The organism is Actinomadura meyerae (genome assembly GCF_900188445.1).
Taxonomy (GTDB): domain Bacteria; phylum Actinomycetota; class Actinomycetes; order Streptosporangiales; family Streptosporangiaceae; genus Spirillospora; species Spirillospora meyerae.
Genome location: NZ_FZOR01000006.1, coordinates 165,294 through 276,182, shown reverse-complemented (window position 1 = coordinate 276,182; position 110,889 = coordinate 165,294). Strand labels below are relative to the sequence as shown.

The 110,889-nt window shown below is 72.9% G+C and carries 93 protein-coding genes, 1 tRNA gene and 1 riboswitch (1 of these 95 cut by a window edge); of the genes, 48 read left to right on the top strand and 46 right to left on the bottom strand.

The window, feature by feature from the left end:
• Positions 1-410 precede the first annotated feature (410 nt).
• The 3 genes from CHF16_RS09655 to CHF16_RS09645 all read left to right on the top strand — a co-directional run bounded on the left by CHF16_RS09655 (position 411) and on the right by CHF16_RS09645 (position 3,218).
• On the top strand, positions 411-1,715 hold the full coding sequence (locus tag CHF16_RS09655) for an NAD(P)/FAD-dependent oxidoreductase (RefSeq protein ID WP_245868319.1): 1,305 nt from the start codon (positions 411-413) through the stop codon (positions 1,713-1,715).
• A 156-nt stretch (positions 1,716-1,871) separates the two neighbouring features.
• Positions 1,872-1,944: transfer RNA gene (locus CHF16_RS09650), tRNA-Leu, on the top strand.
• 443 nt (positions 1,945-2,387) lie between these two features.
• Positions 2,388-3,218 carry a Bax inhibitor-1/YccA family protein gene (locus CHF16_RS09645; protein WP_089325574.1) on the top strand — a complete coding sequence of 277 codons (831 nt, stop codon included), beginning with the start codon at positions 2,388-2,390 and terminating at the stop codon, positions 3,216-3,218.
• 146 nt (positions 3,219-3,364) lie between these two features.
• On the opposite strand, the gene CHF16_RS09640 is transcribed toward CHF16_RS09645, so the two are convergent.
• From CHF16_RS09640 to CHF16_RS09630, 3 genes are all read right to left on the bottom strand, one after another.
• A complete protein-coding gene (locus tag CHF16_RS09640; protein ID WP_089325573.1) occupies positions 3,365-3,592 on the bottom strand; it encodes a DUF4287 domain-containing protein in 228 nt (75 codons plus the stop codon).
• A gap of 191 nt (positions 3,593-3,783) precedes the next feature.
• Positions 3,784-5,004: an acetyl-CoA C-acetyltransferase gene (locus CHF16_RS09635; protein WP_089325572.1), complete on the bottom strand. Its 1,221-nt coding sequence runs from the start codon at positions 5,002-5,004 to the stop codon at positions 3,784-3,786.
• A 308-nt stretch (positions 5,005-5,312) separates the two neighbouring features.
• Complete coding sequence (locus CHF16_RS09630) at positions 5,313-6,431, bottom strand: SGNH/GDSL hydrolase family protein (protein WP_089325571.1); 1,119 nt, start codon at positions 6,429-6,431, stop codon at positions 5,313-5,315.
• A gap of 183 nt (positions 6,432-6,614) precedes the next feature.
• Between CHF16_RS09630 and CHF16_RS09625 the strand changes: the two genes are divergently transcribed.
• The gene (locus CHF16_RS09625) at positions 6,615-7,991 is read left to right on the top strand and encodes a cystathionine beta-synthase (protein ID WP_089325570.1); all 1,377 of its coding nucleotides are present in this window, start codon (positions 6,615-6,617) and stop codon (positions 7,989-7,991) included.
• 147 nt (positions 7,992-8,138) lie between these two features.
• On the opposite strand, the gene CHF16_RS09620 is transcribed toward CHF16_RS09625, so the two are convergent.
• Positions 8,139-10,304, bottom strand: a complete 2,166-nt coding sequence (locus tag CHF16_RS09620; protein ID WP_089325569.1) for an MMPL family transporter — start codon at positions 10,302-10,304, stop codon at positions 8,139-8,141.
• Positions 10,305-10,456: 152 nt separating this feature from the next.
• Here CHF16_RS09620 and CHF16_RS09615 point away from each other — a divergent pair, with 152 nt between their 5' ends.
• Complete coding sequence (locus CHF16_RS09615) at positions 10,457-11,605, top strand: cystathionine gamma-synthase (protein ID WP_089325568.1); 1,149 nt, start codon at positions 10,457-10,459, stop codon at positions 11,603-11,605.
• A gap of 91 nt (positions 11,606-11,696) precedes the next feature.
• Complete coding sequence (locus tag CHF16_RS09610; protein ID WP_245868312.1) at positions 11,697-12,845, top strand: alpha/beta hydrolase; 1,149 nt, start codon at positions 11,697-11,699, stop codon at positions 12,843-12,845.
• Positions 12,846-12,873: 28 nt separating this feature from the next.
• On the opposite strand, the gene CHF16_RS41300 is transcribed toward CHF16_RS09610, so the two are convergent.
• Complete coding sequence (locus CHF16_RS41300) at positions 12,874-14,994, bottom strand: vWA domain-containing protein (RefSeq protein ID WP_089325567.1); 2,121 nt, start codon at positions 14,992-14,994, stop codon at positions 12,874-12,876.
• 88 nt (positions 14,995-15,082) lie between these two features.
• Positions 15,083-16,516 carry a sigma 54-interacting transcriptional regulator gene (locus CHF16_RS09600; protein WP_179271455.1) on the bottom strand — a complete coding sequence of 478 codons (1,434 nt, stop codon included), beginning with the start codon at positions 16,514-16,516 and terminating at the stop codon, positions 15,083-15,085.
• Positions 16,517-16,768: 252 nt separating this feature from the next.
• Here CHF16_RS09600 and CHF16_RS09595 point away from each other — a divergent pair, with 252 nt between their 5' ends.
• The 3 genes from CHF16_RS09595 to ilvA are packed head-to-tail and all read left to right on the top strand — an operon-like array spanning position 16,769 to position 20,204.
• The gene (locus CHF16_RS09595) at positions 16,769-17,971 is read left to right on the top strand and encodes an FIST signal transduction protein (RefSeq protein WP_089325566.1); all 1,203 of its coding nucleotides are present in this window, start codon (positions 16,769-16,771) and stop codon (positions 17,969-17,971) included.
• Positions 17,968-18,954: an ROK family protein gene (locus CHF16_RS09590; protein WP_245868311.1), complete on the top strand. Its 987-nt coding sequence runs from the start codon at positions 17,968-17,970 to the stop codon at positions 18,952-18,954. The genes CHF16_RS09595 and CHF16_RS09590 overlap by 4 nt, the downstream gene beginning before the upstream one ends.
• Positions 18,955-18,980: 26 nt before the next feature.
• Complete coding sequence (ilvA, locus tag CHF16_RS09585; protein WP_089325565.1) at positions 18,981-20,204, top strand: threonine ammonia-lyase; 1,224 nt, start codon at positions 18,981-18,983, stop codon at positions 20,202-20,204.
• Positions 20,205-20,225: 21 nt separating this feature from the next.
• On the opposite strand, the gene CHF16_RS09580 is transcribed toward ilvA, so the two are convergent.
• From CHF16_RS09580 to hppD, 5 genes are all read right to left on the bottom strand, one after another.
• Positions 20,226-21,650 carry a M1 family metallopeptidase gene (locus CHF16_RS09580; RefSeq protein WP_089325564.1) on the bottom strand — a complete coding sequence of 475 codons (1,425 nt, stop codon included), beginning with the start codon at positions 21,648-21,650 and terminating at the stop codon, positions 20,226-20,228.
• Between the two features lie 134 nt (positions 21,651-21,784).
• The gene (locus CHF16_RS09575) at positions 21,785-23,416 is read right to left on the bottom strand and encodes a M1 family metallopeptidase (RefSeq protein ID WP_245868310.1); all 1,632 of its coding nucleotides are present in this window, start codon (positions 23,414-23,416) and stop codon (positions 21,785-21,787) included.
• A 61-nt stretch (positions 23,417-23,477) separates the two neighbouring features.
• Positions 23,478-24,341, bottom strand: coding sequence for an RDD family protein (locus CHF16_RS09570; RefSeq protein WP_089325563.1), 864 nt, complete (start codon positions 24,339-24,341; stop codon positions 23,478-23,480).
• A gap of 77 nt (positions 24,342-24,418) precedes the next feature.
• Complete coding sequence (locus CHF16_RS09565) at positions 24,419-25,285, bottom strand: RDD family protein (RefSeq protein ID WP_089325562.1); 867 nt, start codon at positions 25,283-25,285, stop codon at positions 24,419-24,421.
• Between the two features lie 94 nt (positions 25,286-25,379).
• Positions 25,380-26,471, bottom strand: a complete 1,092-nt coding sequence (gene hppD / locus CHF16_RS09560; protein ID WP_179271454.1) for a 4-hydroxyphenylpyruvate dioxygenase — start codon at positions 26,469-26,471, stop codon at positions 25,380-25,382.
• Between the two features lie 134 nt (positions 26,472-26,605).
• Between hppD and CHF16_RS09555 the strand changes: the two genes are divergently transcribed.
• Positions 26,606-27,082, top strand: a complete 477-nt coding sequence (locus CHF16_RS09555) for an Lrp/AsnC family transcriptional regulator (protein WP_089325560.1) — start codon at positions 26,606-26,608, stop codon at positions 27,080-27,082.
• 82 nt (positions 27,083-27,164) lie between these two features.
• Here the strand turns inward: CHF16_RS09555 and greA are convergent, their stop codons facing one another.
• Together greA and CHF16_RS09545 are read right to left on the bottom strand one after the other, a co-directional pair.
• Entirely contained in the window at positions 27,165-27,665 is a 501-nt protein-coding gene (greA, locus tag CHF16_RS09550; RefSeq protein ID WP_089325559.1) for a transcription elongation factor GreA, read from the bottom strand.
• A 202-nt stretch (positions 27,666-27,867) separates the two neighbouring features.
• Positions 27,868-28,251 (bottom strand): DUF4307 domain-containing protein, encoded by a 384-nt coding sequence (locus CHF16_RS09545; RefSeq protein WP_089325558.1) that lies wholly within the window; start codon positions 28,249-28,251, stop codon positions 27,868-27,870.
• 178 nt (positions 28,252-28,429) lie between these two features.
• Here CHF16_RS09545 and mca point away from each other — a divergent pair, with 178 nt between their 5' ends.
• The 3 genes from mca (at position 28,430) to CHF16_RS09530 (ending at position 30,259) form a co-directional block, all read left to right on the top strand.
• The gene (mca, locus tag CHF16_RS09540) at positions 28,430-29,293 is read left to right on the top strand and encodes a mycothiol conjugate amidase Mca (protein ID WP_089325610.1); all 864 of its coding nucleotides are present in this window, start codon (positions 28,430-28,432) and stop codon (positions 29,291-29,293) included.
• 17 nt (positions 29,294-29,310) lie between these two features.
• On the top strand, positions 29,311-29,526 hold the full coding sequence (locus CHF16_RS09535) for a hypothetical protein (protein WP_245868309.1): 216 nt from the start codon (positions 29,311-29,313) through the stop codon (positions 29,524-29,526).
• A 67-nt stretch (positions 29,527-29,593) separates the two neighbouring features.
• Entirely contained in the window at positions 29,594-30,259 is a 666-nt protein-coding gene (locus CHF16_RS09530; RefSeq protein WP_089325556.1) for a helix-turn-helix domain-containing protein, read from the top strand.
• A gap of 26 nt (positions 30,260-30,285) precedes the next feature.
• On the opposite strand, the gene CHF16_RS09525 is transcribed toward CHF16_RS09530, so the two are convergent.
• Positions 30,286-30,762 carry a pyridoxamine 5'-phosphate oxidase family protein gene (locus CHF16_RS09525; protein WP_089325555.1) on the bottom strand — a complete coding sequence of 159 codons (477 nt, stop codon included), beginning with the start codon at positions 30,760-30,762 and terminating at the stop codon, positions 30,286-30,288.
• Positions 30,763-30,842: 80 nt separating this feature from the next.
• Here CHF16_RS09525 and CHF16_RS09520 point away from each other — a divergent pair, with 80 nt between their 5' ends.
• The 4 genes from CHF16_RS09520 (at position 30,843) to CHF16_RS09505 (ending at position 36,583) form a co-directional block, all read left to right on the top strand.
• Complete coding sequence (locus CHF16_RS09520) at positions 30,843-31,796, top strand: ribonuclease Z (protein WP_089325554.1); 954 nt, start codon at positions 30,843-30,845, stop codon at positions 31,794-31,796.
• Between the two features lie 7 nt (positions 31,797-31,803).
• A complete protein-coding gene (locus CHF16_RS09515) occupies positions 31,804-33,162 on the top strand; it encodes a dihydrolipoyl dehydrogenase family protein (RefSeq protein WP_089325553.1) in 1,359 nt (452 codons plus the stop codon).
• A 42-nt stretch (positions 33,163-33,204) separates the two neighbouring features.
• Entirely contained in the window at positions 33,205-35,190 is a 1,986-nt protein-coding gene (locus CHF16_RS09510; RefSeq protein ID WP_089325552.1) for a thioredoxin domain-containing protein, read from the top strand.
• Positions 35,191-35,395: 205 nt separating this feature from the next.
• Positions 35,396-36,583: a C40 family peptidase gene (locus CHF16_RS09505; RefSeq protein ID WP_089325551.1), complete on the top strand. Its 1,188-nt coding sequence runs from the start codon at positions 35,396-35,398 to the stop codon at positions 36,581-36,583.
• Positions 36,584-36,645: 62 nt separating this feature from the next.
• On the opposite strand, the gene CHF16_RS09500 is transcribed toward CHF16_RS09505, so the two are convergent.
• Entirely contained in the window at positions 36,646-37,284 is a 639-nt protein-coding gene (locus tag CHF16_RS09500) for an acyl-CoA-like ligand-binding transcription factor (protein ID WP_089325550.1), read from the bottom strand.
• Positions 37,265-38,800 carry an MFS transporter gene (locus CHF16_RS09495; protein WP_089325549.1) on the bottom strand — a complete coding sequence of 512 codons (1,536 nt, stop codon included), beginning with the start codon at positions 38,798-38,800 and terminating at the stop codon, positions 37,265-37,267. The genes CHF16_RS09500 and CHF16_RS09495 overlap by 20 nt, the downstream gene beginning before the upstream one ends.
• Before the next feature lie 116 nt (positions 38,801-38,916).
• Here CHF16_RS09495 and CHF16_RS09490 point away from each other — a divergent pair, with 116 nt between their 5' ends.
• The 4 genes from CHF16_RS09490 (at position 38,917) to CHF16_RS40160 (ending at position 43,473) form a co-directional block, all read left to right on the top strand.
• Entirely contained in the window at positions 38,917-39,438 is a 522-nt protein-coding gene (locus CHF16_RS09490; RefSeq protein WP_089325548.1) for a hypothetical protein, read from the top strand.
• 182 nt (positions 39,439-39,620) lie between these two features.
• Positions 39,621-40,508 carry an isoprenyl transferase gene (locus CHF16_RS09485; RefSeq protein ID WP_089325547.1) on the top strand — a complete coding sequence of 296 codons (888 nt, stop codon included), beginning with the start codon at positions 39,621-39,623 and terminating at the stop codon, positions 40,506-40,508.
• 75 nt (positions 40,509-40,583) lie between these two features.
• Complete coding sequence (gene phoH2 / locus CHF16_RS09480; protein WP_089325546.1) at positions 40,584-41,996, top strand: RNA 5'-3' helicase PhoH2; 1,413 nt, start codon at positions 40,584-40,586, stop codon at positions 41,994-41,996.
• Between the two features lie 586 nt (positions 41,997-42,582).
• Positions 42,583-43,473, top strand: coding sequence for an aggregation-promoting factor C-terminal-like domain-containing protein (locus tag CHF16_RS40160; protein ID WP_179271453.1), 891 nt, complete (start codon positions 42,583-42,585; stop codon positions 43,471-43,473).
• A gap of 118 nt (positions 43,474-43,591) precedes the next feature.
• On the opposite strand, the gene CHF16_RS09470 is transcribed toward CHF16_RS40160, so the two are convergent.
• From CHF16_RS09470 to CHF16_RS09455, 4 genes are all read right to left on the bottom strand, one after another.
• The gene (locus tag CHF16_RS09470) at positions 43,592-44,992 is read right to left on the bottom strand and encodes a class II fumarate hydratase (RefSeq protein ID WP_089325545.1); all 1,401 of its coding nucleotides are present in this window, start codon (positions 44,990-44,992) and stop codon (positions 43,592-43,594) included.
• 91 nt (positions 44,993-45,083) lie between these two features.
• Positions 45,084-46,346, bottom strand: a complete 1,263-nt coding sequence (locus tag CHF16_RS09465) for a serine/threonine-protein kinase (RefSeq protein ID WP_089325544.1) — start codon at positions 46,344-46,346, stop codon at positions 45,084-45,086.
• A 207-nt stretch (positions 46,347-46,553) separates the two neighbouring features.
• Positions 46,554-48,194, bottom strand: a complete 1,641-nt coding sequence (locus tag CHF16_RS09460; RefSeq protein WP_089325543.1) for a fumarate hydratase — start codon at positions 48,192-48,194, stop codon at positions 46,554-46,556.
• A 1-nt stretch (position 48,195) separates the two neighbouring features.
• Positions 48,196-49,137, bottom strand: coding sequence for an EamA family transporter (locus tag CHF16_RS09455; RefSeq protein WP_089325542.1), 942 nt, complete (start codon positions 49,135-49,137; stop codon positions 48,196-48,198).
• A gap of 113 nt (positions 49,138-49,250) precedes the next feature.
• Between CHF16_RS09455 and pdxR the strand changes: the two genes are divergently transcribed.
• Entirely contained in the window at positions 49,251-50,726 is a 1,476-nt protein-coding gene (pdxR, locus tag CHF16_RS09450) for a MocR-like pyridoxine biosynthesis transcription factor PdxR (protein ID WP_089325541.1), read from the top strand.
• Positions 50,727-50,755: 29 nt separating this feature from the next.
• Positions 50,756-50,986, top strand: coding sequence for a hypothetical protein (locus CHF16_RS09445; protein WP_089325540.1), 231 nt, complete (start codon positions 50,756-50,758; stop codon positions 50,984-50,986).
• Positions 50,987-51,026: 40 nt separating this feature from the next.
• On the opposite strand, the gene CHF16_RS09440 is transcribed toward CHF16_RS09445, so the two are convergent.
• The 3 genes from CHF16_RS09440 to CHF16_RS09430 form a co-directional block, all read right to left on the bottom strand.
• The gene (locus tag CHF16_RS09440; RefSeq protein ID WP_179271452.1) at positions 51,027-52,283 is read right to left on the bottom strand and encodes an MFS transporter; all 1,257 of its coding nucleotides are present in this window, start codon (positions 52,281-52,283) and stop codon (positions 51,027-51,029) included.
• Between the two features lie 84 nt (positions 52,284-52,367).
• The gene (locus tag CHF16_RS09435; RefSeq protein WP_089325539.1) at positions 52,368-53,168 is read right to left on the bottom strand and encodes an ABC transporter permease; all 801 of its coding nucleotides are present in this window, start codon (positions 53,166-53,168) and stop codon (positions 52,368-52,370) included.
• An 8-nt stretch (positions 53,169-53,176) separates the two neighbouring features.
• Positions 53,177-54,130: an ABC transporter ATP-binding protein gene (locus tag CHF16_RS09430; RefSeq protein ID WP_089325538.1), complete on the bottom strand. Its 954-nt coding sequence runs from the start codon at positions 54,128-54,130 to the stop codon at positions 53,177-53,179.
• Between the two features lie 81 nt (positions 54,131-54,211).
• Between CHF16_RS09430 and CHF16_RS09425 the strand changes: the two genes are divergently transcribed.
• Positions 54,212-54,826: a DUF1707 SHOCT-like domain-containing protein gene (locus CHF16_RS09425; RefSeq protein WP_179271451.1), complete on the top strand. Its 615-nt coding sequence runs from the start codon at positions 54,212-54,214 to the stop codon at positions 54,824-54,826.
• Positions 54,827-54,852: 26 nt separating this feature from the next.
• On the opposite strand, the gene glpX is transcribed toward CHF16_RS09425, so the two are convergent.
• On the bottom strand, positions 54,853-55,887 hold the full coding sequence (gene glpX, locus CHF16_RS09420; protein ID WP_089325537.1) for a class II fructose-bisphosphatase: 1,035 nt from the start codon (positions 55,885-55,887) through the stop codon (positions 54,853-54,855).
• A 194-nt stretch (positions 55,888-56,081) separates the two neighbouring features.
• Here glpX and CHF16_RS09415 point away from each other — a divergent pair, with 194 nt between their 5' ends.
• Positions 56,082-56,747, top strand: a complete 666-nt coding sequence (locus CHF16_RS09415) for a TetR/AcrR family transcriptional regulator (RefSeq protein WP_089325536.1) — start codon at positions 56,082-56,084, stop codon at positions 56,745-56,747.
• Between the two features lie 20 nt (positions 56,748-56,767).
• Positions 56,768-57,577, top strand: coding sequence for a DUF4245 domain-containing protein (locus CHF16_RS09410; RefSeq protein WP_245868308.1), 810 nt, complete (start codon positions 56,768-56,770; stop codon positions 57,575-57,577).
• A gap of 35 nt (positions 57,578-57,612) precedes the next feature.
• Here the strand turns inward: CHF16_RS09410 and CHF16_RS09405 are convergent, their stop codons facing one another.
• The gene (locus CHF16_RS09405) at positions 57,613-57,846 is read right to left on the bottom strand and encodes an exodeoxyribonuclease VII small subunit (RefSeq protein ID WP_089325606.1); all 234 of its coding nucleotides are present in this window, start codon (positions 57,844-57,846) and stop codon (positions 57,613-57,615) included.
• Positions 57,847-57,856: 10 nt separating this feature from the next.
• A complete protein-coding gene (gene xseA / locus CHF16_RS09400; RefSeq protein ID WP_089325535.1) occupies positions 57,857-59,071 on the bottom strand; it encodes an exodeoxyribonuclease VII large subunit in 1,215 nt (404 codons plus the stop codon).
• A gap of 40 nt (positions 59,072-59,111) precedes the next feature.
• Here xseA and CHF16_RS09395 point away from each other — a divergent pair, with 40 nt between their 5' ends.
• A complete protein-coding gene (locus CHF16_RS09395; RefSeq protein WP_342750084.1) occupies positions 59,112-59,537 on the top strand; it encodes a MarR family winged helix-turn-helix transcriptional regulator in 426 nt (141 codons plus the stop codon).
• Positions 59,538-59,611: 74 nt separating this feature from the next.
• On the opposite strand, the gene CHF16_RS09390 is transcribed toward CHF16_RS09395, so the two are convergent.
• The gene (locus CHF16_RS09390) at positions 59,612-60,613 is read right to left on the bottom strand and encodes a DUF8129 domain-containing protein (RefSeq protein ID WP_089325534.1); all 1,002 of its coding nucleotides are present in this window, start codon (positions 60,611-60,613) and stop codon (positions 59,612-59,614) included.
• A gap of 155 nt (positions 60,614-60,768) precedes the next feature.
• Here CHF16_RS09390 and CHF16_RS09385 point away from each other — a divergent pair, with 155 nt between their 5' ends.
• Positions 60,769-61,734, top strand: coding sequence for a 4-hydroxy-3-methylbut-2-enyl diphosphate reductase (locus CHF16_RS09385; protein ID WP_089325533.1), 966 nt, complete (start codon positions 60,769-60,771; stop codon positions 61,732-61,734).
• 36 nt (positions 61,735-61,770) lie between these two features.
• On the opposite strand, the gene CHF16_RS09380 is transcribed toward CHF16_RS09385, so the two are convergent.
• Both CHF16_RS09380 and CHF16_RS09375 read right to left on the bottom strand, forming a co-directional pair.
• Positions 61,771-62,325: a DUF6542 domain-containing protein gene (locus tag CHF16_RS09380; RefSeq protein ID WP_245868307.1), complete on the bottom strand. Its 555-nt coding sequence runs from the start codon at positions 62,323-62,325 to the stop codon at positions 61,771-61,773.
• 56 nt (positions 62,326-62,381) lie between these two features.
• Positions 62,382-63,746 (bottom strand): DNA recombination protein RmuC, encoded by a 1,365-nt coding sequence (locus CHF16_RS09375; RefSeq protein WP_089325532.1) that lies wholly within the window; start codon positions 63,744-63,746, stop codon positions 62,382-62,384.
• Positions 63,747-63,889: 143 nt separating this feature from the next.
• Here CHF16_RS09375 and ychF point away from each other — a divergent pair, with 143 nt between their 5' ends.
• From ychF to CHF16_RS09325, 10 genes are all read left to right on the top strand, one after another.
• Complete coding sequence (gene ychF, locus CHF16_RS09370; protein ID WP_089325531.1) at positions 63,890-64,981, top strand: redox-regulated ATPase YchF; 1,092 nt, start codon at positions 63,890-63,892, stop codon at positions 64,979-64,981.
• A gap of 469 nt (positions 64,982-65,450) precedes the next feature.
• A complete protein-coding gene (locus CHF16_RS09365; RefSeq protein WP_089325530.1) occupies positions 65,451-66,476 on the top strand; it encodes a conjugal transfer protein in 1,026 nt (341 codons plus the stop codon).
• A 60-nt stretch (positions 66,477-66,536) separates the two neighbouring features.
• The gene (locus tag CHF16_RS09360) at positions 66,537-66,821 is read left to right on the top strand and encodes a hypothetical protein (RefSeq protein WP_089325529.1); all 285 of its coding nucleotides are present in this window, start codon (positions 66,537-66,539) and stop codon (positions 66,819-66,821) included.
• Between the two features lie 42 nt (positions 66,822-66,863).
• Positions 66,864-69,632: a TcpE family conjugal transfer membrane protein gene (locus CHF16_RS09355; protein WP_089325528.1), complete on the top strand. Its 2,769-nt coding sequence runs from the start codon at positions 66,864-66,866 to the stop codon at positions 69,630-69,632.
• Between the two features lie 229 nt (positions 69,633-69,861).
• Positions 69,862-72,351 (top strand): ATP-binding protein, encoded by a 2,490-nt coding sequence (locus CHF16_RS09350; RefSeq protein WP_089325603.1) that lies wholly within the window; start codon positions 69,862-69,864, stop codon positions 72,349-72,351.
• Complete coding sequence (locus CHF16_RS41820) at positions 72,348-74,726, top strand: type IV secretion system protein (protein WP_089325527.1); 2,379 nt, start codon at positions 72,348-72,350, stop codon at positions 74,724-74,726. The genes CHF16_RS09350 and CHF16_RS41820 overlap by 4 nt, the downstream gene beginning before the upstream one ends.
• On the top strand, positions 74,726-75,364 hold the full coding sequence (locus CHF16_RS09340; RefSeq protein ID WP_089325526.1) for a hypothetical protein: 639 nt from the start codon (positions 74,726-74,728) through the stop codon (positions 75,362-75,364). The genes CHF16_RS41820 and CHF16_RS09340 overlap by 1 nt, the downstream gene beginning before the upstream one ends.
• Positions 75,361-76,425 (top strand): C40 family peptidase, encoded by a 1,065-nt coding sequence (locus CHF16_RS09335; protein WP_089325525.1) that lies wholly within the window; start codon positions 75,361-75,363, stop codon positions 76,423-76,425. Before CHF16_RS09340 ends, CHF16_RS09335 begins: the two co-directional genes overlap by 4 nt.
• A gap of 32 nt (positions 76,426-76,457) precedes the next feature.
• Entirely contained in the window at positions 76,458-77,216 is a 759-nt protein-coding gene (locus CHF16_RS09330; RefSeq protein WP_089325524.1) for a Mut7-C RNAse domain-containing protein, read from the top strand.
• Positions 77,217-77,221: 5 nt separating this feature from the next.
• Positions 77,222-77,608: a (deoxy)nucleoside triphosphate pyrophosphohydrolase gene (locus CHF16_RS09325; RefSeq protein ID WP_089325602.1), complete on the top strand. Its 387-nt coding sequence runs from the start codon at positions 77,222-77,224 to the stop codon at positions 77,606-77,608.
• A 337-nt stretch (positions 77,609-77,945) separates the two neighbouring features.
• Here the strand turns inward: CHF16_RS09325 and CHF16_RS09320 are convergent, their stop codons facing one another.
• Complete coding sequence (locus tag CHF16_RS09320; protein WP_089325523.1) at positions 77,946-78,962, bottom strand: C40 family peptidase; 1,017 nt, start codon at positions 78,960-78,962, stop codon at positions 77,946-77,948.
• Between the two features lie 7 nt (positions 78,963-78,969).
• A riboswitch (cyclic di-AMP (ydaO/yuaA leader) is annotated at positions 78,970-79,112 on the bottom strand.
• A 191-nt stretch (positions 79,113-79,303) separates the two neighbouring features.
• Here CHF16_RS09320 and typA point away from each other — a divergent pair.
• Positions 79,304-81,160, top strand: coding sequence for a translational GTPase TypA (gene typA / locus CHF16_RS09315; protein ID WP_089325522.1), 1,857 nt, complete (start codon positions 79,304-79,306; stop codon positions 81,158-81,160).
• Between the two features lie 78 nt (positions 81,161-81,238).
• Here typA and CHF16_RS09310 read toward each other — a convergent pair whose 3' ends face one another.
• Genes CHF16_RS09310 through CHF16_RS09285 form a run of 6 tightly spaced genes read right to left on the bottom strand, consistent with a single transcriptional unit; the run spans position 81,239 to position 89,169 of the window.
• Positions 81,239-82,546, bottom strand: coding sequence for an FHA domain-containing protein (locus CHF16_RS09310; protein ID WP_143227931.1), 1,308 nt, complete (start codon positions 82,544-82,546; stop codon positions 81,239-81,241).
• The gene (locus tag CHF16_RS09305; RefSeq protein ID WP_089325520.1) at positions 82,534-83,253 is read right to left on the bottom strand and encodes a 4Fe-4S single cluster domain-containing protein; all 720 of its coding nucleotides are present in this window, start codon (positions 83,251-83,253) and stop codon (positions 82,534-82,536) included. The genes CHF16_RS09310 and CHF16_RS09305 overlap by 13 nt, the downstream gene beginning before the upstream one ends.
• Positions 83,250-85,157, bottom strand: a complete 1,908-nt coding sequence (locus CHF16_RS09300; RefSeq protein ID WP_089325601.1) for an AAA family ATPase — start codon at positions 85,155-85,157, stop codon at positions 83,250-83,252. Before CHF16_RS09300 ends, CHF16_RS09305 begins: the two co-directional genes overlap by 4 nt.
• Before the next feature lie 41 nt (positions 85,158-85,198).
• On the bottom strand, positions 85,199-86,332 hold the full coding sequence (locus CHF16_RS09295; protein ID WP_089325519.1) for a response regulator receiver protein: 1,134 nt from the start codon (positions 86,330-86,332) through the stop codon (positions 85,199-85,201).
• Positions 86,329-88,683, bottom strand: coding sequence for a protein kinase domain-containing protein (locus tag CHF16_RS09290; protein ID WP_089325518.1), 2,355 nt, complete (start codon positions 88,681-88,683; stop codon positions 86,329-86,331). The genes CHF16_RS09295 and CHF16_RS09290 overlap by 4 nt, the downstream gene beginning before the upstream one ends.
• Positions 88,684-88,695: 12 nt before the next feature.
• Positions 88,696-89,169 (bottom strand): DUF4282 domain-containing protein, encoded by a 474-nt coding sequence (locus CHF16_RS09285; protein WP_089325517.1) that lies wholly within the window; start codon positions 89,167-89,169, stop codon positions 88,696-88,698.
• Positions 89,170-89,347: 178 nt separating this feature from the next.
• Here CHF16_RS09285 and CHF16_RS09280 point away from each other — a divergent pair, with 178 nt between their 5' ends.
• Positions 89,348-89,968 carry a prepilin peptidase gene (locus CHF16_RS09280; protein ID WP_245868306.1) on the top strand — a complete coding sequence of 207 codons (621 nt, stop codon included), beginning with the start codon at positions 89,348-89,350 and terminating at the stop codon, positions 89,966-89,968.
• A 6-nt stretch (positions 89,969-89,974) separates the two neighbouring features.
• On the opposite strand, the gene CHF16_RS09275 is transcribed toward CHF16_RS09280, so the two are convergent.
• Positions 89,975-91,312, bottom strand: coding sequence for an LCP family protein (locus CHF16_RS09275; protein ID WP_143227930.1), 1,338 nt, complete (start codon positions 91,310-91,312; stop codon positions 89,975-89,977).
• Positions 91,313-92,171: 859 nt separating this feature from the next.
• On the opposite strand from CHF16_RS09275, the gene CHF16_RS39370 reads away from it, so the two are divergent.
• Positions 92,172-93,029 (top strand): serine/threonine-protein kinase, encoded by an 858-nt coding sequence (locus CHF16_RS39370; RefSeq protein ID WP_179271450.1) that lies wholly within the window; start codon positions 92,172-92,174, stop codon positions 93,027-93,029.
• 12 nt (positions 93,030-93,041) lie between these two features.
• On the opposite strand, the gene CHF16_RS09265 is transcribed toward CHF16_RS39370, so the two are convergent.
• The 3 genes from CHF16_RS09265 to CHF16_RS09255 are packed head-to-tail and all read right to left on the bottom strand — an operon-like array spanning position 93,042 to position 95,859.
• Positions 93,042-94,649 (bottom strand): OmpA family protein, encoded by a 1,608-nt coding sequence (locus CHF16_RS09265; RefSeq protein WP_089325515.1) that lies wholly within the window; start codon positions 94,647-94,649, stop codon positions 93,042-93,044.
• Between the two features lie 50 nt (positions 94,650-94,699).
• Positions 94,700-95,281 carry an OmpA family protein gene (locus CHF16_RS09260; protein ID WP_143227928.1) on the bottom strand — a complete coding sequence of 194 codons (582 nt, stop codon included), beginning with the start codon at positions 95,279-95,281 and terminating at the stop codon, positions 94,700-94,702.
• A gap of 5 nt (positions 95,282-95,286) precedes the next feature.
• Positions 95,287-95,859, bottom strand: coding sequence for a hypothetical protein (locus CHF16_RS09255; RefSeq protein WP_089325513.1), 573 nt, complete (start codon positions 95,857-95,859; stop codon positions 95,287-95,289).
• 103 nt (positions 95,860-95,962) lie between these two features.
• Between CHF16_RS09255 and CHF16_RS09250 the strand changes: the two genes are divergently transcribed.
• The 6 genes from CHF16_RS09250 to CHF16_RS09225 all read left to right on the top strand — a co-directional run bounded on the left by CHF16_RS09250 (position 95,963) and on the right by CHF16_RS09225 (position 102,629).
• Positions 95,963-96,598 carry a DNA-binding protein gene (locus CHF16_RS09250; protein WP_218826599.1) on the top strand — a complete coding sequence of 212 codons (636 nt, stop codon included), beginning with the start codon at positions 95,963-95,965 and terminating at the stop codon, positions 96,596-96,598.
• A 351-nt stretch (positions 96,599-96,949) separates the two neighbouring features.
• A complete protein-coding gene (locus CHF16_RS09245) occupies positions 96,950-97,780 on the top strand; it encodes a hypothetical protein (protein ID WP_089325511.1) in 831 nt (276 codons plus the stop codon).
• 11 nt (positions 97,781-97,791) lie between these two features.
• Positions 97,792-99,795 carry a fumarate reductase/succinate dehydrogenase flavoprotein subunit gene (locus CHF16_RS09240; RefSeq protein WP_089325510.1) on the top strand — a complete coding sequence of 668 codons (2,004 nt, stop codon included), beginning with the start codon at positions 97,792-97,794 and terminating at the stop codon, positions 99,793-99,795.
• On the top strand, positions 99,792-100,562 hold the full coding sequence (locus CHF16_RS09235) for a succinate dehydrogenase/fumarate reductase iron-sulfur subunit (RefSeq protein ID WP_089325509.1): 771 nt from the start codon (positions 99,792-99,794) through the stop codon (positions 100,560-100,562). The genes CHF16_RS09240 and CHF16_RS09235 overlap by 4 nt, the downstream gene beginning before the upstream one ends.
• A 343-nt stretch (positions 100,563-100,905) precedes the next feature.
• Entirely contained in the window at positions 100,906-101,604 is a 699-nt protein-coding gene (locus tag CHF16_RS09230) for a Crp/Fnr family transcriptional regulator (protein ID WP_089325508.1), read from the top strand.
• Positions 101,605-101,648: 44 nt separating this feature from the next.
• A complete protein-coding gene (locus CHF16_RS09225) occupies positions 101,649-102,629 on the top strand; it encodes a LysR family transcriptional regulator (protein ID WP_089325507.1) in 981 nt (326 codons plus the stop codon).
• A 2-nt stretch (positions 102,630-102,631) separates the two neighbouring features.
• Here CHF16_RS09225 and CHF16_RS09220 read toward each other — a convergent pair whose 3' ends face one another.
• From CHF16_RS09220 to CHF16_RS09195, 6 genes are all read right to left on the bottom strand, one after another.
• The gene (locus tag CHF16_RS09220) at positions 102,632-103,078 is read right to left on the bottom strand and encodes a MarR family winged helix-turn-helix transcriptional regulator (protein WP_089325506.1); all 447 of its coding nucleotides are present in this window, start codon (positions 103,076-103,078) and stop codon (positions 102,632-102,634) included.
• 88 nt (positions 103,079-103,166) lie between these two features.
• A complete protein-coding gene (locus tag CHF16_RS09215; RefSeq protein WP_089325505.1) occupies positions 103,167-103,910 on the bottom strand; it encodes an arginase family protein in 744 nt (247 codons plus the stop codon).
• Positions 103,911-104,005: 95 nt separating this feature from the next.
• Positions 104,006-104,758: a succinate dehydrogenase/fumarate reductase iron-sulfur subunit gene (locus CHF16_RS09210; RefSeq protein ID WP_089325504.1), complete on the bottom strand. Its 753-nt coding sequence runs from the start codon at positions 104,756-104,758 to the stop codon at positions 104,006-104,008.
• A gap of 20 nt (positions 104,759-104,778) precedes the next feature.
• Positions 104,779-106,716, bottom strand: coding sequence for a fumarate reductase/succinate dehydrogenase flavoprotein subunit (locus tag CHF16_RS09205; RefSeq protein WP_089325503.1), 1,938 nt, complete (start codon positions 106,714-106,716; stop codon positions 104,779-104,781).
• Positions 106,717-106,718: 2 nt separating this feature from the next.
• Entirely contained in the window at positions 106,719-107,408 is a 690-nt protein-coding gene (locus CHF16_RS09200; protein WP_089325598.1) for a succinate dehydrogenase cytochrome b subunit, read from the bottom strand.
• Between the two features lie 234 nt (positions 107,409-107,642).
• Entirely contained in the window at positions 107,643-108,866 is a 1,224-nt protein-coding gene (locus tag CHF16_RS09195; protein WP_245868305.1) for a PP2C family protein-serine/threonine phosphatase, read from the bottom strand.
• A 312-nt stretch (positions 108,867-109,178) separates the two neighbouring features.
• On the opposite strand from CHF16_RS09195, the gene CHF16_RS09190 reads away from it, so the two are divergent.
• Positions 109,179-110,889, top strand: partial view of an ABC transporter transmembrane domain-containing protein gene (locus CHF16_RS09190; RefSeq protein ID WP_245868304.1) — the 5' portion only. The gene runs 35 nt beyond the window's last position; only the first 1,711 of its 1,746 coding nucleotides appear in the window; it begins with the start codon at positions 109,179-109,181; its stop codon lies beyond the right edge, outside the window.

Genomic DNA, 110,889 nt, shown 5'->3' with positions numbered 1-110,889 from the left:
GTTCTCCGTCGCGGCCATCAAGCCGAAGCGCGCAGGCATCACTTCAGGCGACACCTGAGCCTCCAGATGATCAAGATCTAGCTATGTAGTACTAGCCGCGCGTCCGGGGGGGAGCGATACGGCGGCGGGGCAGGGCCTTGGCCAAGCGGTCCGCGCAAGCGGTGACCGGCCCCTGTCCCGGTCACCGCCCGCGGCCGCTTGGCGCCCCCGTCGGGCCCTGGCCCGCCGCCTTTCCCGCGGTACATCCGGTGAGATGCCGGCCGGCGCCCTGAAGTTCGCAAGCCGGGCATGCGGGTATCGCTCCCGACATGCCTTCAACACGAGTTCGGCCGACCGGCCCGGCGGACACCGCGGCGCGCGGCGGGGGATCCACGAAGCGGATCCTGATCGTCGGCGGCGGCTACGTCGGCATGTACACGGCGCTGCGGCTGCAGCGCAAGCTCCGCAGGGAGATGCGCCGGGGCGAGGTCGCCGTCACCGTCATCGATCCGCAGTCGTACATGACCTACCAGCCGTTCCTCCCCGAGGCGGCCGCCGGGAACCTCGAGCCGAGGCACGTCGTCGCGCCGCTGCGCAAGACCCTGAACCGCTGCCGGATCGTCAACGGCTTCGTGACGCGGATCGACCACGCGGCCAAGCGGGTCACCATCTGCCCGGCCGGGGCGCGGACCGACGGCGTCGCCGACCGCGACATCCCCTACGACATGCTCGTGGTCGCGCTCGGCTCCATCTCCCGCACCCTGCCCATCCCGGGCCTCGCCGAATGCGGGATCGGCTTCAAGACCGTCGAAGAGGCGATCTTCCTGCGCAACCACGTCCTGCACCAGCTCGACATCGCCGCCGCCAATCCCGACGACGAGCGGATCAGGAGGCGGGCGCTCACCTTCGTGTTCGTCGGCGCCGGTTTCGCGGGCGTGGAGGCCATGGCCGAACTGGAGGACATGGCTCGGGACGCGTGCCAGTGGTACCCCTCCATCGACCCGCGCGAGATGCGCTGGGTGATGGTCGAGGCCACCGACCGGGTCCTGCCCGAAGTGGGTCCCGAGATGGGCCGCTGGACGGCCGAGGCGCTGCGCGCCCGCGGCATCGAGGTCAAGATGAACACCCTGCTGAAATCCGCGGTGAAACGGCACATCGTGCTGAGCGACGGCGAGGAGTTCGACGCCGGCACGCTCGTCTGGACGGCGGGCGTCAAACCGCACCCCGTCCTCAAGGAGACCGACCTCCCGCTGGACGACAAGGGCCGCATCAAGGCCACCGCCGAACTGACCGTCGAAGGCCTGGAACACGTGTACACGGCCGGTGACAACGCCGCCGTCCCCGACCTCAGCGGCAAGGGCGAATACACCGCCCCGAACGCTCAGCACGCCGTACGCCAGGCCCGGCGGCTCGGCGACAACATCGCGGCCGACGTGCGCGGCAAGCCCCGCAAGCCGTACAAGCACGCCTACGTCGGATCGGTGGCGAGCCTCGGCCTGCACAAGGGCGTCGCGAACGTCTACGGAGTGCAGCTCCGCGGCCTCCCCGCGTGGTTCATGCACCGCACCTACCACCTGTCGCGGATGCCGACCGTCAACCGCAAGTTCCGCATCACCATGGACTGGACGCTCGCGTTCTTCTTCCGCCGGGAAATCGTCTCGCTCGCCGAGCTGGAACGGCCGCGCCAGGAATTCGAACTCGCCGCGGGCAAGACACAGGAGAACGTGGCGGTCTGATCGCCGTCCACCGAGGTGAAACGGGGTGGCGCGCCTTCCGGCAGCGCGCCCCCGCCCTTCTTGACAGGCGCTGTGGAACTGGCCGGACCCGGCCGTCGGCCGCAACCCCGTGAAATGACCCGCCTCCGCCGGCCCCTGACTCGATATGATGACGCCGCCCCTGTAGCCCAATGGCAGAGGCAGGCTCCCTAAAAGAGCCATTGTGTCGGTTCGAGTCCGACCAGGGGCACTGTGTTTGCCCAGGGGGGGCGACCCCCCTGGAACCCCCCGTCACGGCCGGGAGGCCGTTTCCCCGATCCGCTGGCGCGTCTCGGCGAAACAGCCTCCCGGCCGGCGGGTCGTGCGGCCTCCGGGCGCTGGGCGCCCTCCAGCCGCCCGACCCGGACCCCCACACTTCGGGGCGATTACCACTAAAAACACAAAGCTGATCAGGTCAATGGGCCACACTTCCTTGGCTTGGACCCCGACCACAGGAACACGGGACGGGCGGCCGGAGTCCGCTCTAGTGCCCGGAGGTCGCACGGCCCGCCGGCCAGCGGGCCGTTTCACGAGACGCGCCAGCGGATCGGGAAAGGGTCCCGCCGGCCGTGACGGGGGTTCCAGGGGGTCGCCCCCTGGGGGAAACCAGCCGTTTACACTGGAGAGCCACCTCGGCCGAAAGTGGAGACTCTGATGGAGAGTAGAAACCCCGCGTTCCGGGGGAACGCCTTCGACCAGCGGGGCGCGGCGTACGGCGCCGCCGGATACGGAGCGCCCGGGTACGGGCAGCAGTACGGGGCACAGCAGTATGGGGCGCCGGGTTACCAGCCCGGGTACGCGCCTCCGGCCACTCGGCCGATGACCATGGACGACGTCGTCGTCCGCGGGTTCCTCAGCCTGGCCGTCCTGGTCCTCGCCGCCGCGGTCGCGTGGGTCGCGGTGCCGACCTCGATCGCGATGCCGGTGCTGGTGGTGGCGCTGCTGGCCGAGATCGGCATCTGGGCGTTCATCACGTTCGGGCGCAAGGCGAACGCGCCGCTCGTGCTGGCGTTCGCCGCGGTCTACGGGATCGTGGTCGGCATCGTCAGCCATGCCTACAACGACCTCTACCACGGCGTGGTGTTCCAGGCCGTGATCGGGACCGCGCTGGCGTTCGGTGCCACGCTGGCCGTCTACGCGCTGCGCATCGTCCGCGTCACGCCCAAGTTCGCCAAGTTCGTCGTCGCGGCGGGCGCCGCGCTCATCGGGCTGATGCTCATCAACCTGATCGTGCACCTGTTCGGCGGCGACCAGGGCATCGGCATCCGCGACCCGGGCAGCCCGCTCGCCTACGTGTTCAGCGTCGTCGCGATCCTCGTCGGCTGCTTCTTCCTGCTGCTGGACTTCGACGCCGTCGAGCAGGGCGTCCGGCAGGGGGCGCCGGAGAAGTTCGCCTGGTACTGCGCGTTCGGGCTGGTGCTCAGCCTGGTGTGGATCTACCTGGAGATCCTGCGGCTGCTGAGCTACTTCAGCGGGCGCGACTAGCCCGCGCAACGATCAGCCCCGCTCCGGACGGTGCGGGGCTGATCCGTGTGGGGATCTCTGCGCCGGGGTCGTGGCGGACGTAGCGGCACGACTGCGGGGGCATCCGCCGGCGGGAACCCCACCGGGTCCCTACGGGGCTGGCTTCGTCAGTAGTGGCGCGCGCGCCGGGTGCGCTCGTGCTCGCGCACCAGGGCCGCGGCGTAGCCGTGCGAGAGGTTGTGCTCCTCGGCCAGCCACGTGCTGCGCTCCTCGCAGCGGGTGAACGAGGGGCCGTTCTCGATGGCGGTGAACCACTCGGGGATGTCACGTCCTGTGACTTGCGGGATCCTTGCGATCAGCTTGCTGTGCGTCTCCGGCGAGTGGTTCAGTGACAATTGGCACCTCCAGGTCGCGGGGCTCTTCCTGCTGACTCTGCAACACCTCTCCGCATGTGACAAGACCCTAACGGGGACCTATCTTTTGCGTTACGTAGATCATTTGTAACGGGGATGTCCCCCGGAAAAGCGCAGGTGGCCCGCGTGCCCGCCCCGGAGGGGCGTGTCGCGCGGGCCACCCGGAGAACGGCTCAGGAGAGGCGCTCCAGAACCATCGCCATGCCCTGGCCGCCGCCCACGCACATCGTCTCCAGACCGAACTGCTTGTCGTGGAACTTCAGCCCGTTGACGAGCGTGGAGGTGATGCGGGCGCCGGTCATGCCGAACGGGTGGCCGACCGCGATCGCGCCGCCGTTCACGTTCAGCTTGTCGTGGTCGATGCCGAGGTCCTCGGCGGACGGCAGCACCTGCGCCGCGAACGCCTCGTTGATCTCGACCAGGTCGATGTCGTCGATGGTCATGCCGGCCTTGGCGAGGGCCTTGCGGGACGCCTCGACCGGGCCGAGCCCCATGATCTCGGGGGACAGGCCGGTGACGCCGGTCGACACGATCCGCGCCAGCGGGGTGATGCCGAGCTCGGCGGCCTTGGTGTCGCTCATCACGACGACCGCGGCGGCGCCGTCGTTCAGCGGGCAGCAGTTGCCCGCGGTGACCGTCCCGTCCGGGCGGAACACCGGCTGGAGCTGGGACACCTTCTCGTAGGTGGTGCCGGGCCGGGGGCCGTCGTCCTTGGCCACGACGCTGCCGTCCGGCAGCGTCACCGGGGTGATGTCCTTCTCCCAGAAGCCGTTGGCGAGCGCCTTCTCGGCGAGGTTCTGCGAGCGGACGCCGAACTCGTCCTGCGCCTGCCGGCTGACGCCGCGCAGCCCGGCCACGTTCTCGGCGGTCTGCCCCATCGCGATGTAGATGTCGGGGAGGGCGCCGTCCTCGCGCGGGTCGTGCCACACCGGCGCGCCGCCCTCGCCCGCCTTGGCCGTGCGGGCCTGCGCGTCGGCGAACAGCGGGTTCTGGGTGTCGGGGAGGCCGTCGCTGCTGCCCTTGGCGAACCGGCTGACGGTCTCCACCCCGGCCGAGACGATCACGTCGGCCTCGCCGGCCTTGATCGCGTGCAGCGCCATCCGGGTGGTCTGCAGCGAGGACGAGCAGTACCGGGTGATGGTGGCGCCGGGCACGTTGTCCCAGCCCAGCAGGACGGACACGACGCGGGCCATGTTGTAGCCCTGCTCGCCGCCGGGCAGTCCGCAGCCGAGCAGCAGGTCGTCGATCTGGTCCGGGCCGAGCTGCGGGACCTTCGCCATCGCGGCGGTGATCATCTGGGCGGTGAGGTCGTCGGGCCGGATGTCCTTGAGCGACCCCTTGAACGCGCGGCCGATGGGCGAGCGCGCGGTCGCGACGATGACTGCCTCGGGCATAGCGGGTCTCCTGTCTGAGCGGCCGAAACGGTGACAACTTACTCACCGGTCACCCGGCCAATCTAACCGCTGGCGACCGCCCCGTACACGGCGGCCCCCGGCCTAGTCGACGCCACGTCCAATAAGTGTCGGCTTACTCGGGCGGGTCCCGGCGGCGCGGTGACGGCCGTCCCATGCGCCCGGGACGCCGGGCGTCCGACGCTGGGATCCGTGCCACCGGGCGGGCCGCCGCGAGCGCGGGCGACGGGCCGGCCGGACGGCGCCTCGGGGCGCCGGGGCCCGTCTTCTGGTGACCGGACGGGCCCCGGTCATTCCCAGCCGCCGCCGGTCTCGGCCGCGGGCCGCCGCGCGCGGCGGTCGCGCAGCCACTGCCGGGTCTGGGCGATGCCGCTCGCGCAGCGCGCCAGGCGGCGCGCCGGGGCGACCGCCGCGAGCGCGGCGGCGCCGGTCGACAGCGGGCGCACCAGCGCCCGCCGCAAAGGGCGGTGCAACGGGTACCGCAGCGTCGCCCAGCGGCCCCGCGGGCCCCGGTCGTCGCCCGCGACGGACGCGCCGCTGACCTCGGTACCGGCCCGCTCGGCGGCCTCGGCGGCGGCCTGCGCGACCGGGCGGGCGGCCGCGCCGGGCAGGTCGGGCTCCAGGCCGAGCGCCGCCGCCATCGACGGCAGGACGGCCGCGGCCGCGGCGGCGTAGCCGCGGGCGGACGGATGGTAGCGGTCCTCGCTGAACATCGACATCGGGTCCGCGGCGAACTCGTGCCCCAGCAGGTCGCCGAGGGAGACCGAGCGGCCGCCGTGCTCGACGACGGCGATGGTCTGCGCGGCGGCGAGCTGGCGGCTGGCCCGCCGCGCCAGCCAGCGGAGCGGCTGCATCAGCGGCTTCACCGAGCCGAGGTCGGGGCAGGTGCCGACGACGACCTCGGCGCCCGCGGCGCGCAGCCGCCGGACGGCCTCGGCGAGGTGCCGGACGGACTCGGCGGGCCCGACCCGTCCGGTCACGTCGTTCGCGCCGATCATGATGACGGCCAGGTCGGGGCGGGCCCGCACGGCCCGGTCGACCTGGCCGTGCAGGGCCTGCGACCGGGCGCCGGAGCGGGCCACGTTGGTCAGCCGGACCGGACGCCCCGCGGCCTCGGCGAGCCAGCCCGCGAGCAGGGCGGCGGGCGTCTCGGCCGGGGTGTGGACGCCGAGCCCGGCGGCGGTCGAGTCGCCGAGCATGACCAGCGACAGCGGGGCGCCGCCCGCCCCCTCGCCGTAGAGGCCGTCGGCGGCGGGCGGGTCGCCGTTGGGCGTCGCCTGGATGATCCGGCGGGCGAGCCTGGCCTCGACGACGATCAGGCCGAAGGTCATGCCGCCGAGGGCGGTGAGACCACCGCCGCCGTAGGCCGCCGCCGCCGCGATCCGGCGCGCGGTGAATGCTCTCAACATGCCGCCTTGACCCTCCGTGATCATCTTTCTACCCGCGCGAGGACGCTTTGATGCCTGCCCGCTGGATCTCGGCTAACGTCGGAAACGGGAAACCTTCCGGAGCCGTGCCCGTTCCGCCGCTTTACCGGCGGCGCCACCCGGGCCCGGCGCTCAGATCAATCACTGAACGACAAGGATGTCGCGGTGCACGTACACGACTCGCTCGTCGAACTGATGGGCAACACCCCGCTCGTTCGGCTGCGCAAGGTGACGGAGAACCTGCGGCCGCAGGTGCTCGCCAAGGTGGAGTACTTCAACCCGGGCGGGTCGGTGAAGGACCGCATCGCCGTCCGCATGATCGACGCGGCCGAGCGGTCCGGCGAGCTGCGTCCCGGCGGGACGATCGTCGAGCCGACCTCCGGCAACACCGGGGTGGGCCTCGCCATCGTGGCGCAGGAGCGCGGCTACCGCTGCGTCTTCGTCTGCCCCGACAAGGTCGGCAAGGACAAGATCGACGTGCTGCGCGCCTACGGCGCCGAGGTCGTCGTCTGCCCGACGGCGGTGAACCCCGAGCACCCCGACTCCTACTACTCGGTGTCCGACCGGCTCGCCGCCGAGATCCCCGGCGCGTGGAAGCCGAACCAGTACACCAACCCGAACAACCCGCGGTCGCACTACGAGACGACCGGGCCGGAGCTGTGGGAGCAGACCGAGGGCCGCATCACCCACTTCGTCGCGGGCATCGGCACCGGCGGCACCATCAGCGGCACCGGCCGGTACCTCAAGGAGGTGTCCGGCGGCCGGGTGCAGATCATCGGCGCCGACCCGGAGGGCTCGGTGTACTCGGGCGGCTCGGGGCGCCCCTACCTGACCGAGGGCGTCGGCGAGGACATCTGGCCCGAGACTTACGACCGCGACATCTGCGACGACGTGATCGCGGTGTCCGACAAGGACTCGTTCCTCATGACGCGGCGGCTCGCCCGCGAGGAGGCGCTGCTGGTCGGCGGGTCCTGCGGGATGGCGGTGGTCGCCGCCCTGCGCGTCGCCGAGCGCGCCGGCCCGGACGCGGTGGTCGTGGTGCTGCTGCCGGACGGCGGCCGCGGCTACCTCGGCAAGATCTTCAATGACGGCTGGATGGCCGACTACGGGTTCCTCACCCCGAGCACCGAGGAGGCCCGGGTCGGCGAGGTGCTCACCCGCAAGGGCGGGGGGCTGCCGGAGTTCGTGCACGTCCACCCGCACGAGAGCGTGCAGACCGCGATCTCCATCATGCGCGAGTACGAGGTGTCGCAGGTCCCGGTGATGAAGGAGGAGCCGCCGGTCATGGCCGCCGAGGTGGTCGGCTCGGTCGGCGAGAGCGACCTGCTCGACATCATGGTGAAGGGCGAGGCGAAGATGACCGAGCCCGTCGAGCTGCACATGGCGGCGCCGCTGCCGACGATCGGGTACGGCGAGCCGGTGAGCAAGGCCGTCGGCGTGCTGGAGAAGTCCGGCGCGGCCGTCGTCCTCGTGGACGGCAAGCCGAAGGGCCTCGTCACCCGGCAGGACCTGCTGGCCTTCCTGGCGTCCTCCACCGGCTGACCCGGCGCACGACGCGGCGAAGGCCCGGAGACCGTGGCGGTCTCCGGGCCTTCGTGTCTCCCCTCGCGGGGAGGGTGCCGGATCGCGGAGCCCGGCCGTGGGCGGCGTTTCGGGCCGGGCTCCGCGATCCGGCGTCTGCGGGGGCTCCTACTGGCGGAACCCGGACGGGACGAAGTCCTCCCGCGTGTCGGCGGGGCCCACCGGCTTCTGCCCCTTCTTCGGCGCGTCGCCGTGCCCCGGCCACCAGGCCCGGTGGCCCAGCAGCGCGGTCAGGCCCGGCACGAGGAAGATCGCCATGACGAAGGCCGACAGCGCGATGCCGAGCGCGATGGAGAAGCCCATCTGCTGGAGCATCGAGACCTTGGCCAGCAGCATCACCGAGAACGTGCCGGCCAGGATCAGCCCGGCCGCGGCGACCGTCGGGCCGCCGTGCTCGACCGCCAGCGCGGCGGCCTTGCGCGGCTCGTGGCCCTCCTTCGCCTCCTCGCGCAGCCGCGCGGTCATCAGGATGTTGTAGTCCGTCCCGATGGCCAGCACGAACAGGTACAGCATGATCGGCAGGTGGAAGATCTCCCCGGCCTCGCCCATCAGCCCCTGGAAGACGTACACCGCGGAGCCGAGGGTCGCGGCGAAGCCCAAGAGCACCGCCGGGACCAGGTAGATCGGGGCGACCACCGAGCGCAGCAGCAGCAGGAGGATCAGCGCGATGAGCACGCCCGCGACCGGCAGGATGACCGACAGGTCCCGGTTGACCACCCGGTTGATGTCGCTGTAGATCGCGGTCTCACCGCCCACGAACAGCTCGGTGCCCTCCGGCGTGATCTTGTGGACGGCCGGCCCGAGGTCGTTCTTCACCAGGTTGATCGAGTCGTTGTCGCGCGGGTTGCCGTTGAGCACCAGGTCGACGCGGCCGAGCGTCGGGTCCTTGCCCAGCTCGGCGGGCTGCACGCCGCCGACCCCGGGCAGCGACTTGGCCTGCTGCCCCCACGCGTCCAGCTCGGCCTTGGTGAGCGGCTGGCCGTCGGTGGAGCGGACCATGATCTGCACCGGCACGGTCTGCCCGGCCGGGAAGCCCTTCTGCAGGTCCTTGGTGGCCTGCGCGGACTCGGTGTCCTGCGGGAAGCTGGCCTGGAAGTCGTAGTCGGACTTGAAGCCCAGCGCGCCGGAGGCCAGCGCGACCAGCAGCGCGCCCGCGCCGATGGCGACCAGGGCCGGACGGGCGCCGACCATCCCGCCGAGGCGGTGCGACACGGTGGCCTTGGGCTGCTTCTTCCAGGACTTGGACGGCCAGAACACCGCCGGGCCGAGCAGCGACAGGATCGCGGGGAACAGCGTCAGCGAGGTGACGCCCATGACCAGCACACCGATGGCGAGTGACGGGCCCCACGCGGCGAAGATGCCGAACGACGCGAGCATCAGCACCAGGAACGTGACTGCGATGGCGGCCGCGGCGGAGGTGATGACCTCGCCGACCCGCTCGACCGCCGAGATGAGCGCGGTCTTGCGGTCCTCGCCGGCGCGCAGCCGCTCCCGGTAGCGGAACAGCAGGAACAGGTAGTAGTCGGCGCCGATGCCGAACAGCACGATCGTCAGGATGATCTGCAGGCTGTCGTCGCCGGAGAAGTCGAGCAGCTTGGACGCGGCGCCGATGAGGCCCATCGACACCTGCTCGGTGGCGATGATCACGATGATCGGCAGGATCGCCGCCAGCGGCGCCCGGAAGATCAGCAGGATCAGGCCGATGATCAGCACGAAGGTGGCGATGGTGATCAGCGCGAAGGACTGGGTGAAGGAGTCCTCGTTGTCGACGAACGCGGCGACCTCACCGCCGACCTTGGCCTCCAGGCCGCTGCCCAGCTCCTTCGGCAACTGGGTGCGGATGTCCTTGATGGCCTGGCTCTGATCCTGGGCCGCGCTGCCGGTCGCCTGCTCCATCGGCACGGTGATCAGCTGGATGGACTTGTTGGGCGCGACCGCCTGCGGGCTCGTCACGAAGCCCTGCACCGTCGGGTACTTCTTGGCGGTCAGGTTCTTGGCCGCCTCGGTGATTTTGGCGCTGTCCGCGGGGGTGATCTTCCCGCCGTCGGAGCGCTGCACCACGATCAGCGCGGACAGGTCGGCCTGGTCCGGGAACGCCTTCTCCGCCAGCTTGGCGGCCTGCACCGACTCGTACTTGGAGGGCAGGAACTCGCCCTGGTCCGACTCGGTGGTCAGCTTGGGGGAGAAGGCGATGATCACGACCGCGGCGGCGAGCCACGCAGCGATCGTCCACCACGGATGTCTCACGACGAAGCGCGCGAGCCGAGCGAACATGGGCTTCCTTAATCAAGGTCGTTGGGATACCTCTAAAACGGTAGAGATCGCCGGGACCGATGGGGTCACCCGCTGCGCCGAAATGGGGGCTGATACCTCCGGGGGAGTGCCTCCTCCTCGAGGAGGGGCGGCGGGTGGATAGCCTCGTACCCATGGACAACGAGGTTCAGCACGGGTTCGAGACCCTGGCCATCCACGCCGGGCAGGAGCCCGACCCCGCGACCGGCGCGGTCGTCCCGCCGATCTACCAGGTGTCGACGTACAAGCAGGACGGCATCGGCGGCCTGCGCGGGGGCTACGAGTACTCACGGTCGGCGAACCCGACCCGTACCGCACTGGAAGTATGCCTGGCCGAGATCGAGGGCGGCGCCCGAGGACTGGCGTTCGCGTCCGGGCTCGCCGCCGAGGACGCGCTGCTGCGCACGGTGTGCCGGCCCGGCGACCACGTCCTCATCCCGGACGACGCCTACGGCGGCACCTACCGGCTGTTCGCGAAGGTCGCCGAACCCTGGGGCCTCGCGTACGACCCGGTGCCGCTCGGCGACATCGCCGCGGTCCGGGCCGCGGTGCGCCCCGAAACGAAGATCATCTGGGTGGAGACGCCGACGAACCCGCTGCTCGGCATCGCCGACATCGCGGCGCTCGCCGCGGTCGCGCACGACGCGGGCGCGCTGCTCGTCGTCGACAACACCTTCGCCTCCCCGTACCTCCAGCGCCCGCTGGACCTCGGCGCGGACGCCGTCGTCCACTCGACCACGAAGTACATCGGAGGGCACTCCGACGTCGTCGGCGGCGCCCTCATCGCGGCCGACCCGGAGCTCGGCGAGCGGTTCGCGTTCCACCAGAACGCCATGGGGGCCGTCGCGGGGCCGTTCGACTCCTGGCTCACGCTGCGCGGCATCAAGACCCTCGGCGTGCGGATGGACCGGCACTGCGCCAACGCCGAGCGGATCGTCGAGATGCTGACCCGGCACCCGGCCGTCCGGGAGGTCCTCTACCCGGGGCTGCCCTCGCACCCCGGCCACGACGTCGCCGCCAAGCAGATGAAGGCGTTCGGCGGCATGGTCTCGTTCCGGATGGAGTCGGAGGAGGCCGCCGTCCGGGTGTGCGAGCGGACGAAGCTGTTCACGCTCGGCGAGTCGCTCGGCGGCGTCGAGTCGCTGATCGAGCACCCGGGCCGGATGACGCACGCCTCGGCCGCCGGGTCGCCGCTGGAAGTGCCCGCCGACCTGGTGCGTCTCTCCGTCGGGATCGAGGACGTGCACGATCTGCGGCGCGATCTGGAGCAGGCGCTCGGCTGAACGCCGGCTGAGAGTCCGGCGGAGGTTTCCGCCCGAACTTGATCAAAGCATCTATACTCGGCGCGCCAGGTTCGTAGAGGAGGGGCCCGGGGTGCGGAAAGTACTGGTGTGTGGGGCGGCGTTCGCCGCGATGTGCGTCTCCGCCGTCGCGATCCCGGGGGGCGCCCATGCGAACGCCCCGGCGCCGACACCGTCCGCGGACGTCCCGTCGGTGCCGCCGGGCACGCCCTCCGCGGGCACCGGCACCGGCGCCCCGGGGAGCGCGCCGCCGTCGTCCCCGTCCGGGGCGCCCACCGAGGGCAGTGCCGCGGGCGCCCCGGACGGGGAGCCCGACGGCGCCACCGTCACCGCGCACGCGGTCATGGTCACCCCGGAGCTGCCGAAGTTCCGCACCTACGCCTACGGCACCGACCCCGCGCAGAAGATCGACGCGTACTGGCGGGAGAAGGGCGCGGACGCCGGGGCGCGCCCGGTCGTGCTGTTCCTGCACGGCGGCTACTGGCTGAGCGGCGACAAGGGCGGCGGCTGGAAGTACGTCGCGCGGCGGCTGACCGAGGAGGGGTTCGTCGTCCTGTCGGCGAACTACCGGCTCGCCCCGCGGGCGCACTGGCCCGCGCAGCGGGACGACGCGCTGTCCGCCGTCGCCTTCATCCGCAAGCACGCCCGGCTGTGGAACGCCGACCCGTCCCGCGTCGCGGTCATGGGCTCGTCCGCCGGCGGGCAGCTCGCGACCCAGCTCGGCACGCTCGGCACGGGCACCGAACGGGTCAAGGCCGTCGTCGCGCTGTCGCCGCCGAACAACCCGTACCTCGCCTTCAAGGACGGCGCGAAGCCCACCGCCACCGCCACCCAGCGCAAGCTGCGGCGGGCCGTGGTCGCCCTCCTGGGCTGCACGCCCGGCGCCGTGCCCGGCTCCGGTGTCGAGGCCGGGACGGAGGCCGGCACGGGCGAGGGGACCGGCGACGAGCCCGGCACCCCCACGGACTGCTGGCCGCTGGTGGACGACTCCAGCACGCTGACGCACGTCTCGCGCGGCGACGCGCCGATGCTGCTGATGCACGGCTCCGGAGACTTCGTCCCCATCACGCAGAGCACCGGGCTGGCGGCCGCGCTGCAGGCGAGCGGGGTGAAGACCACGGTGAAGACGGTCGACGGCCGGCTCCACGCCTCGCAGCTGCTGACCGACCCGGAGACCTACCCGACGATCGTGAGCTGGCTGAAGGCCCGCCTGCAGAAGTAGTCCCGGCCGGGCCGGGACGTCGCGGCGGTCAGCGGCGGCCGCGGCGCACCCGGAGGTAGTCGCTGACGACGTACTCGCCGAGCCGGTCGGCGTCGGGCGCGAACACCCGGCCGCCGTTGCGCCGCGCGACCTCCTCCACGAACGACACGAGCCGCCGGTCCTCGGCGAGCATGAAGAAGTTCATCCCGGCGCCGCGCCGGGTCATCTTGTCGACCTCGGCGAGGGTCAGCACGAGCGTGTCGGTGGACGGCGGGTAGTCGAACAGCGAGCGGCCGTCCGGGCGCAGGTGCGCGGTCGGCTCCCCGTCGGTGACGACGAGGACGATCGGCTCGAAGTCGGGGTGCCGGTCCAGATGCCGCCCCGCGATCATCAGCGCGTGGTGCAGGTTCGTGCCCTGCACCATGTCCCAGTCGAGGCCCGCCATCTCCTCCGGGTGCAGCACCCGCGCGTAGTTGGAGAACCCGATGATCTGGATCGCGTCCTGCGGGAACTTGCTGGTCACGAGCGTGTGCAGGGCGAGCGTGGTCTGCTTGGCGACCGCCCACGTCCCGCGCAGCACCATCGAGTACGACAGGTCGACCAGCAGGCACACGGCCGCGCCGGTGCGCCGCTCGGTCTCGTGCACCTCGAAGTCGTCGACGCTCAGCCGGACCCCGTTCGGCCGCGCTCCGCTGCCGCCGGCGCCGGTGATCTCGGCGACGTCGGCGGTGCCCGGCTGTACCAGGCCCGGCTCGGCCAGGCCCGGTCCGGCCGGCCCGGGTTCGGCGAGCCCCGGTTCGGTGACCCGGGCCGTGGCCGCCGGGCGGGTCACGAGGCCGGGACCGCGCTCCATGGCGCTGCGCCGGATCGCGTTGCTCACCGTCCGGACGACGTCGAGGGGCTGCTCGTCGCCGAACCGCCACTCCCGGCTCGCGCCGGTCAGCTCGCCCGCCTGGCCCGCGTCGCGCTGGTCGTGGTCGCCGGGCCGCCCGGAGGCGAGCTGGGAGAACACCCGGCGCAGCGCGGTCTCACCGAGGCGGCGCACCGCCTTCGGGGTGAGCTCCAGCTTGCCGCGGTTGCGGCGCAGGTAGCCCTGCCGCTCCAGCTCCTTCTCGATGCGGCGCAGCGCGTCCAGGTCGTCGACCGCCTGCCGGCCGAGCGCCCGCCGGACGGCGTCCTCGTCGATGTCGTCGAGCCGCGCGCCGGGGTAGTCCTGGCCGAGCGCCGCCTCCAGCTCGCTCAGGTCGGCGAGCTCCGCGAGCGCGGTGGTGGCGTCGCCCATGCCGAGCGGGGCGTCGCCGGTCATCTGCTCGGACTGCCCCCAGCCGAGGTCGGGGCGGCGGGCTCGCAGCGCGTCGCCGAGCCGGGCCATCTCCATCGCGAGGCCCGCGTCCTGCATGGCCTGCTCCATCAGCCCGGCCAGCTCGGCGCGCTGCTCGGGGCTGAGCGAGGCGAGCAGCCGGTCCATCGCGGCGGCGCGGCGGGCCAGAGAGTCGACCAGCTCCTCCAGGTTCCGCGGCCGGTCGGGGAACATGTCGCCGTACCGCTCCATGAAGCGGTCGAAGTCCTCCTGGGTGTGCTCGCCGCGGGCGTCGCGGTCGAGCATCCCGTTGAGCTCGGCCATCATGTCCTTGACCCGCTGCATGGCCTCCGGGTCCTGGTGCTCCAGGGCCTGCTTCATGCCCTGGAACTGCGCGTCCAGCACCTCGCGGCGCAGCAGGTCCTTCAGCTGCTCGAAGGTCTGGCGGGCCGCGTCGGACCGCCACTCGTAGCCGGACAGCCGCCGGATCGCCTGCGCGGTGTCGGACGGCAGCGTGTCCAGCTCCGCCTCGCGCAGCCGCGCCTCGTCGCTCGGGTCGGGGAACAGCTCGGCCCGCTCCTGCCCGATCGCGGTGTCGAGCAGCGCGCGCGCCTGCTCCAGGGTGCCGTCGAGGCGGCCCCGGTCGCGCAGCGCGCGGCGCCGCTCCCGCACCTGGCGGAGCAGGTCGTCGAGCCCGCGGCGGTTCCGCGCCCCCGGCAGGCCGCGGCGCAGCAGCTCGCGCAGCGCGTCGTCGGCGCGGGTGCCCTCCAGCACCGAGTCGCCCAGCGCGTCCAGGGCGTCGCGGACGTCGTAGGGCGGGGCGAGCGGGTCGGGCCCGTCCTCGTAGGCCCCGTAGCGGTATCGGCTCATCGATGTTCCTAACGCGTGGAGGCCGGGCGAGCGGTCGGACGGGTCGCGGGCGCGCCGGTCGCTGTCGGACGGGTCGCGGGCACGGGGTTCAGGTCCGGTAGGTGGCCGTCCCGTCGGACCGGCCCTCGGCGACGTCCTTGGACAGCCTGCGGGTGAGGAACAGCCCCTCCAGGGCGAACTCCAGCGCGGCCGCGGCCTGCCCCGGGGACTCCCCGCTGAGGCCGAGCCGCTCCATGATCTTGGCGAGGCCGGGGACCTGGCCGACGCGGCGCAGCAGCTCCGCCGCCGGCACCAGCTCGCCCGACTCGACGCGCTCGCCGGAGTCGAACTTGTCGAGCAGGCCGGACAGGTCGGCGGCGCCGAGCGTCCGCCGGTAGGTCTCGGCGATCGCGCGGCGCAGCAGGTGCTCCAGCACCTCCTGCTCGCGGCCCTCCTCGCTGACCTCGAACTCGACCTTGCCCATCAGCGACGGGACGACCGCGGGCAGGTCGCAGACCCGCGCGACGGCGTGCTCCTCGCCGGTGAGCGCGGCGCGGCGCACCGCGCCCGCGGCGACGGTCTCCGCGCCCGCGAGCGCGAACCGCGCCGACACGCCCGACCGCGCGTCCACCGCCGTCGACTCCCGGACGAGCCGGGTGAACCGGCCGATCACCTCGATCAGGTGGTCGGGCACCTCGGCGGGCAGCCCGGCGAGGTCGGCGAAGTCGGACTCCTGCCTGATCAGCGCGAGCTCGGCGTCCAGTTCGAGGGGGTAGTGGGTGCGGATCTCGGCGCCGAAGCGGTCCTTCAGCGGGGTGATGATGCGGCCGCGGTTGGTGTAGTCCTCGGGGTTGGCGGAGGCGACGAGCAGCACGTCCAGCGGCAGCCGCAGCGCGTAGCCGCGGATCTGGACGTCGCGCTCCTCCAGCACGTTGAGCAGCGCGACCTGGATGCGCTCGGCGAGGTCGGGCAGCTCGTTGATGGAGAAGACGCCGCGGTTGGTGCGCGGGACGAGCCCGAAGTGCACGGTCTCGGGGTCGCCGAGGGTGCGGCCCTCGGCCACCTTGATCGGGTCGACGTCGCCGATGAGGTCGCCGACGCTGGTGTCGGGGGTGGCGAGCTTCTCGCCGTACCGGTCGTCGCGGTGCAGCCACTCCACCGGCAGCTCGTCGCCGAGTTCGGCGGCGAGGCGGCGGCAGCGCACGCAGACCGGCGCGTACGGGTGGTCGTTGATCTCGCAGCCGGCCACCACCGGGGTCCACTCGTCCAGCAGCCCGGCCAGGGTGCGGATCAGCCGCGTCTTGCCCTGGCCGCGCTCGCCCAGCAGGACCAGGTCGTGCCCGGCGAGCAGGGCGCGCTCCAGATGCGGGAGGACGGTGTCGTCGAACCCCAGGATGCCGGGGAAGCGCGGTTCGCCGGATCGCAGCCGGTCGAGCAGGTTGCGGCGGATCTCGGCCTTCACGGAGAGCTGGACGTGGCCGCCGGCGCGCAGCTCGCCCAGTGTTGTCCCAGAGGGAGTGGTTTCACGGGTGGATGGACGCACGAGATCGACACTACGTCGCGGTCGCCGGGACTCGCACCCTCGCCCCGCGGATTCCCGCCGGAGCCCGGGACGGCCCGCCGGAGCGCGGGACCGCCCGCCGGGACGCCCGGAACCGCGCTGGAGAGCGGCCCCCGGGTCCGCTTGCGGAATCGTCCGCCATGACCGTCCCGCGGTGTTTGGGTGGACGGCGCGCCGCGGGGGAGACTGGGAGTGTGAACGGAGCCGGTGAATGCGGTGAGGGAGGCGGCGCCGATGGCGCGATTCGGTGATGGCCTGGCCCTCGGACCCGATCTGTCCAGCGCCGCCGTGTCGGCGGTCGAGCAGGCGCTCGCCCCGCTGAGCGCGGCGCCCGACCTGGTGTGCGTGTTCGTCACCGGGGACGATCCGGACGAGATCGAGGCGGCGGTCGCGGCCGCGGAGCGGGCGGCGGGGCCCACGATGCTGCTCGGGTGCAGCGCGTCCGGAGTGATCGGCGCCGGGCGCGGGGTGGAGGAGCGCGGCGCGGTCAGCGCCTGGGCGGCGGTGCTGCCGGGCGCCAGGCTCGACGCGTTCCGGCTGGAGACCCTCAAGGCCGACGACCGCCTCGTGGTGGTCGGCATGCCGGAGGGGCGGGACGACGACGTCGTCGGCGTCCTGCTGGCCGACCCCTACAGCTTCCCGGTGGACGCGTTCGTGGAGCGCTCCGACGAGGCGCTGCCCGGCCTGCCGCTGGTCGGCGGGCTCGCCGAGGGCGGCGGCCCCGGCGACGGCGGGCAGGGCGACGCGCGGCTCTTCGTCGGCGGCGACGTCTACCGGGACGGCGCGGTCGGCGTGGTGATCGGCGGATCCGTCGCCGCCGCCACCGTGGTCAGCCAGGGCGCCCGCCCGATCGGGCCCGACATGGTGGTGACCAAGGCCGAGGAGAACGTCCTCTACGAGCTGGCGGGCGTGCCCGCGCTGGAGAAGCTGGAGCAGATCGTCCTCGGGCTCCCGGAGGAGGAGCAGGAGCTCGCCGGGCGCGGGCTGCTGATCGGCGTCGCGATGGACGAGTACGCCGACGAGCACGAGCACGGCGACTTCCTCGTCCGCGGCGTGGTGGGCGCCGACCCCGACAGCGGCGCCATCGCGATCGGCGACGTGGTCGACGTGGGGCGCACCGTCCGGTTCCAGGTCCGGGACGCGGGCGCCGCCGAGGAGGACCTGGCGGCGCTGCTGGAGCGGTTCGACCTGTCGCCGGTCGAGGGCGCGCTGCTGTTCTCCTGCAACGGGCGCGGGCAGGCGATGTTCCCCGACTCCGACCACGACGCGAAGGTCCTCGACCGCGCGTTCGGCCCGGCCGGGGTGGGCGGGTTCTTCGCCGCCGGCGAGATCGGCCCGGTCTCGGGACGCAACCACGTGCACGGCTTCACCGCGTCCATCCTGGCGTTCGGCCGGGCGGGCGACCGGCCGGGGGACCCCATGGAGGACGTCCGATGAGCACGGACCCCGCCCCGGCGGCCGACCCCGCCCCCGCGATGGACCCCGTCCTCGCGATCGACATAGGCGGGACGAAGCTCGCCGCCGCCCTCGTCGATCCGGACGGGCGCGTCACCGCCCACGACCGCGCCCCGACCCCGAACGCGCCGGGCGTGGACGGCGAGGAGCTGTGGCGGGCGCTGGACGCCCTGCTCGGCAAGCTCGTCGCCGGGGCCGGGAACCCGGCGCTCGCGGGCGTCGGCGTCGGCTGTGGCGGCCCGATGACCTGGCCCGCCGCCGAGGTGTCCCCGCTGAACATCCCGGCGTGGCGGGGGTTCCCGCTGCGCGAGCGGCTGCGCGAACGGCACCCGGGGCTGCCCGTCCGCGTCCACAACGACGCGATCTGCGTGGCGGTCGGCGAGCACTGGCTCGGCGCCGGGCGCGGGTACGGCAACGTCCTCGGGATGGTGGTGTCCACGGGCGTCGGCGGCGGGCTGATCCTGGACGGCCACCTGGTCGACGGGGCCAGCGGCAACGCCGGGCACATCGGGCACGTCGTCGTCGAGCCGGACGGGCCGCCGTGCGCCTGCGGCGGCCGCGGCTGCCTGGAGGCGATCGCGCGCGGCCCCGGCCTGGTCGCCTGGGCGCGGGAGCAGGGCTGGCGGCCCGGCGACGGCGCCGCCACTGGCGTGGAGCTGGCCGCCGACGCGCGCCGCGGCGACCCGGTCGCCGGGGCCGCGATGCGGCGCGCCGGGCGCGCCATCGGGATCGCGCTCGCGTCCGCGACGCACCTGTGCGACCTGGAGATCGCCGCGATCGGCGGCGGCCTCTCCCAGGCGGGGCCGCTGCTGTTCGACCCGATGCGGGAGGCGTTCGCGGCGCACGCCCGGATGGAGTTCGCGGCCCGCGCCCGGATCGTCCCGGCGGCCCTCGGCCAGACCGCGGGGCTCGTCGGCGCCGCCGCGCTGGTCCACGCTCAAGATCGTTACTGGAGTGCCGACTGAGTTCCGCGGGGTGCGAGGATCTACCAATGACCTCCGTCAGCGTCGACGACGTCCGCGCCGCCCGCGAGCTGCTGCGCGCGGTGGCCGTCCCCACCCCCCTCATCCCCTCCCGGGTCCTGTCGGAGCAGCTCGGCGGGCCCGTGCTGCTGAAGTGCGAGAACCTGCAGCGCACCGGCTCGTTCAAGATCCGCGGCGCGTACGTGCGGATCGCCCGGCTGAGCGAGGCCGAGCGGGCGGGCGGCGTCGTGGCGGCGAGCGCCGGCAACCACGCGCAGGGCGTCGCGCTCGCCGCGTCCATGCTCGGCTGCAAGGCCACCGTGTTCATGCCGACCGGCGCCCCGCTGCCCAAGATCGCCGCGACCCGGGGCTACGGCGCCGAGGTCGAGTTCCCCGGCCCGACGGTCGACGACTGCCTCGTCGCCGCGCAGAAGTACGCCGAGGAGTGCGGCGCGGTGTTCATCCACCCCTTCGACCATCCCGACGTCGTCGCCGGGCAGGGCACGATCGGGCTGGAGGTCCTGGAGCAGTGCCCGGCCGCCCGCACCATCGTGGCGCCGGTGGGCGGCGGGGGGCTGCTGTCCGGCGTCGCCGCGGCGGCCAAGGGCGTGCTGAAGGAGGCCGGCGGCCGCGAAGTCAAGATCATCGGCGCGCAGGCCAAGCGCGCGGCGGCGTTCCCGCCCTCGCTGGCCGCCGGGCGGCCCGTCCCGGTCGAGGTCGAGCCGACGATGGCGGACGGGATCGCGGTCGGCCGGCCCGGCGACCTCACCTACGACCTGTTCACCGGCCTCGTGGACGCCGTCGTCACGGTGACCGAGGAGTCGATCTCGCAGGCGCTGCTGCTCTGCCTCGAACGCGCCAAGCAGGTCGTCGAGCCGGCCGGCGCGGCGGGCGTCGCCGCGATGCTGGAGCACATGTACGCGTTCGAGCCGCCGGTCGTGGTGCTGCTGTCCGGCGGCAACATCGACCCGCTGCTGCTGTCGAAGGTGCTGCGGCACGGCCTCGCCGGCACCGGGCGGTACCTCGTCGTCCGCTGCCGGCTCAAGGACCGTCCCGGCGCCCTCGTGACGCTGCTGAGCGAGCTCGCCGAACTGGGCGTCAACGTCCTGGACGTGATGCACGAGCGCGTCGCCGCCCGGCTGCACGTCGAGGAGGCCGAGGTGCTCATGCACCTGGAGACGCGAGGGGCCGACCACTCCGAAGACGTGATCGGCCGCCTGCGCGAGAAGGGCTACACGCTCACCCTGAGCTGACCCCGGCCCCTTGAGCGCGGCTCACAGGGAGGGCTTGCCCTCGGAGTAGAGCCACGCCTTGGCCCAGCCGTCCAGGTTCTTGTGGGAGAGTCGCTCGGCGAAGCGGACGAACTCCGCCGTGGAGGCGTTGCCGTACCGGTGGGCGGCGGGCCACGCCTTCAGCAGCCGGAAGAAGTCGCCGTCGCCGATGGTCGTGCGCAGCACGTGCACCGCCATCGCCCCGCGGTCGTAGACGAGGCCGTCGAAGATGTGGTCGCGGCCCGGGTCGGCGACCTTGCCCTTCCACAGGCCGTCGTCCGCAGGGGTCGCGTACACGCCGTCGAAGTTCTGCTGGACGGGCGTGCCCTCCGCGTGCTCGGCCCACAGCCACTCGGCGTAGGTGGCGAAGCCCTCGTTCAGCCAGATGTCGGCCCACTTCGCCGGTGACACCGCGTCGCCGAACCACTGGTGGCCCAGCTCGTGCGCGAGCAGGCTGCCGCTCGGGATGCTGCCGGGACGGCGCCCCAGGTCGTACACGGGGCGGCCCTGCGTCTCCAGCGCGTAGCCGACACCCGCCTTGACGACGATCCCGCCCGTCGAGGTGAACGGGTAGCGCCCGAAGCGCGCCGACTCGAAGTCGGTGACCTCGGCGGTCTGGTCGTGGAACTTCTTCGCGTCCGCCGGCTTGATCGCCATGGCCCGATCGGTGGCCGTCAGGTTCGGGACGCGCGCGCCCGTCCGGCCCTTGAGCACGTCGTACTTGCCGATCGCGAGCATGGCCAGCTCGCTGGCCATCGGGTTGCGGACGTCCCACCGGGTGGTCGTCCAGCCGCCCTTGGTCCTGGTGCTGCGCAGGTCGCCGTTGGCGAGCGTCGTGAGGCCCTCGGGCGCCGACAGGGTGAACGTGTACGTCGCCTTGTCGGTCGGGTGGTCGTTCACCGGGTAGACGGTGGCGGCGCCGAACGGCTGGTTCAGCATCACGGCGCCGTCGGGCGTCGGCACCCAGCCGGACGTGCCCAGCGTCGGGTCGTCGATCGTCTGCGGGACGCCCGAGTACGCGACGGTCACGGTGAAGTGCCGGTGCTTGCGCAGCCCCTTGCGCGGCGTGACGACCAGCTCCTGGGCGCCGGTCCGGGTGAAGGACGCCTTCTGCCCGTCCACCGTCAGCGACGAGATCTTCAGCGGGCCGAGGAAGTCCAGGTCGAACCGGGACAGGTCCTGCGTCGCCGCCGCCTTGATCTTCGTGACGGCCTGGATCCCCTTCGTGGCGGGGTCGTACCGCAGGCCGATGTCGTAGTGGGCGACGTCGTAGCCGCCGTTGCCCATGTCCGGGAAGTAGGGGTCGCCGGCGCCGGGCGCGCCCGGCGTGAAGCGCGCGGGCGCGGCGCCCGCGGGCGCCGCGGTCACCGCGAGGCTCGCGGCGACGGCCAGCGACACGGCGGCCAGGGCTCGTGGAGTTCTGCTCATCGACCTCGTCCTCGCTCACCTCGGTAAGCCGTCACTAGCGTGATCAAGACTTTCTCGCGAGGTGGGCCGGGACAAGCGCGATTTGGTATCGAATTCGCCTGATCATGGCCGATCCCGTGGCCGGGACCGGCCGCTCACTTCGCCGGGCGGCCCTTCTTGTACAGCCACTCGTCGAAGAACCCGTCGAGCTTCTTGCCCGACACGCGGTTCGCCAGCGCGACGAACTGCTTCGTCGTCCCGCCCGAGTGCGCCCGCTCCTTCGTCCACGCCTGAAGGATCTTGTAGAAGACGTCCTCGCCGACCCGGCCGCGCAGCGCGACCAGCGCCATGCCGCCCCGGTCGTACACCGACCGGCCGAACATCTGCTTGCGGCCCGGGTTGCCCGGCGGGACGTTCCACAGCTCCTGCCCGCCGAGGCCGCCGTAGGCCTCGTCGAAGTGCTGCTGGACGGTCTGACCGCCGGTCTTCTCGTCCCACAGCCACTCGGCGTAGGTCGCGAAGCCCTCGTTCAGCCAGATGTCCTGCCAGCGGGTGACGCTGACACTGTCGCCGAACCACTGGTGCGCCAGCTCATGCGCGACGATCGTCGGCTGCAGCCCGAACGCCCCGTACACCGGGCGGGTCTGCGTCTCCAGCGCGAAGCCGACCTCGGCGTCGTCGATCAGGCCGCCGGTGGAGGAGAACGGGTAGGGGCCGAAGAGCTTCGACCACTCGTCGGTGATGTCGCCGTTGAGCTTGTGGAACTGGTCGATGCTGACGCCGGTCAGCGTCGGGTCGACCGCGGTGATGACGGGGATCCCGCCGGCCGTCTTGCCCGTCCGCACCGCGAACCGGCCGACGTCCACGGTCGCGAGGTAGGTGGCCATCGGCTTGGTGACGCGCCACTTCGACGTGGTCATCGCGCGCTTGGACGCGGTCGTCGCGCTCTTGGCCGTGCCGTGCCGGGAGACGGGTTCGATGCCCGGACCGCCGCCGGTGCCGCCGCCCGAGCCGGGGCTGGTCGGCGGTACGGCGGGCGCCGTGGGGGCGCCGGGCCCGCCCGGGCCGCCGTCCGTGCTCGCGGGCGGCGTCTCGGGATCGCCGTTCGCGATCGCCGTCAGCCCCTGCGGCACGGTGATCTCGAAGTCGAAGGTGGCCTTGTCGCTCGGGTGGTCGTTGCTCGGGAACCAGGTGTGCGCGCCGCTCGGCTGGCACGCCACGAACACCCCGTCCCGGGTGCGGATCCAGCCGTAGGTGCCGAGCACCGGGTCCTTCGTCGGCTCCGGCGTGCCCGAGTACTCGACGACCGTGGTGAACTCCGCGCCCTTCTCCAGCGGCTTGGCCGGGGTGACCTCCAGCTCCTCGCCGCCGCGCTGGTGCCGCGCGGCCGCCCCGTCGACCTTGATGGACGCGACGTCCAGGCCGGTGAGGTCGAGGTTGAAGCGGGCGAGGCGCTCGGTCGCCGTCGCGGTGATCGTCGCGGTGCCGGTGAGCTGCTTCGGCCCGTCCGGGACGATGGTGAGCTTCAGCCCGTAGTGCTTGACGTCGTACCCGCCGTTGCCGTCGCCCGGCACGTAGGCGTCGCCGGCGGTCGTCGGGCCCGCCGGCCCGGTCACGGAGCCCTTCGGCGAGCCGCCGGACCCTCCCGGGTCGTCGTCGCCGCCGAAGGGGCCCTGGCAGGCTGCGGTCAGCGACCCCGCGACGGCGAGGGCGGCCAGTCCCGCGGCACCGCGGACGGCCCGCGACCCGTGAGGGCGGGGACTGGGGGAGTTTCCGGCCGTATGCACTCGCACAGCCTGCCCGTAGCGAAGCCCGCCGGGCAACTCGGACGCCCGCTTCCGGCCCCGGTCAGCGGAAGTCGTACGGGTTGGGCGCGTGCGGCTCGGCCTTGACGACGACGGTGTGCGCCACCTTGCAGTGGAGCGCCTGCTTGCGCCGGTCGAACAGGATCCACAGGATGTCGATGAGCCCGATGCAGCCGCAGACGCCGCCCAGCACGCTGTAGAAGGCCGAGCGTCCGAGCGCCTGGCCGTTGGTGATGGCCATGCCGTCGTCGTCGCGGACGACGCGGATCCGCAGCAGCATCTTGCCGAGCGTCTGCCCCCACTTGGCGTGCATCAGCCAGAAGTAGAGGAACGCGATCACGACGCTGACGGCGTTCGTCCCGACCTGGGCGCCGTTGTAGAAGGACGTGCCGGGCTCCGGGTCGACGACGCGGTCCCAGTCGATGAACGGGATGGAGATGAGGCCCGCCACGATCCCCACGATGATGAGGTCGAGGATGCCCGCGCCGAGGCGCGCCCACCGGCTCGCCAGCTCGGCCGTCGGTGCCCCGTAGCCGCCCCCGCCGTAACCGGGCACGCTCCCGTACCCGGCCTGGCCCCCGTAGGGCTGCTGCTGCCCGTAGGACGGCTGGCCATAGGGCTGCTGCCCGTACTGCTGCTCACCGTAGGGCTGCTGCTGGCCGTAGCCGGGTTGCTGGCCGTAGCCGGGTTGCCCCTGGCCCTGCTGCCCCCAACCCTGCTGCTCCTCGCCGGGGCCCTGCTGCTCCCCGTACGGTGGCCGCCCTTCCTGAGGATGGTCCCCGTACCGCGGGAGGCCGCCGTAGGGACCCCCTTCGTACGGTCCCGGCCGTCCGGGCTCCTCGTGTCCCTGCGGCCGGTCGTCCTCCGGCCCTCCCCCGGACGCGGGGTCTCTCGGCGGTTGCGTCATGCCGACAGCGTGGCCGCGCGACCGCCGTCCAAACATCGTCGCGTCCGGGAGCGCCCGAAATGTTCACCCGCAGATGATCAAATCTTGCCGGGAGGCCGCTCGTACGGGTTCGGCGTCCACGGTGTCGCCTTCATGACGACCGTCCCGCCGACCTTGTCGTGCAGGCTCTGCCGCCGCTCGTCCCACAGGATCCAGGCGTTGTCGAGCAGCCCGAAGAGGCCGAGGATCCCCGCGGCCGGGGACAGGAAGTTGAGCACCAGCGTGACGATGGCGACGGCGTAGACGAAGCCCTGCCGCGCGAAGGCCTGGCCCCAGGTGATCGCTGACCGGTCGTCCGCCTTCACCACCCTGATGCCGAACGCCTTCTTGCCGAGCGTCTGCCCCCACTTGCGGTGCAGGACGGTGTAGTAGGCGAAGCCCGCCACGAAGACGATCGCGTACCCGCCCAGCAGCACCGGGATGTTGTAGAGGTCCATCGGGTCCGAGATCGGCTCGCCGGAGTCGACGGACTCCCGCATCTTGTCCCAGCGGATGGCGGCCAGGGCGGCGGGCATGGCGAGGATGCCGAGCAGGATGTTGTCCAGGATGCCCGCGCCGAGCCGCGCGAGGCGTCCGGCGAGCTGGTCCTGGGGGCCGCCGGGGGCGCCGTAGCCGGGCAGGGGCGGCGCCTGCGGGAGCGGCCCGCCGGGTCCGCCCGGCCCGTAGCCGGGGTGGGGCTGGCCGTAGCCGGGCTGGGGCTGCCCGGGGCCGGGCGCCGCCGGGTCGGGCGGTGCGAAGCCGCCCGCCGGAGGAGGCGGGGCCGCGCCGGGCTGGGCGCCGTACGTGCCCTGGTAGGGCGGCGGGCGCTCGGGCGAGGGGGGAGTATCCGCCGACTGCGCCTCCTGGGCGCCCTGAGAGGGGTTCTCCTCGTCCGAGGGCTGGGGGTTCTGTGGTGGTTCGCTCATGCCCCCACAGTGTGCACGCCCCTGGTCACGTCAGGGACACCGCGCGGGGTCCGGGCCACCGAAGAGGCCCGGACCCCCGGGTCCGGAGCGGGCGTCACAGGTTGCCGCGGCGCTCCTGCTCCCGCTCGATCGCCTCGAACAGCGCCTTGAAGTTGCCCTTGCCGAAGCCCAGCGAGCCGTGCCGCTCGATCAGCTCGAAGAAGACGGTCGGACGGTCCTGGACGGGCTTGGTGAAGATCTGCAGGAGATAGCCGTCCTCGTCGCGGTCCACCAGGATGCGGCGCTTCTGCAGTTCCTCGATCGGCACCCGCACCTCGCCGATCCGCTCGCGCAGCGCGGGGTCCTCGTAGTAGGAGTCCGGGCTGTCCAGGAACTCCACGCCCGCGGCGCGCATCCGGTCGACCGAGGCGAGGATGTCGTTGGTGGCGAGCGCGATGTGCTGCACACCCGGCCCGCCGTAGAACTCCAGGTACTCGTCGATCTGCGACTTGCGCCTGCTCTCCGCCGGCTCGTTCAGCGGGAACTTCACCTTGCGGGTGCCGTCCGCGACGACCTTGGACATCAGCGCCGAGTACTCGGTCGCGATGTCGTCGCCGACGAACTCCGCCATGTCGGTGAAGCCCATGACGCGGTGGTAGTAGTCGGCCCACTCGTCCATGCGCTCGACGTTGCCGACGCAGTGGTCGATGGCCTGGAAGAAGCGCTTCTCCGGCGGCGCGACGATCGGGTCCGAGGCGGCGAAGCCGGGCAGGTAGGGGCCGGTGTAGTTGGAGCGGTCGACCAGCGAGTGCCGGGTCTCGCCGTAGGTGGCGATCGCCGCGATCGTCACCTTGCCGTGGTCGTCCTCGAGGACGTGCGGCTCCTCCAGCCCGGTGGCGCCCTTGGCGAGCGCGTGCCGGTACGCGTGCTCGACGTCGGGGACCTCGATCGCGAGGTCGACGATCCCGTCGCCGTGCGCGGCGATGTGCCGGCCGATCTCCGTGCCCGCCTTCACCGGGCCGCGGAACACGAACCGGGCGCCACCGGACTCCAGCACGTGCACCGCCTCGTCGGGGCTGCCGTTCTCCGGGCCCCGGTAGGCGACCCTGCGCATCCCGAACGCGGTCGAGTAGTAGTGGGCGGCCTGTTTGGCGTTGCCGACGGCGAAGACGACGGCGTCCATACCCTTGACCGGAAACTCATCCATGCCACCCAATCTCGACATACGTCTACAAGGTGCGCAAGAGTGGCGCGGATCACTGGACAAACTGTACAGTGACCTCCGGATTCGACCGGTATTTCTGTGCAGGGTGACCACGGTCACGGACGACGGGAGGCACGGTGGCGATCGACGAGCTGGACGCCCGCCTGATCGAGATGTTCACCGCCGAGCCGCGTGTCGGCGTGCTGGAGGCGTCCCGGCGGCTCGGCGTCGCGCGCGGCACCGTCCAGGCGCGGCTGGACCGGCTGGCCAGGGACGGAGTCGTGGCCGGCTTCGGCCCGGAGATCGACCCGGCGGCGCTCGGCTACGGCGTCACCGCGTTCGTCACCCTGCAGTTGCGCCAGGCCGGCGGGCACGACCCCGTGGCGGCCCGGCTCGCGCAGGTCCCCGAGGTGATCGAGGCGCACACCATCACCGGTCCCGGCGACATGCTGTGCCGCATCGTCGCCCGCAGCAACACCGACCTGCAGCGCGTCATCGACGTGATCGTGGACGTCGCCGGCGTCGAGCGCGCCTCCTCGGTGATCTCCCTGGCCACCCAGATCCCCTACCGGACGCTGCCCCTGGTGAAGGCGGCGTCCGAGCGGCGCGGCTAGCTAGCGCGCCTGCGGCAACGAAAAAACCGCCGGACGGGTCGCTCCGTCCGGCGGCTCTCACCTCGGCATCAGGCTCCGGGGGTCACACGCCCCCGTACGGCGTCGCGTCGAGGATCTCGACGCTCATGGAGCGCCCGTTCGGCAGGGTGTAGGTGGCCTTCTCGCCGACCTTCTTGCCGTCGATGGCGGCCCCGAGGGGCGACTTGGGCGAGTAGACGTCGATGGGGGCGCCGACCTCCTCGCGGGAGGCGAGCAGGAAGGTGACCTCCTCGTCGTCCCCCTCGAAGGAGACCGTGACGGTCATGCCGGGGCCCACGACGCCCTCCGTGCGCGGGGCCTCGCCCACGCGCGCGTTCTCCAGGATGCTCTGGAGCTGGAGGATGCGGCCCTCGATCTTGCCCTGTTCCTCCTTGGCCGCGTGGTAGCCGCCGTTCTCGCGCAGGTCGCCCTCCTCCCGCGCCGCCTCGATCTTCTGAGCGATCTCGATGCGGCCCGGGCCCGACAGGTGGTCCAGCTCGCTCTTGAGCCGGTCGTACGCCTCCTGGGTGAGCCAGGTGACGTTGTCAGCGCGGGTCTCGGTCACGGGTACTCCTCATCCACATGTTGCGATCCTCACCCGCCCACGCGGGTGGGTGTCACATCGACATGAAGTGCGGCCGGGTGAAACCTCTAGCCTATCCGGTGTGTGCGGGTAAAGGTTCCCTGAACTCGGCGTCCGCAATCCGCCAATCGCGGTTCACCATGGGCCCGGCGCGTCCCTGGTCCGGCGGCCCGTCCCGGCGGGGTCATTCCTTGACGCAGTCGTGGATCCGGGCCCCGGTGGCCCGCCGCGGCGTCGCCAGCGTCTCCGTCCCCTTGACGCCGGACTTCCCGGCCGGCGCGGAGACCTTCGTCTCCGCCAGGATCACGAAGTCGGAGTCGTAGGCGTCGACCGTGCAGTGGACCGCCTCGCCCTTCCGCTTGGCCACCGTGTAGTTGATCGTCACCGAGGTGTCGGTGATGTCGTAGGAGACGGTCTGCGGGACGATCCCCGGAGTCTGCCCGGCGTGCAGGGCGAGAATCCCCATGCCCACCGCCATCAGCGTCGCCAGGATCCCGGCGACCACCATTCCGGCCCGCCCGCGACGGGGCTCCGCCGGGGCCGCGGGTTTCGACACGCTCGTCGTCATGGCGGGGAATCTCCGTGCGGTGTGCGGACGTTGTCAGGGACAATTCTCGTCTGTGCTGGCGCATGCCTCGAACCGGGGGGCCGCCAAGAGTTCGGAGAGGGAGATCCCCAACGTGTCCGAGGTCATCGACGGTACGACGCTGGACCGGCCCCGCCGCGGCGACGGGCCGCTGCGCCTCATGGCGGTGCACGCCCATCCCGACGACGAGTCCAGCAAGGGCGCGGCCACGATGGCGAAGTACGTCGCCGACGGCGTCGAGGTGCTGGTCGTCACCTGCACCGGCGGCGAGCGCGGCGACATCCTGAACCCGGCGATGGACCGGCCGGAGATCAAGGCCGACATCGGCAAGGTCCGCGAGGCCGAGATGGCGGCGGCCCGCGAGATCCTGGGCGTCCGGCAGCGCTGGCTCGGCTTCGTCGACTCCGGCTTCCCCGAGGGCGACCCGCTGCCCCCGCTTCCCGAAGGCTGCTTCGCGCTGGAGCCGCTGGAGACCGCCGCCGAGCCGCTGGTGCGCGCCGTCCGCGACTTCCGCCCCCACGTGATGCTCACCTACGACGAGAAGGGCGGCTACCCCCACCCCGACCACGTGAAGTGCCACGAGGTGTCGGTGGAGGCGTTCGAGGCGGCCGGCGACCCGGAGCGCTACCCCGAGGCGGGCGAGCCCTGGCAGCCGCTCAAGCTCTACTACCACATGACCTTCAGCAAGGACCGCATCCTCGCCCTGCACACGGCGATGGAGAAGGCCGGTCTCGAGTCGCCCTACGCCGACTGGCTGAAGCGCTTCGAGGACGGCGACGACAGCCGCGCCACGTGGGAGGTCACCACCCGCGTCGAGTGCGCAGACTACTTCGAGACCCGGGACCGCGCCCTGCTCGCCCACGCCACGCAGATCGACCCCAACGGGTTCTGGTTCGTCGTGCCGATGGACGTCCAGCGCGAGGCATGGCCCACTGAGGACTACCATTTGGCCAGGTCCCTCGTCGACACCGAGGTGCCGGAGGACGACCTGTTCGCCGGCATCCGGGAGAAGGTGCATCTCTAATGCCTCCCCTCTACGCCATGCCGCTGAACGATGACACGGTCAGCCCCGGCTTCCTCGGGTTCGCGGTGTTCCTCGCCCTGCTGGCCGCGACGGTCTTCCTGATCCGCTCGATGCGCAAGCAGATGGCGAAGATCCAGGCCCCGAGCGAGGCGGACCTCAAGCAGGAGGCGTGGGAGCGGGCGGAGGCCGCGCGGAGCGCGGCGGCCAAGTCCGGCGCCGACGACGACGCCTGAGGGGGACGCCCGAGCGGCACGCCGCCTCCCCGGTTCGATCCGGTCCGGTCCGGGGAGGACCCGTGTCGTGCGCGCGAACTGTGAGGACGCCTACCGCGAGCTCGCTCCGGCGGCGGCCCGGCTGCTCAGGCTGCTGAGCCTGCCGCCCGGCGACGACATCGGGCCGGCGGCGGCCGCCGCCCTCGCCGGCATCCCGGAGAGCCAGGCGCGCGGGCTGCTGGAGACGCTGGCGGCGCACGGGCTCGTCGTCGCGTCCGGCGACCGGTTCCGGCTTCCCGGGCCGGTCCTCGGCTTCGCCCGCGAGCGGGCCGAGCACGAGGAGACCGAGGACTCCCGCAACGCCGCGCTGCGCCGCCTCCTCGACCACTGCCTCGCCCACGGCGACCTCGGTGCGGAACCCGGCGACCTCGGGGCGGCCCTGCTCGACCGCGAGCGCTGGTCGGAGGTGGCCGAGGTGCTGGGGGAGCGCCTCACCGAGGCCGAGGACGAGGAGGCTCGCGCGCGCGTGCTGACCGGGCTCGGCGACGCCTACCTGCGCGCGCACCGTCCCGTCGCGGCGATCAACTTCTACGGCCAGGCGCTGGACATCCTGCGGCGGCGGGGCGAGGTCGGCGACCAGGCCTACATGTACGTGCACATCGCCGACGCCGCCCGCGAGCGCGGCGACCAGGCGGCCGAGGGCGCGGCGCTCGGCCGCGCCGCCGCGCTGGCCCTGGAGGACGGCGGGTCCTGAGGGCCCGGCCGGGAGCCGCCGGGCGGCTACGCCTTGCGGTGGTCCCAGCTGACGACGCGGTCGGGCTCCATGACGATCAGGACCCGCTTGGCCAGCGCCTGCTCGATGCCCTCGGCGATCACCGGGTCGACGGGCTCGCCGATCTCCGGGACGGGCAGTCCCGCCATCCGGGAGCCGACGACCATGCCGACCTTGCTGCGCGGCCCCGGGTCCTCGATGACGAGCCCGCGGCCGTAGAGCGCGACGCCGCGCAGCTCGTTGTACTCCACGCCGTCCTCGACCAGGCACGTCATGGTGGGGTTGCGGCGCAGGTTCAGGACCTTCTGCGACGCCTTGTAGGTGGTGAAGGCGATCTTGCCGTCGAGCAGCGTGTAGAACATCGTGACGAGGTGCGGCTCGCCGTCCTTGCCCACGGTGGCGACCTGCACCTTGTAGTTGTCGGCGAGGTAGGAGGCCACCTCCTCCGGCGTCATCTTGATCTTGTCGCGCTTGCTCCCGGCCAACGGGCCCTCCCTGGGTCGCGTGTATCGCGCACAGAATAACCAAGCGCTTGCCCGCCTCCGGCACCCGGCACCATGGGGGGATGTCGGTGCGCGAGCTGATCGTCCTCGGGTCCGCCAGCGCGGTGCCCACCAAGAACCGCAACCACAACGGCTACCTGCTGCGCTGGGACGGCCACGGTGTGCTGTTCGACCCCGGCGAGGGGACGCAGCGGCAGATGGCGCGCGCGGGCGTCGCCGCTAACGACGTGACCTGGATCTGCGTGACGCACTTCCACGGCGACCACTGCCTCGGCGTGCCCGGGGTCGTCCAGCGCATCGCCCGCGACGGCGTCGAGCACCCGGTGGACGCGGCGTTCCCGGCGAGCGGCGCACCCTACTGGGAGCGCCTGCGGCATGCCGCCGTCTTCCGCGACACGGATGTCATCCGCGAGCGGCCCGTCTCCGGCGAGCGGACGCGCCTCGACACCGGCGGGGCACCGTTCACGCTCGCGGCGCGGCGGCTGTCGCACCCGGTCGAGGCGTACGGCTACCGGCTGGAGGAGCCGGACGGCCGCACCATGCTCCCCGCCGAGCTGGCCGCGCGGGGCGTCCGGGGGCCGCTGATCCGGCGGCTCCAGGAGGACGGCCGCGTCACCGCCCCGGACGGCCGCACGGTCACCCTCGACGAGTGCAGCGTGCCGCGTCCCGGGCAGAAGGTCGCGTTCGTCATGGACACCCGGCTCTGCGACGGCGTCCGGGAGCTCGCCGACGGCGTGGACATGCTCGTGATCGAGTCGACGTTCCTGCACGAGGACGCCGCGCTGGCGGCCGAGTACGGGCACCTGACGTCGGCGCAGGCGGGCGCGGTGGCGGCGGAGGCGGGCGTGCGGCACCTCGTTCTCACCCACTTCTCCGAGCGGTACCGCGCCGAGGACGAGCACCGCTTCACCGATGAGGCGTCCGCCCGCTTCGGCGGCGAGATCACGCTGGTTCACGACCTCGACCGGATTCCGCTGCCGCCGCGCCGCCTAACCGGCCGGGATGGGGGGCAGTAACCACGGCATGGCTGACGAAGTCGATGTCGTGGTGATCGGGCTGGGCCCCGGGGGAGAGGACGCGGCCGGGCGGCTGGCGGAGGCGGGCCTGTCCGTCGCCGCCGTGGAGTCCCGGCTGGTCGGGGGCGAATGCCCGTACTACGCCTGCGTCCCGACCAAGATGATGGTGCGCGCCGCCGGGCTGCTCGAAGAGGCCCGCCGCGTCCCCGGCATGGCGGGGGAGGATGACGTCCGCCCCGCCTGGGGGCCGGTCGCCGCGCGCATCCGCGACGAGGCGACCGACTCGTGGGACGACAAGGCCGCCGCCGACCGCCTCACCGGCAAGGGCGTGCGGCTGCTGCGCGGCGAGGGCCGCATCACGGCGCCGCGCGAGGTCACGGTGAACGACCAGGTGCTGCGCGCGCGCCGCGGCATCGTGCTCAACACCGGCACGACCCCGGCGGCACCGCCCATCAAGGGGCTCCTGGACACGCCGTTCTGGACGAACCGGGAGGCCGTCCAGGCCACCGAGGCCCCCGCGTCACTGCTGGTCCTCGGCGGCGGTGTCATCGGCGCGGAGATGGCGCAGGTCTTCTCCCGGTTCGGTACCCGCGTCACGGTGGTGGAGGCGGCCGACCGCCTGCTGCTCAACGAGGAGCCGGAGTCGAGCGCGCTCCTGCGGGACGTCTTCGAACGCGAGGGCATCGGCGTGCGCACCGGCGTGAACGTCAGCGCCGTCACCCACAGCGGCACTGAGTTCACGGTGCACCTGGGCGACGAGGCCGTCACCGTCGAGCGCCTCCTCTGCGCGACCGGCCGCCGCCCCAACCTGAGGGGGCTCGGCCTGGAGCACGTCGGCCTGGACGAGAACGCCCGCCAGATCTCCGTGGACGGCCACATGCGCGCCGCCGACGGCGTGTGGGCGATCGGCGACATCACCGGCATGGGCGCGTTCACGCACGTCTCCATGTACCAGGGGGCGATCGCCGCCCGCGACATCCTCGGCGAGGAGGGCTCGCCCGCCGCCTACCGCGCCGTGCCCCGCGTCACCTTCACCGACCCGGAGATCGGCGCGGTCGGCCTCACCGAGGCGCAGGCCCGCGAGCAGAACCTCCCCGTCCGCACGGGCATGGTGCGGCTCCCCGACTCGACCCGCGGATGGATCCACAAGGCCGGCAACGACGGCTTCATCAAGCTGGTCGAGAACCCGGAGTGGGGCACCCTGGTCGGGGCCACCGCGGCGGGCCCGGCGGGCGGCGAGATCCTCGGCTTCCTCGCCGTCGCCGTGCACACCGAGGCGCCCACGGCCGTCCTCCGCGACATGATCTACGCCTATCCCACCTTCCACCGCGCCATCGAGTCCGCCCTCGCCGACCTGGCCGCGTAGGCGAGGGGTGAGGCGCAGGCGGGATCGGGCAGGATCGGGGGCATGAACCGGCTCAAGGACGCGACCAGCCCGTACCTGCTCCAGCACGCCGGCAACCCGGTGGACTGGTGGGAGTGGACCGACGAGGCGTTCGCCGAGGCGCGGCGCCGCGACGTCCCCGTCCTGCTGTCCGTCGGGTACGCCGCGTGCCACTGGTGCCACGTCATGGCTCATCAGTCCTTCGAGGACGACGAGGTCGCCCGCGTCATGAACGAGCTGTTCGTGAACATCAAGGTGGACCGGGAGGAACGTCCGGACATCGACGCCGTCTACATGGAGGCGACCCAGGCCATGACGGGCCAGGGCGGTTGGCCGATGACGGTGTTCATGACCCCGGAGGGGCATCCGTTCTACTGCGGGACGTACTTCCCGCGCGCGCAGTTCCGGGCCCTGCTGCAGGCCGTCCACAAGGCGTGGACGGAGCAGCGGGACGAGGTGGCCGGGCAGGGGCAGCAGGTCGTCGCGGCGCTCACCTCGCGGGGGTCGGGCCTGGCCGGGGACGAGGCGCCCGGCGAGGAGGTGCTCGTCCAGGCGGTGAGGGCGCTGGAGAACTCCTACGACACCGAGCGCGGCGGGTTCGGCGGCGCGCCCAAGTTCCCGCCGTCGATGGCCCTGGAGTTCCTGCTGCGCCACCACGCCCGCACGGGCGACGACCGGGCCCTCCGCATGGCGTCGCACACCCTGGAGGCGATGGCCCGCGGCGGGATGTACGACCAGCTCGGCGGCGGGTTCGCGCGGTACTCGGTGGACGCGCAGTGGGTCGTCCCGCACTTCGAGAAGATGCTCTACGACAACGCGCTCCTGGCGCGCGTGTACGCGCACTGGTGGCGCCTCACCGGGACGCCGTTCGCGCGCCGGATCGCGCTGGAGACGTGCGACTGGATGCTCCGCGACCTGCGGACCCCGGAAGGCGGTCTCGCCTCCGCCCTCGACGCCGACAGCGAAGGAGTCGAAGGCAAGTACTACGTCTGGACACCGAAGCAGCTACAGGAGGTCCTCGGCGCGGAGGACGGCGCGTTCGCCGAACGCCTCTTCAACGTCACGGGCACGTTCGAGCACGGCACGTCGGTGCTCCAACTCCTGCACGACCCGGATGACGCCGACCGCTACGAGCGCATCCGGACGACCCTGCTGGCGGCGCGCGCGCACAGGATCCCTCCCGCACGGGACGACAAGGTCGTGGCCGCATGGAACGGCCTCGCGATCGCCGCTCTGGCCGAATGCGGTGCGCTGTTCGACCGTCCGGACCTCGTCCGGGCCGCCGAAGAGGTGGCGCGGCTCCTGCTGGACGTCCACGAGCGTGACGGACGCCTGACACGGACGTCCAAGGACGGCGTGGCGGGCGCCAACGCCGGCGTCCTGGAGGACTACGCCGACGTGGCGGAGGGCCTCATCGCCCTGCACGGCGTCACCGGCGACCCGCACCACGTGCGCCTGGCGGGCGAGCTGCTGAACACCGTCCTCGAACGGTTCGCGGACGGCTCCGGCGGCTTCTACGACACGGCCGACGACGCGGAGCGGCTGTTCCGCCGCCCGCAGGACCCCACCGACAACGCGACGCCGTCCGGCCAGTTCGCGGCGGCGGGGGCCCTGCTGTCGTTCGCCGCGCTGACCGGGTCGGACTGGCACCGGCAGGCCGCCGAGGCCGCGCTGGCCCCCGCCACGGCCCTCGCCGCCGAGCACGCCCGGTTCGCCGGCTGGGGCCTGGCCGTCGCCGAGGCCCACGCGACGGGCCCGGTGGAGATCGCGGTCATCGGCGACCCGGCCGACGAGCGCACCGGGGAGCTGCACCGCACGGCCCTGATGTCGGTCGCGCCCGGAGCGGTGGTCAGCGTGGGCCCGCCGGACGCCGAGGGCGTCCCGCTCCTGGAGGGCCGCGGCCTGGTGGACGGCGTGCCGTCGGCGTACGTGTGCCGCGGCTTCGTGTGCCGGCTGCCGGTGACCACGCGCGCCGACCTGGCCCGCGAACTCCGGGGGCAATTGGACTGATGGTCCACTTTGTGGCACTGTGACCTTGATCTCGTGCCCACTTGGTGTTACCACTGAGTAGCCGGGACGGAACTGACCCGATGCGGCATGGCGGGCGAGGATGCCGGTACGGCGGGCCGGGTATCTGGACGGTGGCCGACAGGCTGGGCCATAGTCGTGTCCCGGGGCCGGCGGAGCCGGCAGGGCGACCTCGAGGAGTGTGGCAGTGCGCAAGCCGAACCGCCGGGTCCTACCGACGATCATCGGCGTTTCGGTGCTGACGACACTCGCCGCGAACGTGGCCGTCCTCGTCGCGCACGACGACGGCCCCCCGGCGCAGGCACGGCAGGCCGAGGAGAAGCGCGCCCGCTACGTGGCGGCGTCCGGCAGCACCAGCCTGTCGCCCAACGCGGTCGCGCCGCTCGGGAAGCGGCTCACCCCGCACGTGCTCGTGGCGGCGCCGACGACGCTGCCGGCCGACTTCGTCCGCAAGGTCCGCGGCGTCAAGGGCGTGCAGGGCGTCGAGGTCGTGGACGCCGTGCAGGGCATGGTCGCGGGCAAGCGGATCGGGCTGATGGGCGTGAACCCGTCCACGTTCCGCAACTACACGCCGAAGCCCACCGCCCAGTCGGACGCGCTCTGGCGCAACCTCGCCTCCGGCGACGTCGCGATCTCGTTCACGATGGGCAGCGACGGCGGCGTCCAGCTGGGCAGCCAGGTCCCGGTCGGCGGCACCCGGAGCCAGTCGCAGCTTCGCGTCGGCGCGTACGCCACGATGGGCATCAGCGACGTCGACGCGGTCATCTCGCACACCACCGCCCAGTCCCTCGGCATGCCGAGCGGCAACGCGATGCTGATCAGCGTCCCGAAGAGCCGCCCGAAGACGTTCATCACCAAGCTGCGCAAGCACCTGCCGAAGCAGGCGAAGGCCGTCGCCGTCAACCCGGAGATCGACTTCCCGAAGGCCGGCGACGTCCCCGCCGCCAACGGCCGCGTCATGACCGCGCAGCAGGTGCAGACAGTGATCAAGGCCGCCTACACCCGGCTCGGCTGGCCGTACGTGTGGGGCGGCGAGTCCGAGGCCGAGGGCGGCTACGACTGCTCGGGCCTGATGCAGTACGCCTTCGCGAAGGCGGGCATCCGCCTCCCGCGCGTCGCCGCCGACCAGGCCCGCGCCGGCTGGGTGATCCCCTACAGCAAGGCCCAGCCGGGCGACATGCTCATCTGGGCCAACGACCCGACCGCCCCCGGCTACATCTCGCACATCGCCCTCTACATCGGCAACGGCAAGATGATCGCCGCCCCCCGCCGCGGCACCGTGGTCCAGGTCCAGAACGTCTACACCCGCAACATGCGCGGCGCCGTCCGGGTGAACCCCCAGACCGCCGCGAAGGTAGCCGCGGCCATAGGCTGACCGCCCCCACACCCACCCCGGCCTCCCAGTCGTGACGGGGGTTCCAGGGGGCGCCCCATGGGCTACAACTTGCAGCCTTTTGCGAGGAACTCCAGGTTGCGGTCGATCAGGGCCGGGAGTTCGTCGTAGGTCGTCTTGCCGTCGAGCAGGCGGTACAGGGCGGCCTGGAGGACGCCCAGGACGGCCCAGCCGAACGCTTCGATCTCCGGGTCGTCGGTGGCGCGTCCGGTGCGTTCGGCGATGGCCTCGCTGAGGATGGTGAACGTGGCGCGCATCGATTCGAAGGTGCGGCCGCGGAGGGCGGGGACTTCGGCGGTGAGCCGCAGCCGGGTCTTGAGGGCGTCCAGGTCGGTCTCGTAGAGCTGCGGCAGGATCTCCCCGATCATGGCGCGGAGCGCGTCGATCGGCGGCATCTCGGGGGGCTGGTCGCGGAGGGCCTCCGCCATGATCGGGTCGTAGGTGTCGGTGACCACGACGTCTTCCTTGGTGGGGAAGTAGCGGAAGAACGTGCTCGGGGAGATCTCCGCCGCGGCCGCGATCTGCTCGACGGTCGTCTCGTCGTACCCCTGGGCGGCGAACAGCCGGAAGGCGTGGTCCTGGATCGCCTTCCGGGTCCGCAGCTTCTTGCGTTCCCGCAGTGGCAGCCGGGCCAGCCGGTCCTCCATGCGGTCGATCGCGTGGTCAGGGGACGGCGTGCTCATGGTCCGATTGTCGGGCATCGGCGGCGGGGGCCGCATCCCGCGGTGCGCGCGGCATGAAGAACCACAGCAGGGCTGCCGCGGCGAGGGCGCCGGCGCCGCACGCGGCGAACACGGCGTCCATGCCCTGGACGTAGGCGTCGCGCGCGGAGGCGAGGAGCGCGCCGTCGTCGAGCCGGCCGGCGACGCGGACGGCGCCGCCGATGGAGTCGCGGGCCGCGGCGGCGGCGTCGGCGGGCAGGTGCCCGGCGGCGACGTGGTCGCGGTAGACGGCGGCGAGGAGGCTGCCGAGGCCGGCGACGCCGAGGGTGCCGCCGGTCTGGCGGAGGGTCTGGACGAGCCCGGAGCCGCGTCCGGCCTCGTCGGCGGGGAGGGCGGCGAGGACGGCGTCCATCGCCGGGATGAGGGTGAGTCCGGAGCCGAGACCGATGACGACGAGCCACGGGACGGCGGCGCCGTAGCCGTCGCCCGCCTCGGTGAACGCGGCCCAGCCGAGCCCGGCGGCGAGCACCAGCAGGCCCGCGACCATGATCGGCTTGTGGCCGGTGCGGGCCGCGGCCCGGTCGGTGGCGATCGCGCCCGCCAGCAGCCCGGCCAGCATCGGGACGATCTTCAGGCCGGTCTCGAAGACGTCGCTGCCCTGGACGGCCTCCAGGTACTGCGGCAGGACGAACAGGAGCCCGCCGAGCAGCAGGTTCGCGGTGACGGCGGCGATCGTCGCCCACACGAACGCGCGGTCGCGGAACAGCCGCAGGTTCAGCATCGGCTCGGCGGCGCGCCGCTCCCAGCCCACGAACCCGGCGAGGAGCACCGCGGCGAGGGCGAACGCGGCGGCCGCCACCGGGTCGCCCCAGCCGCGGACGGGGGCCTCGATGACGCCGTACACCAGCGCGACGAGGCCGCCCATGGACAGCAGCGCGCCGGGGAGGTCGACGCGCGGCGCGGCCGGGTCGCGGGTCTCGGGCAGCAGGACCGCGACCGCGAGGCCGCCGGCCGCCACCACCGGGACGTTGATCAGGAAGATCGAGCCCCACCAGTAGTGCTCCAGCAGCCAGCCGCCGAGCAGCGGGCCGAGCGGCAGCCCGACCGCGTTCGCCGCCGCCCAGACCGCGACGGCCCGGGTCCGCTCCTCCGGCGGGAAGATCGCCGGCAGCATCGACATGGACAGCGGCAGGACGACCGCCGCGCCGAGCCCCATGAACGCGCGTGCGGCGATGACGCCGCCGGTGCCGTCCGCGAACGCCCCGGCGAGCGAGGCGGCGCCGAAGACGGCGAGGCCGGCCAGCAGCAGCCGCTTGCGGCCGAGCCGGTCGCCGAGCAGCCCCGCCGGGAGCAGCACGGCCGCGAAGACGAGCAGGTAGGAGTCGACGATCCACTGCAACTGGCTGGTGCTGGCGTCCAGTTCCTCCGACAGCGTCGTCAGCGCCACGTTGAGGATCGTCAGGTCGAAGCCGAGCGCCAGCATGCTCAGCGCCAGCGCCGCGAGCCCGATCCAGCGCCGGGCGTACCCCACGGACATGAAAGTCACCTCCGAATGAGTGAAACTACTAAATGGAAGTAACTCTCAAAAGATGCCGCATGTCAATCACGGCGAAGGCTGGCGCCCGCTCCGGTATGCGCTGTAATTTTGATTACATGAGTACGAGTGAAGCGGCGGAAGAGCTCCGCGGCTGGTTCTCCGGGCGGCTTCCGGACGGGTGGTTCGAGGGCGCGCCCGAGGTCGTCCTCGACCGCGAGGAGGCCAGCGTCATCGGCCGGCTGCCGGTGCCGGCGGCGGCCGCCGACGTGTCGGGCGCGGAGCGGGCCGGCGTGATCGCGGGGCATGTCCAGCGCTTCCGCGAGGAGACCCGGGAGCGGCGCGTCGGCATCGCGCGCGAGGCCGAGCAGCGCTTCGGGTACAAGGTCTCCTGGGGCGTCGAGTGCGACGGCCGGCGCGAGATGTTCACCCACCTGTCGGTGCCGGTCATGACCCGGCTGCGGCAGCCCGAGCGGCGCGTCCTGGACACGCTCGTGGACGCCGGCGTGGCGCGCAGCCGCAGCGACGCGCTCGCCTGGTGCGTCCGGCTCGTCGGCAAGAACACCGACGCGTGGCTCTCCGAGCTGCGCACCGCGCTCCAGCACGTCGAGCGCGCCCGCGCCGCCGGCCCGAAGGCCTGACGGCGCCCGCCCGGCGCGGTCCGCACGGGGTCCGCGCCGGGCCGCGCCGGAACCGGCCACGGCCCCGGCCGGCCGGGCCCTCCGGCGCCCCGGCTTTCCCGTATCGGCGGGAGAACTGTCCCCGCCGGGCCATAATTGAGCGTTCTTCCCGGCAGGGACGGGTCGCTCGAAGGGAAGCCCAGATGGGAGTTCGGCGTACGGGAACACCGCGGAGCGCGCTGCCGCGTGAAGGGCGGAGCGAGGGCGCGCGCCGCCGCCCCGCCGAGGGCGGGCGGCTCGTCTCCGCGATCCGCCGCAGCGGCCCGTACGCGGCCGTCCGCGACGCCGTCTACCGGCTGTACGAGCGCCGCGTCGAGGCCGACCTGCCCACCGACGTCATCCCCCGGCACGTCGGCGTGATACTGGACGGCAACCGCCGTTGGGCCAGGTCGATGGGGCTGGCCGACGTCAACACCGGGCACCAGCGCGGCGCCCAGAAGATCTCCGAGCTGCTCCAGTGGAGCGCCGAGGCCGGGGTCGAGGTCGTCACGCTGTGGCTGCTGTCCACCGACAACCTCAACCGCCCGGCAGGCGAGCTGGAACCCCTGCTGGAGATCATCGAGAACACGGTCCGCGGGCTCGCCGCCGACGGCTGGCACGTCAAGCCCGTCGGCGCCCTCGACCTCCTGCCCGACAAGACGGCACGTGTCCTGAAAGACGCCGCCGAGACCACATCCGGCGCTCCCGGCCTGATTGTGAACGTCGCCGTTGGGTATGGAGGTAGGCGTGAGATCGCTGATGCGGTGCGCTCACTGCTCATCGAGCAGGCGAGCCGGGGCACCAGCATCGAGGAACTCGCCGAGTCCCTCGACGTGGAGCACATCGCGGAGCATCTCTACACGCGCGGCCAGCCGGACCCCGACCTGGTCATCCGCACCTCGGGCGAACAGCGTCTCTCCGGCTTCATGCTCTGGCAGAGCGCGCACTCGGAGTTCTACTTCTGCGAGGTCCACTGGCCGGACTTCCGCAAGGTCGACTTCCTGCGTGCCATGCGCTCGTACGCCGCGCGGCACCGGCGCTACGGTACCTGACCGTCCTCCGCGGACCACCGCCCCCTGGGCGGACCTCGGCGCCACCCGTAGGTTCCCCACTCCCAGGGAGATCGAGTGGCCACATCCTCCGCGCGCCGTCCCGGCACGTCCGGGAACCCTTCCGGGACGAAGCTCTCGGGTCCCTCCGAGGGCAGCGGGGGGACGTCCCCCCGCACAGCCCCGGATCGGCGCACGTACGTCCTCGACACCAGCGTCCTGCTCGCCGACCCGGGGGCGCTGACCCGGTTCGCCGAGCACGAGGTCGTACTCCCCATCGTCGTGATCTCCGAGCTGGAGGCCAAGCGCCACCACCCCGAGCTCGGCTACTTCGCCCGGCAGGCGCTGCGCACGCTGGACGACCTGCGGCTGCGGCACGGGCGGCTGGACGAGGCCGTGTCCGTCGAGGGGCCGCTCGGCGACCAGGGCGGCACGCTCCGGGTCGAGCTGAACCACTCCGACCCGAGCGTCCTGCCGGACGGGTTCCGGCTCGGCGACAACGACACCCGCATCCTGTCGGTCGCCGGGTGGCTCGCCCGCGAGGGACGGGACGTCGTGCTCGTCTCCAAGGACCTGCCGATGCGGGTGAAGGCGTCCGCGGTCGGGCTCGCCGCCGAGGAGTACCGGGCCGAGCTCGCCGTCGTGGAGTCCGGCTGGACCGGCATGCGCGAGCTGGAGGTGCCCGCCGGGGCGGTCGAGGAGCTGTACGACTCGGGCACCGCCGACCTGGAGGAGGCGCGGGACCTGCCCTGCCACACCGGGCTGCGGCTGCTGTCGGAGCGCGGCTCGGCGCTCGGCCGGACGCTGCCCGACAAGTCGGTCAAGCTGGTGCGCGGCGACCGCGAGGCGTTCGGCCTGCGCGGCCGGTCCGCGGAGCAGCGGATCGCGCTCGACCTGCTGATGGACGAGGACGTCGGCATCGTCTCGCTCGGCGGGCGGGCCGGCACCGGCAAGTCCGCCCTCGCGCTGTGCGCGGGCCTGGAGGCCGTGATGGAGCGGCGCCGGCACCGCAAGGTCGTGGTGTTCCGCCCGCTGTACGCGGTCGGCGGCCAGGACCTCGGCTACCTGCCCGGCTCGGAGAACGAGAAGATGTCGCCGTGGGCGCAGGCCGTCTACGACACGCTGTCGGCGGTGACGACGCCGGAGGTCATCGAGGAGGTCCTCGACCGCGGGATGCTGGAGGTCCTGCCGCTCACCCACATCCGCGGGCGCTCGCTGCACGACGCGTTCGTGATCGTGGACGAGGCGCAGTCGCTGGAGCGCGGGGTGCTGCTGACCGTCCTGTCGCGGATCGGCGCCGGGTCGCGGGTCGTGCTGACCCATGACGTGGCGCAGCGCGACAACCTGCGGGTCGGGCGGCACGACGGGGTGGCGGCGGTGGTGGAACGTTTGAAGGGCCACCCGCTCTTCGCGCACGTGACGCTGACCCGGTCGGAGCGGTCGCCGATCGCCGAGCTGGTGACCGACATGCTCGGCGACGTGGGCGTCTGAGACGCGGCGCGCGCCGGCCGCGTGCGCGGTCGGCGCGGGCACGGTGAGACGCACATGGTGAGACGCACACGGTGAGACCCCATGATGAGACCCCGGCGGTCCGATCGGCCGCCGGGGTCTCGTCGTCCCAGAACAGCCCTGTCCCTTCCCTACGGACCGTGATCACCAAACGTCGTACCGTAGAGTTGTGATTAAGGTCACACTCGCGCCGCCGTGGGCGGAGACGCGCAGGCGAGCCGGGCGTTTCGGGTCCGCCGCGGCGGAGTTGACAACGGGCGCGCGGGCCCCATTGGTCTCGTTTCGGTTGCGAAGCGGCCCGCGGGCTCCGGCATTGTGTCTCCTCGTAAGCACCCCGAGCGGTGCCGGGCCGGAGCGCGCCCCCCGAAAGACGCGCACCGGGCGAGGCGCCGCCGGAGCCCGGAGCCGCGCACCACCGGCGGCCCGCCGGGCGGGGGTGGAAACAGCTCGTGCGCGTGTCCATGCGCGTGCGACCGTCGGAAGGACCGCCTTGTACGGAGACCGTCCCGGGTCCCCTAGGCGAGACGATCGACAGAACTTCGACCTCCCGGCCCCCGTCGCGGACGCGATGGCCGCCTTCGACGCGCCGTCTCCCGCCGGGCCGCCGCCGGACGGGCGGCCGTCCCCCGCCCGGCCCGCCCCCGAGGAGCGGGCCGCGCGCGCCTCCGCGCCGCACGAGGACGACGTGCGCGTGGCCGGCTCCGCCCGCGCGGCCGCGCCCGGCGGCGACACGCTCGGCTTCGACACCGCCGGGCCGCCGCGCCCCGCCGGCCGGCCCCGCGGCGGGCGCTCCGGCCGCTCCGGAGGGCGCACCGGCCTGCGGATCGCCGCCGTCGCGGCGGGCGCCGCCGTGGTGATCGGCGGCGGCGCGGTCGCCGCCCTCGCGCTCACCGGCGGCTCCGGCGACTCCGGCGAGGACGCCGCGACCGTCCAGCCGACCCGGCAGCTGGCGGACGCCGCGCCCAAGATCGACCCGAAGGTGCTGGAGCAGAAGCGGCGCGAGCTGGCCCTCGAACGCGCGTCCCGCCAGGTGCGCGAGGACGACGGCAAGGGCCCGGCCCTGCGGCCCAAGGGCAGCCCGATCCCGACCAAGACGCCGGAGAAGAGCAAGACCGGCGGCACGGGCGGCGGCGGCCCGGTCGGCGACCCCGTGCCGAAGGGCGAGGCGCAGGAGATCGCCAAGAAGCTCATGCCGAGCTTCGGGTTCACCGGCGACGGGGAGTTCGGCTGCCTGGTGAAGCTGTGGGACCGGGAGAGCGGCTGGAACACCCACGCCGCGAACCCGTCGGGCGCCTACGGCATCCCGCAGGCGCTGCCCGGCTCCAAGATGGCGAGCGCCGGCCCCGACTGGCAGAACAACGCCACCACCCAGATCAAGTGGGGCCTCGGCTACATCAAGGACCGCTACAAGACGCCCTGCGGCGGCTGGTCGCACTTCCAGTCGGCCGGCTGGTACTGATCCCGGCCCGGCGCGTCCCGGCGCCCGCACGGGCCGCTGGGACGCGCACGGCCGGTGGGACGCAGGGCCGGTGGGACGCAGGGCAGGGACGCGCACCCGGCCGCGGGCGCGGCGGGCGTCAGCCGCCCGACGCGCCGGTCATGCCGAGGACGTCGAGCGCCGCGTCGAGCTGCTCGACGGTCAGCCTCCCCTGGTCCACGTAGCCGCGTTCGAGCACGACCTCGCGGATCGTCCGGCGCTCGCTGAGCGCCTGCTTGGCGACCTTCGCCGCCTCCTCGTACCCGATGTAGCGGTTCAGCGGCGTCACGATCGACGGCGACGACTCGGCGTACTCGCGCATCCGGTCGGCGTCGGCCTCGACGCCGTCCACGCAGCGGTCCGCCAGCAGCCGCGAGACGTTGGCCAGCAGCGTGATCGACTCCAGCACGTTGCGGGCCAGCATCGGCAGCATCACGTTCAGCTCGAAGTTGCCGGACGCGCCGCCGAACGCCACCGCCGCGTCGTTCCCGATGACCTGCGCGGCGACCTGCGCCACCGCCTCCGGGATGACCGGGTTGACCTTCCCCGGCATGATCGACGACCCGGGCTGCAGGTCGGGCAGCCGGATCTCGGCGAGCCCGGCGCGCGGTCCGGACCCCATCCAGCGCAGATCGTTGGCGATCTTGTGGAGGCTGACCGCGACGGTGCGCAGCGCGCCGCTCGCCTCGACCAGGCCGTCCCGCGCGCCCTGCGCCTCGAAGTGGTCGCCGGCCTCGGTCAGCGGCAGCCCGGTGACCCGCGCGATCTCCGCGATGACGCGCGGCGCGAAGCCCTCCGGGGTGTTGATGCCGGTGCCGACCGCCGTCCCGCCGAGCGGCAGCTCCGCGAGCCGCGGCAGGACGGCCTCCAGCCGCGCCGCGCCGTGCCGCACCTGCGCCGCGTACCCGCCGAACTCCTGGCCGAGCGTCACCGGCGTGGCGTCCATCAGGTGGGTGCGGCCCGACTTCACCACGGTCCGGAACTCGGCGGCCTTGCGCGCCAGCGCGGCCTCCAGGTGCCGCAGCGCGGGGATCAGGTCCGTCACGACGCCCCCGGTCGCCGCGATGTGGATCGACGAGGGGAACACGTCGTTGGACGACTGGGAGGCGTTCACGTGGTCGTTCGGGTGGACGGGGCGGCCGAGCCGCTCCTGCGCCAGCGTCGCGACGACCTCGTTGGCGTTCATGTTGGACGACGTCCCGGACCCGGTCTGGAACACGTCGATGGGGAACTGGTCGTTCCAGCGGCCGTCCGCGACCTCCCGGGCCGCCTCCGTGATCGCGGCGGCGACGTCCGCGTCGAGCACGCCCAGCTCGGCGTTGACCGTGGCCGCGGCGGCCTTGATGTGCCCGAGCGCGGCGATGTGCGCGGGCTCCAGCGTCCGCCCGGAGATCGGGAAGTTCTCCACCGCGCGCTGGGTCTGCGCCCGCCACTTGGCCGCCGCCGGGACCCGCACCTCGCCCATGGAGTCGTGCTCGACCCGGAACTCCTGCTCGGACATGGAAGCCTCCCGTTCGGAACCTCTGCCGTCCTTCATGGCAGCCTGTCAGGTGGCTCCCGCATTCCCCGGGGTGGGCGTTCTCACTCCCCGCTCAGCTCTTGTTCAGGGTGTAGTTCTTGCGCTCGCCCGGCGCCCCGGCGGGCTTCTGCTCGCCGTTCACCCACACGTCGCAGGCGGACGCGTCGTAGACCACCGCGTTGAGGCGGGGCTGGTCGTAGCGCCGCGCGTCGCCCTTGCGCAGGGTCTCGTCGCTGAGCACGGTGATCGCGTCGCCGGGCACCGACACGAAGATCTTGCAGGCGTCGGTGCGGGCCCGCACCACCAGTGTGGCGGACGCGGCGCCGGGCGGCGCGGCGGCCTGCGGGGTGCCGGGCGGGCTGGACGCGGTGGCGGTGGGGGAGGGCCCCGGGCTCTCCCGCATCATGCCGACGATGAGGGCCGTCGCGCCGATCCCGCAGGAGGCGACGGTCGCGCCGATCAGCGCGATCACGGCCATCAGCCGGTAGCGGGGCGTCGGCGCGCGGCGGCCCGAGCGCGGCCCGGCGAGGGCCCGTTCGAGCCGGTCGGCGGCCCGCGCGTGGCTGAGCCGGCGGGTCGGGTTCTTCTCCAGCAGCCCGGTGATGACGGGCGCGAGCGCGCCCGCGTTCTGCGGGGACGGGGTCGACTCGTTCGCCAGCGCGGACAGCGTCGCCATGACGTTCTCGCGCTCGAACGGCGGTCGGCCCTCCAGCGCCGCGTACAGCGTCGCGCCGAGGGACCACAGGTCCGACCGGGGGGTGGCCTTCTCCCCGGCGGCGACCTCGGGCGCCACGTAGGCGGGCGAGCCCATGAAGTGGCCCGTCTTCGTCAGGCTCGCCGAGCCGGAGGAGAACGCGAGCCCGAAGTCGGTCAGCACGACCCGGTCGCCGTCCAGCAGCACGTTGCTCGGCTTGAGGTCGCGGTGCACGATCCCGGCCTTGTGCGCGGTGTTGAGGGCGTCCAGCAGGGCGCGGCCGATGTGCGCGACGCGCTCGGGCGGGAGCGGCCCCGAGCGCTCGATGAGCTGTTCGAGGCTGGGCGCCTCGATCATCTCCATCACGATCCAGGGGCGTCCCTGCTCGATGACGACGTCGTACACCTCGACGATGGAGTGCGTGCGCAGCTGCGCGGGCGCGCGCGCCTCCCGCAGGGTACGGCGGTAGAAGACCACCCGGTCGTCCTCGGAGAGGTCTTCGGGGAGCCGCAGCTCTTTGATCGCCACCGCGCGATCGAGGAGCTCGTCATGCCCTCTCCAGACGGTGCCGTTGGCACCCTGACCTATTTCCGAGACCAGCCGGTAGCGCGTCGCTAGAACGAGGCGCTCTGACTGTGACATGGCGGAAAAGATACCGGAGTGGCCAGCCGGTCATCCGGGAGACCTCAGGACGAACTATATTTTCGGCTCAATACTGTGACCTACTGACGGGAAACCCGGCGGACGGGCGCCGCGAGGCCGCTCGACCGTCCCTCGCAGGGGCCGCCCGGACGCTTCCGGAGGGGCCGCCGGAGAGCCCTCGCGGGGCCCGCCGGCGGCCGCCGGGAGTCAGCGCCTGCCGATGCTGAGGACGGGGCCGGTGGTGTCGGCGAAGAAGTCCTCGCCCTTGTCGTCCACCACGATGAACGCCGGGAAGTCCTCGACCTCGATCTTCCAGACGGCCTCCATCCCGAGTTCCGGGTATTCGAGGACCTCCACCTTCTTGATGCAGTCCTGGGCGAGGCGGGCGGCCGGGCCGCCGATCGAACCGAGGTAGAACCCGCCGTGCTCCTTGCACGCCTCGGTGACCTGCTTGGACCGGTTGCCCTTGGCCAGCATCACCAGCGAGCCCCCGGCCGCCTGGAACTGCTCGACGTAGGAGTCCATCCGGCCGGCGGTGGTCGGGCCGAACGAGCCGGACGCGTATCCCTCCGGCGTCTTGGCGGGCCCCGCGTAGTAGACGGCGTGGTCGCGCAGGTACCGCGGCATCGGCTCGCCCGCGTCCAGCCGCTCCTTGATCTTGGCGTGCGCGATGTCGCGGGCCACGACGAGCGGGCCGGTCAGCGACAGCCGCGTCTTCACCGGGTAGCGGGTCAGCTCGGCGCGGATCTCGTCCATCGGCCGGTTCAGGTCGATCCGGACGACCTCGTCGTTCAGGTGCTCGTCGGTGGTGTCGGGCAGGTACTGCGCCGGGTCGGTCTCCAGCCGCTCCAGGAACACGCCCTCCGCGGTGATCTTGGCGAGGGCCTGCCGGTCGGCGCTGCACGACACCGCGATCGCCACCGGGCAGGACGCGCCGTGCCGGGGCAGGCGGATCACCCGCACGTCGTGGCAGAAGTACTTGCCGCCGAACTGGGCGCCGATGCCGAGCTTCTGCGTCAGCTCGAACACCTGGAGCTCCAGCTCCAGGTCGCGGAAGCCGTGCCCGAGCGGGGAGCCCTCCGTCGGCATCGTGTCGAGGTAGTGGGCCGAGGCGTACTTGGCGGTCTTCAGCGCGTACTCGGCCGACGTCCCGCCCACCACGATCGCCAGGTGGTACGGCGGGCACGCGGCGGTGCCGAGCGAGCGGATCTTCTCCTCCAGGAAGGACATCATCCGCTTCGGGTTCAGGACGGCCTTGGTCTCCTGGTACAGGAACGACTTGTTCGCGCTGCCGCCGCCCTTGGCCATGAACAGGAACTTGTAGGCGTCGCCGGGCGCCGCGTACAGCTCGATCTGCGCGGGCAGGTTGGAGCCGGTGTTCTTCTCGTCCCACATCGTGACGGGCGCCATCTGCGAGTAGCGCAGGTTCAGCTTCGTGTACGCGTCGTACACGCCGCGCGAGATGTGCTCCTCGTCGGCCCCGTCGGTCAGGACGTGCTGGCCGCGCTTGCCCATCACGATGGCGGTGCCGGTGTCCTGGCACATGGGCAGGACGCCGCCGGACGCGATGCCCGCGTTCTTCAGCAGGTCGAGGGCCACGAACCGGTCGTTGGGGGACGCCTCGGGGTCGTCCAGGATCCGGCGGAGCTGCGCCAGGTGCGCCGGGCGGAGCAGGTGCGCGATGTCGCGCATCGCGGTCTCGGTGAGCAGCCGCAGCGCCTCCGGCTCGACCTGCAGGAACGTCCGGCCGTTCGCCTCGAACGCGGACACGCCGTCGGAGGTCAGCAGCCGGTAGTCGGTCTCGTCCGGGCCGAGCGGCAGCAGGTCGGTGTAGGAGAACTCAGGCATCTCAGGCAGATCCTCGCGCGATTCCGATGGGGGCCGCCTCACAGGCTACGGGTTCGGGGAGCGCGGGTTCACGGGGGGCGACCTGCGCGCGCATCCCGGCCGCGACGCCCGCCGCGACCAGCGCGGCCCCCGCGAGCTCGGCGGCGCCCGGCCGGCCGAGGCCGAGCAGGACCGTCGTGGCCAGCGCGCTGACCGGCACCAGGCCCGCGAACAGCCCGGCGCGGTCGGCGCCGAGCCGGCCGATCGCGTCGTACCAGAGCAGGAACGCGATGGTGGTGACGACGACCGTCAGGTAGCCGAAGCCCGCGGCCTCGGCGGCGGTCGGGACGCGCAGCACCGCCGTCCCGTCGGCGACCAGGCCGGCGGCGAGCAGCATCGGGGCGGCCAGCGCGGCGGAGTAGGCCGAGACCCGCAGCGGGCCGAGCCGGGGCAGCAGCGGGACGGCCAGCAGGGAGAAGCACACCTCGCCCGCGAGCGCGCCCAGCGAGAGCAGGAGCCCGCGGACGCTCCCGCCGCCGAGCCCGCCCGCGAGCGCCGCGCCGGCCGCCACCGCGCACGCCGCCGCGATCACGCCGGGCGCCGGGGCCCGGCCCTCCAGCAGCGGCCCGGCGAGCGCCAGCACGATCGGGACCGCGGCGATCACCGTGCCGATGGTGGCCGGGCTGGTGTCCGCGGTGGCCGCCACGATGCAGACGTTGAACGCGACCAGGCCGGTCGCCGCGAGGGCCGCCAGCAGCGCCCAGTCCCGCGCGGACGGCCGCCGCGCGGGACCGCCCGCGAAGCGCGCGACGGCGAGCAGGATGACCGCGGCGACGGCGTACCGCACCGCCTGCCCGCCGAAGACCGGATATCCGGAGATGGTCGCCGAGACCGCGGTCAGCGTGCCGACGAGGAACATCGCGGATCCCGCGCCGACCGCCCCGCGCCTGTGAGTCGTGTTCATGGACGGAACGCTAGAATCCGGTTGGTCCTACAAGAAGGGCCAATCACCTTGCTTGACTGTGGACCATTACCGCCTTGGTGACGCTCGGGCGCCCTCCTGGCGCTGAGGGTGATGTGACCGACCTTTACCTTCCCTTGGACCGGTCCGCCGGCCGGCTCGCGGCGCAGATCGCCGCCGGTTTCCGCGCGGCCGTGCGCTCCGGCCGGCTGACCGCCGGGACCCGGCTGCCGTCGAGCCGGGACCTGGCGCGCGACCTGGACGTCTCCCGCGGCGTCGTCGTCACCGCGTACGAGCAGCTCACCGCGGAGGGCTTCCTCATCGCGCGGCGCGGCGACGGCACCCGGGTCGCGCCGCTGGCCCGCCCCGACGCGGGCACCGCCCCGTCCGACGCCACCCCATTCGACGCCACCCCGCCGGGCACCAGCCCGTCCGGCACGGCGCCGCAGCGGCCCGGCGCGCCCGGCCGCCCCGACGACCCCCCGCCCGCCCCCGCCTACGACCTCACCCCCGGCCGGCCTGACCTGTCGTCCTTCCCCCGCGAACGCTGGATCGCCGCCGCCCGCGCCGCGCTGCGCACCCTCCCGAACGACGCCCTCGGCTACCCCGACCCCGGCGGCGTCCCGGCGCTGCGCACCGAGCTCGCGGGCTACCTCGGCCGCGTCCGCGCCGCGCACGCCGACCCCGGCCATGTCGTGATCATGAACGGGGTGGCGCAGGGCCTGTCCGCGCTGCTCGCGCTGCTGCGCGCGAGCGGCCACCGGACCCTCGCCGTCGAGGACCCCACCAGCGCCCGCCAGCTGCCGATGATGGAATCCGCCGGGCTGCGGCTCGCCCGCGTCCCCGTGGACGGCGAGGGCCTCGACGTCGAGGCGCTCGCCCGCAGCGAGGCCCGCGCCGTCCTCGTCACGCCCGCGCACCAGTACCCCACCGGCGTCGTGCTGTCCCCCGCCCGGCGCGCCGCCCTGATCGCCTGGGCCCGCGACGTCGACGGCCTGATCCTCGAAGACGACTACGACGCCGAGTTCCGCTACGACCGCGACCCCGTCGGCTGCCTCCAGGGAGTGGACCCCGAGCGGGTCGTCCTGCTCGGCTCGGTGAGCAAATCCCTCGCCCCCGCCCTCCGGCTCGGCTGGGCCGTCGCGCCGGCGTCCCTCGTCGGGCGGCTGCGCGAGCACCGCGCCGTCACCGACCTCGGCGCGCCCGTCCTCGAACAGCACGCGCTGACCGAATTCCTCCGCAGCGGCGGCTACGACCGGCACCTGCGCACCATGCGGCGCCGCTACCGGGCCCGGCGGGACGTCCTCGCCGCCGCGCTGAACGAACACCTCCCCGGCGCGAGGGTTCGCGGCGTGTCCGCGGGCATCCACCTCTATGTGGAACTACCGCCCGGAACCGACGAGGACGCGATCGTGGACCGCGCCGCCCGCTCCGGCGTCGCCGTCGCCGGAGCCCGGCCCCTCTGGTGGCCGGACCGCGCCGCCGCCGCGCCTCCCGCGCTCGTCCTCGGCTACGCCGGACTGGGTGAGACACGCCTGGTCAAGGCGGCGGAACTGCTGGGTCAAACGATTACCCAGGGTGCCGGTGGGTAGGACCGACATCCCTGGAGTAGGAGGTTTGCATGAGTCTGGATGAGGCCGCGCGGCAGCTGAAGATGGCCGGCCACGATGCGCGGGTGGCCTTCGACTGCATCGGCCTGGGCGACCTCGAAAGGGCACAGGAGCACGCGGTCACCCTCCGCGCCGCCGCCGACGCCGCCGAAGTGGCCCTCAGCCGAGCCCTGACCGACCTCACCCCCGAACAGGCCCAAGCGGAGGGCGAAAAGGCACTACGCCTCCTCGAAGATGTGTGATTGCTGGTAGCCCAGGGGCGACCCCCGCAGGCCCGCACGGTCACAGCGATCCGGCACCGTGGTGTGAGGAGCGACCGGCTCGTGACGGGGGTTCCAGGGCGTCGCCCCCCTGGGTTGGCACAGCCGGGTTGAAGCCTTTGGCTGTGGCGAAGACGACCAGGATCAAGGCTGTCGGGATGATGAAGGCTATGCGTAGGCCGTGGTCTGCGCTCAGGGGGGCGATGGCGCCCACTACGGCGGCGCCCAGGACGAAGCCCACGTAGTTGAAGATGTTCACGCGGGCGACCGCGACGCCCAGGCCGGTCGGGTCGACGCGGCCCGCGGCGGAGAAGGACACCGGGGCGATCACACTGAGGCCGAGCCCGGCGAGCGCGAAGGCGGCGATGGCGACCCCCGCGTTCGGCGCGGCGACCACCCCGGCCATGCCGACGATGCCGACCAGGCCGCCGATCCGCACCACCCGGACCGCGCCCGAGCGGCGCACGGCGAGGTCGGCGACGGCCCGGCTGACGACCATGGTGATCTGGTAGGCGACGTAGCCGAGCGGGGCCACCCAGTCGCTTGCGGACAGCTCGTCGTCCAGGTACTTGGCGCCGTAGCTGGAGATCGCGGAGTCGGCCAGGTAGGCGACCGCCATCGCGGCGCCGACGACGAGGATCGGGCGCCACCGGACGCTGCGTCCGGCGGCCTTCAGCTCCTCGGCGGTCGGCCCGTCGCCCTCCTCCGCGCGGCGGTACAGGCGGTGCCCGGTCGCGAGGGAGCCGGCGATGCCCGCGGCGGCGGCGATCGCGAAGCACGCGGACAGCGGGAGGTCGATCTTGTTGGCGAGCGAAGCCCAGAGGCCGCCGAGGATGCCGGCGACGCTCCACACCGCGTAGAAGCCGGTGATCAGGCTCAGCCCGTAGCGGCGCTCGACCGCGATGGCCTGGGCGTTCATCGAGGCGTCCACCGCGCCGACGAACAGGCCGAACAGGGCGACCGCGGCGTACAGCGCGACGTCGTTGTCGGCGGTGAGGCCGATCAGCGCGATGACGACCGCGACGGCCGGCTGGGAGACCCGCAGCACCGGGCCGCTGCCGAACCGCTGGAACAGGGCGCCGGACGCGACGCTGCCGACCCCGGCGACCAGGGGCACCATCAGCAGCACCAGCGACAGCGTGGCGTCGCTGAGGTGGTGGGACTTCTGGATCTGCGGTACCTGCGTCACCAGCGAGGCGAAGCAGAGCCCCTGGACGGCGAACGCCGTGTACGCGGCGAACCGGGCCTGGCGGTCCCGTACGGTGATGCCCTGGGTCATGCGGCCCGACCTCTCTACGAGGCACAACGTGAATAAGATTCGCGTCAGCGTAGAGACAGGGTACGGGGTCGGTCAATCACCTGGTCAGTCGATCAGGCGCCGGCGCATCCCGCGGACGGCGATGACCCACATCAGCGCCGCGAACGCCACCAGGGCCCCCAGATGCCCGAGGTCGGCGAGCGGGCTCAGCCCGAACACCGCGTCCCTGACCAGCTCCACGCAGTGGTAGAGCGGGTTCAGGTACGACGCGTTCTGCGCCCACCCGGGCAGCGCGTCCACGGGGAAGAACGTCCCGGCGATCAGGAACAGCGGGGTCACCACGCCGGTGATCACGTAGTCGAACGAGTTGATCGACGGCACCACCGAGGACGTCCACATGCCGAACAGGCCGAAGCCGAGGGCGGTGAAGAACGTGATGAACGGGACCAGCAGCATGCCGAACGAGGGGTCCAGGCCGAAGAACAGGGCCACCACGAGCGGCGTGCACGAGTACACCGCCGACTTCGCCGCGATCCACAGCGCCTCGGCCGTCACCAGCTCGTGGACGTCCACCGGCGCGGCCAGCATCCCGTCGTAGGTGTGCTGGAACACCCGCCTGATGTAGCCGTTGAACATGCCCGGGAACACCGACGTGAACAGCGCCGCCGTCCCGACGACGCCGGTCGCGACGAAGTCGAGGTACCGGTAGTCGCCGATGACCGCGACCATCGACCCGAACCCGTAGCCGAACGCCAGCAGGAAGAACGTCGGCTCCACCATCGACGCGAACGACTGCGACTTCCAGTACCGCTTGTACAGCGCCAGCTCGTGCCGCCAGATCCCGCGGACCGGCGCGAACTCGAACCGCCGCAGCCGCGGCGCCTTCGCCTCCGCCTGCACCGTCATGTCGCCTCCTACTCGACCCGTTCGCCGGTCAGCACCACGAACACGTCCTCCAGGCTGGCGGCGCGGCGGACGCCGTCCGGGCCCAGCTCGTCCTCCAGCGACGGCGGGATGGTCTCCGCCTTCAGCACCGACACCGACGGGCCCGTGCGGCGCGTCGGCAGCCCCGCGGCCCGCGCCAGCCGCTCCACCTCCGCCAGCCGGTGCGGCGGGCCGTAGTGCTCCACCACCCGGTCGCCCGCGTACTCGGCCACCAGATCGGTCGGCGAGCCCCGCGCGATGACCCTGCCGTGCGACATCAGCGCGCACTCGTCCGCGAGGCGCTCGGCCTCCTCGATGTAGTGCGTGGACATCAGCACGGTCGTGCCGCCGGCGCGCAGCCCGTCGATCAGCCCCCAGAGCTCGGCCCGCACCTGCGGGTCGAGGCCCACGGTCGGCTCGTCCAGCAGGACGAGGGCGGGCCGGTGCACCAGCCCGCGGGCGATCAGCAGCCGGCGCCGCATCCCGCCGGACAGGTCGTCCACCTTCGTGCCCTGCCGCTCGGTCAGGTGCGCGATCGCGAGCGCGTCGTCCACCGCCTTGCGCCGCTCCTTGCGGGGCACCCGGTACAGGTGCGCGAACACCTCCAGGTTCTCGCGGGCGGTCAGCTCCTCGTCGAGGTTGTCCTGCTGCGGGACGACCCCCATCACGGCCCGCGCGCGCTTGGACTCGCGCGGGACGCTGAAGCCGAGTACCTCGATGCCGCCCTCGTCGGCGATCGCCTGCGCGGTCAGCATCTTCATCGTGGTGGACTTCCCGGCGCCGTTCGGGCCCAGCAGCCCCAGGCAGACCCCCGAGGGGACCTCCAGGTCCAGCCCGTCCACGGCCGTGAAGTCGCCGAACCGCTTCACGACGCCGCGCAGGCTGATCGCCGCCCCTCCGGCCCCGTCCCGGGCAGCGGCGGGCTGGGCACGTTGCAAGGTCATACCCCTCACAGTACGGACAGGGCCGGACACATCCCCACCTGTTTTCCGGTGGCCCGCCGGACGGCGGTTAATCTTCTAGGTGTGGACGTTCCCCAGCGCCCGGCCGCGAAGGCCACCAGCGTGCGCGACCTGCGCGCGTCCGACGCCGACCGGGAACGCGTCGTCGCCGTCCTCGGCGAGGCGGTCGCCGACGGGCGGCTCAGCATGGCGGAGCACTCCGAGCGCACCGCCCGCGCCTACGCCGCCCGCACCCTCGGCGAGCTGACCGGCCTCACCGAGGACCTCGGCCCCGAGGAGGCGCAGCCCATCCTCGTGGACGACCGCCCGGTCACCGTCTTCTTCGGCCGCATCCGCCGCGAGGGCCGCTGGGTCGTGCCCGTCAAGCTGCCCGTCCTGGCCCTGTTCGGGACGGTCGAGCTCGACCTGCGCGAGGCCGTCCTGCAGCGCCGCCACATCGTGGTCGACCCGCTGGTGCTCGGCGGCCGGATCCGGCTCCTCGTCCCCGAGGGCGTCCGGGTCCACGTCACCGGCCGCACCATCCTCAGCACCCGCGACCTGCGGGCCCGTCCCGCGCAGGACGGGCCCACCGTCGAGGTCGGCGGCACCATGATCTTCGGCTCGGTGCGCGCCCGCGCGCCGAAGCGGTCGCTGCGCACCCGCGTCCGCGACCGCCTGGGCCGCGGCCGCCGCGCGTAGCGCCGCGCCGCGCGCCGCCGGCCGGTTCAGACCGCGGTGTCGAAGTTGATCGCGCTGTAGGCGCGGAGCTTGGCGAGGTGGTGCTCGCTGGAGATCGTCCGGATCGTCCCGCTGCGCGAGCGCATCACCAGCGAGTGCGTCACCGCGGTGCCCTTGCTGTAGCGGACGCCGTCGACCAGCTCCCCGTCGGTGATGCCGGTGGCCGCGAAGAACACGTCGTCGGACGTCACCAGGTCGTCGGTGGTCAGCACCCGGCCGAGGTCGTGCCCGGCGTCCTCCGCCTTCCGCTTCTCCGCCTCGTCCTGCGGCCACAGCCGACCCTGGATCACCCCGCCCAGCGCCTTGATCGCGCACGCCGCGATGATGCCCTCCGGGGTACCGCCGATGCCGAGCAGCAGGTCGACGCCGGTACCCGGCCGGGACGCCATGATCGCGCCGGCGACGTCGCCGTCCAGGATGAACTTGATCCGCGCGCCGGCCTCGCGGACCTCCTTCACGATGCCCTCGTGCCGCGGCCGGTCCAGGATGCAGACGGTCACGTCGTTGGGGGAGGAGCCCTTCGCGCGGGCGATCGCGCGGATGTTGTCGGCGATCGGGCGCTCGATGTCGACGGCGTCCGCCGCCTCCGGGCCCGTCACCAGCTTCTCCATGTAGAACACCGCGGACGGGTCGAACATCGACCCGCGCGGCGCCACCGACAGCACCGCGATCGCGTTGTTCATGCCGAGCGCGGTCAGCCGCGTGCCGTCCACCGGGTCGACCGCGACGTCGCACTCGGCGCCGGAGCCGTCGCCGACCTCCTCGCCGTTGAACAGCATCGGCGCCTGGTCCTTCTCGCCCTCGCCGATCACGACGACACCCCGCATCGACACGGTGTTGATCAGCTGGCGCATGGCGTTCACGGCGGCCCCGTCGGCGCCGTTCTTGTCCCCCCGGCCGACCCAGCGGGCGGCGGCCATCGCGGCGGCCTCGGTCACCCTGACCAGCTCCATCGCCAGGTTCCGGTCGGGCGCGGACGGCTCGGTCGTGAGCGGAGAGCTAACGGTGGTCTCATCGGACATGACGGGGCAGCCCCTTCGTTCGGTGGTGCCTCGGATTCTCCGGTGACCGGACGGCGGGCCACAAATTGGACCAGACCAGCCGGGAAACGGAGCGTACCGGCACCCGTGGTACCGACCCCCGGCGGCACCGGTATTTGACGGTCCCGCGGGCAAGGGATCGTTTCCCCATGGGAGAGGGCGTAATCTCAGGCGTCATGAGCAGCGACATCGACGTCTCGTCCGGCGAGGCGGCCCGCGGCGGGGGCGCGCGGTCCGCCGAGACCCCCGCGCGGACCTCCGACCGCGGCGCCGCCACCCGCGGCGCCCTGCTGGCCGCGGCGAGGGACGTCTTCTGTGCGTCGGGCTTCGCCCAGGCCGCGGTGACCGACATCGTCGCCAAGGCCGGGGCCAGCGTCGGGAGCCTGTACCACCACTTCAACGGCAAGGCGGACCTGTACCTCACGCTGTTCGAGGACTTCCAGGGCCGCCAGCAGGAGCGCACCCGCGAGGCGATCAACGCCGTCCGGGAGGCGGGCGAGACCGACCCCATGCGGCTGTTCATCGCCGGCGCGGGCGCCTACCTGAGCGGCTGCCTCGACGAGCGCGACGTCGCCCGGCTCTTCATCTCCGGCGACGGCCCGCCCGGGTTCGACCGCGTCATGCGCCAGCGGCTCACCAAGTGGGCGCGGCGCAACGCCGCGCTGTTCCACACCGCCGACGGCGGCGTGGACGAGGCCCTCGTCACCGTGCTGACCGGCGCGATGGCGGGCGCCGTGTCCGAGATCTCGCTGCTGGACGACGAGGCCGCCGCCCGCCGCCTCGCCGACGAGATCATGGGCATCGTCGGCACGATACGCAACCCCGGTACCGAGCAGCGCTGAGCGTGGGGGATCCTGGAGGGGTGACCGACAAGACCCCGTCCCCGTCCCCCGCTCCCGCCGCGTCCGAGACCGCGTCCCAGGCCGTGTCGGACACCGCATCCCAGACCGCGGCGGAGACCGTGTCCGAGGCCGCACCGGAGGCGGCGCCCGCCGAGGCCGCGGCTCCGGCGGAGCAGGGCGTCCAGGACGAGCAGGACGAGCGGCGCGCGCCGGCGGGGCGTCCCGTCGTCGAGGTCAGCCCCGGCGTCCACAAGCGGCTCACGACCGGCCTCAGCGGCTTCGCGATGGCGATGGCCGCGTGCCTGGTCCTGGTGCTGGCGGTCTACGCGGTGGCGCCGCGCGGCGACGAGGAGGTCCTGCCGACCGTCGACTACAGCTCGCAGCTGTGGGCGATGCGCAACGACGCGCCCTTCACCGTGCACGCGCCCGAGGGGCTGCCCGCGGGCTGGCGCCCCAACAGCTCCCGGCTGACCGGCCTCGGCGCGGGCGGTGACACGCCCGTCGCGTGGCACCTCGGGTTCGTGACGCCGAGCGACGAGTACGCGGCGCTGGAGCAGAGCAACGAGAAGGCATCCGAGTACGTCCCGCGCATGACCAACAGCAGCAAGCCGACCGGGACGCAGCAGGTGGGCGGCGTCACCTGGACGAAGTACCACCGCAAGGACAAGAAGGCGAACTCCCTCGCCCGCACCCTGCCGGACGGCAGCAGCGTCGTCGTGACCGGCACCGCCTCCTACGCGGAGCTGGCCGTCCTCGCGGGGGCCCTCAAGCCGCAGGCCAAGGGCGGCGCGGACCTGGCGCCCTCCACGGCGCCGACGCCCGCCTCCTGACGCGCCAGGCCCCCGCCCCGCGCCGGGGCGGAGCCTCAGAACGGGGCGCCCTCGCCGTCGTCCGGGCGGTCGAGGGCTGCGGCCAGCCGCGCTCGGGCGCCCTCCAGCCACTCCTCGCAGACCGCGGCGAGCCGCTCGCCCCGCTCCCAGAGGGCGAGGGACTCCTCCAGCGTCAGCCCGCCCGCCTCTAGCCGCTTGACGACCTCGGTCAGCTCGTCCCGTGCCTGCTCGTACGACGGCTTCTCCGCCGTCCCCTTGTCGTCCGCCACCTGCCCCACCTTAAGACCCCTCGCGGTCGGTCACGGTCACCCCGAGGCGCCCGTCGGACAGCCGGACGTGCAGCGCCTCGCCGTCCTTGACCGCCGCCGCCTCCCGTACCACCGCCCCGTCGTCGCGCTGGACGATCGCGTAGCCGCGCTCCAGCGTCGCGGCGGGGGAGAGGGCCAGCAGCCGCGCGCGCGTGTGCGACAGCTCGTCCCCGGCCCGGTCCAGCGCCCCGGACAGGCACCGGCGCGCACGGTCCCGCAGCGCCGCGACCTGCTCGGACTGGCGCTCGATCTCGCGCACCGGGTCGGCCAGCGCGGGCCGCGACCGCACCGCACGCAGCCACGCCAGCTCCCGCTCCACGGCCCCCGACAGGCAGCGCCGGCCCCGGTCGCGAAGCTGCCGCACGAGCTGGAGCTGCTCCCGGACGTCCGGGACGGCCTTCTTCGCCGCGTCCGTCGGCGTCGAGGCCCGCACGTCCGCGACCAGGTCCAGGATCGGGGAGTCCTGCTCGTGGCCGATCGCGCTGACCACCGGGGTGCGCGCCGCCGACACCGCGCGCACCAGCGCCTCGTCGGAGAACGGCAGCAGGTCTTCCATCGCGCCGCCGCCCCGCGCGATGATGATCACATCGATCTCGGGATCGGCGTCCAGCGCCCGCAGCGCCTCCATCACCTCGCCGACCGCGTACGAGCCCTGCACCGCGGTGTTCTCCACCCGGAACGCGACCGCCGGCCAGCGCCGCCGGGCGTTCTGCAGGACGTCGTGCTCGGCGTCGGAGTCGCGCCCGCAGATCAGCCCGATCTTCCCCGGCAGGAACGGCAGCGGGCGCTTGCGCTCCGGCCGGAACAGCCCCTCGGACGAAAGCACCTGCTTCAGCCGCTCCAGCCGGGCCAGCAGCTCGCCGACGCCGACCGGCCGGATCTCCAGCACGCTGAGCGAGAACGTCCCCCGGTTGATCCAGAAGTCCGGCTTGGCGTGCACCACGACGCGGGCGCCGTCGGTCACCGCCGGGCCGGCGGCCTCGACCACGGCGCGGGGCCCGACGACGCGCACCGACATGTTCGCCACCGGGTCGCGGAGCGTCAGGTACACCGTTCCACCGCGGGCGTTGAGGTCGGTGATCTGGCCCTCGACCCAGATCCGGCCGAGCCGGCCGATCCAGCCGCTCACCGCCTGCAGGACCGTCCGCACCGGAACCGGGGATTCGGCCGTGGTCTCCATCGCCATGCAGGAACACTACTGACTACGACCCCGAGGAGAGTGATCCGTGACCGCATCCGACCGCGAGCTCGCCGAGCAGCTCAACCTGCGCCTGCGCCACGTCGTGCTGATGCTGCGGCAGGCCGCCGCCGACCAGCCGGTCACCGGCCAGCAGCTGTCCGTGCTGGGCTCCCTGGAGCACGGCCCGCGGCGGATGACCGAGCTCGCCGCCGAGCACGGCGTCCGGCTGCCGACCATGACCGCCCAGATCAACCGGCTGGAGCGGGACGGACTCGTCGCGCGCGGCCGGGACGGCGCCGACGCCCGCGTCGTCACCGCGCGGCTCACCGGGGCGGGCCGGGAGCGGCTGGCCGCCGGGCGGGAGCGGCGGCTGTCCTTCCTCACCGGCCGTCTCGCGCACCTGTCGGACGATGAGCGCGCGCGGATCGCCGCCGCCCTGCCCGCCCTGGAGAAGCTCTTCAGCGGCCCCTGAGACGCCGACGAGCCCCCGGGCAGGCCCGGGGGCTCGTCACGTCGCGTCGTTGCGCTCGTCCGCCGTAGCGGACGTCAGTTGAGGCCGTTGAGCTTGGCGATGCGGCGCTCGTACATGCGGATGATGTCCTCGCGGCCGGCGTGCTGGCGCTCGTACTCGCGCAGCAGCTTCACCTGCTCCACCGTCAGGCCGCGCAGGCGCGCGCGCAGCTGCGGCAGCGTGGCGGAGTCGTAGTCCGGCACGGGCAGGTCCGCGGCGATCTTCTTCGCCTCCGCCGGGGCGGCGGGCTTGGTCTCCGGCTTCGGCTCGAACGCCTTGCCGTCCTCGGCGACCGCTTCGGCGGTCGCCTCGTCCGACGCCTCCGCGGGCGCCTCCGCGGCGGCCGGCTCCGGTGCGGGCTCGGCGGGTTCCGGGCTCGGCGCGGGCTTGGCCTGCGGCGCGGGCTCGGGCTTCGGCTCGGCGGGCTCGGGCGACGGGGCCGGCTTCGCGATGGGCGCCTGCCCGCCCTCCGCCTCCACGGACCCCTCCGCCTCCACGGACTTGGCGTGCCGCCGGCCCAGCGCGCCGGGCTTCGCGGGCTTCGGCGGCGGGCCCGGACGGGCGTGCTTCGGCCGGTGCCGGGTGCCCGTCCGGGAAGCCGGCTCGGCTTCGGCGTCGGACGCGGCCTCGGGCCCGGGCTCGGGCTTGGTCGCGGCGCCGGGCTTGCCGACGGAGATCTCCGCGCCGGCGGTGCGCGCGCCCCCGGCGGAGCGCGCGGCGGCCGTCCGCCCCGCGGGCCGGGTGCGGCGGACCGGCTCGGGCTCGGGCTCCGGCTCCTCGCCGCGCACCCGCTCGACGACGCGCTCGACGACCTTCTCGGCCGTGCCCTGCACGTCGTCGCGCAGCCGCCCGAGCACCGGCTTCACGCCGCCGCCCTGGGTGATCTCCTTGTAGTCCCTGGTGACCCGGTCGCCGAGCAGCAGGGCCCGGCCGACGCCGAACATGGCCAGGCGGACGGCGTGCAGCGGGAGATCGCGAACCTGCTCGCCCACCGTGTCCCGGACCTGCTCCTTGAGGCGGCGCGGCGATTTCGTCATCGACTCTTCCTCTTCCTGCCTCGTCTGGTGAACTTCACTCTGCCCCACGGGTGCGATCGCGGTCACCCCGGGTTAATGGATTTCTGTCCAAAGACACCGTGGAGTCGGTCACAGCCAGGTCACTCCCACGATCCGGTGACTCGTACGATAGAGCCATGACCGCCAACAGCCAGCGCCGTGTCCTGCTCGCCAAGCCGCGTGGTTACTGCGCAGGCGTCGACCGGGCCGTCCAGACGGTCGAGATCGCCCTGGAGAAGTACGGGGCTCCGATCTACGTCCGCAAGCAGATCGTCCACAACGTCCACGTCGTCAAGACGCTGGAGGAGCGCGGCGCGATCTTCGTGGACGAGACCGAGGAGGTGCCCGAGGGGGCGATCGTGGTGTTCTCCGCGCACGGCGTCGCGCCCGCCGTGCACCAGGAGGCCGCGGGCCTGAACCTGCGCACCATCGACGCGACCTGCCCGCTGGTCACCAAGGTCCACAAGGAGGCGGTCCGGTTCGCCGCCGACGACTACGACATCCTGCTCATCGGCCACGAGGGCCACGAGGAGGTCATCGGCACCACCGGCGAGGCGCCCGACCACATCCACCTCGTCGACGGCCCCGACGACGTCGCCAACGTGACCGTCCGCGACCCCGAGAAGGTCGCGTGGCTCTCGCAGACCACGCTGTCGGTCGACGAGACCGTCGCCACCGTCGAGAAGCTCCGCGAGCGGTTCCCCAAGCTGATGGACCCGCCGTCCGACGACATCTGCTACGCCACCCAGAACCGGCAGGTCGCCGTGAAGGAGATGGCGGCGCAGTCCCAGCTCGTCATCGTGGTCGGCTCGACCAACTCCTCGAACTCCGTGCGGCTCGTCGAGGTCGCCAAGGAGCACGGGGCCGACAACGCCTACCTCGTCGACTACGCCGAGCACATCGACCCAGCCTGGCTGGAGGGCGTCACCACGGTCGGCGTCACGAGCGGCGCCTCCGTCCCGGACGAGCTGGTCCAGGAGGTCCTTGCGTGGCTCGCCGAGCGCGGCTTCGGCCCCGCGGAGGAGATCGAGTCCGTCTCCGAGCACATGCGCTTCTCCCTCCCGAAGGAACTCCGCAAGGACCTTCGCGTCACACCGGTCTAGGCCGGGCTCACGGGGGGCGTACGGGCCCGGCGCCGCTCAGTCCACCTCGCCGTGGGGGAGGCGGCGCTCTCCCGTCGTCACCGGGGACTCGTCCCACCGGACGGGGTTCTCGTTCTCCTCCTTCTCGAACAGGCGCATGCCAGCGAGCTTGTCGCGCAGCTCGCGGACGTTCGTCATGAGCCCGCGCGCGAGGCAGATGACGAGGACCAGCAGCGTCCCGAAGAACAGCCACGGCGCGGTGGCCGCCAGCGCGGCCAGCACGCCGACCGTGACGCCGCGCAGCAGCGAGCCGCCGCCGAGCTCGGTGGCGAACACGACGACGACCGTGGCGGCGAAGAACACCAGTGGCGGGCTGACGACGAGCGTGAGCAGGTCGGCCCGGCGCGTCGCGAACGCGGCGAGCGCGCAGCCGATCGCGAACCCGGCGCCGGCGAGCAGCGGCACCCCGAGCCAGCGCGACAGCAGCCCGCACACCACCCCGGCGGCGAACATCACCACGATGCCGCCGCGGCCGGTCAGCGTGACCGGGTTCCCGGAGCCGGCCGAGCGCGCGCGCGGGCGCGGGGCCGGAGCGCCGTGCTGACGTCCCACTGCACCCTCCGGAGCCGGCGAGGCGCCGCCGGGCGCGCCGCGTGCCGTCGATGGACTCATCGCCACCCCTTCGCTCCGGGGAGCCGGCGGCCCGCTCCGCCCGCTTCGCCCCGCTCCTGCGCGTCGCGCCGGTCCGCCTGCTCGGGGATGGCCTGTGAGCCGAAACCTACCGCTTCGGGCGCCGGGGCGGGCTCTCCCTCGTCCTCCCGGTGGTACTCCTCAGCGGTCAGTTCGGCCGCCGAGAGCGCGCGCGGGCTCTCCTCCACCGGACGGGGGCCTTCCAGGCCGTCCTCGACCACGCCCAGCTCGTTCAGCTTGCGGGCGCTGACGAGGACGCGCGTCTCCAGCGACCCCACCGTCCGGTTGTAGGACTTGATGGCTCCGGTCAGGGCGCGCCCCAGCTCGTCGACGTGCTGGCCCATCGTGCCGAGCCGCTCGTACAGCTCCTTGCCCAGCTCGAAGACCGCGCGCGCGTTCCTCGACAGGGCGGCCTGCTGCCACGCGTAGGAGGCCGTCCGCAGCATGGTGATGAGGGTGGTCGGCGTGGCGATGTGCACCCGCCGGCGCATCGCGTACTCGAGCAGGCCGGGGTCGCGGTCGAGCGCGGGGGCGAGGAACGCCTCCCCGGGGATGAACAGGACGACGAACTCGGGGGCGGGGCTGAACGCCTGCCAGTACGACTTCGCCGCGAGCCGGTCGACGTGGTCGCGCAGGTGGCGGGCGTGCGCGTCCAGGCGGACCGGGTCGCCGCTCTCGGCGGCCTGCAGGTACGCGGCCAGGGAGACCTTGGAGTCGACGACGATGCTCTTGCCGCCGACCAGCCGCACCACCATGTCGGGACGCACCGTCCCGTCCGCGGTGACGGCACTGGCCTGCTCGTCGAAGTCGCAGTGGTGCGCCATGCCGGCCAGCTCCACGACCCTGCGGAGCTGGAGCTCGCCCCACCGGCCCCGCGCCTCGGGCCGCTGCAGCGCCCGGACCAGCGACTGGGTCTCGCGGCGCAGCTGGTCGGAACTCTGCCGGACGAAGTCGACCTGCTTGGCCAGCATCGCGTGCGACTCGCGGCGGCCGGTCTCCACCTCCCGGAGCTGCTCCTCCACCTTGGCGAGGGTCTCCTTGAGCGGCGCGACCAGGTGCTCGACGGCCTGCTGGCGGCGCTGGAGCTCGCCCGCCGCCTCCACCCCCGCCGCCTTGAGCCGCGCGTCCGCCAGTTCGAGGAACCGCTGGTTGCTGGCGTCCAGGGCCTTGGCGGACAGGTTCTCGAAGTGCTCGGCCATCCGCTCCTCGGCGTAGGCGAGCTTCTCCTCGGCGGCGCGCGCCCGCGCGATCAGCGCGCCCTGCCGGCCCGTCGCGAGCGCGTACCCGGCGACGGCGCCGAACACGGCGCCGACGAGCAGGCCGGCGAACAGCGCGAGGTCCATCCGCTCATCGTGACAGCGCGGCGGCGATGCGCGATCGCGACGCGCCGGGATGCCGCGGGACGCCCCGTCCCGGACATTCGGCGGAACCCGCGGAGGTTCCGGGCAGTTCGCGGCGTGCGCGCGCGCCCATAAACTTGACCGCCGTGAGCCTCTCCATCGGAATCGTCGGGCTGCCCAACGTCGGCAAGTCCACCCTGTTCAACGCGCTGACCAAGAACGACGCGCTGGCCGCCAACTACCCGTTCGCGACCATCGAGCCCAACGTCGGCGTGGTCGGGGTGCCCGACCCGCGCCTGCACACGCTGGCGGAGCTCTTCGGCTCGCAGAAGGTGATCCCGGCGACGATGGAGTTCGTCGACATCGCGGGCATCGTCAAGGGCGCGTCCGAGGGGCAGGGGCTCGGCAACAAGTTCCTCGCCAACATCCGTGAGACCAACGCGATCTGCCAGGTCATCCGCGCCTTCGAGGACCCGGACGTCACCCATGTGGACGGCGACGTCGCCCCGTCCCGCGACATCGAGACGATCAACACCGAGCTGATCCTGGCCGACCTCCAGACGATCGAGAAGGCGCTCCCGCGCCTCGACAAGGAGGCCCGCACCAAGAAGGACAAGGACAAGCTCGCCGTCGTCGACGCCGTGAACGCCGCGCAGAAGCTGCTGAACGACGGCGTGACGCTCTTCGCCGGGGCGGAGAAGGCCGGCATCGACCTCGCGCTGCTGCGCGAGCTGCACCTGCTCACCGCCAAGCCGTTCCTCTACGTCTTCAACCTCGATGAGAGCGAGCTGACCGACGAGGCCCTGCGCGCGCGCCTGCGCGACCTTGTGGCCCCCGCCGAGGCGATCTTCCTGGACGCCAAGATCGAGGCGGAGCTGATCGAGCTGCCGGACGACGAGGCCCTCGAACTGCTCCAGGGCATGGGGCAGGAGGAGTCGGGCCTGTCGCAGCTCGTCCGCATCGGGTTCGGCACGCTCGGCCTGCAGACGTACCTGACGGCGGGCCCCAAGGAGGCGCGCGCCTGGACGATCCGCAAGGGCGCCACCGCCCCGGAGGCCGCCGGCGTCATCCACACCGACTTCCAGCGCGGCTTCATCAAGGCGGAGATCGTCTCGTTCGCCGACCTCGTCGAGGCCGGCTCCATGGCCGCCGCCCGCACCGCCGGCAAGGTCCGGATGGAGGGCAAGGACTACGTGATGCAGGACGGCGACGTGGTGGAGTTCCGCTTCAACGTCTGACCGAGCCGTGGCCCGCGGCGGTCCGGCAAGGGCCGTGACCAGTGTGATTTTGGCAACAGCGGGCCCGTGCGGTGCCGATGGGGCCGCTGAGGCCCCTGAGCTGCCGTTTTGCTGTGTGATGTCGCGTATCGGCCAGTTTGTCGGTTTCTTTCGGGAATGGATTGCGGCCGTCGGCGCCACCCGGTCACCAACCAACGACCGAGTCGCGCCGCTTGTCCGGAACCTGGACCTGCGCACTCTTCGGAGCCTTGGATAGGGGATCGTCACCGTTTGGCAATCTTCCCCGTTCCTGTTGAGGTGGATTGCATTATCCACAACCGCGTGCCGGGGCTGTGCTTCGCTGCGATGCGCTGGAACAATTGACGCCCGTGGTTACCCTGGGCCCGAAGGTGGGTTCGGAAAAGCCACCGGAACATGACCAGGCACACAGGACCGCGCCGACCGGGGGCGAGGCGCGAGCGGAGGCAGGATGGCTCGCAGGTCGGCCGTGGGACGCGGCCGTGACACCGCCGTAGTCGAGGAGACCGCGGCGCCCGCCAGGGCGCTCGCGTCCTCCGTCGACCCCTCGTGGGACCTGTCCGGCCGGGACGGGCGCCGCGGCGGGTCCGGCTCCGGCGGCTCGCGGGGCGGCCGCTGGGGCGGGTCCGGCGGCCGCTGGTGGGTGTGGGTCGGGCGCGCCGTGCTGTGGGCGCTGATCATCGTCATCCTCGTCAACGGCGTGCGCGCCCCGTTCGAGCGCTTCACCGAGGGCGAGTCCGGCGGCGGGGCGGCGTCCCCGTCCAAGCCGCCGCGCAGCGCCGGGTTCCCCAGCAGCGCCGCGGGCGCGTTCGCCATCCAGTTCGCCAACGTCTATCTCAACTACGACCAGAAGACCGCCCCCGCCCGCGAGGCGCAATTGCGCACCTTCCTGCCCGACGGCGCCGACGCGCAATTCGGCTGGAACGGCGTCGGGAAGATGCAGGTGCAGTCCGTCCAGGTCGCCGGAGTGGACGCCCGCGACGCCAACAACGCGACCGTGACCCTGCTCGCGCGCACCGCCGACCGGTGGCTGCGGCTCGCCGTTCCCGTGTACGCCGACAAGAGCGGCTCCCTGGTCGTGTCCGCCCGGCCCGCCCTGCTTCCCCCGCCGACCAAGGCGCAGCTTCCCGCGGGCGGCGTCGACGACCGCGACACCGCGCTCGAGAACGAGCTCAAGCCCTTCCTCGGCACCTTCTTCCCGGAGTACGCGTCCGGCAACCAGGAGGCCCTGTCCCGCTTCTCCGCCGGGACGACCATCACCGGCCTCGCCAAGTCCGTCACGTTCGTGCAGGTCAAGGAGGTCATCGCGCCGAAGGGAGCCCAGGGCGAGCGGTCCGTCACCGCGACGGTGGTGTGGCAGCCCGCCGGAGGCGGCGGCGGCGAGCTGGAGCAGAGCTACCAGCTCACCATGGTCAAGAAGGGCACGACCTGGCTCGTGCGCGACATTCGCGGCAGCACCGAACCGAACGCGTCATGAGAGGCCGCGAATTGAAGAAACCGTCCCCCGAAACCGCCGACCTAGGAAGGTAGAACATCGATGCTGCACCACCTTATGGCGTCGATTCCGCTCGAACTCCTGGCGGCGCCCGATGACGAACTGAAAACCGATCAGCTGGCCGACTGGCTCCGCCAGATATTCGGCCCGCTGTTCCTCGTGATCGTCTCCATTGTGGCGATCTTCTTCCTGTTCACCCGCGAGATCACGCGATTCGTGCAATTCATCGTGCTGGCGATCGGCATCGGAGTGATCTTCTACGTGCCGAAGATCATCGAGACCACGGCCAAGGCGATCGCCACGGCCCTCGGTGTGGACGTCTCCTGACCCGGGGAGGCACGGCGCTCGCGCAGGGAGGGGAGTAGGGGCGTGGATCTGCCCACGTACACGAACATCTGGCGCATCGAGAAGCGGCTGTACAAGCTGTACGACCTGCGGCTGCCCATGCCGCTGCCGCTCGTCCAGATCGGCGTCTTCCTCGGCGTGTTCGTGCCCTGGATCCTGCTGCTCAGGCTCGTCGGCGTCCCGTTCGAGTCGCCCTGGCACGTGCTGTACATCGTCCCGCCCGGCGTCCTGACCTGGCTGGCGACGCGCCCCGTCATCGAGGGCAAGCGCCTCACCGAGCTGCTGCTCTCGCAGAGCCGCTACCTCGCCGAGCCCCGCACCTGGTGCCGCCTCACCCCGATCCGCGAGCCCCGCGAAGTGGTGATCGTCGCCCGTGTCTGGCGCCGCGCCGAGGGCCCCGCCCCGGTCGCCGCGGCGGAACGCGCCGCGATCAAGTCCCGGCGCAGGCGGCGGCACGCCGACCCCGAGCCCACCCCGCTCCCGGCCCGCATGCCGCGCCCCGCGACGGCGGCGGCGCCCCCGCCCCTCGTCGAGTACGCCGCCCAGCAGGAGCAGCCGGCCCCCCAGGAGCAGCCGGCCGCCCGGGAGGAGCAGCCGGCCGCGGCCCCGCCCAAGCCGTGGCGCCGCACGACCCGCGACATCTTCCACGAGGACGACGTCCTGCCCCTTCCCGCCGCCGAGATGGAACGCCCCCCGGCGACCCCCCAGCTGGAGAACCCGGCGGGCTCCGGCAAGCGCGCCCTGGCCTCCGGCGTCCGCCGTCCCGGCGCCCCCGCCGAGATCTGGCAGGCCGCCCCCGCCACGCGCCCCGACATCCCCCAGCAGCACCCCGCCGACATCCGCCGCGCCGCGGAGGAGATTGCCAACGGCCCCCGCGAACCCGCCCCGGACGCCTCCGCGACGGCCCCCCGCGCCCCCGCACCCGGCCACCCGGGAGAACCGGCTCCGGCCGAGGGACCACGCCAGCCGAGTCCCACGGGCACGACGCCCGCCCCCGCCGCGCCGCACACACCGGCACCGTCCGAGCCGACACGGCCCCAGGGCCCTGCACACCCCGCCCATGGGGCCGCCCATGGGAGAGGCGTTCCTGCGCCAGGCCCCGCCGCGGCCGGCGGCCCAACACCCGAGGCAGCCTCGTCCGAGGGCCGGCCGAGCCCTGCGCGTCCCGCTCAGGGGCCTGGCGTTCCGGTGGCGGGTCCCGGTGCAGCGGGTGCACCCGCAGCAGAACAGGCGCCTTCGGAGCGGACGCGTCAGCCGGGTATGACCGGCGGCCCTGCGGCCGGAACCGGTGCGACCGCGCCGGAGTCGGCGCCGCCCGGGGGGACGCCGCAGCCTGCGGGGGCAACGCCTGCGGCAGGTGCGGACGCCGGGCAGCGGGTCCGGGCGCAGGAGGCTGCTTCGCGAGGCGGTGCGTCCGGTGGGGAGCCGGGAGACAAGAAGGTCGCCGGGCCGCGCGCGCCGGTGCCTCCTCCGCCGCCGTGGGCGCCGCCCGTGACGCGACCGGACGTGCCGATGGTGCCCGGCGCGTTCGGGGCGCCGCCGCGGCCGGCGCCGCCCGCGCCGCGCCGGGAGCCGCCCAAGCCGTGGTCGGAGGGGCTGTCCCGGCCGCAGCGTCCGGCGGCCGAGAACCCGGTGCGGCCCGCCGAGCCCCCGGCGGCGCAGCCCGCCGCGCAGGTGCCCGCCGCGCAGGTCCCGGCACCGCAGGTCCCGGCACCGCAGGTCCCGGCACCGCAGGTCCCGGCACCGCCGCCGCCCGTACCGCAGGTGCCCCAGCCGGCGCACCCGGGGGACGAGCAGGCGCCGCCGCGCGAGGTGCGCTCGCAGCCGGCCTCGCCGGTGCGGCCGCGGCCGCTGCCGCCGCCGCCCGCGCCGCCGCCGTCCGGTCCGGCGATCACGCCGCCGGGGCCGGAGCACGAGGTCAGCACCGGCGGGTTCCGGCGGCTCATCCACGCCGTCGGCGGCGGGCACGGCGAGGTCGACGCCGAGTACCAGCAGCGGCTCCAGCAGCCGTTCCACGGGACGCGGCACGTGGTCGTGCTCGGCTGCACGGGAGGCGCGGGGCAGACCGTCACCGCGCTGATGCTCGGGCACACGTTCGCGCAGCACAACGGGGAGCCCGTCGTCGCGATCGACGTGAACCCCGGGCCGGGCGCGCTCGCCCGCCGGACGCGCAGCGAGACCAACGAGACGCTGACCGGGCTCATCACGCGCGCCGACCAGGTCGGCAGCCTCACCGCGATGCGCCGGTACACCTCGCAGGCCAAGTCCGGGCTCGACGTGATCGCGGCGGGCAAGAACCCGCTGCAGGCGCTCGACGACCGCGACTACGCGCTCGCGATCCGCACGATCGACAGGTTCTACTCGGTGACGCTGCTGGACGCGGCCGCCGCGGTGGTCGCGCGGGTCCTGCCGTACGCCGACCAGATCGTGCTGGTGGCGCCGGCCAGCGCCGACGCGCCGCGCGCCGTCGCGATGACCTTCGAGTGGCTGGACGGCCACGGCTACGAGGAGCTGCGGTCCCGCGCCGTGACCGTCATCAACGGGGTGAGCCGCCGCAGCATGGACGACGTCGAGCAGGCCGAGGCGGTGGCGCGCGGCAGGTGCCGGGCCCTGGTGCGCATCCCGTGGGATGATCACCTCAGCATGGACCGCGCGCCGCGCAACGAGCTGAAGTCGTTGCGGACGCCGACGCGGCGTGCCTACCTTGCCTTGGCCGGTGTCGTCGCCGGCGGCTTCAGCGTCATGCCCGAGCGTTACCAGGAGCTTCAGCAGGAGCAGGAGGCCACCCGATGAGCGCCCCTCGCGGGCATCGAGCGGAGACCCTAGTGAAACGGGCATCCCTGGCGGACGGGTTCGACGTTCATGACCGTCCGGACCGTGAACACTCGCCCGGACAGCCCTGCGCGGCCGCGCGGGCACCGGGAGAATCGTGGCGCGCCTCCCGTCCGGGGCGGCCCGCGCGCGGCGGGCCGGTCGCGGCCGGGACGCGTTCACCGGTCGGGACCGAGGGCGGGAGGGCGGCATGAGCAAGTCCAGCCGGCTGGCCGTCCGGTACTTCGACGACCGGGTGCTGTTCACCGACAACGCCGCCTGGGCGTACTTCCGGCTCCCCACGGTGTCGTACGAGTTCACCACCGGTGAGGAGCGCGAGGCGCTCGCCACGAACATCACCATCGCGCTCGCGGGCATCCGGATGCAGGACGCCGAGATCCACCTGCGGATCGCGCACCGGACGTACCCGGCGGCCGAGTGGGCGCTCGCCCTGGACCGCACGTCCGACGGCGGCCCCGGATGGCGGGAGTACCTGGAGGAGACCTACGCGCACGTGTGGGCGAAGGACTTCTGGACCAAGGAGGTCTACCTCGGGGTGCGGCTCGGGCAGCGCGGGATGGGCGCCCAGCTGTCCGGCGGCGTCCTGGCGCAGCTGCTCGGGTTCTACAAGCGCAGCGAGAGCGTCCTCGGCGTGCACGACGACGCGATCGACAAGAAGGAGATCGCGCGCTGGACGGAGCAGGCCGAACGCGTCGGGCGTGCGCTCGGCGGGTCCGCCCTGTACGCCAGGCACGCCACCTCGACGGAGGTCGCGTGGCTGTTCCAGCACGCGGTGTCGGGGTCGCTGGCCGACCCGCCGCCGTCCGCCGTCCCGCGCCGGACGTGGGGCAAGGGCGAGATCGAGTCGCTGGTCGAGGGCGCCATCCACAACGGGCGCTCCTACCTGCGGATCGAGCAGCCGAACTTCACGGGCGCGGGCGGCAGCGCGACGGCCGCCTCCTACGTCGCGTACCTGTCGTTCGCCCGGTTCCCCGACATGATGCCGTTCCCGGACGGGGAGCCCTGGTTCCACTACGCCGACTCGCTGCCGTTCCCCGTCGAGATCAGCGCGCGGATGAAGCTGATCCCGCCGGCGAAGGCGTCCAAGGACGTCTCGCGCAAGCTCGCGCACGCCCGCGACATGGACCAGCACATCCGGGAGGCGGGCGCGGAGGCGCCGATCGCGCTCGCCGAGCAGATCGACGCGGCCCGGATGCTGGAGCACGGCATCACCAAGGAGCGGCTGCCGTTCGTGTACGGGTGGCACCGGCTGATCGTGTCCGCGCCGACGGAGGAGCTGCTCGCCCAGCGGGTGGACGCGGTCGTCGAGCACTACCGCGACATCGGCATCGACGTCGTCAACTCGACCGGCGACCAGTTCTCGCTGTTCCTGGAGTCGCTGCCCGGCGACCAGATCCGGCTGAACGCCTACGCGCAGCGGCAGCCGCTGCGCACGATCGCGGGCGGCATGCCGGTCGCGACCGTCGACCTCGGCGACCGGCCGGACGACGACCAGGAGGGCTGGATCGGCCCCTACATCGGCGAGACGCTCGGCCGGGCCCGGTCCATCGTGCACTTCGACCCGCTGGTCGCGGCGGCCCGCAACCGGCCCACCGCGGTCGCGATCACCGGCGAGCCGGGCGGCGGCAAGACGACGCTGGCGCTGCTGCTGATCTACCAGATGGCGCTGCGCGGCGTGACGATCGCGGCGATCGACCCGAAGGGCGACGCCGAGTCGCTCGTCGAGCTGCTCCGGGCGCGCGGCCGCAAGGCGCGCATCCTGCCGCTCGGCTCGGCGGCGCCCGGCCTGCTCGACCCGTTCTCGTTCGGCGACGACCTCGCCACGATGAAGACGATGGCGACCGAGACGCTGCGGCTGCTGCTGCCGCGGATGTCGGAGGAGCGCGAGTCCGCGATGATCCAGGCGGTCGGCGCGGTCGCCAACGCGGAGCGGCCCTCGCTCGGGCGCGTCGTCGACCATCTGGAGGCCGCGGAGGACCCCGCGTCCAAGAACCTCGGCGCGGTGCTCCGGTCGATGTCGGAGATGCGGCTCGCGCGGCTGTGCTTCGACCCGTCCGGCGGGGAGCGCATCGACACCGAGGGCTGGACGACCGTGTTCACGCTCGGCGGCCTGACGCTGCCCGACGTCGCCATCTCGCGGGAGGACTACTCCTACGAGCAGCGGCTGTCGGTGGCGCTGATGTACCTCGTGTCGCAGTTCGCGCGGCGGCTGATGCACGGCCTCGACCGGCGCCTGCCGAAGGCGATCTTCCTGGACGAGGCGTGGGCGATCACCTCGACTCCCGAGGGCGCGAAGCTGGTGCCGGAGGTGTCCCGCATGGGACGCTCCCGGAACACCGCCCTGATCCTGGTCTCCCAGAACGCGGGGGACCTGCTGAACGAACAGGTGACGAACTGCCTGTCATCGGTGTTCTCGTTCCGTTCCACCGAACGGGTCGAGGTCGGCAACGTCATGTCGCTGCTCGGCGTCGAGGCGTCCGACGAGCACAAGGCCGTGCTGCGCAACCTCGGCAACGGCGAATGCATCTTCCGTGACCTCGACGGCCGAGCGGGGCGCATCGGCGTCGACCTGATCTCCGAGGAACTGCAGCGTTGGCTGGACACCAACCCGACCCGGTCCCGTCCGGGCACGTCCGAACTCACCGCCGCGGGGGCCGAGGCCGAGGAGGTCACCCGATGAGGAGTCCCCGCCACGGGACGGCGCGACTGCAGCGCTCGCCCGGCGAAGGGCTCGACCGCGCCGTCCTCGACCGCTCCGGCCGCCGCCGGCGGCGCCGCCCGCTTCCGCGCACCCGCCGCTCGGTTCTGGTCATGCTGGTCGCGGCCATCTTCGTCGTCATCCTCTCGCCGATGGCGAGCGCCGGGCCGTTCTCCCCGAACAGCCCGTGCCGGCCGGCGGACAGCCCGGCGCCCGAGCAGTACGGGTCGGGCACCGACGGCCTGATCAAGCCACCGGACTACCCGAGCGAGAAGCTGCAGGGCACGCCGGTCGAGCAGCTGACGTACTACGACCGGTACGGCACGGCCGGGCAGACCTGGTACGCGGTCGACATGGACTGCTCGGACGCGATGGCCCTGATGGGCAACGCCCTCGCCAACACGACGTTCACCATCGTCCGGGCGATCGACCGGACGACGATCAGCGTCTACCAGGCGGCGGCGTCCGAGTCGCTGCTCGGCTGGCTGAAGGACACCGTCGACGGCGTCATCAGCAATATCGGCAAGACCTTCAACGCGCGGTACTGGTCGTGGGTGGTCATCCTCGGCGCGATGTGGCTCGCGTGGTGGGGGCTGGTCCGCAAGCGGGCCAGCAAGGTCACCGAGGGCGTGATCTGGATGGTCGCCGCGATGGTGGCGCTCGTCTGGCTGATCGCGCGGCCGGCGGACTTCACCACGCTCGGGACGAAGACGTCCGAGGCGACCAGCGCCGCGTTCAACGCGGCCCTGCCGCAGAGCGACACCAAGGGCGGGAGCTGCATACCGAGGCCGGACGGCAAGCCCGATCCGGCGACCTCCCAGAACCTCGACGCGACGACGCGCAACGCCAACGGGCTGTGGGTGGCGCTGGTCTGCAAGCCGTGGCTGCAGGGCGAGTTCGGCACCACCGACCCCAACGCGAAGATCGTCAAGGAGAACGCCGACAAGCTGCTGTGGTCGCAGGCCGTCGACCTGCCGGAGACCTACGGCGACAACAAGGTCGACCTCGGCAAGAAGGCCGACGCCTACAAGGACGTCACCAAGAACATCAAGGACAACTACCCGCAGTCCTATTCGCTGTTCCAGGGCAAGAACTGGCAGAACCGGCTCGCGGTCGCGTTCGGGGGGCTGTTCGCGGCGCTGGTCGCCGGGCTGCTCATCATGGTCATCGCGATCGCGCTGATCGTCGTGAAGATCGCGTTCCTGCTGCTGCTCGTCGCCGGGCCGATCTTCCTCGGGATCGGGATCCATCCCGGCATCGGGCGGGTCATCGCCGTCCGGTGGCTGGAACTGCTGCTGTCGATGCTGCTGAAGCAGGCGGCGCTGATCGGCGTGCTGTCGCTGCTGCTGTGGGCGTACAGCCTGATCCTCGGCGAGACGCTGCCATGGGGCCTGCAGGTCCTGCTCATCGCGCTGGTGACGTTCGCGGCGTTCATCTACCGCAAGCCGTTCCAGCACCTGTTCTCCGCGGTCGGGTACTCGGCCGTCGGGTCGCGGGAGAAGAGCGAGGCGCAGCTCAACAAGTCGGTCGCGGAGGCGCGGCGCAGCACCACCGGCGTCGCGGGCGCCGTCGTGCCCGGCGCGGCCGGCTACCGGCTGGCCCGGTGGGCGAAGGGCGAGGCGACGTCCGAGGCCGCCGCGGGCGCGCAGGGCGATGCCGCGCCGGGCACCGCGGTCGCCGTCGCCGACCGGCGCGCGGGTGCGGGCGCGGGCGAGGGCCCGTCGCCGGAGGAGGCACCGGTGCTCGCCGCGAAGCCGCGCGGCGCGGGCGGGGCGATCGCCGCCTCGCAGGGCCGGTCCCGCCGGGGCGCGCCGCCGCTGAACCTGCCGACCCGCGCGGGCGGCCCCGGTGACCGCGCGGCGGACGGCGGCGGGGCGGCCGCGTCCGGGCGTCCGGGCGGCGTCTCGGTCGCGAAGGGCGGCGGCGGAGCCGGTGCGGGCGCGGCGGCGGGCGGCGGCAAGCCGTCGTCCGGCACGGGCCCCGGCACCGGCACGGTCCGGCCGTCCTCCTGGTCGGGACGCGGCGGGTCCGGCGGAGGCGGCAACGGCGGTTCGGGCGGCGCAAGCGGCTCCGGCGGAGGCGGCGGCTGGCTCTCCGGCCGCGGCGCCTCCAACGGCGGCTCCGGCGGCAACGGCGGTTCCGGTGGTTCCGGAGGCGGCGCGCCCGCGGCGAACATCCCGCGGCAGCGCGGCGGCGCCGGAGGTTCCAGCGGCGCGGCACCGTCCGCGGGCCCGGGCGGCGGGCAGCAGCCGCCGCCCCTGTGGGGCGGCCGGCGCGGCTCCGCGGACGGCCCGCCGATCCCGTTCTGGCTGCGCCCGGTGGACCGCCCGTCCGGTGAGCCGGAACGGGACGAGTGATGAACCTGAACGACCGCCGGCGCAAGCTTCTGTTCGCGGGGCTCGTGGTGGCGCTCGCCGCCGTCGGCATCTACCTGACGGTCGCGGCGCCCGAGCACGGCGACGACCGGCCGGAGGCGCGGCCGAGCGCCGCGCCCACGGCCGGTCCGCAGGGCCCGCAGTCCCCGCCGCCCGGCATCCAGAACGCCGTGGACCCGAACGAGTTCGACATCTACCGGCTGCTGCCGTTCTCCCGGCAGGAGTTCGCCACGGCGGCGGACATGGCCCAGCGGTTCGTCGCCGCCTACGAGACGTACCGCTTCGACGAGACCCCCGACGCCTACATGGGGCGCCTCGCCGGCCTGACCACCGACGACCTGCGGCAGCGCCTCGGCCGGGACGCGGGCACGCCCGGCCTGCTTGAGGAGCGCCGCCGCGAGCAGGTCGTCGCGCAGGGGTCGGCGTCCCTCGACCAGGTCCGCAACATCGAGGACAACTCGCTCATCTTCCTCGTGACGGGGCGGCAGCAGCTCACCAAGGGCGGCAAGCGCAGCAGCACGAGCCGGCAGTACGCGGTGACGGTCGCGCGGGACGGCGGGGCGCTGAAGGTGTACGCGTTCCAGCCGGCCGGCACCGGGCAGGCGGGTGACACCGGATGAGCCCGCGCCGGTTGCTGCTCGCCGGCGCGCTCGGCGTCGCCGCGGTCATGTTCGTCGCCCTGGTGTTCGTCCCCATCCTGTTCGGTGCCAGCCAGTTCATGTTCGGCGGCGGGGTCGGCGCCGGCGACTGCGTGGACGTCGCCGGGGCGGACGCGCAGCCCGCCGCCGCGAACGACGCGCGGGCCGTCCCGGCGGACTACCTGAAGCTCTACCAGGAGGCCGGGAAGAAGTACGGCATCCCCTGGAACGTGCTGGCGGGCATCGGCAAGGTCGAGACCGACCACGGCCGCTCGAAGCTGCCCGGCGTCAGCAGCGGGGAGAACTACGCGGGCGCCGGCGGGCCGATGCAGTTCCTGAAGGCCACCTTCGACGCGTTCGGAGTCGACGGGAACAAGGACGGTCGCAAGGACCGCTACGACCCGGCGGACGCGATCCCCTCCGCGGCCGCCTACCTCAAGCACAACGGCGCCCCGCAGCGGATGCGGACCGCGATCTTCCAGTACAACCACTCGTCCGACTACGTCGACCTCGTCCTCGACTGGGCTAAGCGCTATGTCGGCGGCGATTTCAAGGTCGTCCAGGCGAACGGCGTCAACTGCGGGGACAACGAGCTCCCCGCCAACGTCGGCGCGCTCGTCCAGAAGATCATCGAGTTCGCGATGGCGCAGCGCGGCAAGCCGTACGTGTTCGGCGCGAACGGCCCGGACGCCTGGGACTGCTCCAGCCTCCTCCAGGCCGCCTACCGGCAGGTCGGCCTGGACATCCCGCGCACCACGTTCGAGCAGTGGCCGTTCGGCGTGAAGATCGCCAAGGGCCGGGAGCAGCCGGGCGACCTGGTGTTCTTCAACTCGGGCCCGGGGACGTCGGCGAACAACCCCGGCCATGTCGGGATGGTCATCGGCAAGGGCAAGATGATCGTGGCGAGCTGCTCGACGTGCGTGCCCGCCATCGGCGTGAAGTCGTACAAGCGGTCGGACTGGGTCGGCGTGACCCGCCCGCTCGCGCGCCCCGACTTCAAGAAGAAGGTCGGCGAGCTCGCCGCCCCGCGGCCCGCCGGCTGATAATCCGAAGAAGATCACCGGGCTCGCGTGGCATGCTGATCGGCGTGGAGCCCGAGACGACGATCAGCGTGGCCGACGAGCTGCTGATGTTCCTGCCCGCCGCCCGGCGGCGGACCGCGAACCGGGTGCCCTGCGACGGGACGTCCACGCTCGGGCACCTCGTGGAGTCGCTCGGCGTGCCGCTGCCCGAGGCCGGACCGATCACCGTCAACGGCGCTCCGGCCGACCCGTCCGCCCGGCCTGCCCCGGGCGACGAGGTGCGGGTGGCGGCGGTGCCGCGCCCCCAGCCCGTCCCGCTGGAGCCGGGCCAGGACGCGCCGCGCTTCCTGCTGGACGTGCACCTCGGCACGCTCGCGCGGCGGATGCGCCTCATCGGCCTCGACACCGCTTACCACAACGACATGGACGACCCGGCCCTCGTCGTCCAGGCCAACGCCGAGCGCCGCGTCCTGCTGACCCAGGACCGGGGCCTGCTGCGCCGCCGCGCCCTGTGGTTCGGCGCCTACGTCCGCGGCGCCCGCCCGGACGACCAGCTCCGCGACCTCCTCGACCGGTTCGCGCCCGTCCTGCGCCCGTGGACGCGCTGCACCGCCTGCAACGGCGTGCTGGTCCCGGTCGACAAGACCGAGGTCGAGGACGGCCTGGAGGCGGGGACGCGCCGCAGCTACGACGTCTACGGCCGCTGTGCGGACTGCGGCCAGGTCTATTGGCGCGGCGCGCACGGCGACCATCTGGAGGAGATCGTCCGGGAGTCGAGGCGGCTGGTCGACACCGTACGGGAGAGGAGCTGATCGCGATCGACCTCGTGGTGGTGGGTGCGGCGATCATCGCGGACGGCCGGCTGCTGACCGCGCAGCGGGCGGAGCCGGAGCACATGGCCGGCGGCTGGGAGCTGCCCGGGGGCAAGGTCGACCCGGGGGAGTCCGACGAGGACGCCCTGGTCCGCGAGTGCGCCGAGGAACTGGCGATCGAGGTCCGGCTGGGCCGCCGGATCGGCGGCGACTGGCGCCTCAGCGACCGCGCCGTCCTGCGCGTCTGGACGGCCGAGATCGTCCAGGGCGCCCCGCAGCTCCTCGAACACCTGGCCTTCCGCTGGCTGGCCCCCCACGAGCTCTACGACGTGGCCTGGCTCCCAGGCGACCGCCCCGTCATAGACGCCATAGCCGAAGCCAACCTGATCTAGCCCGACCCTCACACGACCCCTGCCAGATCACCGCACACCGGCCGGCGCAGCACCATGCGCAAGGCGAGAGGCACACGTCCGTAAGCCCAGGTTGCGGGAAGCGCCACGTTGCGATCGCGTGCGAAGCCAGGTTCGAGCGAAGCAAGAACCTGATCGCGAAGCGAGCCGCGAGGCGAGCCGAAGCGATGCAGCGATCGCCGTTCTGCCCGTGGAAGAAAGGCGCGCCAGCGCCGACCGCCGAGGGCAGAACAATGAAAACGCCGGGGGCTTCCTACCGCGCCGCAGGAAGCCCCCGACGACTGAGGGGGCCGCTCAGCGCGGCCCGCGGGGGGAAGGGTCAGGAGATGCGGTTGGCGCCCGCGTAGTCGGACCGTTCCGACAGCTTGGAGATCTTCACCACGTCGCCGGTGCGCGGCGCGTGCAGGTACTTGCCGTCGCTGAGGTAAATGCCCATGTGGTGGAGGTTGCCGCCGAAGTAGACGAGGTCGCCGGAGCGCAGCTGGTCGCGGGAGACCTTGGTGCCGAGCTGGTACAGGTCGCCGGTGTAGTGCGGGAGGCCGGGCTTGCCGACCTGGGCGTAGGCCCAGACGACGAGGCCGGAGCAGTCGAAGCTGCTCGGCCCGGCGGCGGCCCACACGTAGGGGGAGCCGAGCTTGCCGTAGGCCTTGCGGGCCATCTTGGCGGGCAGGTCCGAGCCCTTGATGGTGGCGCTGAGGCCGGTGCGGGGGTCGCTGGCGCGCGTGGTGGACAGCTTGTCGAGGCGCTTCATCACCTCGGTGACCTTGGCCTTGGCCTCGGACCGCGCCTTCTTGGCGTCCTCCCAGGCCTTCTTGACCTGTGCGGTCTTGGCCTTGGCGTCGCGCTCGGCGGCCTCGGCCTGGTCGATCTGCTTCTGCAGGGCCCGGACGGCGTACGCCTGGTTCTGGACGAGGTAGGCGCTGTCGGACAGCCCGTCGGGGGAGCCGGTGGCGCCGAACAGCGCGTCGGGGGAGCCGGCGATGTAGGTGGCGGCGGCCATCCGGCCGAGGCGCTCGCGGGCGGGCGCGGCCTGGGCCCGCAGCGTCTGCGCGGTCTTGGCGGCGTCCTGCTCGGCCTTCCGCGCGGCCTTCAGGTCGACGCGGGTCTTGTTGTACTTCTCGGTGAGGATCTCGGCCTCTTCGCTCAGCGCGTCGAGGCTCTTGCGCAGGCCCTTCTCCGTGGTCGGAGTGGGGCTCGGCGCGGCGGCCGCGGCGGCGAGGCCGAGGGGGGCGGCGTGCGCGGCGACGGGCGCCGTGGCGCCGAGGCCGACCAGGAGCAGGGCCGCCGCGGTGGCGGCGGGCGTGACGCGACGCCGCCGGTGGGGATCCGGTGCCAAGCCGGTGCTCTCCTCTCCACGCACGCCTACCGGGTTAGCTGACGGGTTCGGGCCAGGAGTCGCCCTACGGCGCGCGCGGCGCGCCGATTCACCCCGGGGGTGTGGGTCCCCGGCTCTCCCGCGGCGCGGGAGATTCGGCGTTCCGGTCGCAGCCCCTGGGGGTGGGACTCCGGACGACCGGGTCTCGGGAAGATTACAAAGGATCGGCAAAGATGGCCAATCGGGCGGCGCGCGGGCCGATGCGGGGCGCTCGGGAATGCGGGACGGGTCGCGGAGCGTAGAATGGAGTGCTGCCGTGTCTCTGCGGCGACTCTCCTGAAACCTCACGCAAGGTAACCCGCATGCCCATCTCCACGCGCGACGACCTCCGGAACGTCGCGATCGTCGCCCACGTCGACCACGGAAAGACGACGCTGGTCGACGCCATGCTCTGGCAGTCCGGGGCCTTCCGCGAGAACCAGGACGTCGACGACCGGGTCATGGACTCCAACGACCTGGAACGCGAGAAGGGCATCACCATTCTCGCGAAGAACACCGCGGTCAAGCACAACGGGCTGACGATCAACATCATCGACACCCCGGGCCACGCCGACTTCGGCGGCGAGGTCGAGCGGGGGCTGTCCATGGTGGACGGCGTCGTCCTGCTGGTGGACGCCAGCGAGGGCCCCCTCCCGCAGACCCGGTTCGTGCTGCGCAAGGCGCTCGCCGCGCGGCTCCCGGTGATCCTGGTGGTGAACAAGACCGACCGCCCGGACGCCCGCATCGACGAGGTCGTGGACGAGACCTACGAGCTGTTCATGGACCTCGACGCCGACGAGGACCAGATCGACTTCCCGATCGTGTACGCGTCGGGCCGGGCCGGGCGCGCCTCGCTCGACAAGCCCGCCGACGGCGCGATGCCGGACAGCGCGGACCTCGAACCGCTGTTCAAGGTCATCACCGAGACGATCCCGGCGCCGTCCTACGACCCGGACGCGCCGCTCCAGGCGCACGTCACGAACCTGGACGCCTCCAGCTACCTCGGCCGGATCGCGCTGTGCCGGATGCACGCCGGGACGATCAAGAAGGGCCAGCAGGTCGCCTGGTGCCGGCACGACGGCAGCATCGAGCGGGTGAAGATCACCGAGCTGCTGATGACGGACGCGCTCACCCGCAAGCCCGCCGACGAGGCCGGGCCCGGCGACATCATCGCGATCGCCGGCATCCCGGAGATCATGATCGGCGACACCATCGCCGACCCGGACGACCCGCGCCCGCTGCCGCTGATCACGGTGGACGAGCCGGCGATCTCGATGACGATCGGCACCAACACCGGGCCGATGGCGGGCCGCGAGAAGGGCACCAAGGTCACCGCGCGGATGGTCAAGGACCGGCTCGACCGCGAGCTGGTCGGCAACGTGTCGATCAAGGTGCTGCCGACCGAGCGGCCGGACGCCTGGGAGGTGCAGGGCCGCGGCGAGCTGGCCCTCGCGATCCTCGTCGAGAACATGCGCCGCGAGGGCTACGAGCTGACCGTCGGCAAGCCGCAGGTCGTCACCCGCGACATCGACGGCAAGCGGCACGAGCCGGTCGAGCGGCTCACCGTGGACATCCCCGAGGAGCACCTCGGCGCGGTCACGCAGCTGATGGCGGTCCGCAAGGGCCGCATGGAGCACATGACCAACCACGGCACCGGCTGGATCCGGATGGAGTTCCTCGTCCCGGCCCGCGGCCTGATCGGGTTCCGCACCGAGTTCATGACCGAGACGCGCGGCACGGGCATGGCGCACCACGTCTTCGAGGGCTACGAGCCCTGGTTCGGTGAGCTGCGCACCCGCCCGTCGGGGTCGCTGGTCGCCGACCGCGCCGGCGCCGCCACCGCCTACGCGATCACGAACCTGCAGGAGCGCGGCACGTTCTTCGTCGGGCCGACCACCGAGGTGTACGAGGGCATGATCGTCGGGGAGAACTCCCGCGCCGACGACATGGACGTCAACATCACCAAGGAGAAGAAGCTCACGAACATGCGGTCGTCCACCGGCGACGAGCTGGAGCGGCTCACCCCGCCCCGGATCCTGTCGCTGGAGGAGGCGCTGGAGTTCTGCCGCGAGGACGAGTGCGTCGAGGTGACGCCCGCGAACGTCCGGATCCGCAAGGTCGTGCTGGACGCCAAGGAGCGCGAGCGGCAGCGCGCCCGCACCAAGCGCGCCGCCGGCTGAGCCGGCCGGCCCCCACGCGACAGAAGGACGGCCCCGCGGTTCTCGGAACCGCGGGGCCGTCCTTCTTTCTTGCTCAGTTCACTTCAGCTGGACGGTCCCGGTGACGTCGGCGGCCAGGCGGAGCTGGTCGCCGTCGCGCAGGGGCGCCTCCACGCCGCGGGGGAGCCGCTCGCCGTTGACGAACGTCCCGTTGGTGGAGCCCTCGTCCCGGACCCAGGCGGTGCCGGACGGGTCGAGCCAGACCGTCGAGTGGCGCCGCGACACGTTGTCGTACTGCGTGAACGTGGCCGCCACCGGCGACTGCCCGGCGTCCCGGCCGAGCACCAGGTGCTGGCCGACGGACACCTTCAGCTCGCCCGTGGGGAACTGGACGCGCAGGACGGGCGTGCCCTGCTTCGGCAGGGGCCGGAGGCACGAGTCGCACTGCGCGGCGCCCGGGTTGCTCAGCACCGCCTCGCAGTACGGGCACATGAACGCCGTGCTGTCGGGGGCGGGGGGACGCTGGCCCTGATCGTGCGGCAGCAGCGTCGCCTCACGGCCGTGCGGAGGCAGCGGCGGCTGGCCCCCGTGCTGCGGCCCGCCGGGGGGCCCTCCGAGCGGGGGGCCGCCGTGCTGCGGGGCGCCGTGCTGGGGGCCGCCGAGCGGCGGCTGCCCGTGCGGCTGCGGCGGGCCGAACTGGTGGTCGGCCGGCTGCGGCGGGCCGTACTGGTCCTGCTGCGGTGCGCCGCCGCCGTACTGGTCCTGGGGCGCCCCGTACTGGTCCTGGGGAGCGCCGTACTGGTCCTGCGGGGGCGCGCCGTACTGGTCCTGAGGGGCCCCGTACCCGCCCTGCGGAGCGCCGTACTGGTCCTGGGGGGCCTGGTACTGCTGCTCGCGCTGCTGGTACTGGTCGGACGGCGGCTGCGGCGGGCCCCACTGGTCCTGGGGCTGCTGCGGCTGCTGGGGCATGCCCCACGGGTCCGCGGGCTGCTGCCCGGGAGCCTGGCCGCCGTGCGGGGGACCGCCCTGCGGACCTCCCTGCGGGGGAGCGCCGTGCTGAGGCTGCCCGTACTGGCCGGGCGACTGCTGGGGCCCGGGCGGCGGGCCCCACTGGTCCGGTTGCGGCGGCTGCGGCGGGCCCCACTGGTCGGGCTGCTGCTGCCCGCCGGGCGGGCCCGGCTGCTGCTGCCCGTACGGATCGTGCGGCTGCGGCGCGCCGTACTGCGGCTGGCCGTGCTGCGGGCCACCGCCGTACTGGCCGCCCGGCGGCTGCTGGTCGTCGTACCCGCCCGGCCCCTGCCGGTGGGCGCCGCCCCCGCCGCGCGCCAGGTTGGCCCCGCAGTTCATGCAGAGCAGGTCGCCCTGCTGGTGCGGCTCACCGCAGACAGGACAGTTCAAGGTCGCCATGACACATCCCCCGAGCGCACCCCGGCGCGGTCGAGCCTCGACGTCAGGTGCTCCATGTCACCCCTTCGCGGGATCCCGATGTAGTACACCCGCCTTCCCTCCGGCCCTTCGTCCACGGACACCTGCACTCGGGGCCCTGTTCCTTCTCCAGTGTTCCCGACGTCGGCCAGTGCCCCGTACCGCCGCCGTCCGAGCGGAGACAGCGGGACGACGCGCTGGTTGGCCGACCCCCTCCAGAGTAGGGAGCCGTCGCCGGAGTGTCGCCCCCCCGGATTGAGCCGGTCGACGTACGGTCCGGTGATCACCGCGTCGCAGAGGTCCAGGATCGCGCGCGTCGCACCGCCTCGGCAGAGCCGAGAGTAGACATATCCGCTGTATACCAATATGTCCAACGCAATCGTCTCACGGTCGAGGGTGTCCCGCCACGCGTGGATACCGCGCAGCAGGGCCCCCAGCGCGGCCGGCTGCTGGAACGGCTCACCACCGGAAATGGTGATCCCGTCGACCGGTCCGGGCAGGGACGCGAGCCATCCTAAAACGGTCTCGACGGGCACCGCGCGGCGCGGGTCGGCGTCCCAGGTGTCCCGCGACAGGCAGCCGTGGCAGTGCAGCGTGCAGCCCTGCGTCCAGATGCCCGCGCGGACACCGGGGCCGAGTGTGGTCACGGGGTAGTGCGCCTTGGCGAGGAGCAGCTTCTCGCCGGTCATTGGAGGTCCAGATGGACGATGCTTCCCTCGCGCCGGATCGCCGTCACGGTGACCTTCTCGTCCGGTACGAGCTCCCGGTCGAACAGCGCGCGCGCCAGCGGGTTGACGAAGTGCGACTCCAGCGCCATGCCGATGCCGCGCCCGCCCTTGTCGAGCTCCTCGGTGCACCACTCGCGAAGCGTCGCCAGTGCGTCGCCCTTCACCGTCAGGGAGAGCCGGTGCTCCTCGGCGACCCGGCGGCAGATGTTGGCGAACTGGAGGTCGAAGATCTTGTGCGCGGCCTCGGCGGAGATGAAGTCGAACACCACGATGTTGTCGCCGAACCGGTTGAGCAGCTCCGGCCGGTTGAGCACCTCGGTGAAATGGTCGGCGACCGCGCCCTTGATCCGCTGCTCGACCTCGTCGTAGGGCATCCCCGGTGTGATGTTCTGCACACGGTCGGCCGGGGCCAGAGGGAACGCGTCCCGGGTGGTGAGGTCCCGCCCCGGGACGTACATCCCGAGGTTCGAGGTGAAGATCAGGATCGACTCGGAGAAGTGCACGGTGTTGCCGCGGCCGTCGGTGAGCCGGCCGTCCTCCAGGATCTGCAGGAACTTGTCCAGGATCCGCGGGTGCGCTTTCTCGATTTCGTCGAAGAGGATGACGCGGAACGGGTCCTCCCGGACGGCGTTGGTCAGCTCCCCGCCCGCCTCGTGCCCGACGTAGCCGGGCGGCGAGCCGATCAGCCGGTCGCCGGACCCCTCGCCGGAGAACTCGCTCATGTCGAAGCGCAGGTAGGCGGACTCGTCCCCGAACACCAGCTCGGTGATCGACTTCGCCAGCTCCGTCTTGCCGGTGCCGGTCGGGCCGGCGAAGAACAGCACGCCGCGCGGCCGGCTGCCGGACCGGGTCGCCTGCGCCCCCGACAGGCCCAGCACGGCCCGCTTCAGGATGTCGAGGGTCTTGGTGACGGCCTGCGGCTGCCCGATCACCCGCTCCGGGACGCGCTTCTCGCCCTCCAGCACCCGACGGCGCAGATGGCCGCGGCTCCACGGGTTGTCGAGCACGCCGAGCTTGTACGTGCGCACCGCGTCCGGCAGGTCCGCGAGATCGACGTTGCGCTCCTTCGCCAGCCGGGTCACCTCGATCATCGACTGCAGGGTCAGCCCGTCGGCCTGCTCGGCGAACGCGTCGCAGGCCGCCGCGGCGGCCTCGTCCGCGCCGATGTCGGTGACCCCGAACGCGCGGGCCAGCAGCCGCGCCGTCTCCTGCCGGTCGCCGAGGTGCGGCCGCGGGATCGTGATCTCGCGGATGTTCTCGTTGTCGGCGGTCAGCCACGGCGGCAGGTCGCCGGGCCGCTCCACCAGCCACAGGATGGGGTTGTAGAGCGGCTTCGGCCGCGGCCCGCTCACCCGGACCGGCCGAGCGCTGCGCGACAGCTTCGCGCAGAACCGGAAGAAGTCGCGCTCGGCGGGCTCCAGGTCGGTGGGCGTGCGGGCGATCCGGGACGCCGAGTCGATCACGAACGCGGCGCGGACGTCCTCCTTGGGCCGGGCCACCGCCGCCAGGTACCGGGTCAGCCCCTCCAGCGACGGCTTGTCGTCCGCCTTGATCTTGCCGAGCAGCCGCTCGGCCGCGCGCATCGAGTCCTCGTCGGCGGCGCCGGGGATGATCTGCAGCCCGTCCACCGGGTCGTAGACGGCCATGAAGGACGCGCCGCTGGAGCGCAGCGCCTCCCACAGCAGGGCGCGCAGCGGGAGCAGCCCCGTCGGCGCGCCGCCCTCCGCCGGCGGGGTGAGGAAGCTGTCGTGCAGGTTCCCCGACAGCACGTACTGGGAGTGCACGGAGAGGGTCGCGTCGAGCTCGCGGATGAACGGCGGCCAGCCCAGCAGCCGGCCGCCGAGAGTCGGCGAATCAATGCTCATGTTCTGGTGCGCCCCCACTCCGTTCCAGGCCCCCGGGCATCTCAGTTATGACGCTCGCGGTGGCGCTCGCGTTGCCCGGCTCGCCCCCCAGTCTGCCGTGGCCGCGCCGTCACCGGCAGCTCACGGACCCCCGGGTCCAGCCGCCACCCGACCTGCGAGCGGATCCCCGCCTCCGCCAGCCGGGCCCGCGCGGCCTCGAACGCCGCGCACCACTCCTCCTCGCGCTCGACGTCCACCCGCCGATCGTCCTCGCTCTCGGCGGGCCGCTCGCGCACCATCGACGCGCGGACGTGCGCGGCGTCCTCGACCCGCATCCGGACGCTGTGGTCGGGCCAGGCGCCCTTCGTCAGCGTCACGGTGCCGTCCTCGGCGGTCAGCGTCTCGAACCCGGCGTGGACCTCGTACCCCATGTCCTCGAACGCGGCGGTGATCGAGTCGAGGACGTACCGGCGCTCCGCCTCGGCCTGCGCGGCGGCGTCCCGCTCGGCGGCCAGCCGCCGCTCCTCGGCCCGCAGCTCCTCCGTGCGGCGGTTGGCGGCCTGGATCCGCAGCCGGACCTCCTGCAGGACGCCCTCGGCCTCCTCGGCCGTCCCGGCCCCGGCGAGCAGCGCCGCCGCCTCCGCCACGGCCCGCCGCTCGGCGTCCGCGGCGTCCGGCAGCAGCCGCGCCATGATCCGTTCGAGGTTCCGCCGGACGTCCTCGCCGGTGGCGGGCGGCGGCGGCGCGCCGCCCGCGGCGTCGGTCGCCAGGCCCTCGGCGGGGGCGGCGAAGATCTGGGTGCTGACCTGCGCGGCGAGATGCTCCGACAGGCGCCGCTCGGCCTCGTCCAGCGCCCGGTCGGCGGCCGCGCACCAGGCGGTGAGCTCCGCGGCGCCCTGGTGCTCGTCCGGCGCGAGCCGGTCGGGCAGCGGCACGTCGGCGCCGAGCTTCGCGCGGGTCTCGGCGAGCGCGGCGATGCGCGCGTTGCGCTCCACGACCTCGCGCAGCGCGCGCTCCAGCGACTCGACCTCGGCGAGCGCCGCCGCCCGCGCCTCGGCCCGCCCGGCGGCCAGCGCGGCGAGCGCCTCCGCGCCCCGCCCGGCCAGCCCGGCGCCGCGCCCGAGCACCCGGTTCATGCCGAGGCTGAGGACGACGGCCGCGTCCAGCGCGATGTCCGCGTCGATCCCGCTGCTCACGAAGCTCCTCCTGGGATGGTGCGTGCCTGCCGCCAGCGGTGCAGCCGGCCCCCCGCCGCCACGGCGTGCGCGGCGGGGACGGCGATGAGGACCATGAGCCACAGCAGGCTCGCGACGGACGTCAGCGCCGCGAGCAGGAGCAGCAGGAGGAGCAGCGGGACCGTCGTCGCGAGGAGCACGAGGCCGCAGCCGCGCCGCCCGGTCCGCCGGGCCGCGCCGGACATCGTCTGCTGCGCCTTCGACAGCCCGCGTCCGCTCGCCCCCAGGACGCCCGACACCATCGCCCACGGACCGTGGGGGAGGTAGTCGCCGCCCTGCGCGCGCGCCAGGAGCACCTCGCTGCCGCAGTGCACCGCCCACGCGAGTACCGACACGACGGCCAGCGCGCCGAAAGAGAAGCCCGAAGATGAGCCGTGCAGGCCGACGGACGTGGTGCCCTCCTCGGAACCCCCGGAGAGCGAACCGACCACCCAGCTGCCCGCCAGCCAGAACAGCAGTATCGGCAGCGTCCACAGGACGGCCTTGGCCACGGCCGCGTTACGGCCCGCGAGACGCCGCCGTTCACGCTCCGCCCACTGCGCCTTTAGCGCCTCGTGCCGCTGCTCGGCGGTGTACCGGTCGCGCGTCCGGGACTCGCTCTCCGCGACGGCCTCGGGGGCGGCGCGCGCCACCGCGAGGAGCCGCAGCGGGTCGTCGCCGGCGCCGTCCGCCATCCAGGTGAACCACGGCGCCGGATCGGTCACCGCCGCCCGCGCCCGCGCCGCGCCCTCCGCGATCAGCCGGTGCGCGTCCGCCGGGCGCGCCGCCAGCGCCAGCAGCGTCAGCAGCACGGCGGGCGGCTCCTCCGCCTCGGCGTCCGGCAGCCGCCGCGCGGCCCCCGCGGGCGTGGTCTCCTGCTCCCGCAGCCATCGGGCCAGGTCGTTCCACGCCGCGACATGGACCCGCCACTGCTCGTCCACGCGGGCCAGCTCCGCGGCGCCCTCGAAACCGGCGAGCACCGGGAGCAGGCGGTGCTCCCACAGCGCCCGGCCGATGAGGCAGGCGGTGCGGTGGTCGCGGTGGCGGGGGTCGCCGGCCAGCGCGGCGAGGCCCGGCAGATCGGCGGCGGTCACCCGGCGGCCGAGGAAGTGCGGAGGGAGCGCCGGATCCAGCCACCGCACCAGATGCAGCAGCTTCACGTCCGGCGGCAGGCCCGTCGTGAGGTAGCCGTCGACCAGGTCGATGCGGCTGTCGTCCGGCGCGTCCGCGAGCCATTCGCGCAGGCTCCGCCATGCCTCGCCCGACTCGCCGCGCCCGAAGAAGTACTGCGCGGCGTGATCCCAGTTCTCGACGAGCGCGCGCGCCAGCTCGTCACGGCGGGTGTAGCGGCGGCCCTTGAAGGGGAGGCCGTCGCCCGGTTCTGGCTGCGCGCTCTCCTCGGCGCGCGGCGAGCCCCCGTCCAGCCACTCCTGGACCTGCTCGCCCGCCCACCTCTTGCGCGGGTCCCGGACCAGCAGCCCGCGGCACAGCAGGCGCAGTCTCGGGTCGGGGACGTCGTCGGCGCTGACCGGACGCGTCGCCAGATGGTCGACCACCACGGTCTCGCTCAGCCCCTGGAACGGCGCCCGCCCGGTCGCCAGCTCCTTGACGATCATGCCGAGCGACCACCAGTCGCGAGCCGGGGACACCTGCCCCGACAGCGACTCCGGGGCCGCGTACGCCAGCGTCCGCGACGACGACGCGAACACCACGCTCTGGTCGAGGACCCTGCTCAGCCCGAAGTCGGCGATCGCGACCCGCAGCGGCTCGGTCCCCAGCACGAGGACGTTCTCCGGCTTGAGGTCGCGGTGCACGATCCCGGCCTGGTGCAGCGCCGCCAGGCCCGCCGCGAGCTGCGCCGCGACCTGCCCGGCCGCGTCCACCGGCAGCGGCCCCGCCTGCATCAGCGCCCGCAGGTTGCCGTCCGGGACGTACGGGGTGATCTCGTAGTCGCGCCCGTCCGCGTGCCCGGTCTCCAGGATCCGCAGGACGTGCGGCGAGTCGAGCGCGGGCAGCTTCGCCCACACGTCCCGGTCGGCGCGGTAGCCGCGGCGGAAGATCTTCACCACGTACCGGTCGCCCGCGTCGTCCCGGACGAGGAGCAGATCGGACTCGGCGCCCTGCACGGGCAGCTCCGCCACCGTCGCGTACCGCTCGGCGAGCACCGCCGGCAGCCGCATCAGCGACTCGCCGGCCGCCGCCCCGTCCCGCCGCGTCTCGCCCGGCGGCCGCGGGCCGGGCACCCGTGCGTCGTCGCGCCGCGTCGCCCCGGCGTCCCGCCGCGTCTCACCCGGCGCCCCGCCGCCGGGGCCCGCCCCGTCGAACTCGCCCACCAGCCGTCCCGTCTAGCTCTTGTCCTTGATGACCCGCAGATACTCGGCCTGCTTGAACCGGACCACCACCGCCTCCATGACGATCCGGACGAACAGCATCTGGAAGAACCAGATCAGCGGCGTGGCGATGATCAGCAGGACGGCGACGGCCCAGTAGAAGTCCAGCGAGATGATCCAGATCGCGAACCCCACGATGGCGAGGCATTCCAGGCTGACCATCACCATGGACAGGGCGTAGAACAGCTTGAGCAGTCTCGGGGTCACCAGCGAGTCGAAGTTGGCGTCCAAGAGTGCGCCGAGCAGGCTCTTGTCGGTCCGCTCGGGCGGGGTCCACGGCTGCTGGGCCGCTCCGGGGCCGCCCGGTGCCGGCTGGCGCGGGCCGGGGACGGGCGGCTGCTGTGGACCGGGCGGGGGACCGTACGGTCCCCCCGGCGGGCCGGGGGCCTGCGAGCGCGGTGGGTGACCGGGGTCCGAAGGATTCGTCATTCGCCGTCGTCTCCAGTGTGGGGCCTACACACAGACTCTAGAGCCTGAGGCGGCCCCCCGCCCGGGACGGAAGGCACGGCTCACCGCGCGTCCATTGTCCGGACACCGAAGCCCGTGGCGGCCCGGCCGCGTTATCGTGCCCGGGGCTCCCGATGAGCGCCGGAACGGGCGAGGTGCGATGGTCGCGTTGGTGTTGCTTCCGGTCGGTCTCGCCGCCGGCCTCCTCTCCGCCCCGCTGGCGGTGCCGTTCACCGGCCCCGTCGACCGGACGCGGCGGGCGGCGCTCGGTGCCGCCACCGCGTGCGCCTTCGGCGTCATCGGATGGCGGGTCGGAGCCGAGCCCGTCCTCGGCGCGCTGCTCTACCTCGCGGCGGTCGGCGCGCTGCTGGCGTTCATCGACATCAGGGAGAAGCGGCTGCCGGACCGCTTCACCCTCCCGTCCTACGGCATCGCGGCCGGGCTCCTGGCGGTCGCCGCCCCGTTCACCGACGACGGCCTGCGGCACTTCACGCACGCGCTCATCGGCATGGCGGCGCTGTTCGCGCTGTTCGCCGTGCAGGCGCTCGCCGTCCCGTCCGGCATCGGGCTCGGGGACGTCAAGCTGTCCGGCGTGCTCGGGCTCTGCCTCGGCTGGTTCGGCGGGCGCGCCTGGTTGACCGGCCTGCTGGTGATGTACCTGATCGGCGGCGTCATCGCCGTCGGCGTGCTGATCGTCCGCCGGACGCGCAAGGGCGAGTTCCCGTTCGGCCCGGCGATGCTCGCCGGGACCCTCGCGGCGGTACTGGCGGCCACCGGATGAGCCCGGTCACGCGCAGGGGTTCTTCCGGCCGGCCTTGACCCCTCCTCCGATCTTGTTGATGGCGGGCGGGGTGAAGCGGGCCCCGGACTTGCCGAGGACGAGGCGGACACCGCCCGCGGGCGCGCCGCCGTCGGCGGTGAGGACCGCGTCGGGGAGCGCGCGGGCGAGCACGGACGCCTGCGCTTCGGCGGACGGGGCGTAGACGAGGCGGGTGTCACCGGCCGCGGACGCCCGCCCGACCGTCTTCGCGACCTTGAAACCGCGCTCGCGGAGTTGCCGGACCGCGTTGTCGACCGCTTTCTTCGGGGCGCCCGCGGCCACGACCGTGACGTTGACCTGGCCCGGGGCGGGCAGGGCCTGCTGCGAGGGAGCGGGCGCGGGCGGCTCCGCGGGCAGGTCGTCGTCGCGGCGGACCGCCTCGAACAGCGCCTTGGCCCGCTCCCGGTTCCACTGCACGCGGTTCGGGTCCGGGGCGTAGCGCTCGACGGGCACGGTGACGAACCGCACCTGCCCGGCGTCCATCCCCTTCAACCCGTCCGCGATCTTCTTCATGGTCGCGAGGTTCAGGTCGTCGTCGGTCGTCATCGACTTGGTCGCGGCCTTGAGGAACTTGTAGGTCTTGGCCGGGTCGGTGAGCATCGACCCGCTGGTGGCCTTGTCGACCACGGCGGCCATGAACTTCTGCTGCCGCTGGATGCGCTCCAGGTCGGAGCCGTTGCCGAGCGAGTAGCGGGCCCGCACGTAGCCGAGCGCCTGCGTCCCCTTCACCGTCTGCTTCCCGGCCTTCAGGTACAGCTGGGCCCGCGGGTCGTTGACGGGCCGGTCGACGCAGATCTCGACGCCGCCGAGCGCGTCCACCATCCGCTTGAACCCGGAGAAGTCGATCTGGACGAAGTGGTCGATGTGGATGCCGGTGAGGCCCTCCAGCGTCTTCCACGTGCAGGTCGGCCCGCCGAACGCGAACGCCGAGTTCAGCATGCCGAACTGCGCCGGGACGGTGCCGCCGCCCTCCTTCTCGCACTTGGGCATCTTCACCATCGAGTCGCGGGGGAAGCTGATGCCGACCGCCTGGTCGCGGTTGGGCGACAGGTGCAACAGGATCGTGGTGTCCGACCGCGCGCCGGTCACACCGTCCGCGTACTCGGAGTTCTCGCCCGCCCGCGTGTCGGACCCGAGCAGCAGGATGTTGAGCGACTTGTTCAGCTTCTTCGGACGGTCCGGCCCGAGGCGCCCGCCGACATGCTTCTGATCGATGCCGCCGACGATGTCGTGGTACAGCCACGCCGCCCCGCCGCCGCCGACAAGCACCACGGCCAGCATCCCCACCGCCGTCCACCGCAGCACCCGCCGCCGCCGCGACCGCCGCGGCTTACCCCCCTTCGCCGACCCGCCATCCGAGTCGGCGCCGCCTGAACCCGAGTCACCTGAACCCGAGTCACCTGAACCCGAGTCACCCGCGCCCGAGCCACCTGCGCCGGCGTCACGCGCGCCCGTCTCACCCGCGTCCGTCTCACCCGGGGCCGCGTCGCCTGGGGCCGCGCTCTCGGCCTCCTTCGCGCCCTCGGATGCCACGTCGGCGCCTTCGGCGTCTTCCGCTCCCGCACTCGTGGACGCCCCGGCCGTGGCTCGCGAGTCGGCACGGTCTGCGTCGGCGTCCTGCGGGTTGTCGGCTTCCGCGTCGTCACCTTGCGGGCCTGGGGCGTCCGTGGCCGCGGGCTCCGCGCTGGGGGCTGCTTTGGCCTTTCCGCCCGTGTCCGTGCGCTCGGTTGCGGCGTTGTCCACATCCCCGGGTTCCGCGTCGTCGCCCGGTGTGTCCTCGACGGTCGTGCTCGTGGGCGCCTGGGTGGCGGGGGGTGCGTCAGGGCGCTCGGGGCCCGTTGCTTCCGGGGCGGCCTGGTCGGTGGCCGCGGGGGTGGCGGCTGGTCGGGGAGTCGGCCGGGGTTGCTCCGTGGCGGTCTCTCCGGTCGAGGCCGTGGTGTTGCTCTGGGCGGCGGTGTCCCCCGCGAGATCCTCGCGGCCGGGCTCGTTGTCGCTCATTTGTCCAGTTTCGGGCGGGCCCTGTCCGGGGCGCGTGGTCTGCGGAGATCGTCAGTCTATGGAGGGCGCGGGGAAGAGTGGGGCTTTCATGTTCGATGCGCGGCCCGCCGTTCCGGTTGACGGCGCCCTGCCGATCGGGGGTGGTGGATTCCGTACGATCTGTCCCGTGGACGGAGCGTGGGTGATCGGTGGCCGGTTCACCATGCTCGACCGGATCGGGGCGGGCGGGACGAGCCGGGTGTGGCGTGCCTACGACCACGCGGAGGGGCGCTACTGCGCCGCGAAGCTCATCCGGGCGCAGGGGCGGACGATGCTGCTGCGGGCGATCCGGGAGCAGGCGCTGCGGCTGGCGCATCCGCACGTGGTGACCCCCTACGCGTCGTGCATGGCGGGCGAGGACGTGCTGCTGGCGATGGACCTGATGACCGGCGGGTCCGTGGAGACGCTGCTCGGCGACTACGGGCGGCTGCCGCCGGACTACGCCGCCGAGATCCTGGACCAGGTGCTGTCCGCGCTGAGCCGCATCCACCGGGCCGGGATCGTGCACCGCGACGTGAAGCCGGCGAACCTGCTGCTGGAGCCGAGTGCGGTCGGCGCGCCGCACGTCCGGCTCGCCGACTTCGGGATCGCGCTCGGGGACGACGGGCTCCGGTTCACCACGACCGGGTTCGTCGTCGGCACGCCCGGCTACCTGGCACCCGAGGCGCTCGACTGGAACCGGCCGGCGCCGCGTCAGGACCTGTACGCCGCCGGGATGGTCGGCTGGCGGATGCTCACCGGGGCGGGCGACCCGGAGCCGCACCAGCGGATCGGCGCGCGGCCCGACGGGGTGCCGCCGATGCTGTGGACGGTGCTGTCCCATCTGTGCGACCCCGATCCCGCGCGGCGCTTCGCCGACGCCGACGCGGCGCGGCGGGCGCTCGGCTCGTGCCGGGGGGAGCTGCGGTTCCCCGCCCGGACCTTGGACGGTGAACCGCTGCAGATCTTCGATCAGCTGGGCGAGCCTCCTCCCCTCGGCCGGTAGGGATCCGCGGGCTCACTCGACGGGGATGTCGGGGATCTTGCCGAAGGCGCCCGCGTCGAAGGTGACGGCCTTGACGGACGGTGGGGGAGCCGGGACGTAGAAGAAGCCGCGGTTCGCCGTGCCCTGCTCGGTCCTGAAGATGGCCCAGCCCGGGTCGACGAAGCGCAGGTTCACCCGGGTCTTGTCGGTGGGGCCCATGCGGACGCCGCGGTAGGCGGTACCGGTGGCCGGGTCGATGACGGAGAACGCGCCGAACCGGCCGTAGGAGCCGTCGCCGCCCATGTAGTCGTCGGTGGGGAGCAGGTCCTGCGGGCCCAGGTTCGTGATCTCGAAGACGGCGACGAGGTAGGCGCCGTCGCGGTAGAAGGGCTTGACGTCGATGCGCCGCTTCTGGCCGGCGATCCGGCCGATCTCGGCCGTGCGGCTGGCCACGGTCGCGCCGTCCGGATGGAACGGGGCGGGGGCGCCGGAGCCGGTGCCGGGTTTGTCCACCCGGGCGGTCGCGGTGGTCGAGGTCGTCTCGGTCGTCTGCTGCTTGATCTGGTACGAGACCTCGACCCGGCGGTTCTTCCGGCGGGCCTTCTCGTCGTCGGCGCCGCCCTCCCGCGCCACCGGCTCGGTCTCGCCCTTGCCCTGGGCCTTGTACTGGTAGGCGGTGCCGAGGCGGGCCCGTAGCTCCTCCAGGACGGCGTCGGCGCGGCGCTGCGACAGGGACATGTTGTAGTCGGGGCGGCCCTTGCCGTCGGTGTGCCCGGTGATGAGGATCGGCGGTTTGGCGGGGTCGGCCTTCGCCCTGGTCTCGTTCGCGACCTCGTCGAGGATGGCCTTCGCTCGGGTGGAGAGCGTCGCCTTGTCGAAGTCGAACAGCACATCGGTGTGCAACCCGATGGTCTGCTCGCTCCCGCTCGTGGCGGTGGACTGCACCTCGCCCTCGGTGAGGCCGTAGAGGTCCTCGCTCCGGCCGTAGGCGTCGCCGTTCCGCTCGCGCATCTTGAACGCCACCGTGGCGCCGGGCGCCGGAGGGGACCCGCCGTCCACGACGGGGGCGGTGGGGCCGCCGTCGCCCTTGCCCTCGACCACCGGGATGCCGGTGAACTCGCCGGCGGTGGTGGGAGTGATGACCGTGATGGTCCGCACCGATTCGGGGACGGGAGGGAAGACGACCAGCATCTCGTAGCGGACGCCGGGCCGGACGGAGGTGAAGCGGATGTCGCTGCCGACCGTGTTGCCCTGGCCGTCACGGTCGTAGAGGGGGCCGTACGCCTTGTGGCCGACCGGGTCGACGAGCCTGAAGTTCAGCTCGCCGAACGCCGTCCCGGCCGCCGAGGTCGCGAACGAGTACGACCTCGGTTCGCGCTCCGGGTTCGTCACGTATAACCGCAGCACCGAACGGTCGCGGTACCGCTCGACGGCCCGCACCTCGAGGCGCGAATGGCCGCCGCCCAGCGCGGACCAGGCGTCCTTGGCCGCGGGGCCGGAGTAGGGCCGCCGGGACTGGGCGGTTCCGCGCTCGGCGGTTCCGCGTTCGGCGGGGGATCCGCCGCCGCCGCCGTCGCACCCGGCGAGGAGGACCAGCGGAAGGGCCGTGAGGGCGGCGAGCGCCCCTTGGATGCCTGTCATCGGGATACCTCTTTCCTGCGTGACGGTTCGTGCGGGGCGGCGGGCGGGGCTCAGCCCTTCTCGTAGGTGATCTCGACGCGGCGGTTCTTCGCGCGGCCTGCGGGGTCGTCCTTGCCGCCCTGCTCGTTGGGGGCGACGGGCTTGGTCTCGCCGTAGCCCTTCGCCCGGATGCTCGGGCCGGTCTCGCCGAGGGCGCCCGTCAGGGCGGCCTTGACCGCGTCGGCCCGCCGCCGGGAGAGGGCGAGGTTGACGCCCTCGTCGCCGATGGAGTCGGTGTGGCCGGAGACCTGGACGGTGCCCTTGGCGCCGCGCAGCCGGGGTGCCAGTTCGGCGAGGCGGCGGCGGGCCGTGCCGGTGAGCGTGGCCTCGCCGAAGTCGAACAGGACGTCGGCGGAGATGCGGACGGTGACCTGCGCGCCGTCCGCGGACTCCTCCTCCAGGTCGATCACGGCCTTCGACAGGTCGATGTCGCGGACGGTGTTTCCGGTCCCGATGGACCGGACGCTCTTGGCGAGGTTGCCGTCGGGCACGCTGGGGCCGGCCCCCGCGGCGGCCGGGAGGGCGAGCGTCGTCGCGACGACGCCCGCGAGGACGCCCGTGGTGAGGACCGTGGTGAGGATCGTGCGGCGCATGCGGATCACCGCTCGACCGGGATGTTGCGGAACGTGGGCCAGTTCCCGATCTGCACGTCGATGGACTTCACGTTCTCCGGCGGTGCCGCGAAGGTGAAGTAGTGGGACGTGGGCTGGTCGTTCGTCATGTGCGTGAAGATGTCGTCGCTCTCCAGCTCCTGCCCGCCGGAGTCCTTCACGACGACGTAGCGCTTGAGGTTGACCGGGTCGATGAGCGAGGTGTCGAGGCCGCGGTCGCCGTTGAGCCCGTAGGCGTTGATGCGGCCGGCCGAGGCGCCGGGGACGTGCGGCGTGAACCGCACGGTCAGCGTGGCCAGCTTCCCCTTGGCCTTCAGCCTCATGATGGCGATGTCGACCTTGGCGCCCGCCGCTGCGGGGCTGTCGAAGGTGCCCTGCGTCACCGGCTTCGCGGTGTCGTCGAAGCCCGCCTCGCCCGCCGGCACCTCCGCGCCGGCGGCCGCCGGCGCCCCGGCGCCGGCCGATGCGGCGTCGCCGTCGTCATCGCCGCCGATCGCCGAGCATCCGGCCAGGAGCAGGACCGCGGTGGTGGCGACCACCAGGCGGTGGGTCATGCGCATGGGTCGATCCTCCGGTTCGTCGCATATGCAAATCAACACTTCCGTGGCAACATGGCACCCGAGGCCACGTCCCACTGTGCGGACGTGAATATAGCGTTTGCATTTGCGAATCGTCAAGGGGGTGGACGGCGTGAGCGTCGCCGAGGACACGGTCGCCCGGAACCGCGCGCTGCAGATCGAGTGGTACGGCGAGCCGCTCGGTGATCGCGTCCGGCCGCTGCTCGACCGGCTCGGGCTCTCGCAGTCGGGGCTCGCGGGCGTGCTCGGGCTGTCCGCGCCGATGCTCTCCCAGCTGATGTCCGCCCAGCGGGCCAAGATCAGCAACCCGGCCGTGCTGCACCGGCTGATGGCGGTGGAGGAGTTCATCGCCGACCCCGCGTTCGGCGAGCTGCCGCCCGCTGCGGTCAAGGCGCGGCTGGAGGAGATCCGGGGCGAGGCGGCGCCGACCACGTCCGGGCTCCGGGCGGCCGCCGGCGGCGACCGCGGGGAGCCCGCGAAGAGCACCCGCGAGGCGCGGCCCGAGGCCGCCGCCCGGGGGGCGGCGGAGCCGGCGCGGCTGGTGCAGGCCCTGCTGCGCGAGGTCGCGTCCGCCGCGGAGATCGACGCCGCCGCCGACCTCATCGCCGGCCGCTTCCCCGAACTCGCGGAGGTCCTGCGCGTCTACGGCACCGGGCGCACGAGCGAAGCGGAGGCGCACTTCGCCCGTACCGTGCTCGCGCGGGTGGTCGGCGACCGGTAGGTCATTCCCGGGCGCGCTCGTCTCGATTCCGCTGCGCCATAACGACTGGTTATGGAACGCGGGCCGTGCGGCGGGCCTCCCGCGGGGCTAAAGTCTGTGGTCAGGCTCACATGCGGGTCTCCCTGTTATGTATGTCACAGCCCGTCGAGTGTGGCGTAGGGTCGCTTCGCTGGAAGCGCACACGAGGCGTCACCGCCCGCATGCGGCACGGCCTCCGGCCGCCCGCCGGGGAGCCATGCCCGGTGGTCCGGGCGCGACGGCGCGAGGAGGCCGGCCGCGGGCGCGACGGCCGGACGGTGCGCGCGGACCGTGGTACGGGGACACGACGACCCGAGCTCAGGAGAGCGATCGATGAGCACTGTGGAGGCGCCCGTCAAGACGCGCGCCCAGATCAAGGAAAGAACGCTCCGCAAGGACAACTGGCGGCTCTATCCCGTCACGACCTTCGTGATCTTCACGGCCTGGGTGGTGTACGCGACGGTCCGGGCCTTCTGGGGCGCGGCGTTCTACGTGCCGGAGTTCCACTACCTGACGCCGTTCTACTCGCCCTGCCTGAACGAGATCTGCAACGGCGTGACGGTGGACGGGCACACCGGCGACGCGGCGGAGTTCGGCACGTTCCTGCCGGCGGGCACCCGCGGCTGGATCCCCTTCGCGGCCGTCTCGCTGCCGTTCCTGCTGCTGTTCCGGCTGACCTGCTACTACTACCGCAAGGCGTACTACCGGTCGTTCTGGGCGTCGCCGTCCGCGTGCGCCGTCCGCGAGCCGCACGGCAAGTACACCGGCGAGCGCCGCTTCCCGCTGATCGGCCAGAACCTGCACCGCTACTTCTGGCTCGCGGCCGTGCTGATCTCGCTCATCAACACCTACGACGCGATCCGCGCCTTCCACGGCAAGGACGGCGGCTTCGGCATCGGGCTCGGCACGCTCATCCTGGTGGCCAACGTCGTGCTGCTGTGGCTCTACACGCTGTCGTGCCACTCGTGCCGGCACATCGTCGGCGGGCGGCTGAAGAACTTCTCCAAGCACCCGTTCCGGTACCGGATGTGGGGCTGGGTTTCCAAGATCAATGAGCGGCACGGCATGTACGCGCTGATCACCCTGGGCTCGCTGGTGGTGGCGGACGCGTACATCGCGCTCGTCGCCGGCGGCGTGTTCGACGACCCGCGTATCTTCAACTGAGGCCAAGGGACATGACTGAGATCGAGAGGCACTCGTACGACGTCGTGGTGATCGGCGCCGGCGGCGCCGGGCTGCGCGCGGCGATCGAGGCGCGCCTCCAGGGCAAGAAGACCGCGATCATCTCCAAGTCGCTGTTCGGCAAGGCCCACACGGTGATGGCCGAGGGCGGCGCCGCCGCCGCGATGGGCAACGTCAACGCCAACGACAACTGGATGGTCCACTTCCGCGACACCATGCGCGGCGGCAAGTTCATGAACAGCTGGCGGATGGCGGAGCTGCACGCCAAGGAGGCCCCGGAGCGGATCTGGGAGCTGGAGCTGTGGGGCGCGCTGTTCGACCGCACCAAGGACGGCAAGATCAGCCAGCGCAACTTCGGCGGGCACGAGTACCCGCGGCTGGCGCACGTCGGCGACCGGACCGGCCTGGAGCTGATCCGCACCGCCCAGCAGAAGATCGTCGCCCTCCAGCAGGAGGACAAGGCCGAGTACGGCGACTACGAGGCCAAGCTCAAGGTGTGGGCCGAGACCACGGTCACCCGGCTGCTGAAGGACGCCGACGGCAAGATCTGCGGCGCGTTCGGCTACGTCCGCGAGACGGGCAAGTTCGTGGTGTTCGAGGCGCCCGCGGTGGTGCTGGCGACCGGCGGCATCGGCAAGGCGTTCAAGGTCACGTCCAACTCCTGGGAGTACACCGGGGACGGGCACGCGCTGGCGCTGCTCGCCGGCGGGACGCTGCTGAACATGGAGTTCGTGCAGTTCCACCCGACCGGGATGGTCTGGCCGCCCTCCGTCAAGGGCATCCTCGTGACCGAGTCGGTCCGCGGCGACCGCGGCGTCCTGCGCAACAGCGAGGGCAAGCGGTTCATGTTCGACTACATCCCGGAGGTCTTCAAGGACCAGTACGCCACCACCGAGGAGGAGGGCGACCGCTGGTACGACGACCCCGACAACAACAAGCGGCCCCCTGAGCTGCTGCCCCGCGACGAGGTCGCCCGCGCGATCAACTCCGAGGTCAAGGCGGGCCGGGGATCGCCGCACGGCGGCGTCTTCCTCACCGTCGTCGACCGGATGCCGGGCGGCGCCGCCGAGATCGTCAAGCGGCTGCCGTCGATGTACCACCAGTTCAAGGAGCTGGCGGACGTCGACATCACCAAGGAGCCGATGGAGGTCGGCCCGACCTGCCACTACGTCATGGGCGGTGTCGAGGTCGACCCCGACACCGGCGCGGCGAAGGTGCCCGGCCTGTTCGCGGCGGGCGAGGTGTCCGGCGGCATGCACGGCTCGAACCGGCTCGGCGGCAACTCGCTGTCGGACCTGCTGGTGTTCGGCCGCCGCGCCGGCCTCGGCGCGGCCGAGTACATCGACGCGCTGCCCGCGCGCCCCGCCGTCCCGGACGCGGAGGTCGAGGCGGCCACGGCGGAGGCGCTCGCCCCGTTCGAGCGCGAGGGCGGCGAGAACCCGTACGCCGTGCACGCCGAGCTGCAGCAGACGATGAACGAGCTCGTCGGCATCATCCGCAAGGAAGAGGAGCTGAAGCAGGCCATCGAGGCCCTCGGCAAGCTCCGCGAGCGGGTCGCGAACGTCAGCGTGGAGCCGGTCGCGGTCAACGACGGCCGCGGCTACCACCCGGGCTGGCACCTCGCGCTCGACCTGCGCAACATGCTGCTGGTGTCGGAGGCGGTCGCGAAGGCGGCGCTGGAGCGGCAGGAGAGCCGCGGCGGCCACACCCGCGACGACTACCCGCAGATGTCGGCGGAGTGGCGGAAGATCAACCTGGTCTGCTCGCTGGCCGGCGACCCGTCCGCCCCGCACGTCGAGCTGACCCGCCAGCCGCTCACGCCGATGCGCGAGGACCTGCTCGAGCTGTTCGACAACGACGAGCTGAAGAAGTACCTGACCGCCGAGGAGCTGCCGAAGGGGCTGGCCGAGGAGGTCGCGACGGAGCGGGCGGAGGCCGCCGCCGGGTCGGGCGCGACCGCCGCCGGCGCCGCGGAGGACGAGGAGGACGACCGATGAGCTACGAGGCCAAGTTCCGGGTCTGGCGCGGCGACGACGGCTCCGGCGAGCTCACCGACTACACGGTCGAGGTGAACGAGGGCGAGGTCGTCCTCGACATCATCCACCGGCTGCAGGCCACGCAGGCGCCCGACCTCGCCGTCCGGTGGAACTGCAAGGCGGGCAAGTGCGGCTCCTGCTCGGCCGAGATCAACGGCATGCCGAAGCTGCTGTGCATGACGCGGATGTCGACCTTCGACCCGGACGAGACGATCACCGTCACCCCGATCCGCACCTTCCCCGTCATCCGCGACCTGGTCACGGACGTCTCGTTCAACTACGAGAAGGCGCGGCAGATCCCCTCGTTCGATCCGGGCGACGCGAAGCCCGGCGAGCTGCGCATGCAGCAGGTGGACGTGGAGCGCTCGCAGGAGTTCCGCAAGTGCATCGAGTGCTTCCTGTGCCAGAACGTCTGCCACGTCATCCGCGACCATGAGGAGAACAAGGAGAGCTTCGCCGGCCCGCGCTTCCTGATGCGGATCGGGGAGCTGGAGATGCACCCGGCGGACCAGGCCGACCGGCGCAACATCGCGCAGGAGGACCACGGCCTCGGCTTCTGCAACATCACCAAGTGCTGCACCGAGGTCTGCCCCGAGCACATCAAGATCACCGACAACGCGCTGATCCCGATGAAGGAGCGGGTCGTCGGCCGCAGGTACGACCCGGTGGTGTGGCTCGGCAGCAAGCTCGGCATCGTGAAGAAGGGGCAGGACACCCCGTCCGCCTGAGCGAGGCCCGCGGACGCCCCGCGTCCGGTCTCTCGCGAACGTCCCCCGCCGCCCCGCGCGACGGGGGGCGTTCGCGTTTCCGCCGTCCCCCACCCTGGGTGCGGCGCTCTGGCATGCGGCGCTCCCGAGGTTCGGCGGGCGGCGTGCCCCCGGAACGCCGCCCGCCGTCCCGCCGTTCCCCGTGGACGCCGTGGACGCCGCTACGGCCCTCCGGTCGCGCACGCCGGAACCAACACTGGCGCACATCCGGCCACCGGAGTAGGGAATAGTGCACAGAGCGCGTGATTGAACCGTGATTCCCGCACGGGGGGCGGGCGCCGCCGGATCCCTTTAGCGTTGTGGCGTGACCCCTCTCGAACCGGGCTCGTTCCTCGCCGATCTCACCCCGGCGGAGCGCGCGGACCTGGAAGCGCGCGCCCGCGTCCGCGACTTCGAGCGGGGCGACACGCTCTTCTCCGAAGGGGAGCAGCCCGGCTGGGTCGCGGTCCTGCTGCGGGGCCGGGTGAAGGCGTTCTCCTACCGGGAGCAGGGCGGGGAGGCGCTGCTCGCGGTGCGCGGGCCGGGCGCGCTGCTCGGCGAGGTCGCCGCCATCGACGGGCTGCCGCGCTCGGCGTCGGTGGCCGCGCTGGAGCCGGTCCAGGCCCTCGCGATCGGCGCCGACGAGTTCATGGCGTTCCTGCAGGCGCACGGCCGCGTCTCGATCCTCATCATGCGGATGCTGTGCCAGCGGTGGCGCGACGCCGACCGCAAGCGCGTCGAGTTCGGGATGTTCGACGCGACCGGGCGGGTCGCGCAGCGGCTGGTCGAGCTGGCGGAGCGGTTCGGTGTCCCGTACGTCCCCCGTGGCGAGACCGGGACGGGCGGGGAGAGCGTGCGCATCACGCTGAACCTGTCGCAGGAGGAGCTGGCGGGTTGGGTCGGCGCGTCCCGCGAGGCGGTGAGCAAGGCGCTGCGCACGCTGCGCCGGCACGGCTGGATCGAGACGGGCCGGCGGCGGCTGATCGTCCACGACCTCCAGGCGCTCCGCCGCCACGCGCGGTAACCCGGGTCGCGGGGCCCGGACGCGCTGGCCCTACTCTGTGCAGGATGCAGTTGCAGCAGCTCGCCTACTTCGTCGCGGTCGCGGAGGTGCGCCACTTCACGCAGGCCGCGGAGATCCTGCGGGTGGCGCAGCCGTCGCTGTCCAAGCAGATCCGGGCGCTGGAGAGCGAGCTGAACGTCTCCCTGTTCCGGCGCGCGCGCGGCAACATCACCCTCACGCCGGCAGGTGAGGCGCTGCTGCCCCTGGCCAAGCGCATCCTCGCGGACGTCGACACGGCGCGCCTGGAGGTGCAGGAACTCGCCGGCCTCAGGCGGGGCCGGGTGCGGCTCGGCGCCACGCCGTCCCTGTGCGCGGGCCTGCTGGCGGACGTCCTGCGCCGCTTCCACGACATGTACCCGGGCATCCAGCTCATCGTCGAGGAGGGCGGTTCCCGCGACCTCGTCCGGGAGCTGACGCGCGGCTCCCTGGACCTGGCCCTCGTCATCCTCCCGCTCCAGGGCGACCCGCCGCTGGACACGACCCCGATCCTGCGCGAGTACCTGGTGGTGGCGTCCCCGGCGGGGCCCGGGACGCCCGCGCAGCTGCCGCGCCGCTCCTACCTGCGCATCGAGGACCTGCGGAACCGCCCGCTGGTGATGTTCCGCCCCGGGTACGACCTGCGGGAGGCGACGATCAGCGCGTGCCGGGCGGCGGGGTTCGAGCCGAAGTTCGCGGTCGAGGGCGGCGAGATGGACGCCGTGCTGCGCTTCGTCGAGGTCGGCCTCGGCGTCGCGGTGGTCCCGAGCATGGTCCTCGCCGGGCGTCCCGGCCTGCGCGGGACGCCGCTCGTCCTGGCCGACGACGAGGCGCGCCGGGGCCGGCACGGTCCGGGCCTGCTGCGCACCATCGCGCTCGCCCACCGCAAGGACGTCGAGCTCACCCATGCCGCCCGCGCCTTCCAGGAGACGCTGGAGGCGTTCCTCGCGGAGGCCGCCGAGGCGGGGACCCTTCCCGCGGGCGTCGAGAACCTGGTCGACGCCGGGTAGGGCTAGCCGGGTAGGGGCTGGTCGCGCAGCTCGTCGGCCGCTTCCTGGAAGGCCGCCGCCGCCCGCTCGAAGTAGTCGAAGAGCACCGCGCGCTGCGCCTCGTCGTAGCCGCCGATGATCTCGCCGATGCGCCGCCGGGCGGGCGCCATGGCCCGGTCGAGGCCGGCCGGTTCCCCGACCGGTTCGACGATGACCTTCCGGCGGTCGTCCGGCGCCGGGACCCGCCGCACGTACCCGGCCTGCTCCAGCCGGTCGATGAGCCGCGTGGTGGGCCCGGTCGTGAGGCCCGTGCGGGCGGACAGCTCGCCGGGCGTCATCGCCCCGCCGAGGTCGAGGATGTTCAGCGCGTACAGGTCCGTCGCGCCGAGGTCGCAGGCCCGCGCGCTGGCGTGGCCGTGCAGCATGACCGCGCTGAGGTACCGCCGGTAGGTCTCCGACGCCGTCGACATGGCTCCCCGCCTCACTCGGCTCTTCGACAGAGAAGAGGAATCTCCAAAGCAGAAACTGCTGCTTCGAAGCTACCAGAGGAGCGGGCGGTCAGGAGGTGAGGATGTCGCGCAGGATCCGGCCCCGGACGGCGTTGTCATCGCCTTCCGGCAGGTGCCAGGGGCAGGCGATGTGCAGCGCGGCCACCCGGCCGGTCGCCATGATCCGGCGGATGGACGCGAGCACCGCGCCGTCGGACGGGCCGCCGCCCACGGGGAACTTCATCCCGGGAAGGTCGTCCTTGTCGATGACGTCCAGGTCGATGTGCAGGAGCAGCGGCCCCTCGGGCAGGGCGACATCGTCCACCGGGGAGCGCCGCACCCGCGACGAAGCGAGGAACTCGGCCTCGGCCGGGTCGAGGTCGCGGGCGTCCACGAGGACGACGCGGTCCTCCGGCAGCGGGTTCAGCCCGAGCGGGCCGGCGAGCAGCTCGGTGTCGGTGCCGATGATCTGCCGCACCGGCATGCCGCCGAGGTAGCCGGAGGTGGAGCTCTCCATGGAGTGGATGTCGCCGTGCGCGTCGTACCAGACGACGGACGCGTCCACACCGGCCCGCTGCACCCCGGCGAGGACCCCCTCGGCGACCAGGCAGTCGCCGGAGACGACGGCCGGGCGGGTGCCGCCGGCGACCTGGCCCGCGACCTCGGCGGCGACCGGCTCGGACACCGCGGCGATGCGCTCCCACACGCCGCCCTCGGGAAGGTCCGGGGTCACCGTCAGCAGGTCGAACCCGTCCAGGGGGAAGGACACGTCCGGGAGCCGTTCGTCCTGGTGGTACGGAACATATGTGATCATATGGCCACATTAGAGCAATAGAACGGCCCCGCCCGGTACTCCGGGCGGGGCCGAGTTCAGGGGTGCCGGCCGCGTTCAGGGGGTGCCGGCCGCCGTCAGCGCTTCCTGCCGCCCGCGGTCGCCTTCAGGTAGTCGCCGTTGAGGCGCCCGATGACGTCCAGCGGGATCTCCTTCGGGCAGACGGCGGTGCACTCGCCGGTGTTGGTGCAGCCGCCGAAGCCCTCCTCGTCGTGGGTCTCCAGCATGGACACGACGCGGTCCCAGCGCTCCGGCTGGCCCTGCGGCATCAGCCCCAGGTGGGTGATCTTGGCGCCGAGGAACAGCGCGGCGGACCCGTTCGGGCAGGCCGCGACGCAGGCGCCGCAGCCGATGCACTCGGCGGCCTCGAACGCGCGGTCGGCGTCCGGCTTCGGCACCGGGGTCGAGTGCGCCTCGGGCGCGGTGCCGGTCGGCGCGGTGATGTAGCCGCCGGCCTGGATCACCCGGTCGAACGCCGACCGGTCGACGACCAGGTCCTTCACCACCGGGAACGCCTTGGCGCGCCACGGCTCGACGTCGATGACCTCGCCGTCCTTGAACTTGCGCATGTGGAGCTGGCACGTGGTGGTGGCCCGCTCCGGGCCGTGCGGGGTGCCGTTGATGACCAGCGAGCACATCCCGCAGATGCCCTCGCGGCAGTCGTGGTCGAACGCGACCGGCTCCTCGCCCTCGGCGATGAGCTTCTCGTTGAGGACGTCCAGCATCTCCAGGAACGAGGCGTCGGGGGAGATGTCGTCGAGCTTGTACTCGACCATCCCGCCCTTGTCCCGCGGGCCGCTCTGGCGCCAGACGCGCAGTGTGAGCTTCATGATTACCTGTCCGACCTCTGCTACTTGTACGACCGCTGCGTCGGCTTGACGTATTCGAAGTCCAGGGCCTCCTTGTGGAGGACGGGCTGCTCGCCCTCCCCGGCCCACTCCCAGGCGGCGACGTAGCCGAAGTTGTCGTCGTCGCGCTTGGCCTCGCCCTCCTCGTCCTGGCTCTCGGCGCGGAAGTGGCCGCCGCAGGACTCGGTGCGGTGCAGGGCGTCGATGACCATCAGCTCGGCCAGCTCGAAGAAGTCGGCGACGCGGCCGGCCTTCTCCAGCTGCTGGTTCAGCTCCTCGCCCCTGCCGGTGACCTTGACGCGCGTCCAGAACTCCTCGCGCAGCGCCGGGATGAGCTCCAGGGCCTTGCGCAGGCCCTGCTCCGTGCGCTCCATGCCGCAGTACTCCCACATGATGTGGCCGAGCTCGCGGTGGAAGGAGTCGACGGAGCGGTCCCCGTCGATCGACAGCAGCTTGTCGATCCGGGTCCGCACCCGCTCCTCGGCCTCGCCGACCGCCGTCTCGGCGACCGGCCCGAGCTGGTTGCGGGCGATGTAGTCGCCGATGGTGTTCGGCAGCACGAAGTACCCGTCGGCGAGGCCCTGCATCAGCGCGGACGCGCCGAGCCGGTTCGCGCCGTGGTCGGAGAAGTTCGCCTCGCCGATCACGAACAGGCCCGGGATGGTCGACTCCAGGTCGTAGTCCACCCACAGGCCGCCCATCGTGTAGTGGACGGCGGGGTAGATGCGCATCGGCGTGTCGTACGGGTTCTCGCCGGTGATGCGCTCGTACATCTGGAAGAGGTTGCCGTACTTGGCCTCGACCTTGTCGCGGCCGAGCCGCTCGATGGCGTCGGCGAAGTCGAGGTAGACGCCGAGGCCGCCGGGGCCGACGCCGCGTCCCTCGTCGCAGACGTTCTTCGCCGCGCGGGACGCGATGTCGCGCGGGACGAGGTTGCCGAACGAGGGGTAGATGCGCTCCAGGTAGTAGTCGCGCTCGTCCTCGGGGATGTCGTACGGCTTGCGCGTGTCGCCGGCCTTCTTCGGCACCCACACGCGGCCGTCGTTGCGCAGCGACTCCGACATCAGCGTCAGCTTGGACTGGTGGTCGCCGCTGACCGGGATGCACGTCGGGTGGATCTGCGTGTAGCACGGGTTGGCGAACAGGGCGCCGTGCCGGTGGGCGCGCCAGGTGGCGGTGACGTTCGAGCCCATCGCGTTCGTGGACAGGAAGTACACGTTGCCGTAGCCGCCGGACGCCAGCACGACCGCGTCCGCCGTGTAGTGCTTGATCTCGCCGTTGATCAGGTTCCGGACGACGACGCCGCGCGCCCGCCCGTCCTCCATGATCAGGTCGAGCATCTCGTGCCGCGGGTACAGCTCCACGTTGCCGGCGTCGACCTGCCGCATCAGCGCCTGGTAGGCGCCGAGGAGCAGCTGCTGGCCCGTCTGCCCGCGGGCGTAGAAGGTGCGGGAGACCTGGGTGCCGCCGAACGAGCGGTTGTCGAGCAGGCCGCCGTACTCGCGGGCGAACGGGACGCCCTGCGCGACGCACTGGTCGATGATGTTGCGGGAGATGTCGGCGAGCCGGTACACGTTCGACTCGCGGGAGCGGAAGTCGCCGCCCTTCACGGTCTCGTAGAACAGCCGGTAGACGCTGTCGCCGTCGTTGCGGTAGTTCTTCGCGGCGTTGATGCCGCCCTGCGCGGCGATCGAGTGGGCGCGGCGCGGCGAGTCCTGGAAGCAGAACTGCTGGACGTGGTAGCCGGCCTCGCCGAGCGTGGCGCCGGCGGAGCCGCCGGCCAGCCCGGTGCCGATGATGATGATCTTCTTCTTGCGCTTGTTGGCCGGGTTGACCTGCTTGGCCTCGAACTTGCGCGTCGTCCAGCGGTCCTCGATGGGGCCCTTGGGCGCCTTGGTGTCGGCGATCGGCTCGCCGGACTTGTAGAAGCTGTCGGTCATGGTCAGCTCACCCATCCGAACGTGATGGAGACGGGGACCGCGACGAAGCCGGCCGTGACCAGCGCGGCGACGGTGGCGGCGAGGCCCCGCAGGGCGTTGTGGCTGCGCGGGCTGCGCAGCCCGAGCGTCTGGAACGCGCTCCAGATGCCGTGGTTGAGGTGCAGGCCGACGAGGAGGACGGCGACGACGTACCAGACGGTGATGTACCAGCGGGACGGGTCGAAGTCGGCGACCATCCGCTCGTAGGGGGTGGCGTCGGCGCCCTGGGGGTTCACGACGAAGAAGGTCAGGTCCAGCAGGTGCCAGATGATGTAGACGGCGATGATGACGCCGCCGTACCGCATCGTGCGGACGGCGTAGCCCTGCGCGTTCGACTTCTTCTTCGACTGGTACTTCACGGGGCGCGCGTGGGCGGCGCGCTTGCCGAGCGACACCGCCGACCACATGTGCAGGACGACCGAGACGCCGAGCACGACCTCGATGAGGGTCAGGACGGTCCGGCGCGGTACCGCGGGCTCACCGATCGTGCGCAGCCAGTGCGCGTAGTGGTTGAAGTCCTCCGCGCCCATGAAGATCTTCAGGTTGCCGATCATGTGGGCGACCAGGTACAGCACGAGGATGCCGCCGGTCACCGCCATGACGGCCTTCTTGCCGACGGTCGATCGGTAGATCGCAGGTATCGCTATAGCCACGACCTGCACGTTATGTCCGGATCGGAGAATAGTTCCAAGTCATCAGCGCACTCATGGCGATAGCCGCAGGCTATGGACGCACGCTGGACGGGAGTTGTGGCCGTTCCGTGACGGTCCGTCCGGTGAGTGACCTCACAGCGGATGCGGGAACTCCCCGATCACGTGATCCACAAGACATTGACCGAGGTCAGCGGCTTGTGGTTAGGCACCTCGGGAACCTCGGACACCGTGCGGTCAGGCGCCGTCGTGCCCCCGGCGGGACAGCAGCAGCACGGCGAGGTCGTCGGTCAGGGCGTCGCCGTTGAGGTGCTCGACCTCGGTGACCAGGTCGTCGATCAGGGCGCGGCCGGTGGCGCCCTGGGCGCGCGCCTTGCGCGCGAGCCCGACCAGGCCCTCGGTGCCGAGCCGGTCCGAGCCGGTGCCGACCCGGCCCTCGATGAGGCCGTCGGTGTAGAGCATCAGGCTCCAGGAGTCGCCGAGGTCGATCTCGGTGGTCGGCCACTCGGCGCCCGGCAGCAGGCCGAGCGCCGGCCCGTGCGCGTAGTCGGGCAGCGCCGCGACCTCGCCGTCCTCGCCGAGGGTGCCGCGGAACAGCAGCGGCGCCGGGTGCCCGGCCAGGTGCATCCGCGCGGTCCGCCGGGACGGCGCGATCGTGATCATGCACAGCGTGGTGAAGATCTCCTCGCTGCGCCGCTCGTGCCCGAGGACGGTGTCCAGGGTGCCGAGCAGCTGCTCGCCGGTGTGCCCGGCGAGCACGAGCGTCCGCCACGCCATCCGGAGCTGGACGCCGAGGGCCGCCTCGTCCGGGCCGTGCCCGCACACGTCCCCGATCATCAGGTGGACGGCGCCGCCCTCGGTCTGCACGGTGTCGTAGAAGTCGCCGCCGAGCAGGGCGCGCCGCCGGCCGGGCCGGTAGCGGGTGTGGTGCCGCAGCGACGGGTCGTCGATCAGCGGGACGGGCAGCAGCCCGCGCTCCAGCCGGGCGTTCTCGCGGCCGAGGATGCGGGCCTCGACCAGCCGCCGCTCGGTCTCCTCCGAGCGCTTGCGCTCGATCGCGTAGCGGATCGCCCGGGCCAGCAGCGGCGCGTCGACCTCCTGCTTGACGAGGTAGTCCTCGGCGCCGGCGGCGACGGCCTGGACGCCGAGGTGGGCGTCGTCGAGGCCGGTCAGCACGACCACGGCGGCGGTCTCGGAGAGCGCGAGCACCTGGCGCAGCCCGTCCAGCCGGTCGATGCCGGGGGTGGACAGGTCGACGAGGATGCACTGCGTGCGGCGGGTCAGCGACCGGCGGGCCTCGGCGAGGTCGGACGCGACGGCGATGACGGCGTCCAGGCCGCTCTCGGCGAGCATCTTCTCGACCATGAGGACGTCGGAGGGGTCGGCGTCGATGAGGAGCAGGTCGGTCCTGTCCTCGGCCCCCGGTGTGAAGGGGTACGTCTGATGGCTGATTGTGCTCACAGGGCTTCCGGAAGTCGGGCTGACGGCACTGGCAACGGCCGGTGGCGCCCCGCATATTCCCGTGGGTGCGGGAGGGGCGCGGCGGGCCGCGCCGGGGCAGCGGCATCGGCCTAGCCGCCAGGGTCCCGGCTCAAGGAGCGGAGGAAGCGTCGCTCCGTACGCACCCGACCTTAGCGTGCCACCGCGTCCCGGCGCACCTCCCGCGCGCGTCCCGATCATGATTTGCGGACCGTCCGGAAGCCACCCGAGACGCGTCCGGCCAGGTGAAAAACCAGTCGAAGTCGCGGGCCCCGGCTGCATAACCTTCGTCACGTGAAGCCGCTGCCGGAGAAAAATCCTGGCACGCCCGACCACGTCCTCCGCCGAGGCAGAGCCTCCCGCGGCGCCCGGAGGGGCGCCGGCGGAGCATCCGCGCGCTACCTGCTGTGGCTGGCGCGCGCCCAGTGGCGCAGCGTCGCCGCGGGCGCGCTGCTCGGCGTGGTCTGGATGCTCAGCCAGGCCCTGATGCCCGCCGCGATCGGCCGCGCCATCGGCGACGGCGTCGCGGCGCGGGACGAGCGCGCCCTGCTGGCGTGGTCCGGCGTGCTGCTCGCCCTCGGCGTCGTGCAGGCCGCCACGGGCGGCTTCCGGCACCGGTTCGCCGTCTACAACTGGCTCGCCGCGGCCTACCGGACGGTCCAGCTCGTCACCCGGCAGTCGACCCGCCTCGGCGGGACGCTGCCGAAGCGGCTGAGCGCGGGCGAGGTGGTGAGCATCGGCCTGTCCGACGTGTCGCACATCGGCGACACCATCGACATCTTGTCCCGCGGCTCGGGCGCCGTGGTCGCGATCGTGGTGGTGGCGGGGATCCTGCTCGGCACCTCGCCGCCGCTGGGCCTGATCGTGCTGGTCGGCGTGCCGCTGATCCTGGCGATCGCGGCACCGCTGCTGCGCCCCTACCGCGACCGGGAGCTGGCGCACCGCGAGCTGGTCGGCGAGCTGAGCTCGCACGCCACCGACCTCGTCGCGGGCCTGCGGGTGCTGCGCGGCATCGGCGGCGAGTCGCTGTTCTCCGGCCGCTACCGCGCCGAGTCGCAGCGGGTGCGCGCGGCGGGGGTGGCGGTCGCGCGGGCCGAGACCCGGATGAACGCCGCCGAGGTGCTGCTGCCGGGGCTGCTGATCGCGCTGGTGACCTGGGTCGGCGCCCGGTTCGCCGCGGAGCGGGTGATCGGCGTCGGGGAGCTGGTCGCCTTCTACGGGTACGCGGTGTTCCTGATCGTCCCGCTGAAGACGCTCGGCGAGGCCGCCGGCAAGATCACCAAGGGGCTGGTGGCCGCCGGCCGGGTGACCGCGCTGCTGGAGATCGAGCCCGAGCTGCCGGCCGCCGGGACGGCCCGCCCGGCGGCGTCCGCCGAGCTGGTCGACATCGCGTCCGGGCTGGTCGTGCGGCCGGGGCGGGTGACCGCGGTCGCCGCGGCCGACCCGCGCGACGCGCAGGCCGTCGCCGACCGGCTCGGCCGCTACGCGGGCGGCGACGTCGACTTCGGCGGCATCCCGCTGCATGAGGTGGCCGACGTCCGCGAGCGGATCCTCGTGGCCGTCAACGAGGACCGGCTCTTCTCGGGGCCGCTGGCCGAGTCCCTGGCGCCGGACGCCGACGAGCCGGCGCTGATGAAGGCCGTCTACGCGGCCTGCGCCGAGGACGTGGTCGCGTCCGCCGGCCTGGACGCGCACGTCGCCGAGGCCGGACGGGAGTTCTCCGGCGGCCAGCAGCAGCGCCTCCGCCTTGCGCGGGCACTCGCCGCGGACCCTGACGTCCTCATCCTGGTGGAGCCGACCAGCGCGGTCGACGCGCACACCGAAGCACGCATCGCAGAAAGGCTCGGCCAAGCGCGCGCGGGCCGCACCACCGTGGTGTGCACGACCAGCCCGCTGATGCTGGACCGCGCCGACCACGTCGTATTCGTCCAGGACGGCCTGGTCGTGGCCGAAGGAGCACATCGCGACCTGCTGGAGGCCGAGCCGCGCTACGCGGCCACGGTCA

Bases quoted from the DNA above. Each gene is read 5' to 3' on its own strand.
- CHF16_RS09630 (WP_089325571.1), bottom strand. From the start codon at position 6,431: ATGTTGAGAGCATTCACCGCGCGCCGGATCGCGGCGGCGGCGGCCTAC.
- CHF16_RS09455 (WP_089325542.1), bottom strand. From the start codon at position 49,137: ATGAACACGACTCACAGGCGCGGGGCGGTCGGCGCGGGATCCGCGATG.
- CHF16_RS09435 (WP_089325539.1), bottom strand. From the start codon at position 53,168: ATGACGGTGCAGGCGGAGGCGAAGGCGCCGCGGCTGCGGCGGTTCGAG.
- CHF16_RS09245 (WP_089325511.1), top strand. From the start codon at position 96,950: ATGAGCACTGTGGAGGCGCCCGTCAAGACGCGCGCCCAGATCAAGGAA.
- CHF16_RS09360 (WP_089325529.1), top strand. From the start codon at position 66,537: ATGCTGCACCACCTTATGGCGTCGATTCCGCTCGAACTCCTGGCGGCG.
- xseA (WP_089325535.1), bottom strand. From the start codon at position 59,071: ATGGCGATGGAGACCACGGCCGAATCCCCGGTTCCGGTGCGGACGGTC.
- CHF16_RS09535 (WP_245868309.1), top strand. From the start codon at position 29,311: ATGCCGCTGAACGATGACACGGTCAGCCCCGGCTTCCTCGGGTTCGCG.
- CHF16_RS09330 (WP_089325524.1), top strand. From the start codon at position 76,458: ATGCTGATCGGCGTGGAGCCCGAGACGACGATCAGCGTGGCCGACGAG.
- CHF16_RS09340 (WP_089325526.1), top strand. From the start codon at position 74,726: ATGAACCTGAACGACCGCCGGCGCAAGCTTCTGTTCGCGGGGCTCGTG.
- CHF16_RS09240 (WP_089325510.1), top strand. From the start codon at position 97,792: ATGACTGAGATCGAGAGGCACTCGTACGACGTCGTGGTGATCGGCGCC.
- CHF16_RS09645 (WP_089325574.1), top strand. From the start codon at position 2,388: ATGGAGAGTAGAAACCCCGCGTTCCGGGGGAACGCCTTCGACCAGCGG.
- ilvA (WP_089325565.1), top strand. From the start codon at position 18,981: ATGACCTCCGTCAGCGTCGACGACGTCCGCGCCGCCCGCGAGCTGCTG.
- CHF16_RS09490 (WP_089325548.1), top strand. From the start codon at position 38,917: ATGAGTACGAGTGAAGCGGCGGAAGAGCTCCGCGGCTGGTTCTCCGGG.
- CHF16_RS09310 (WP_143227931.1), bottom strand. From the start codon at position 82,546: ATGGCGACCTTGAACTGTCCTGTCTGCGGTGAGCCGCACCAGCAGGGC.
- glpX (WP_089325537.1), bottom strand. From the start codon at position 55,887: ATGTCCGATGAGACCACCGTTAGCTCTCCGCTCACGACCGAGCCGTCC.
- CHF16_RS09305 (WP_089325520.1), bottom strand. From the start codon at position 83,253: ATGACCGGCGAGAAGCTGCTCCTCGCCAAGGCGCACTACCCCGTGACC.
- CHF16_RS09495 (WP_089325549.1), bottom strand. From the start codon at position 38,800: ATGTCCGTGGGGTACGCCCGGCGCTGGATCGGGCTCGCGGCGCTGGCG.
- CHF16_RS41300 (WP_089325567.1), bottom strand. From the start codon at position 14,994: ATGAGCCGATACCGCTACGGGGCCTACGAGGACGGGCCCGACCCGCTC.
- CHF16_RS09415 (WP_089325536.1), top strand. From the start codon at position 56,082: ATGAGCAGCGACATCGACGTCTCGTCCGGCGAGGCGGCCCGCGGCGGG.
- CHF16_RS40160 (WP_179271453.1), top strand. From the start codon at position 42,583: ATGGCCGCCTTCGACGCGCCGTCTCCCGCCGGGCCGCCGCCGGACGGG.
- CHF16_RS09520 (WP_089325554.1), top strand. From the start codon at position 30,843: ATGTCGGTGCGCGAGCTGATCGTCCTCGGGTCCGCCAGCGCGGTGCCC.
- CHF16_RS09220 (WP_089325506.1), bottom strand. From the start codon at position 103,078: ATGTCGACGGCGTCGGAGACCTACCGGCGGTACCTCAGCGCGGTCATG.
- CHF16_RS09260 (WP_143227928.1), bottom strand. From the start codon at position 95,281: ATGCGCCGCACGATCCTCACCACGGTCCTCACCACGGGCGTCCTCGCG.
- CHF16_RS09615 (WP_089325568.1), top strand. From the start codon at position 10,457: ATGGACAACGAGGTTCAGCACGGGTTCGAGACCCTGGCCATCCACGCC.
- CHF16_RS09285 (WP_089325517.1), bottom strand. From the start codon at position 89,169: ATGACGAATCCTTCGGACCCCGGTCACCCACCGCGCTCGCAGGCCCCC.
- CHF16_RS09565 (WP_089325562.1), bottom strand. From the start codon at position 25,285: ATGAGCGAACCACCACAGAACCCCCAGCCCTCGGACGAGGAGAACCCC.
- CHF16_RS09335 (WP_089325525.1), top strand. From the start codon at position 75,361: ATGAGCCCGCGCCGGTTGCTGCTCGCCGGCGCGCTCGGCGTCGCCGCG.
- CHF16_RS09440 (WP_179271452.1), bottom strand. From the start codon at position 52,283: ATGACCCAGGGCATCACCGTACGGGACCGCCAGGCCCGGTTCGCCGCG.
- CHF16_RS09210 (WP_089325504.1), bottom strand. From the start codon at position 104,758: ATGAAGCTCACACTGCGCGTCTGGCGCCAGAGCGGCCCGCGGGACAAG.
- CHF16_RS09620 (WP_089325569.1), bottom strand. From the start codon at position 10,304: ATGTTCGCTCGGCTCGCGCGCTTCGTCGTGAGACATCCGTGGTGGACG.
- CHF16_RS09225 (WP_089325507.1), top strand. From the start codon at position 101,649: ATGCAGTTGCAGCAGCTCGCCTACTTCGTCGCGGTCGCGGAGGTGCGC.
- CHF16_RS09570 (WP_089325563.1), bottom strand. From the start codon at position 24,341: ATGACGCAACCGCCGAGAGACCCCGCGTCCGGGGGAGGGCCGGAGGAC.
- CHF16_RS09590 (WP_245868311.1), top strand. From the start codon at position 17,968: ATGAGCACGGACCCCGCCCCGGCGGCCGACCCCGCCCCCGCGATGGAC.
- CHF16_RS09515 (WP_089325553.1), top strand. From the start codon at position 31,804: ATGGCTGACGAAGTCGATGTCGTGGTGATCGGGCTGGGCCCCGGGGGA.
- mca (WP_089325610.1), top strand. From the start codon at position 28,430: ATGGCGGTGCACGCCCATCCCGACGACGAGTCCAGCAAGGGCGCGGCC.
- CHF16_RS09655 (WP_245868319.1), top strand. From the start codon at position 411: ATGTACACGGCGCTGCGGCTGCAGCGCAAGCTCCGCAGGGAGATGCGC.
- CHF16_RS09215 (WP_089325505.1), bottom strand. From the start codon at position 103,910: ATGATCACATATGTTCCGTACCACCAGGACGAACGGCTCCCGGACGTG.
- CHF16_RS41820 (WP_089325527.1), top strand. From the start codon at position 72,348: ATGAGGAGTCCCCGCCACGGGACGGCGCGACTGCAGCGCTCGCCCGGC.
- CHF16_RS09595 (WP_089325566.1), top strand. From the start codon at position 16,769: ATGGCGCGATTCGGTGATGGCCTGGCCCTCGGACCCGATCTGTCCAGC.
- CHF16_RS09255 (WP_089325513.1), bottom strand. From the start codon at position 95,859: ATGCGCATGACCCACCGCCTGGTGGTCGCCACCACCGCGGTCCTGCTC.
- CHF16_RS09545 (WP_089325558.1), bottom strand. From the start codon at position 28,251: ATGACGACGAGCGTGTCGAAACCCGCGGCCCCGGCGGAGCCCCGTCGC.
- CHF16_RS09385 (WP_089325533.1), top strand. From the start codon at position 60,769: ATGACCGCCAACAGCCAGCGCCGTGTCCTGCTCGCCAAGCCGCGTGGT.
- CHF16_RS09430 (WP_089325538.1), bottom strand. From the start codon at position 54,130: ATGACCTTGCAACGTGCCCAGCCCGCCGCTGCCCGGGACGGGGCCGGA.
- CHF16_RS09470 (WP_089325545.1), bottom strand. From the start codon at position 44,992: ATGTCCGAGCAGGAGTTCCGGGTCGAGCACGACTCCATGGGCGAGGTG.
- CHF16_RS09235 (WP_089325509.1), top strand. From the start codon at position 99,792: ATGAGCTACGAGGCCAAGTTCCGGGTCTGGCGCGGCGACGACGGCTCC.
- CHF16_RS09510 (WP_089325552.1), top strand. From the start codon at position 33,205: ATGAACCGGCTCAAGGACGCGACCAGCCCGTACCTGCTCCAGCACGCC.
- CHF16_RS09350 (WP_089325603.1), top strand. From the start codon at position 69,862: ATGAGCAAGTCCAGCCGGCTGGCCGTCCGGTACTTCGACGACCGGGTG.
- CHF16_RS09465 (WP_089325544.1), bottom strand. From the start codon at position 46,346: ATGTCACAGTCAGAGCGCCTCGTTCTAGCGACGCGCTACCGGCTGGTC.
- CHF16_RS09390 (WP_089325534.1), bottom strand. From the start codon at position 60,613: ATGACGAAATCGCCGCGCCGCCTCAAGGAGCAGGTCCGGGACACGGTG.
- CHF16_RS09580 (WP_089325564.1), bottom strand. From the start codon at position 21,650: ATGAGCAGAACTCCACGAGCCCTGGCCGCCGTGTCGCTGGCCGTCGCC.
- hppD (WP_179271454.1), bottom strand. From the start codon at position 26,471: ATGGATGAGTTTCCGGTCAAGGGTATGGACGCCGTCGTCTTCGCCGTC.
- CHF16_RS09375 (WP_089325532.1), bottom strand. From the start codon at position 63,746: ATGGACCTCGCGCTGTTCGCCGGCCTGCTCGTCGGCGCCGTGTTCGGC.
- CHF16_RS09280 (WP_245868306.1), top strand. From the start codon at position 89,348: ATGGTCGCGTTGGTGTTGCTTCCGGTCGGTCTCGCCGCCGGCCTCCTC.
- CHF16_RS09300 (WP_089325601.1), bottom strand. From the start codon at position 85,157: ATGAGCATTGATTCGCCGACTCTCGGCGGCCGGCTGCTGGGCTGGCCG.
- CHF16_RS09365 (WP_089325530.1), top strand. From the start codon at position 65,451: ATGGCTCGCAGGTCGGCCGTGGGACGCGGCCGTGACACCGCCGTAGTC.
- CHF16_RS09485 (WP_089325547.1), top strand. From the start codon at position 39,621: ATGGGAGTTCGGCGTACGGGAACACCGCGGAGCGCGCTGCCGCGTGAA.
- CHF16_RS09445 (WP_089325540.1), top strand. From the start codon at position 50,756: ATGAGTCTGGATGAGGCCGCGCGGCAGCTGAAGATGGCCGGCCACGAT.
- typA (WP_089325522.1), top strand. From the start codon at position 79,304: ATGCCCATCTCCACGCGCGACGACCTCCGGAACGTCGCGATCGTCGCC.
- CHF16_RS09500 (WP_089325550.1), bottom strand. From the start codon at position 37,284: ATGAGCACGCCGTCCCCTGACCACGCGATCGACCGCATGGAGGACCGG.
- CHF16_RS09460 (WP_089325543.1), bottom strand. From the start codon at position 48,194: ATGCCTGAGTTCTCCTACACCGACCTGCTGCCGCTCGGCCCGGACGAG.
- CHF16_RS09265 (WP_089325515.1), bottom strand. From the start codon at position 94,649: ATGACAGGCATCCAAGGGGCGCTCGCCGCCCTCACGGCCCTTCCGCTG.
- CHF16_RS09635 (WP_089325572.1), bottom strand. From the start codon at position 5,004: ATGCCCGAGGCAGTCATCGTCGCGACCGCGCGCTCGCCCATCGGCCGC.
- CHF16_RS09205 (WP_089325503.1), bottom strand. From the start codon at position 106,716: ATGACCGACAGCTTCTACAAGTCCGGCGAGCCGATCGCCGACACCAAG.